This is a genomic window from Mucilaginibacter antarcticus, from assembly GCF_042686155.1.
GTDB classification, from domain to species: Bacteria; Bacteroidota; Bacteroidia; order Sphingobacteriales; family Sphingobacteriaceae; genus Mucilaginibacter; species Mucilaginibacter antarcticus.
The window spans coordinates 1-90,440 of sequence record NZ_JBHUON010000019.1; the positions used below are offsets into that span (position 1 = coordinate 1).

Annotated in this window: 90 protein-coding genes, 2 tRNA genes and 1 other RNA gene; 45 read left to right on the forward strand and 48 right to left on the reverse strand. The window is 41.9% G+C overall.

The annotated features are described in order from the left end of the window. Positions 1-108: 108 nt before the first annotated feature. The 3 genes from ACFSYC_RS14500 to ACFSYC_RS14510 form a co-directional block, all read right to left on the reverse strand. Positions 109-1,449, reverse strand: a complete 1,341-nt coding sequence (locus ACFSYC_RS14500; RefSeq protein ID WP_377129080.1) for an OmpA family protein — start codon at positions 1,447-1,449, stop codon at positions 109-111. 187 nt (positions 1,450-1,636) lie between these two features. After that, the gene (locus ACFSYC_RS14505; RefSeq protein ID WP_377129082.1) at positions 1,637-2,827 is read right to left on the reverse strand and encodes a trans-sulfuration enzyme family protein; all 1,191 of its coding nucleotides are present in this window, start codon (positions 2,825-2,827) and stop codon (positions 1,637-1,639) included. An 11-nt stretch (positions 2,828-2,838) separates the two neighbouring features. Next, positions 2,839-3,267, reverse strand: a complete 429-nt coding sequence (locus tag ACFSYC_RS14510; RefSeq protein ID WP_377129084.1) for an OsmC family protein — start codon at positions 3,265-3,267, stop codon at positions 2,839-2,841. A gap of 107 nt (positions 3,268-3,374) precedes the next feature. Here ACFSYC_RS14510 and ACFSYC_RS14515 point away from each other — a divergent pair, with 107 nt between their 5' ends. From ACFSYC_RS14515 to ACFSYC_RS14525, 3 genes are all read left to right on the forward strand, one after another. Continuing rightward, the gene (locus ACFSYC_RS14515) at positions 3,375-3,857 is read left to right on the forward strand and encodes a hypothetical protein (RefSeq protein ID WP_377129086.1); all 483 of its coding nucleotides are present in this window, start codon (positions 3,375-3,377) and stop codon (positions 3,855-3,857) included. Positions 3,858-3,950: 93 nt separating this feature from the next. Continuing rightward, entirely contained in the window at positions 3,951-5,189 is a 1,239-nt protein-coding gene (locus tag ACFSYC_RS14520) for a nucleoside recognition domain-containing protein (protein WP_377129088.1), read from the forward strand. Between the two features lie 100 nt (positions 5,190-5,289). Then, the gene (locus ACFSYC_RS14525; protein WP_377129090.1) at positions 5,290-5,721 is read left to right on the forward strand and encodes a hypothetical protein; all 432 of its coding nucleotides are present in this window, start codon (positions 5,290-5,292) and stop codon (positions 5,719-5,721) included. Positions 5,722-5,936: 215 nt separating this feature from the next. Here ACFSYC_RS14525 and ACFSYC_RS14530 read toward each other — a convergent pair whose 3' ends face one another. From ACFSYC_RS14530 to ACFSYC_RS14550, 5 genes are all read right to left on the reverse strand, one after another. Further along, the gene (locus ACFSYC_RS14530; protein WP_377129092.1) at positions 5,937-6,551 is read right to left on the reverse strand and encodes a TetR/AcrR family transcriptional regulator; all 615 of its coding nucleotides are present in this window, start codon (positions 6,549-6,551) and stop codon (positions 5,937-5,939) included. A 198-nt stretch (positions 6,552-6,749) separates the two neighbouring features. Then, complete coding sequence (locus tag ACFSYC_RS14535) at positions 6,750-10,193, reverse strand: efflux RND transporter permease subunit (RefSeq protein ID WP_377129094.1); 3,444 nt, start codon at positions 10,191-10,193, stop codon at positions 6,750-6,752. Positions 10,194-10,219: 26 nt separating this feature from the next. Further along, entirely contained in the window at positions 10,220-11,323 is a 1,104-nt protein-coding gene (locus ACFSYC_RS14540) for an efflux RND transporter periplasmic adaptor subunit (RefSeq protein ID WP_377129096.1), read from the reverse strand. A gap of 19 nt (positions 11,324-11,342) precedes the next feature. Then, complete coding sequence (locus tag ACFSYC_RS14545) at positions 11,343-12,707, reverse strand: TolC family protein (RefSeq protein WP_377129098.1); 1,365 nt, start codon at positions 12,705-12,707, stop codon at positions 11,343-11,345. A gap of 81 nt (positions 12,708-12,788) precedes the next feature. Beyond that, positions 12,789-13,400 (reverse strand): TetR/AcrR family transcriptional regulator, encoded by a 612-nt coding sequence (locus tag ACFSYC_RS14550; protein WP_377129100.1) that lies wholly within the window; start codon positions 13,398-13,400, stop codon positions 12,789-12,791. 204 nt (positions 13,401-13,604) lie between these two features. Here ACFSYC_RS14550 and purB point away from each other — a divergent pair, with 204 nt between their 5' ends. Both purB and ACFSYC_RS14560 read left to right on the forward strand, forming a co-directional pair. Further along, positions 13,605-14,948: an adenylosuccinate lyase gene (purB, locus tag ACFSYC_RS14555; protein ID WP_377129102.1), complete on the forward strand. Its 1,344-nt coding sequence runs from the start codon at positions 13,605-13,607 to the stop codon at positions 14,946-14,948. A gap of 101 nt (positions 14,949-15,049) precedes the next feature. Further along, entirely contained in the window at positions 15,050-15,601 is a 552-nt protein-coding gene (locus ACFSYC_RS14560; protein ID WP_377129104.1) for a NifU family protein, read from the forward strand. 54 nt (positions 15,602-15,655) lie between these two features. Here the strand turns inward: ACFSYC_RS14560 and ACFSYC_RS14565 are convergent, their stop codons facing one another. From ACFSYC_RS14565 to ppk1, 7 genes are all read right to left on the reverse strand, one after another. Next, positions 15,656-16,447 (reverse strand): inositol monophosphatase family protein, encoded by a 792-nt coding sequence (locus tag ACFSYC_RS14565; protein ID WP_377129106.1) that lies wholly within the window; start codon positions 16,445-16,447, stop codon positions 15,656-15,658. Continuing rightward, on the reverse strand, positions 16,422-16,898 hold the full coding sequence (locus ACFSYC_RS14570; RefSeq protein ID WP_377129108.1) for a GtrA family protein: 477 nt from the start codon (positions 16,896-16,898) through the stop codon (positions 16,422-16,424). The genes ACFSYC_RS14565 and ACFSYC_RS14570 overlap by 26 nt, the downstream gene beginning before the upstream one ends. Next, positions 16,891-18,063 carry a prolipoprotein diacylglyceryl transferase gene (locus ACFSYC_RS14575; protein WP_377129110.1) on the reverse strand — a complete coding sequence of 391 codons (1,173 nt, stop codon included), beginning with the start codon at positions 18,061-18,063 and terminating at the stop codon, positions 16,891-16,893. The genes ACFSYC_RS14570 and ACFSYC_RS14575 overlap by 8 nt, the downstream gene beginning before the upstream one ends. 28 nt (positions 18,064-18,091) lie before the next feature. Next, a complete protein-coding gene (mtaB, locus tag ACFSYC_RS14580) occupies positions 18,092-19,411 on the reverse strand; it encodes a tRNA (N(6)-L-threonylcarbamoyladenosine(37)-C(2))-methylthiotransferase MtaB (protein ID WP_377129111.1) in 1,320 nt (439 codons plus the stop codon). A gap of 170 nt (positions 19,412-19,581) precedes the next feature. Further along, positions 19,582-20,151, reverse strand: a complete 570-nt coding sequence (locus ACFSYC_RS14585) for a UbiX family flavin prenyltransferase (protein WP_377129113.1) — start codon at positions 20,149-20,151, stop codon at positions 19,582-19,584. A gap of 156 nt (positions 20,152-20,307) precedes the next feature. Beyond that, positions 20,308-21,201 carry a Ppx/GppA phosphatase family protein gene (locus ACFSYC_RS14590; protein ID WP_377129115.1) on the reverse strand — a complete coding sequence of 298 codons (894 nt, stop codon included), beginning with the start codon at positions 21,199-21,201 and terminating at the stop codon, positions 20,308-20,310. Between the two features lies 1 nt (position 21,202). Next, positions 21,203-23,251: a polyphosphate kinase 1 gene (gene ppk1 / locus ACFSYC_RS14595; protein ID WP_377129117.1), complete on the reverse strand. Its 2,049-nt coding sequence runs from the start codon at positions 23,249-23,251 to the stop codon at positions 21,203-21,205. Between the two features lie 164 nt (positions 23,252-23,415). Between ppk1 and ACFSYC_RS14600 the strand changes: the two genes are divergently transcribed. Next, positions 23,416-23,907 carry a YajQ family cyclic di-GMP-binding protein gene (locus tag ACFSYC_RS14600; RefSeq protein ID WP_377129119.1) on the forward strand — a complete coding sequence of 164 codons (492 nt, stop codon included), beginning with the start codon at positions 23,416-23,418 and terminating at the stop codon, positions 23,905-23,907. A 151-nt stretch (positions 23,908-24,058) separates the two neighbouring features. Here the strand turns inward: ACFSYC_RS14600 and ACFSYC_RS14605 are convergent, their stop codons facing one another. Continuing rightward, positions 24,059-24,661 (reverse strand): FMN-dependent NADH-azoreductase, encoded by a 603-nt coding sequence (locus ACFSYC_RS14605; RefSeq protein WP_377129120.1) that lies wholly within the window; start codon positions 24,659-24,661, stop codon positions 24,059-24,061. Between the two features lie 111 nt (positions 24,662-24,772). On the opposite strand from ACFSYC_RS14605, the gene ACFSYC_RS14610 reads away from it, so the two are divergent. Further along, a complete protein-coding gene (locus tag ACFSYC_RS14610; protein ID WP_377129122.1) occupies positions 24,773-25,150 on the forward strand; it encodes a winged helix-turn-helix transcriptional regulator in 378 nt (125 codons plus the stop codon). A gap of 375 nt (positions 25,151-25,525) precedes the next feature. Here ACFSYC_RS14610 and ACFSYC_RS14615 read toward each other — a convergent pair whose 3' ends face one another. Together ACFSYC_RS14615 and ACFSYC_RS14620 are read right to left on the reverse strand one after the other, a co-directional pair. Then, a complete protein-coding gene (locus ACFSYC_RS14615) occupies positions 25,526-25,990 on the reverse strand; it encodes a thioredoxin family protein (RefSeq protein WP_377129124.1) in 465 nt (154 codons plus the stop codon). A gap of 308 nt (positions 25,991-26,298) precedes the next feature. Continuing rightward, on the reverse strand, positions 26,299-26,727 hold the full coding sequence (locus tag ACFSYC_RS14620; protein WP_377129126.1) for an Hsp20/alpha crystallin family protein: 429 nt from the start codon (positions 26,725-26,727) through the stop codon (positions 26,299-26,301). A 136-nt stretch (positions 26,728-26,863) separates the two neighbouring features. Here ACFSYC_RS14620 and ACFSYC_RS14625 point away from each other — a divergent pair, with 136 nt between their 5' ends. Then, a complete protein-coding gene (locus tag ACFSYC_RS14625) occupies positions 26,864-27,310 on the forward strand; it encodes an acyl-CoA thioesterase (protein WP_377129128.1) in 447 nt (148 codons plus the stop codon). Between the two features lie 2 nt (positions 27,311-27,312). Here ACFSYC_RS14625 and ACFSYC_RS14630 read toward each other — a convergent pair whose 3' ends face one another. The 4 genes from ACFSYC_RS14630 to ACFSYC_RS14645 all read right to left on the reverse strand — a co-directional run bounded on the left by ACFSYC_RS14630 (position 27,313) and on the right by ACFSYC_RS14645 (position 30,111). Beyond that, positions 27,313-28,260, reverse strand: coding sequence for an endonuclease V (locus ACFSYC_RS14630; RefSeq protein WP_377129130.1), 948 nt, complete (start codon positions 28,258-28,260; stop codon positions 27,313-27,315). A gap of 105 nt (positions 28,261-28,365) precedes the next feature. Continuing rightward, the gene (locus tag ACFSYC_RS14635) at positions 28,366-28,548 is read right to left on the reverse strand and encodes a hypothetical protein (RefSeq protein ID WP_377129132.1); all 183 of its coding nucleotides are present in this window, start codon (positions 28,546-28,548) and stop codon (positions 28,366-28,368) included. Positions 28,549-28,663: 115 nt separating this feature from the next. Further along, positions 28,664-29,353, reverse strand: a complete 690-nt coding sequence (locus ACFSYC_RS14640) for an SIMPL domain-containing protein (RefSeq protein WP_377129133.1) — start codon at positions 29,351-29,353, stop codon at positions 28,664-28,666. Positions 29,354-29,424: 71 nt separating this feature from the next. Beyond that, positions 29,425-30,111, reverse strand: a complete 687-nt coding sequence (locus tag ACFSYC_RS14645; protein WP_377129135.1) for a class I SAM-dependent methyltransferase — start codon at positions 30,109-30,111, stop codon at positions 29,425-29,427. 148 nt (positions 30,112-30,259) lie between these two features. On the opposite strand from ACFSYC_RS14645, the gene ACFSYC_RS14650 reads away from it, so the two are divergent. Then, positions 30,260-30,766: a lipocalin family protein gene (locus ACFSYC_RS14650; protein WP_377129137.1), complete on the forward strand. Its 507-nt coding sequence runs from the start codon at positions 30,260-30,262 to the stop codon at positions 30,764-30,766. 2 nt (positions 30,767-30,768) lie between these two features. Here ACFSYC_RS14650 and ACFSYC_RS14655 read toward each other — a convergent pair whose 3' ends face one another. The 4 genes from ACFSYC_RS14655 to ACFSYC_RS14670 all read right to left on the reverse strand — a co-directional run bounded on the left by ACFSYC_RS14655 (position 30,769) and on the right by ACFSYC_RS14670 (position 31,690). After that, on the reverse strand, positions 30,769-30,963 hold the full coding sequence (locus ACFSYC_RS14655; protein WP_377129138.1) for a YqaE/Pmp3 family membrane protein: 195 nt from the start codon (positions 30,961-30,963) through the stop codon (positions 30,769-30,771). Between the two features lie 50 nt (positions 30,964-31,013). Beyond that, positions 31,014-31,169: a hypothetical protein gene (locus tag ACFSYC_RS14660; protein WP_377129140.1), complete on the reverse strand. Its 156-nt coding sequence runs from the start codon at positions 31,167-31,169 to the stop codon at positions 31,014-31,016. Positions 31,170-31,262: 93 nt separating this feature from the next. Further along, the gene (locus ACFSYC_RS14665; RefSeq protein WP_377129142.1) at positions 31,263-31,484 is read right to left on the reverse strand and encodes a PLDc N-terminal domain-containing protein; all 222 of its coding nucleotides are present in this window, start codon (positions 31,482-31,484) and stop codon (positions 31,263-31,265) included. Continuing rightward, the gene (locus tag ACFSYC_RS14670) at positions 31,484-31,690 is read right to left on the reverse strand and encodes a PLDc N-terminal domain-containing protein (protein ID WP_377129144.1); all 207 of its coding nucleotides are present in this window, start codon (positions 31,688-31,690) and stop codon (positions 31,484-31,486) included. The genes ACFSYC_RS14665 and ACFSYC_RS14670 overlap by 1 nt, the downstream gene beginning before the upstream one ends. Before the next feature lie 80 nt (positions 31,691-31,770). On the opposite strand from ACFSYC_RS14670, the gene ACFSYC_RS14675 reads away from it, so the two are divergent. After that, the gene (locus ACFSYC_RS14675; RefSeq protein ID WP_377129146.1) at positions 31,771-32,193 is read left to right on the forward strand and encodes a secondary thiamine-phosphate synthase enzyme YjbQ; all 423 of its coding nucleotides are present in this window, start codon (positions 31,771-31,773) and stop codon (positions 32,191-32,193) included. A 26-nt stretch (positions 32,194-32,219) separates the two neighbouring features. On the opposite strand, the gene ACFSYC_RS14680 is transcribed toward ACFSYC_RS14675, so the two are convergent. Then, the gene (locus ACFSYC_RS14680; protein ID WP_377129148.1) at positions 32,220-33,191 is read right to left on the reverse strand and encodes a GlxA family transcriptional regulator; all 972 of its coding nucleotides are present in this window, start codon (positions 33,189-33,191) and stop codon (positions 32,220-32,222) included. Between the two features lie 141 nt (positions 33,192-33,332). Here ACFSYC_RS14680 and ACFSYC_RS14685 point away from each other — a divergent pair, with 141 nt between their 5' ends. From ACFSYC_RS14685 to ACFSYC_RS14710, 6 genes are all read left to right on the forward strand, one after another. Then, positions 33,333-33,752, forward strand: coding sequence for a VOC family protein (locus ACFSYC_RS14685; RefSeq protein ID WP_377129150.1), 420 nt, complete (start codon positions 33,333-33,335; stop codon positions 33,750-33,752). A 66-nt stretch (positions 33,753-33,818) separates the two neighbouring features. After that, complete coding sequence (locus ACFSYC_RS14690; RefSeq protein ID WP_377129152.1) at positions 33,819-34,313, forward strand: DinB family protein; 495 nt, start codon at positions 33,819-33,821, stop codon at positions 34,311-34,313. Positions 34,314-34,323: 10 nt separating this feature from the next. After that, positions 34,324-34,536, forward strand: coding sequence for a hypothetical protein (locus ACFSYC_RS14695; protein WP_377129153.1), 213 nt, complete (start codon positions 34,324-34,326; stop codon positions 34,534-34,536). 23 nt (positions 34,537-34,559) lie between these two features. Continuing rightward, a complete protein-coding gene (locus ACFSYC_RS14700; RefSeq protein ID WP_377129155.1) occupies positions 34,560-35,936 on the forward strand; it encodes an MATE family efflux transporter in 1,377 nt (458 codons plus the stop codon). Between the two features lie 358 nt (positions 35,937-36,294). Beyond that, positions 36,295-37,080, forward strand: a complete 786-nt coding sequence (locus tag ACFSYC_RS14705; protein ID WP_377129157.1) for a 3-keto-disaccharide hydrolase — start codon at positions 36,295-36,297, stop codon at positions 37,078-37,080. Between the two features lie 241 nt (positions 37,081-37,321). Continuing rightward, positions 37,322-37,561 (forward strand): hypothetical protein, encoded by a 240-nt coding sequence (locus tag ACFSYC_RS14710; protein WP_377129159.1) that lies wholly within the window; start codon positions 37,322-37,324, stop codon positions 37,559-37,561. A 40-nt stretch (positions 37,562-37,601) separates the two neighbouring features. On the opposite strand, the gene ACFSYC_RS14715 is transcribed toward ACFSYC_RS14710, so the two are convergent. Further along, complete coding sequence (locus ACFSYC_RS14715; protein WP_377129161.1) at positions 37,602-40,418, reverse strand: PKD domain-containing protein; 2,817 nt, start codon at positions 40,416-40,418, stop codon at positions 37,602-37,604. Between the two features lie 151 nt (positions 40,419-40,569). Here ACFSYC_RS14715 and ACFSYC_RS14720 point away from each other — a divergent pair, with 151 nt between their 5' ends. After that, positions 40,570-41,781 (forward strand): glycosyltransferase family 4 protein, encoded by a 1,212-nt coding sequence (locus ACFSYC_RS14720; protein ID WP_377129163.1) that lies wholly within the window; start codon positions 40,570-40,572, stop codon positions 41,779-41,781. Here ACFSYC_RS14720 and folB read toward each other — a convergent pair. Next, positions 41,769-42,125 (reverse strand): dihydroneopterin aldolase, encoded by a 357-nt coding sequence (folB, locus tag ACFSYC_RS14725; protein WP_377129165.1) that lies wholly within the window; start codon positions 42,123-42,125, stop codon positions 41,769-41,771. The two genes, ACFSYC_RS14720 and folB, sit on opposite strands and share 13 nt — an antisense overlap. 124 nt (positions 42,126-42,249) lie before the next feature. On the opposite strand from folB, the gene ACFSYC_RS14730 reads away from it, so the two are divergent. Both ACFSYC_RS14730 and ACFSYC_RS14735 read left to right on the forward strand, forming a co-directional pair. Further along, entirely contained in the window at positions 42,250-43,431 is a 1,182-nt protein-coding gene (locus ACFSYC_RS14730; protein WP_377129167.1) for an acyl-CoA dehydrogenase family protein, read from the forward strand. 132 nt (positions 43,432-43,563) lie between these two features. Then, the gene (locus ACFSYC_RS14735) at positions 43,564-45,624 is read left to right on the forward strand and encodes an ATP-binding protein (RefSeq protein ID WP_377129169.1); all 2,061 of its coding nucleotides are present in this window, start codon (positions 43,564-43,566) and stop codon (positions 45,622-45,624) included. On the opposite strand, the gene ACFSYC_RS14740 is transcribed toward ACFSYC_RS14735, so the two are convergent. Further along, positions 45,592-46,944, reverse strand: coding sequence for a GH1 family beta-glucosidase (locus tag ACFSYC_RS14740; protein WP_377129171.1), 1,353 nt, complete (start codon positions 46,942-46,944; stop codon positions 45,592-45,594). The two genes, ACFSYC_RS14735 and ACFSYC_RS14740, sit on opposite strands and share 33 nt — an antisense overlap. A 287-nt stretch (positions 46,945-47,231) precedes the next feature. Here ACFSYC_RS14740 and ACFSYC_RS14745 point away from each other — a divergent pair, with 287 nt between their 5' ends. From ACFSYC_RS14745 to ACFSYC_RS14760, 4 genes are read left to right on the forward strand one after another with little or no spacing between them, the layout of a single operon-like run. Further along, positions 47,232-47,699 carry a DinB family protein gene (locus ACFSYC_RS14745; protein ID WP_377129173.1) on the forward strand — a complete coding sequence of 156 codons (468 nt, stop codon included), beginning with the start codon at positions 47,232-47,234 and terminating at the stop codon, positions 47,697-47,699. Between the two features lie 6 nt (positions 47,700-47,705). Further along, positions 47,706-48,116: a hypothetical protein gene (locus ACFSYC_RS14750; protein ID WP_377129175.1), complete on the forward strand. Its 411-nt coding sequence runs from the start codon at positions 47,706-47,708 to the stop codon at positions 48,114-48,116. Then, entirely contained in the window at positions 48,116-48,760 is a 645-nt protein-coding gene (locus ACFSYC_RS14755; protein WP_377129177.1) for an SCO family protein, read from the forward strand. The genes ACFSYC_RS14750 and ACFSYC_RS14755 overlap by 1 nt, the downstream gene beginning before the upstream one ends. Then, positions 48,757-49,176 carry a c-type cytochrome gene (locus tag ACFSYC_RS14760; protein WP_377129179.1) on the forward strand — a complete coding sequence of 140 codons (420 nt, stop codon included), beginning with the start codon at positions 48,757-48,759 and terminating at the stop codon, positions 49,174-49,176. The genes ACFSYC_RS14755 and ACFSYC_RS14760 overlap by 4 nt, the downstream gene beginning before the upstream one ends. A gap of 322 nt (positions 49,177-49,498) precedes the next feature. Here the strand turns inward: ACFSYC_RS14760 and tnpA are convergent, their stop codons facing one another. After that, positions 49,499-49,762, reverse strand: coding sequence for an IS200/IS605 family transposase (gene tnpA, locus ACFSYC_RS14765; protein ID WP_377129181.1), 264 nt, complete (start codon positions 49,760-49,762; stop codon positions 49,499-49,501). A gap of 177 nt (positions 49,763-49,939) precedes the next feature. Here tnpA and rnpB point away from each other — a divergent pair. Continuing rightward, an RNA gene (rnpB, locus tag ACFSYC_RS14770) (RNase P RNA component class A) lies at positions 49,940-50,324 on the forward strand. Positions 50,325-50,391: 67 nt separating this feature from the next. Here the strand turns inward: rnpB and ACFSYC_RS14775 are convergent. Further along, the gene (locus ACFSYC_RS14775) at positions 50,392-51,630 is read right to left on the reverse strand and encodes a glycoside hydrolase family 76 protein (protein ID WP_377129183.1); all 1,239 of its coding nucleotides are present in this window, start codon (positions 51,628-51,630) and stop codon (positions 50,392-50,394) included. 280 nt (positions 51,631-51,910) lie between these two features. Between ACFSYC_RS14775 and ACFSYC_RS14780 the strand changes: the two genes are divergently transcribed. After that, the gene (locus tag ACFSYC_RS14780) at positions 51,911-53,605 is read left to right on the forward strand and encodes an LIC_10190 family membrane protein (protein WP_377129185.1); all 1,695 of its coding nucleotides are present in this window, start codon (positions 51,911-51,913) and stop codon (positions 53,603-53,605) included. A gap of 18 nt (positions 53,606-53,623) precedes the next feature. Next, positions 53,624-54,733 carry an acyltransferase family protein gene (locus ACFSYC_RS14785; RefSeq protein ID WP_377129187.1) on the forward strand — a complete coding sequence of 370 codons (1,110 nt, stop codon included), beginning with the start codon at positions 53,624-53,626 and terminating at the stop codon, positions 54,731-54,733. Between the two features lie 125 nt (positions 54,734-54,858). On the opposite strand, the gene ACFSYC_RS14790 is transcribed toward ACFSYC_RS14785, so the two are convergent. Continuing rightward, a complete protein-coding gene (locus ACFSYC_RS14790; RefSeq protein ID WP_377129189.1) occupies positions 54,859-56,058 on the reverse strand; it encodes a PQQ-dependent sugar dehydrogenase in 1,200 nt (399 codons plus the stop codon). 180 nt (positions 56,059-56,238) lie between these two features. On the opposite strand from ACFSYC_RS14790, the gene ACFSYC_RS14795 reads away from it, so the two are divergent. The 5 genes from ACFSYC_RS14795 (at position 56,239) to ACFSYC_RS14815 (ending at position 61,905) form a co-directional block, all read left to right on the forward strand. Next, positions 56,239-57,330: an MBL fold metallo-hydrolase gene (locus ACFSYC_RS14795; RefSeq protein ID WP_377129191.1), complete on the forward strand. Its 1,092-nt coding sequence runs from the start codon at positions 56,239-56,241 to the stop codon at positions 57,328-57,330. A gap of 200 nt (positions 57,331-57,530) precedes the next feature. Then, entirely contained in the window at positions 57,531-58,853 is a 1,323-nt protein-coding gene (locus ACFSYC_RS14800; RefSeq protein ID WP_377129193.1) for a hypothetical protein, read from the forward strand. Positions 58,854-59,006: 153 nt separating this feature from the next. Next, a complete protein-coding gene (locus ACFSYC_RS14805; protein WP_377129195.1) occupies positions 59,007-59,429 on the forward strand; it encodes a hypothetical protein in 423 nt (140 codons plus the stop codon). A gap of 64 nt (positions 59,430-59,493) precedes the next feature. Continuing rightward, positions 59,494-60,648 carry a 6-bladed beta-propeller gene (locus ACFSYC_RS14810; RefSeq protein WP_377129197.1) on the forward strand — a complete coding sequence of 385 codons (1,155 nt, stop codon included), beginning with the start codon at positions 59,494-59,496 and terminating at the stop codon, positions 60,646-60,648. A 171-nt stretch (positions 60,649-60,819) separates the two neighbouring features. Next, complete coding sequence (locus ACFSYC_RS14815) at positions 60,820-61,905, forward strand: glycoside hydrolase family 5 protein (RefSeq protein ID WP_377129199.1); 1,086 nt, start codon at positions 60,820-60,822, stop codon at positions 61,903-61,905. 35 nt (positions 61,906-61,940) lie between these two features. On the opposite strand, the gene ACFSYC_RS14820 is transcribed toward ACFSYC_RS14815, so the two are convergent. Then, complete coding sequence (locus ACFSYC_RS14820; protein WP_377129201.1) at positions 61,941-62,585, reverse strand: hypothetical protein; 645 nt, start codon at positions 62,583-62,585, stop codon at positions 61,941-61,943. 301 nt (positions 62,586-62,886) lie between these two features. Here ACFSYC_RS14820 and kaiC point away from each other — a divergent pair, with 301 nt between their 5' ends. From kaiC to ACFSYC_RS14850, 6 genes are all read left to right on the forward strand, one after another. Continuing rightward, positions 62,887-64,632: a circadian clock protein KaiC gene (kaiC, locus tag ACFSYC_RS14825; protein WP_377129203.1), complete on the forward strand. Its 1,746-nt coding sequence runs from the start codon at positions 62,887-62,889 to the stop codon at positions 64,630-64,632. Beyond that, positions 64,632-64,919, forward strand: a complete 288-nt coding sequence (gene kaiB / locus ACFSYC_RS14830) for a circadian clock protein KaiB (RefSeq protein ID WP_377129205.1) — start codon at positions 64,632-64,634, stop codon at positions 64,917-64,919. The genes kaiC and kaiB overlap by 1 nt, the downstream gene beginning before the upstream one ends. 17 nt (positions 64,920-64,936) lie before the next feature. After that, complete coding sequence (locus tag ACFSYC_RS14835; protein ID WP_377129207.1) at positions 64,937-65,257, forward strand: circadian clock KaiB family protein; 321 nt, start codon at positions 64,937-64,939, stop codon at positions 65,255-65,257. Between the two features lie 6 nt (positions 65,258-65,263). Beyond that, positions 65,264-66,964 (forward strand): ATP-binding protein, encoded by a 1,701-nt coding sequence (locus tag ACFSYC_RS14840; RefSeq protein WP_377129209.1) that lies wholly within the window; start codon positions 65,264-65,266, stop codon positions 66,962-66,964. Between the two features lie 125 nt (positions 66,965-67,089). Next, on the forward strand, positions 67,090-67,608 hold the full coding sequence (locus ACFSYC_RS14845; protein ID WP_377129211.1) for a YceI family protein: 519 nt from the start codon (positions 67,090-67,092) through the stop codon (positions 67,606-67,608). A gap of 167 nt (positions 67,609-67,775) precedes the next feature. After that, positions 67,776-68,396 carry an L-threonylcarbamoyladenylate synthase gene (locus ACFSYC_RS14850; RefSeq protein WP_377129213.1) on the forward strand — a complete coding sequence of 207 codons (621 nt, stop codon included), beginning with the start codon at positions 67,776-67,778 and terminating at the stop codon, positions 68,394-68,396. A 35-nt stretch (positions 68,397-68,431) separates the two neighbouring features. Here the strand turns inward: ACFSYC_RS14850 and ACFSYC_RS14855 are convergent, their stop codons facing one another. The 8 genes from ACFSYC_RS14855 to recR form a co-directional block, all read right to left on the reverse strand. After that, positions 68,432-70,414 (reverse strand): response regulator, encoded by a 1,983-nt coding sequence (locus tag ACFSYC_RS14855; RefSeq protein ID WP_377129215.1) that lies wholly within the window; start codon positions 70,412-70,414, stop codon positions 68,432-68,434. 269 nt (positions 70,415-70,683) lie between these two features. Then, positions 70,684-71,460 carry a tryptophan synthase subunit alpha gene (trpA, locus tag ACFSYC_RS14860; protein WP_377129253.1) on the reverse strand — a complete coding sequence of 259 codons (777 nt, stop codon included), beginning with the start codon at positions 71,458-71,460 and terminating at the stop codon, positions 70,684-70,686. A 91-nt stretch (positions 71,461-71,551) separates the two neighbouring features. Further along, the gene (trpB, locus tag ACFSYC_RS14865) at positions 71,552-72,733 is read right to left on the reverse strand and encodes a tryptophan synthase subunit beta (RefSeq protein ID WP_377129217.1); all 1,182 of its coding nucleotides are present in this window, start codon (positions 72,731-72,733) and stop codon (positions 71,552-71,554) included. Further along, positions 72,717-73,358, reverse strand: a complete 642-nt coding sequence (locus tag ACFSYC_RS14870) for a phosphoribosylanthranilate isomerase (protein WP_377129219.1) — start codon at positions 73,356-73,358, stop codon at positions 72,717-72,719. The genes trpB and ACFSYC_RS14870 overlap by 17 nt, the downstream gene beginning before the upstream one ends. Position 73,359: 1 nt before the next feature. After that, entirely contained in the window at positions 73,360-74,349 is a 990-nt protein-coding gene (gene trpD, locus ACFSYC_RS14875; protein ID WP_377129221.1) for an anthranilate phosphoribosyltransferase, read from the reverse strand. A gap of 203 nt (positions 74,350-74,552) precedes the next feature. After that, positions 74,553-75,368, reverse strand: a complete 816-nt coding sequence (locus ACFSYC_RS14880) for an SDR family oxidoreductase (protein ID WP_377129223.1) — start codon at positions 75,366-75,368, stop codon at positions 74,553-74,555. Continuing rightward, the gene (locus tag ACFSYC_RS14885; protein WP_377129225.1) at positions 75,352-76,188 is read right to left on the reverse strand and encodes a glycosyltransferase family 2 protein; all 837 of its coding nucleotides are present in this window, start codon (positions 76,186-76,188) and stop codon (positions 75,352-75,354) included. Before ACFSYC_RS14885 ends, ACFSYC_RS14880 begins: the two co-directional genes overlap by 17 nt. Before the next feature lie 2 nt (positions 76,189-76,190). Continuing rightward, positions 76,191-76,808 carry a recombination mediator RecR gene (gene recR / locus ACFSYC_RS14890; RefSeq protein ID WP_377129227.1) on the reverse strand — a complete coding sequence of 206 codons (618 nt, stop codon included), beginning with the start codon at positions 76,806-76,808 and terminating at the stop codon, positions 76,191-76,193. Positions 76,809-76,959: 151 nt separating this feature from the next. On the opposite strand from recR, the gene ACFSYC_RS14895 reads away from it, so the two are divergent. The 5 genes from ACFSYC_RS14895 (at position 76,960) to ACFSYC_RS14915 (ending at position 82,735) form a co-directional block, all read left to right on the forward strand. Beyond that, complete coding sequence (locus ACFSYC_RS14895) at positions 76,960-78,453, forward strand: sodium:solute symporter (RefSeq protein WP_377129229.1); 1,494 nt, start codon at positions 76,960-76,962, stop codon at positions 78,451-78,453. 114 nt (positions 78,454-78,567) lie between these two features. Continuing rightward, positions 78,568-79,275, forward strand: coding sequence for an LOG family protein (locus tag ACFSYC_RS14900; RefSeq protein ID WP_377129231.1), 708 nt, complete (start codon positions 78,568-78,570; stop codon positions 79,273-79,275). 40 nt (positions 79,276-79,315) lie between these two features. Continuing rightward, a complete protein-coding gene (lepB, locus tag ACFSYC_RS14905) occupies positions 79,316-79,978 on the forward strand; it encodes a signal peptidase I (RefSeq protein ID WP_377129233.1) in 663 nt (220 codons plus the stop codon). 198 nt (positions 79,979-80,176) lie between these two features. Further along, positions 80,177-81,403, forward strand: a complete 1,227-nt coding sequence (locus ACFSYC_RS14910) for a TCR/Tet family MFS transporter (protein ID WP_377129235.1) — start codon at positions 80,177-80,179, stop codon at positions 81,401-81,403. A gap of 39 nt (positions 81,404-81,442) precedes the next feature. Further along, complete coding sequence (locus ACFSYC_RS14915) at positions 81,443-82,735, forward strand: TCR/Tet family MFS transporter (protein ID WP_377129237.1); 1,293 nt, start codon at positions 81,443-81,445, stop codon at positions 82,733-82,735. On the opposite strand, the gene ACFSYC_RS14920 is transcribed toward ACFSYC_RS14915, so the two are convergent. Both ACFSYC_RS14920 and ACFSYC_RS14925 read right to left on the reverse strand, forming a co-directional pair. After that, positions 82,709-83,302 (reverse strand): DUF502 domain-containing protein, encoded by a 594-nt coding sequence (locus ACFSYC_RS14920; RefSeq protein WP_377129239.1) that lies wholly within the window; start codon positions 83,300-83,302, stop codon positions 82,709-82,711. The genes ACFSYC_RS14915 and ACFSYC_RS14920 overlap by 27 nt on opposite strands. 12 nt (positions 83,303-83,314) lie before the next feature. Beyond that, complete coding sequence (locus ACFSYC_RS14925) at positions 83,315-85,777, reverse strand: bifunctional UDP-N-acetylmuramoyl-tripeptide:D-alanyl-D-alanine ligase/alanine racemase (RefSeq protein ID WP_377129241.1); 2,463 nt, start codon at positions 85,775-85,777, stop codon at positions 83,315-83,317. Between the two features lie 60 nt (positions 85,778-85,837). On the opposite strand from ACFSYC_RS14925, the gene ACFSYC_RS14930 reads away from it, so the two are divergent. The 3 genes from ACFSYC_RS14930 to ACFSYC_RS14940 all read left to right on the forward strand — a co-directional run bounded on the left by ACFSYC_RS14930 (position 85,838) and on the right by ACFSYC_RS14940 (position 86,652). Then, the gene (locus tag ACFSYC_RS14930; protein WP_377129243.1) at positions 85,838-86,320 is read left to right on the forward strand and encodes a regulatory protein RecX; all 483 of its coding nucleotides are present in this window, start codon (positions 85,838-85,840) and stop codon (positions 86,318-86,320) included. A 117-nt stretch (positions 86,321-86,437) separates the two neighbouring features. Continuing rightward, positions 86,438-86,513, forward strand: a tRNA-Gly gene (locus tag ACFSYC_RS14935). Positions 86,514-86,567: 54 nt separating this feature from the next. Next, a tRNA-Leu gene (locus tag ACFSYC_RS14940) sits at positions 86,568-86,652 on the forward strand. Here ACFSYC_RS14940 and ACFSYC_RS14945 read toward each other — a convergent pair. The 4 genes from ACFSYC_RS14945 to istA form a co-directional block, all read right to left on the reverse strand. After that, complete coding sequence (locus ACFSYC_RS14945) at positions 86,618-88,189, reverse strand: recombinase family protein (protein ID WP_377129245.1); 1,572 nt, start codon at positions 88,187-88,189, stop codon at positions 86,618-86,620. The two genes, ACFSYC_RS14940 and ACFSYC_RS14945, sit on opposite strands and share 35 nt — an antisense overlap. A gap of 4 nt (positions 88,190-88,193) precedes the next feature. Beyond that, complete coding sequence (locus tag ACFSYC_RS14950; protein WP_377129247.1) at positions 88,194-88,355, reverse strand: hypothetical protein; 162 nt, start codon at positions 88,353-88,355, stop codon at positions 88,194-88,196. Positions 88,356-88,534: 179 nt separating this feature from the next. Beyond that, positions 88,535-89,287 carry an IS21-like element helper ATPase IstB gene (gene istB, locus ACFSYC_RS14955; RefSeq protein ID WP_377129249.1) on the reverse strand — a complete coding sequence of 251 codons (753 nt, stop codon included), beginning with the start codon at positions 89,285-89,287 and terminating at the stop codon, positions 88,535-88,537. Between the two features lie 20 nt (positions 89,288-89,307). Then, positions 89,308-90,440, reverse strand: a 1,133-nt coding sequence (gene istA / locus ACFSYC_RS14960; protein WP_377129251.1) for an IS21 family transposase, incomplete at its 5' end; no start/stop codon positions are given.

A 90,440-nucleotide genomic window follows, 5' to 3' on the forward strand; every position in this document is an offset into this window, starting at 1 on the left:
AAAAAGGCGTAGAAAAATTTCTTCTTCTACGCCTTTTTTCACTATTGGACTTTTTCAGTGCCCTCGCAAATGCAACGGGGATTTTTTTGTGTGTTATTATCGTAACTCTTAGTACAACGTAAACTCGACACGACGGTTTTGTTGACGACCAGCGGCGGTTTTGTTTGTTGCTATTGGTTGCGACTCGCCATAACCGGTAGCTTCTACACGTGATGCATTAGCACCTTTATCTACCAAATATGCTTTGATTGACTCAGCACGGTCTTTCGATAATCCTAAGTTAGCAGCATCTGAACCTACATTATCTGTATGGCCAGCCAATTTCAAGCTAAAGTTTTTATTCATCAATAAACTTGCAACTCTGTCTAAACTTGGGAATGATTTAGCACGAATAGTTGCTTTGCCAAAATCAAACTCAAGATTTTTAATAGCATCTCTGACAACTCTTCTGTCTTCTTCAGTAATAATAGTTACTTGTGGTGCAGCTGCAACCGGTAGCGGACAGCCGGAACCGTCTACTTTAGTACCAGATGGGGTGCCAGGGCATTTATCAAAGAAATCAGGAACACCATCGCCATCAGCATCTGCAGAGAATTTAGCTAAGTTAGCATTGGTTGTAGCCAAATCGCTTCTTAACTGATCGTTGGATGCTTTTTGCGCGTTGATCTCACTTTGTAAACGGCGTTGTTCTGACAAATACTCATAACGCATTGATGATACCGGGTTATGAGCAGCTAACTGCTTTTTGTCTTTGCTGCCTAAAGAAAACTCTAAGCCTGCGTGGGCGTAACCATACTTATCATTATTACCGTTTAGGTTATAACCGTCTAAGTTATCAGCATCAAGAAAGTTTACCTGGTAACCTAAATCAATGTTTACACCTTTAGCAACATTAACTTTAAAGCCAACCCCTACCGGAATATAAGCACTTCTGATGTCATGACCTACATCAATAGTAGTACCATTAGCAACAACGAATGTTGGACGATATGATGAATAACCCACACCGGCAGTAGCATACATTTGAATTGCATTTTGATTATTTCTCCAGCTAATGTTGCCAAACGTCCAGTTTGCTGCAAGATCCACAGCCCAATTCAGATCCGTTCTATAAGATTTGAAAGCAGGATCCGCGGGTCCATTGCCGGCAACCTGGCCACGTAGGCCGTTTAATTGCAAGCCCCAGCCTGTTGATAGTTGCTTTTTAATATACATACCATAACCAACTTTGCTGTTAGGATTTTTGAAATCGCTGTTGTGGCCAGAAAAGAAAGTGTATGGATTAAGTAAACCGGCATGCACACCGATAGACCATGTGCGGAAAGAACTTACCGGCGAAAAAGGTTGAACGTAGTCTTCTTGTTTAAGTTCATTGGATTGAGCAAATACGCCGCTGCCCAAAAGTACTCCCGTTACTACAAGAGCTGCTTTTTTTAGATTTGTTTTCATAGTGATTTGTTGTTAGTTGATCCTGCCTTTTAAAGGGGTGCAGAATTGAACTACGTAGGCAATTTCAGTGCCACTAAAGCAAATACACTAAAACCGGCTAGGTGACAATTGAATACGAATAGTTTCGCAAAAAAAATACTGCACCAAATAGTAGACACTATGACGCAGGATATAAAAAAGTGCAGTTTTAAACTGCACTTTTCTCTAAAGCCTGAACTATGTCAGCTATGATATCTTGGGCTTTTTCAAGACCTGCGGAAATACGAATTAAGCCAGGAGTAATGCCGACGCTCAATTGTTGCTCGCTGCTTAGGCGCGAGTGCGTTGTGCTGGCCGGATGCGACGCGATGCTGCGGCTATCGCCAAGGTTAGCGGTAACTGATAGCATTTGTAAGGAATCTAGGAACTTACGACCCGCTTCAATACCGCCTTTAATTTCAAGACAGAATATACCACCGCCAGCTGCCATTTGTTTTTTAGCGATGTGATACTGCGGATGGTTTGGCAAAAATGGATACTTAACATACGCTACCTGCGAATGGCTTTGCAATGCTTCTGCAACTTGCAGGGCGTTTTTGCAGTGACGTTCCATACGAACGTCAAGGGTCTCTAGGCTTTTACTTAGCACCCAGGCATTAAACGGCGATAATGCCGGGCCTGTATTACGGCAAAACAGGTAGATCTCTTTAATCAGGTCGGCGCGGCCTAAAACTATACCCCCCAGTACCCTACCCTGCCCATCTATCCACTTGGTGGCCGAGTGCATTACCAGGTCAGCACCGTAAGTAATTGGTTTTTGCAGTAAAGGTGTCGCAAAGCAATTATCCACCGCTAAAATAATGTTATGCTGTTTCGCAAACTTACCTGCCCACTCCAAATCAATTATTTCTAGCTGAGGGTTGGTCGGTGTTTCAATATAAATCATTTTGGTATTAGGCTGCACTGCTGCTTCGCAGGCTGCTTCATCACCAACAGGTACTAAAGTACAGGTTATGCCATATTTAGGCAGATACTTGGTTACCAAAGTAAAGGTGCTGCCAAATACCGAACTGCAGCAAACCAGGTGATCGCCTTGTTGTAACAGCGAAAAGAAAGTGCCAAATATAGCCGCCATGCCGGTCGCGGTAGCAAAACCATCTTCAGCACCTTCAAGGGCGCACATTTTGGCAATAAACTCGTCTACGTTAGGATTGCTAAAGCGGCTGTAAATATTATCCTCATTCTCGTCGGCAAATGCGGCGCGCATGGTTTCTGCCTCGTCAAAAATAAAGCTGCTGGTTAAGTATAAGGGCGTTGAATGCTCCTTTTGCTGCGTGCGCGGCATTTGGATACGGATAGCCTGCGTTATAGGGTCTAAATTATCGAAGTTAGATGACATAAATTATAGGGTTATTGTGCAGGATGTACAAACACCTGCGTTTTAATTTCGGCGCCTGCCAACTCTAAAGTAGCTGCAACCGAACAATATTTATTAACTGAAAGATCAACCGCGCGGGCTGCTTTATCCGGGTCTATATCGCCATATAAATGAAACTCAATGTTCACATTTTTCCATAACGATGGTTCTTTTCCTGCTTCACGGTCGCCATTTACAACCATTTTGTAGTCTTTAATGTCCTGACGTTGTTTCTTTAATATCGTGATCACATCAATGGCTGAGCATCCTGCAACACCCATTAATAACATTTGCATGGGGCGTACGCCAAAGTTTTCGCCACCGCTTTCAGGGCTGCTGTCCATGTTAATAGTGTGTCCGTTTTCGTCGCTTGCGGCAAAGCCAAAATTGCCGTGTACGCGTTGTAAATTAATTGTAGGCATAATGTATATAACTAAATTGTGCTAAGTTATAATTTTTGCCGCAGTAAACTTGGGCGCGTAACAACATTTCTGTAATTTTAAAAACATATTATTTGTTTAAAAAGCCAATGAAGAAATTAGCATTATGTGTTTGGTTTATATGCCTTAGCAGTATTTGCTTTGCACAAGCTAACCTGATATCCTACGAAGATCTAAAATTCCTGCTCCACAACAATCTCGCCCAAGCCGATACCTTTTTGGTTGCAAAGCGCTATGCTACCATCAAAAAAGATGATAAAAAGAAAACTGCCACTTATAAAGCAACTATTCCAGGCGGCACTTTTGTAAGCCTGGGTATGCGGGCTGATGGCCGCAGGGTTTTTATGGAATTAGAAACTAACGACGCTAACCAGTACAACCTTATTAATAACTCTATCGCTCCATATTTAAACACCGAGGGCTCTGTTGGCGATGTGCAGATCTACACCATTAAGAATCTTTGCAGCATTTATATCACTGTCAATGATAGCCGCCCTTATAATCCGCTAAAGCGTACGTATTTAATGCAAATAGTGTCCGACAAAAATGTACACTCGTTTGATGGGAACTAAATTTACAGGTTACATAATTGGCTAAAAAGTAATTAACCAACACCAATCATTAATTTTATATATTTCACATCTGCATATCCGCACATCAGACACATGGTTTTAAATTATATCTGGATCGCCTTTTTTGTAATCGCCTTTATCATAGGCCTGGTTAAACTTATTTTCTTCGGCGACACCGAGATTTTCAAGTTAATGGTTGAAGGCACTTTCGACTCGACCAAAGCTTCGGTGATGGATATATCCCTTCCGCTTGTAGGCATTATGGCTTTTTACCTGGGCATGCTAAAGATTGCTGAGAAAGCCGGCGCAATCAATTTCTTATCACGCTTAGTAGGGCCGTTTTTTAACCGTTTGTTTCCTGACGTGCCGAAAGACCACCCTGCAGTTGGGCAAATGATGATGAACTATTCGGCTAACCTGTTAGGTCTGGATAACGCAGCTACCCCTTTCGGGCTTAAAGCTATGGCTGGTTTGCAAGAGCTTAATAAAGACAAAGAAACCGCATCAAACGCGCAGATCATGTTTATGACGCTGCATGCGTCGGGTTTAACCTTGCTGCCGGTTGCTATTATAGCGCAGCGCGCCATTTATAACTCAAAAGACCCGACCGATATTTTCATCCCCTGCATTATCGCTACCTATGTAGCTACCTTAGCGGGGCTTATAGTAGTTGCTATTAAACAACGTATCAATCTTTTTGATCGTGTTATAGTAACCTGGCTGGGCTGCATCACTTTATTTATAAGCGCCGTGGTTTGGTATTTCACGGCATATTTAAGTAAAGAGCAAATAAGCGTAGTTTCAAAAGTATTTAGCAACCTTATGCTTTTCGGTTTGCCTGTCATTTTTATCCTTGGTGGCGTGCGCAAAAAAATAAATGTTTTTGAAGCTTTTATTGAAGGCGCCAAAGAGAGCTTTGATATCGCTATAAAAATCATCCCCTACCTGGTTGCATTACTAGCAGCAGTGAGCGTGTTTAGGGTAAGCGGCGCGGTTTCTTATTTGGGCGATGGCTTTAAATGGGTTTTTAGCCACTTTAATATGGATACTCGCTTTACAGATGTATTGCCTATTGCTTTCCTAAGGCCGCTAAGCGGCTCGGGCGCGCGGGCTATGATGCTTGACAATTTAAAAGTTTATGGTGCCGATAGCTTCGTGGGCCACCTGTCAAGCGTATTATACGGCACAGCCGATACCACTTTTTATATTGTTGCGCTGTATTTTGGTTCTGTAGGAATCAAAAAAACAAGATATGCTATACCGGCAATGTTAATTGCGGATGTCTTTGGCATTATTACGGCTATATCTATCTGCTATTTGTTTTTTGGTTAAAACCCGGAGCAGTATTTATAATGGCTATAAATCTCATGGTTAAATATGTTGTGGTACAAATTTATTTAACTTTGAAGCAGCATAACTTGCACCCTAATTAATGACAGCTAACCTACCTCAAAACAAGACCGACCAATATTTAAAACAAAAGGCAGCGAAAAAGAAAACCGGTAACAAGGCACTTATTATTTTCCTGGTATTTATTGCTATCGCGATATCCGTACTGGCAAAAATTACACTTACAGGATCATTAAGCCCGTCGTTTTCAGCGGGAATGCCTGGCGCCGAAGATACCTACGATATTGCAAAACAATTTATTGAGCCTACGCTAAAATCGTCTAGCGCAAATTTCCAGGATGACAGGTATCAATTCGGTAATCAGTCGGATTCGGTGTTTGTAATTCAGTCTTCTGTTAAAACCAGCGATGGTGGCGAGAAAATAGTGATGCCGTTTAAAATTGTTCTTAAATATAATGGCGGGCAGATTGATAGAAAGAAAAACTGGTCGCTTGTTGACCTTAGTGTCCGCTAATCAAACCTCAAACAAATAAAAAAGCAGGCTAAGATTTGACGCTTAACCTGCTTAATCACTCTAAAACAATCACCTCTTAACTTTAGAAGTATCTTTGGTAATTGATATTATATTAATAAAAATTACTTGCTAATTAAATAATAGTCAAATGTATTAATAAATAGCTGTTTAAACTTGTAACAGTTCTATTTTTACTACAAGGTGACAGTCTGCTCTCAATACATCATTCCCTTTATAAATATGTCCAGCAGCAACAGGCGTTTGGCATGTATTTCATCCAAATGCTCTTTTTGCGGAAACATAAGTTTCTTGTGTGACTGGGCGCTTACCTTAACACCATGCAGCGCGTCTAATAAAATATCAACCAGTTCTTCAGGATTTTCAAGAGGTTTGATATTTCCTTTTTCGCTCTCTCTCTTAATAGCAGCGCTTAATAATGCAAGCTCAACTGTATGTATTTCTGTTATGATCTCCCAGATGGTATCGGGCAAATTTTGCTCATTAACTCTAAAAAAGTCAAAGAAGTTATAATTCTTAAAAATGAAATTATGCTTTAGCTCAATCTGCACAATAAAAGCATCCTTCAACGTGTCAAATTTTTCCAGCCTTTGGTTAAGCGAATCAATATAGTCAGCAGCGAGCATACGCATAACCGCAATGTATAATTGGCTTTTGTCCGGAAAATAGTAATAAAGCAAGGCTTTAGAGAAAGAGAGATCGCCAGCTATCTCATTCATCGTGGTTTTTGAATAACCGTAATGCAAAAATCTGTTGTACGCGGCGTCTAAAATCTTTTCGCGCTTAATGTCCTGCTGTTCTATCCCTGCCATTTTTAGATTCCTGACTTTTTTAACAAAATTATCAAAAATTCTATATTATAACTTAAAAGCGGCCGGTTAAGTGTTTAAACGCACAAGATTGATACACAAATTACATTCATATTAAATATTGGGTGTGCTCCCCGCGTAAACAACAAAGCCGCCCCATAATTGCTGGGACGGCTTTGTTATCATATGTTTTGACTTCTGTTATATATGAGCAAGTATTTCTTTTGACTGTATGTCGGCAAGCACCGCGTTTTCAGACGGTTTTTTGCCTTTCACTCTCATTTTTAAGTTAAAGTGGATGATATACATACATGGCACCAATATTAAAGTGATGATAGTTGCAAAGCCCAGACCAAATATCATCGTCCATGACAACGGGCCCCAGAATGCGACATTGTCACCACCGAAGTGGATATGCGGCGTAAAGTGCGTAAATAAGCCTACAAAGTCAATATTGAAACCAACGGCCAGCGGTATTAAACCTAATATAGCGGCAAAAGCGGTTAGCAATACTGGTGTCATACGGGTACGGCCGGCTTCAACAACTGCATCGTGCAGGCTTTGCCCCTGCTGCATCAGCAAGTCGGTAAATTCTACCAGTAATATTCCGTTACGTACAACCACACCCGCAAGCGCTACTATACCAATACCAGTCATCAATACCGAGAACGTCATACCGAATATACTTACACCCAGCAATACACCGATAATACTGAACAAAATCTCGCTGATGATGATAAAGGTTTTACCTATTGAGTTAAACTGCATCATCAAAATGATCAGGATCAGCATAAAAGATACCCCCAGCGCTGAAAGCAGAAATACTGCAGCTTCGGTCTGATCTTCCTGGCCACCACCCATACGAATAGTAATGCCGCCCGAGGTTTTGAAATTTTTAATTGCTGTAGCAATCTGCGCATTAACGTCATTAGCATTGTAGCCACCCACTTTTAAAACGTTTGAGCCTAGCGTAATTACACGTATTTGTTGCTTATGCTTGATATTACTGTAAGTGTTAGCATAACGGATGTCGCTAAATGCTGAGATAGGCACTTGCCTTACCGCCCCGCCGGTAGCCATGTCACGATAAGTGATTTTGAGGTTACGTATAGCGTCCAGATCATATTGCTGATCTTTCCTAGCGCGAACGTTAATCTCGTAATCATCCTCGGTAGTATTTCTAAAATCGGCCGCTTTCATACCATATAGGGTTGTCAACAGCGACATACTGATTTGCTGACTGTTGATACCCTCGCGATTAGCACGTTCGCGATCGATATTAAAAACAATCTGCGGCTTATCGTTTTGTACGTCGGTAGTAAGCTCTTCAATACCACCGATATTTTGTTTTACGATGAATTTTTTTAAGCTGTTTGCCGTTTTAACTAAACTATCCAGATTATCGCCTGCAATTTCAATACTGATATCTTTCTGTGTTGGCGGGCCACCGCTTTCCTGGTCTACCGAAATTTTTGCACCAGGCACTACGCCGGTGACAGCTTTACGGATACTCTGCAATAGCGCCTTGGTGTCCTTACCTTTACGTTCAGCAAATTTTACAAAAGCCACGGCAATTTTACCTTTATTAGGATAATTACCCTGATCTTCATCCTGAGGATCGGTAACGCCTACCGTTACGTTAGATATGATAGATGAAACAACGTCTTTATCAGGCTCTACCGCCGCTGCAACACGTTGCTCTAATATCTCTGTAACCTTGTTGGTATAAGCCTGATCTGTCCCCTTTGGTAAAGTAATGTACACAAAAGCAAAGTTAGGATCAGCCTGAGGGAAGAATTCCACCTTAGGACTGCGCGCCATCATAAAGAAAATACTGAAGATGAACAATCCTACAGTACCACCAAGTATCCACCATGGTACGTGCACCGCTTTTTCTAACAAATTAGCATAAGCAGTTTGCATTTTAGGCCATGCCCTGTTTTGGAAAGCGTCGATCCACTTAACAAACACAAAATGGTTTAGTAAGAATAATACCGTGGCAAAAACTACAAAATTCCCTACACCAAAGTTTATCAGGTAGGCAATTACTGCTATGCCGGCAAACCATAACAAAACTTTTTTAATACCCTTATCAAATTTAGGGTTGTCATGCTCGCCTTTAACGTGTGGTTTCATAAAATCAACCGCGAATACCGGGTTAAAAATATATGCAACCACTAACGATGCCAATAAAGTTATGATCAACGTGATAGGTAAAAAGAACATAAATTTACCAATCATACTGTTCCAGAAAGCTAAAGGCACAAATGGAGCCAAAGTTGTCATAGTACCAGAGAATACTGGTAAGAACACCTCGCCAGCTGCCATTTTAGCTGCTTTAGCAATAGGTACTTTACCGTTATCAAAAATACGATGCGTGTTCTCAATCACCACAATCGCGTCATCCACCACTATACCCAGCGCTAGCAGGAACGAGAACAAAACGATCATATTAAGCGTAAAGCCGATAGCCGGCATTACCAGGAAGGCGATAAAACAGGATAGCGGCACAGACAACGCCACAAACAAGGCGTTGGTTGTACCCATAAAAAACATCAGAATGATGGTTACCAATAAGAAACCAATAATAATGGTGTTCACCAAATCATTAACAGTGGTACGGGTCTGATCACTTTGGTCGCCGGTTACGGTTACATCAAGTCCTTTCGGAAATTCTTTAGCTTGCTTTTCTTTAATCAAAGCGAAGATCTTGTCAGACGCCAAAATCAAGTTCTCGCCGGTACGTTTACTTACGTTTAGAGTGATAACCTTTTTAAAGCCACTATCCTCTTTAGTTTTCATACGTGCGTAGCTCTCCTGCTCATGGAAACCGTCTTCCACTTCCGCAATATCGCGCAGGTAAACCGCTTTTCCGGTGGGGTTACGTATAACCATTGCGGCAACTTCGTCGGCGTTTTTAAAATCCTGACGGATATCAACACTACGGCGCACACCATCAACACGTAACCCACCGGCAGACATGATGATATTCTCTGCACCTACGGCCCGTGTTATGTCGTCATAACTCACCTGTGCCGCAGTCATCTTATTTAAATCAACATTGATCTGTATCTCCGGCTTAAGCGCGCCCACCATATCAACCTTTGAGATCTCTTTCATACTCTCAATAGCATCCTTCAGGTTGTCCGCATACTCCTTGAGTTTTTTCAGGTCGTAATTACCAGAAACATTTACATAAAGGATAGGCAAGTCGGCAACGTTAATGTCGGATATCTCCGATTCCTTAAGATTGTTGTCATTCTGCGGCAAATCGGGCTTTGCCTTATCTACAGCTTCTTTAACATCATCCTTAGCGTCTTTTATCTTTACGTTACCGTTAAATTCGGCGGTGATGATTGATATATTGTCGTATGAGTTTGAGGTTACCTTTTTTAAGCCTTTTAAAGATTTTAATTTTTTCTCTATCTGGCGGGTAACCAATATCTCAATGTTTTGTGGCGATTGGCCAATAAACTGTGTTGTTACAAACACTTTAGCCTGTGCTATATCCGGGAAATTTTCCTTGGGAAGATTGTTGTAGCTTACCAAACCTAAAATGGTAAGCAACACAACCAGCGCGTATATGGCTGTCTTATTATCAATGGCCCAACTTGAGGGTCCAAATTCTTTTTCCTGATCTTTCATAAAGGGACTTATCTATTAAATGCCACTTATTTAATTCCTTGCAATACACGCACTTTATCACCCTCTTCAATATCTGCCGCGCCATCTACAATCACCTCGTCGCCGGCTTTGAGGCCGGTTTTAATTTCGGCTGAACCATTTGAAATTTTGCCTTCGGTGATAGCTATACGTTTAGCAACGCCATTTACATTGATATAAACATAATCACCAGCTTCTGATTGTTGAATTGCTTTTATCGGTATAGATATCGCGTTAGCATTAGTATAATCGGCAATTTTGAGGACGGCTGTCATGTTAGGGCGCAACGATGAGCGCGACGGCAGCTTAACCTCAACGGGGAAACTACGTGATATCGGATCAATAGCTTTACCGGCAAAGTTGATCTTGGCAGTAATTGAGTCTTTAGCATCCGGAAAAACAACTTTTACGGTATTACCTGTACGCACACTGCCAGCATACGATTCGGGCACATTTGCTTTAGCTTTCAAGCTATTATCGTTAACGATGTTGATCCCTGTAGTACCCGGACCTGCGGCCTGACCTAATTTAAGGTCCATTAGCTCTACAGAGCCGTTAATTGGCGATTTAATAGTATATAACGCTGCCTGTTGTTTAAGCGCATCGTACTGCTTTTGCGTAGTTTGCAAATTAGTTTTAGCCTGTAGAAATTGTACCTCGGTACCAATTTTTTGATCCCAAAGGTTTTTTTGGCGTTGAAACAAGGTACTGGATAGCTCCACCTGTGCCTGGGCCTGTAATAGCTGTTGTTTTAGTACGCTATTATCTAACTGTACCAATGTTTGACCCCTGCTAACACGCTGACCCGGTCTAACATAAATAGCAGTAATAATACCCTGCGCCTGCGGATACGCAGTTACGTTTTCTTCAGCATCAACTTTGCCTTGTATTTCTACATAATTGCTAAAGCTTTTTGCTTCAATTTTATAAACAGACACGTCGGCCGTTTTTGCAGAGTCGGTGGTACCGCCTTCGGCCTGTAGTTTGGTTATTTTATCATTTATTTCGGCCTGTTGCTTTTTAAGCTCGGCAAGTTCTGTCGCTTTATCTTTTGGTTTGTCTGAGCAAGCGGCTGCTAACAATAAGATAGGGATATATAATAGTTTTTTCATTTTTATGGTGATTTGAGTTTTAGTTGATGCGTGCATAAGCTTTGTCAAGATCTACGCGGCTTATTAAGGCGTTGTATAGTGCTTGTATGTATTCGTTATCGGCTTTTTCCAGTTCGGTTTGCGCTTGGGTTACCTCAATGCTTGAACCCACACCTTGTTGGTATTTGATTTTGGATACCCGCAATACTTCGTTAGCTAACTCGCGGCTGCGTTTTTGATTATCTAAAGACCTAAGGCTATTTGTAAAAGTTATCTGTGCCGCATTCGCTTGAAGCTTAAAGCCATTGGATGCATTATGCAGATCATTTTTAGCTTTCAAAACGCTCACCTGGGCCTGACGCATTTGATTTAGATGCTGGCCACCTGTAAATATGGGGATATTGATATTTAAACCGATATAACTGCTGTAATAATTATGATCGTACAAATACCGGGTATGATTCTCTTGGAAAGTATTAGCAAACCCTGCAACAAAGGCTACGCTGGGCTGAAAATTAGCTTTCTTATTTTTTACCTCTAATTCATTAAGGGTGATATTGGTTTGTAATAACTTATACTCTATACGATTGTGATAAAAAGCGGTATCAACCATGTTTTGGGCGGTCTGACCTTCAAGATTTACATCTGCTAACTTATCTGCCAAAATAAGCTCTTGTTCAACAGGCATGCCCATCTGAAACTTCAACATCTGGTAGCCTAAAATAAGTGTGCGCTGAACATTATCACGATTAGTTACCAGGTTGTTGTATTGAACTGATAGACGGTCAACATCTATTTTTTCAACAAAACCTTGTTTGTTTTGCTGTGTGGTTTGATCAAGCGTTTGTTTTAGCTGCGTGATATTGGCATCCAATAATTTGATTTGTTCGCTGCTAACCAATGCCTGGTAATAAGCTTTTGTAACATTAACATTAGTTTCAATTTTGGAACGGGTAAGATTACGTTGTGACAATTCTCTAAACGTTTTAACCGCTTTTAAACCAACTAAAAATGTGCCGCTATAAAGTAATTGGCTCATTTGCAACGAGTAATTGTTAGTGTACTTTACAGGGCCAAACGGAAATGCAGTTAATGGTGCGTTTGGATCAATAGGGCCGCCACTCAAGAAATTTGGACCTACTTGTGTAGGGACCTTTAGATAATCTTGAAAAGTAATTGCACCATTAATTTGTGGTAAGCCACTACCAATGGTTTCTTTAACTTTATACTCGGCACTGGTGACATCAAGGGCGGCGTTCTTTACAGAGTCCTGGTGTTCATAGGCATACTTTATACAGTCAGCAAGGCTAAATGTAACCGGAGCAAGCGCGGGCGGCGCCTGCTGCGCATAGCTGCCTAAGGCTAAAGCGCAAATAAGTGAGGCGGTTAGTAATATATATTTCATTGTAATTATTGTGGTTTTTGATTATTAATTATCGTTATCAAAATAACAACCTCAAATTGACAGCCCTATGTCAACAGGGTATTATTCGTTTGCTATATTTTTATACTCGTTAAGCAGTTTGTAACCTTTAAGCGTACAAATGCCAAAGTTAAAATGCTCTAAAAGCTGATATTGTACTGTCCAGGTACTGAATTCTGCAATTGGAAAAATGTTGATATTAAAGCCCATTTCTACCTGGTTAACACGCATACGTGCCATAATCTTTACATCAATGTCCGGGCGGATGTAGCCTTGTTGTATTCCTTTAGTTAACAACTCCTCTAAAGTATGGACAATCACCTCCGTTTTAAAGGTTTGAAAATGCTTCCAGGCATCCGGATGGTACTTTTGCATATCATGAATTACAATAGGATTAATGCGCGAAAAAATCTCTTCAGAGCATTTCATCATGTTGATCATTTCCTCTATGACATTGCCAGAATTACTAATGATAGCACACATTTGGTCTTCATCTTCCTGTAGTTTTCTTTTTACTAAGGCTATTACTAACTCATTCTTATCCTTAAAATACTGATAAATGGTTTTTTTTGACATACCCAGATGTTTGGCTATATCGTCCATGGTGACGCTTTTTATTCCTGCTTTTAAAAACAGCTCCTCACCACCCTGAATTATCCTATCTATTTGACTCATTTTATTAATTGGTCAAAACTATGGAAACATTTTTAGATTTCAAAGTTTCCATATCCTAATAAATATTCACATTCGGTAGTAATTGACACAATTATGATAATTGGCTTAAACGACTTTAGTTTAAATCCGCTACATGCTGTGGTAAATTATCAAGGCTTTTAAAACTGCACGTCAAAATGTTACCTTTACCAAAATTTAAAAACCATGACACTTACACCTCTTTCTGCAATATCACCTATAGATGGCCGTTACCATAAAGTAACTGCCGACCTGGGCGCTTACTTTTCTGAATACGCGCTGATTAAATACCGTGTACTTGTAGAAATTGAATATTTTATCGCCTTATATAATTACCCGCTGCCCCAGCTTGAAGGGTTTGATAAAAACCTGACTGAAAAGCTACGCGATATTTATAATAATTTTACCGAGGATGATGCTCAGAGCATTAAGGACATAGAAAAGGTAACCAACCATGATGTTAAAGCGGTTGAGTATTTTATCAAACAAAAATTTGACGATTTAAACCTACAGGATCACAAAGAGTTTATTCATTTCGGTTTAACCTCACAGGATATCAATAACACTGCTATTCCGTACAGCTTTAAATTAGCTTTAGATGAAGTTTACTACCCGGCAATTGATGAGCTGGTTAATTTATTAAACAAATACGTTGGCGAGTGGAACAATATCCCTATGCTGGCGCACACCCACGGCCAACCGGCATCACCTACCCGATTAGGTAAAGAGATACAGGTTTTTGTTGAACGTTTAGAGAAACAATTGGTTTTACTAAAACAAGTGCCATCATCGGCCAAATTTGGTGGCGCTACCGGTAACTTTAATGCCCACAACGTTGCTTATGGCAACATCAACTGGACGGACTTTGGCAACAATTTTGTAAATAATATCCTCGGGCTTAGCCGTTCGCAGTATACCACTCAAATTGAGCATTACGACAATTTTGCCGCTCAGTGCGATGCATTAAAACGTATTAATAATATACTGATAGATTTGGACCGCGATATGTGGACTTACATATCAATGAACTACTTTAAGCAGCAAATTAAAGCCGGCGAGATAGGATCATCTGCCATGCCACACAAGGTTAACCCGATAGATTTTGAGAACTCTGAAGGCAACTTAGGTATTGCTAACGCGATATTTGAACACCTGGCCGCCAAACTCCCAATATCAAGATTACAACGCGACTTAACCGACTCAACCGTGCTACGTAACATCGGCGTGCCGGTAGCTCATACGCTGATCGCTATCAAGTCAACCGTAAAAGGTTTGGGCAAATTATTGTTAAATGAGCCTGCCATTAATGCACACCTTGAAGCCAACTGGGCGGTAGTTGCTGAAGCGATACAAACTATTCTGCGTAGAGAAGCATATCCAAACCCATACGAAGCTTTAAAAGAGCTTACACGCACTAATACACAGGTGAACGCGCAGACCATTGCTAAGTTTGTGGACACGTTGGATGTTAGCGATGGCGTTAAAGAAGAAATCAAAAAAATAACGCCGAGTAATTACACGGGGGTGTAAGTGATTTGCATAACGTCACCCATTGGTCATAACTAACTTAGTATAGCGTTTTAATAAAAAACCTATTTAACTTTGTTAGATAATATTAGCAAGACACCAAAATGAATATCAACGTATATACAGAATCAACGCCTAACCCGGCAACCATGAAGTTCATTGTGAACAAGTTGTTGATCAATGGAAGCGCTGATTATGCGACCAAAGAGAGTGCAGAAAAGTCACCTTTTGCAAAAGAGCTTTATAAGTTCTCGTTTGTCAATGGTGTATTCTTTGCCAGCAACTTTGTTACTGTCACTAAGACTGAAGGTACGGATTGGCAAGACATTGAGGCAATACTGAAAGAATTTGTGAAAGGCGCCGTAGAGTCTGAACTAAAAGTACAGCTTGAAGAGCAGACAGACGACGTTAACTTTGAAGGTACAGATATCGAAATAAAAATTCAGCAAATATTAAATGACTACGTACGCCCTGCTGTAGAACAAGACGGTGGAGCTATAGCCTATCGGTCGTTTGACGAAGGTGTGGTAACTGTCGAGCTTCGTGGTTCATGCAGTGGCTGCCCGTCATCAACCATAACGCTAAAAGCAGGTATTGAGAACTTGCTTAAACGCATGGTTCCTGAAGTTCAGGAAGTTGTGTCGGAAGCAATGTAATTGACTAAGATTTTACCGATTTGAAAGGGATTACGCTTATAGTGTTATCCCTTTTTATTTAAAATACTTTTGTATCTCTGTTAACATTTCCGCTGTTAACTTTCCGTTAGTCGCTAATAACTCCCGGGTATCCAATACTTCGTCCCCTCCCTTAAAGTTTACTATTTGGCCCCCGGCCTGGCGTACTATTACTATACCTGCTGCAACATCCCAGGCGTTTAAGTTATATTCATAAAACGCGTCGAAACGGCCGGCCGCTGTATATACAAGATCAACCGCTGCCGAGCCTAAACGGCGCAAGCCATGCGAGTTTTTCATGAGGTGAGAGAATAGCTCAATGTATTGCGGCTGCTTAGTAAAATCATAATACGGGAAACCGGTTGCAATAAGGCTGCTCGCTATAGTCGGCGTTTTGCTTACTTTAATTTCCGTGCCGTTTAAGTACGCAGGCGCCCCCTTCCAGGCATAAAAACATTCGTCAAGGTTAATTTCGTACACTACACCAACTACCAGCTCATCATATTCTTTTAGGGCGATACTTACAGAAAACGATGGTACGCCATGGATAAAATTGGTGGTGCCATCCAACGGATCAATGATCCAGTTGTAACGTTCGCCAACATTAGTACGGGTGTTTTCTTCGGTGATGAAGCCAGCTTCGGGCAAGATCACTTCCAATCCGGCAACGATAATCCTTTCGGCGGTTTTATCCACGTAGGATACCAGGTCATTTAACCCTTTATACTCAATTCTGTCGGCATTAAAAGACTTTCTTTCCTGGCGGATAAAATCGCCTGCTTGTTTGGCAACTTCAATTACTTTATTTGTGATCTGCTGTAGTGGCACGACGGTGTTTCAATGATAGGCTAAACGAGAAAAATTTATGCACAAAGAAGCTGGCAAAAAACAAACTACCAAGGGTGCTTATACGTGCTATATCAGGGGCCATGCCCACGTTTTGTATAAATATTTCTATAAGGATAAGGCTGGTAAAATAGCCCACAATGGGCACCAGCATAAATCTAAAAAACTGCTTGGAAGACTTTGATTTGGACTCGGAAAAAACCAGGTAGCGCGTTATCAAAAAATTTACCACTACTCCGCAAAAAAAGGATATGGTTAAGGAAAGCGTATAGTTGCTAAGTGGAAAAGAAAATATCCGGTAGGACCGGCTAGTAAGTACGTAAAAATGCATCACCCTAAAAACCAAAACATCTACCAAGGCACCGCTACCCGCTGAAAATATAAAGCGGGCAACCTGGTTTTTGTAGATCTTTTGTTTTAGGCTTTTAGCCATGCTTTGTGGCTGGCTTTTTATTTTGTTTTAATCCGTTAAGTATCAAAGCTACACCACCCAAAACCAAAACTAACGATATCAGTTCGGCTTGCGTAAATGGAACGCCGGCAACAACATATTTGGTGTTAACCCTGATCAGCTCTACCAAGAAACGCTCAACGCCATTTAGTATTAAATAAATACCGAAGAATACACCCGGCGCTTTAATTCTATCGCGAATGCTCCATAAAAAGAAGAACAGCAAAATACAAACCACCGACTCATAAAACGGAGTAGGATAAACCGGCAAACGTAACTCATTACAATATTTACCAACGCAATCGGCAATTTTGTTACCGGCGTCTTCAGTGCTTACGTTATGCGGATATTTGAAAGACCACATCCAATCCGGTGCCCAGCTTAACCATCCTGGTTTAGGGTCTGTATTAGGGATACCCCAATCTCCGTCGCCAGCCATTTGGCAACCGATACGGCCAACACCATAAGCCAGCATCATACCAGGGCCACCAATATCCAGCATGGTTAAAGGCTTTATGCCGTGTTTGTTAGCTATGTAAAGTACTGCTGCGCCACCACAAATTAGGCCACCATAAAAAGTCAAGCCGCTAAAGCCAATTAACATGCCAACCGGGTCGGCCATAAAGTCGTTCCAGTTTTCAAGCGCGTTAAACAGTTTGGCTCCTGCAAATCCGCAGATAGCTGCCCACAACAAAAGGTTACCCATTAACTCGTAGGGATGTACTTTGACAGTTTTGGTAACCGGTTTAGGCAATACTTGCTTTTTATTTTCAGCATACGCCCAGTAGCCAAATGCAGCTGCTAAAATAATACCACCTATAAAGTTACCATTGGTTGATAGCAAGAATCCCTGCGGATCATCGATCATGGCCTGGTAGTTAAACACCATGTCCAGCAGTTTATATCCCAGCACAAAACCAAACACCGCGTTTCCAGCAAGCTCGGCTGTCGAAATTGGTGCGCCAACAGTTATTGTTTTATTAAAACTATGTATATAGCCTAGTTTTTCTTTGCGCTTAAACTCTTGCGTAAAAGCCCAATAGGCTGCCATAAAAGCAAGCGCTACAAAAAAACCGAAGGTTTGAATAGGAAGCGGAATATTGACACCAAAAAAGTACTCTATTAACGAGCTAAGGGTTGGAAACATAGTAAAATATTTTGCAACGAATATAGGCTTAATGCACCAATATTTCTTCTGCTTCGGTTATTTCGATGTCACCGTCTGGTGATATTTGTGTTAAGGTTACGCTTCGAACTTCGTTAACCAATACGGGATCAAATTTGGTTTTAACCTTAACATAATTACGCGTAAAGCCATGCATGTAGCCATCTTTTATATCACCCTCAAACAATACCTCTTCGGCGCGCCCAAGTTGCGAAAAGTAAAAAGCCCGGCGCTTTTTATCTGATAGTATATGCAGCATTTTACTCCGATCAGCACGAGTTGAGCCTGGCACCGCTCCACTCATTTCGGCAGCGAGAGTATTCTCGCGCTTTGAGTAAGTAAATACATGCAGGTATGATACCTGCAGATCATTCAGGAAATTATAAGTATCAACAAAATCTTCGCGCGTCTCGCCGGGAAAACCAACAATAACGTCGACACCAATACAGCAGTCAGGCATCAGCTCTTTAATACGGGCTACCCTATTAACGTATAATTCGCGCTTATAGCGACGACGCATCAAACTCAATATTTTATCCGAACCGGATTGTAGCGGTATATGAAAATGTGGCACAAACCGTTTTGATTGTGCTACAAAAGTTATAATCTCGTCTGATAATAAGTTAGGCTCAATAGACGAGATACGTATACGATCTATCCCCTCTACTTCATCTAAGGCTTTAACCAAATCAAAAAACTTGTTTGTGCGTTCGCCATTGATGATACCAAAATCGCCCAGGTTAACGCCGGTTAAAACGATCTCTTTTACACCTGACGCCGCTATCTGTTTAGCTTGTAGGATAACACTCTCAATGGTGTCGCTACGGCTGACACCACGGGCCAGTGGTATGGTGCAAAATGTACAAGAGTAATCGCAACCATCCTGAACCTTTAAAAAAGTACGGGTACGGTCGCCAATTGAAAATGCCGGAACAAACTCATTGGCTTGGGATACAGGTTGATTGTAAACCAAGGCTTTAGGCTGCTTGGTCAAGTCGCTGATATGTTCAATAATGCGAAACTTTTCAGCAGCGCCTAATACCATATCAACGCCGGGTATTTCCGCAATCTCCTTTGGCTTTAATTGAGCGTAACAACCAACAATAGTAACGTATGCGTTAGGCGATACTTTAAGCGCTTCTTTTACAACTTTTTTACATTTCTTGTCGGCATTTTCTGTCACCGAGCAAGTATTTATTACAAACACATCTGGGGTGTTGGTAAAATCAACTGTATCGAACCCGGCATCGCTAAAGAGCCGGCCCAGTGTTGATGTCTCTGAATAGTTGAGTTTACAACCGAGGGTATAAAAAGCTACTTTTTTATTCATGTCTAATCCGCAAAGATAAGATATTTTACAAATAGCAATTGGGGCTAAAACAATAGTTACAAAAAGCTGATAAAACCATTTTACAACTTGACCTTAATTAGTATTTGCGAACCATTTTGCAAATATTGCGTAACTAATCAATTATGGCACAAATACAATGAAAAATGCAATTACTCATTCTTACTTCCCCACCTGTAGCTTTCATCTTCTAATCCCATCAAGTCAATCAGCCTGTTAACTACGGTCATGGCCACCTCTTCAATAGTTTTAGGTTTACTGTAAAAGGATGGTATAGCCGGGCATATAATTGCGCCTGCTTCGGTAACAGTTGCCATGTTGCGAAGGTGAATCAAATTTAAGGGAGTATCGCGGGCCACCAAAATAAGTTTGCGGCGCTCCTTCAAAATAACGTCTGCCGCGCGGGTGACAAGATCATCCGACACTCCGGAAGCTATCCTACCCAGGGTGCCCATTGAACAGGGTACAACCACCATCGTGTCAAACTTTGCCGAGCCGGATGCAAAGGGGGCCATGAAATCTGTTTTAGCATAGAAATTATATGGGATATTATTATAATCGTCATTACCGAGCTCAAACTGCCATACCTGCTTGGCATTATCAGACATTACAACACCAACTTCGGCAACTTGACTATGCAAGTTTTGCAGCTTTTGCAGTAGTAATTTTGCATAGATAGACCCACTGGCCCCGGTGATGGCAATTACGATCTTTTTCTTCATATTTATACTTAAAACGCTATAAAGATAGGAAAGTTTGGGGTACAAAAAAGGGTCGAATACAAGTACCCGACCCTACATCTACCTATGAAAAACATGCCCTTGAGGGGGCAATACAAATGTAATAACAGTTTTTTGATTATTAAACAAATATTAATTTTATTTTAATGTCTTCTTAATGAGATGTTCATCTATCAGTGTTTGTATAATACCATCAACCATACCCACAGAAGGCACATAGATATTTTTAATACCGGCCCACCTCATTACCGACAGGTAAATTTCGCAAGCCGGGATGATAACGTCAGCCCTGTCCTGGTTAAGGCCAAGTACGTTTATTCTATCTTTTAACGAAAAAGAATCAAGGTAATCATATAGCGATTTTAACTTGGTAAAAGCCATAGGGGCACTATTTTTCTCTTCGGATAAACGATAAAGCTTGTTAATGTTACCACCAGTGCCGATGCCAGAGATACCCTTTAAATGACGGGTATGCTCACGCAAAAAGTCGCGCATATTGTTCCAGGTTTCTTCAGTATCCTGGTTATCCAGTATCCTGATTGTGCCCAGGTTGAATGATTTGGACGCCACCAATTGGCCCGATGCGAAGAGCGAAAGCTCGGTGCTGCCACCACCAACATCGATATACAGGTAGTTTTTAGTACGATCAATATTTTGCTCAGCGTGGCTGGCGTAAATTATCCTCGCCTCTACCTGTCCCTGTACAATCCGCAAATCAATGTTGGCTTTCTCTTTAATTTGCTTTACAACTTCGGCGCCGTTCTTAGCTTCGCGCATAGCCGACGTGGCACAGGCCATACACTCGGTAACCTTGTAAACATCCATTAATCCCTTAAAAGCCTGCATGGTTTTAACCAGATCTGCCGCCTTTTTTTCAGAGATATGATGATTCAGAAACGCGTCGTCGCCCAAACGTAACGGCACCCTTATCAGTGTATTTTTTTTGAACGATATTGATCCATCGTTTTCAATAATATCAGCAATGAGCAGCCTCACCGCGTTTGACCCTATGTCTATAGCACCGTATCTCAAATTAGTTGACTTTGTTTTTTAGGTAATTGTAAATGTCTATCTGTGACCGTACCGGCAACTCTGACCGAGTTTTGTGATACTTATTATTATTCTCTTTGTTGATCTCACGCGATTTGGTATTATCGCTAAGCTGGATATTAATAATATCTTTTATCTCTTTCTTTATTTGGCTATCATATATAGGGAAACCAACCTCTACCCTGCTTTCAATATTGCGCGACATGAAATCGGCAGATGTTAAATATATCTTTTCATCGCCTCCGTTACAGTAAATATGTACGCGTGCGTGCTCAAGGTATTTATCTACGATGCTAATAACCGCTATGTTTTCGCTGTAGCCCTTTACCCCTGGCACCAGGGTACACATACCACGGATGATCAGTTTTATTTTTACCCCGGCATTACTTGCCTGGTAAAGCTTCATTACCAATTGCTCATCAGCAAGACTATTCATCTTAAAGATCATGTAAGCCGGCTTTTTTGCCTTGGCATTTTTAATCTCGGTATCTATCAGTTTGTAAATAGCCGGGCGTGCGTCAAGCGGCGATACGATCAGATTTTTTAACCCCATTGGTAACGCGCCTTTGTTTATCGCTTTAAATACGTCCACTAAATCGCCGGTAATTTTTTTATTAGCGGTTAGTAAGGAATGATCGGCATAAATGCTGGCCGTTTTTTCGTTGTAGTTACCGGTTGAAAGGCAAGCATAATAAGCTAACTTTTCCTTTTCGGCCCGGCTTATCAGGCATATTTTTGAGTGTACTTTATAGCCATCAATGCCATAAATTACATTAACGCCCTCCTCTTCTAACCTGTTGCTCCAACCTATGTTGTTCTGCTCGTCAAACCGTGCCCTAAGCTCTACAAGGCAGTTAACTTTTTTACCGTTTTTAGCGGCATTGATTAGCGCGTGCATAATGCGCGAATTCTCGGCCAGTCGGTAAACAGCTATGCTTATCTCTTTAACTTTTGGGTCAATAGCCGCCTCGCGTAAAAAGTGGATAACATAATCATAAGTTTGATATGGGGTGCTAATCAAATAATCCTGCTTAGCTATCTCTGCCATTAAGCTTTTATTAAAGCCTAAGCCGGCAACAGGCAACGCTGCGTGCTTAACATTCTCTAACTCGGGCCTGCCCACATTAGGGAACGATATGAAGTTTTTAAAGTTATGGTACCTGCTGCTTGGTATTAAACTTTCGCCGTGCAGATTCATTTTGCTAACCAGGTACTTCAGCATATCCATGGGCATTTCGGCGTCATACATTAAGCGCATGGGCTTACCTTTTTTGCGTTTTTGCAAGCTTTTGGCTAACGAGTCGATAAACTTGCCGCTTACTTCTTTGTCCAGATCAAGCTCTGCATCGCGCGTTAGCTGGATAGAGAAAGCCTCGATACTATCGTGCTCAAAAATGAAAAAGATATCTTCAAGGTTGTACCTGATAATGTCATCCAAAAGGATGATAAACTTCAGGTTATTAGTCTCTGGCAGGGCGGTAAACCTGGGTAAGTTATCCGGTATCTCGATAAGAGCGTAAGTAACTTTCTTGTCTTTTGTAAGTTTTACAAAGAAATACATCGCGCGGTCGCGCATTTCGGGCATTTCTTTGATGTTGTCAAGCATAATGGGCACCAACATACCCAGTAGCCTTTGACGAAAGTGAGTTTTAACGAAGGTGCCACGCGCAACGTTTAGTTGCTTGTCGTTAAGTAAGAAGATCCGTTCTTCGGCAAGTTGTTTAACAATAATGTTCTCGTACAGGTCATTAAACTTACGCTCTTGCTTTACTACTATGTTTTTAATTTGATTAAGTACCTTTTTTGGGTTATAGCCTAAAACCTCTTTAGCTTTCTCATTCAAATTAGTAAGTCGGCTTAAGGTAGCTACCCTTACACGATAAAACTCATCAAGGTTAGACGAGAAGATAGCCAGGAACTTTACGCGCTCTATCAACGGAACTGTAGGGTCGGCGGCTTCCTGCAGCACACGCTCATTAAAGTATAGCCAGCTTATTTCCCTGTTAATTAAGGGTGCCTTTTTAATATCCATATCAATTACGCCTTACGGCATTCTACAAATCTGCTTATTTAAATGTTAACTTAATATTAAGAGATTACTATATGTAAGGGCTCACTAACACAAAACATCAGTATTTGGTATTATGTGTTTATTAATATTAATTTTGCACCCAATCACTTTTAAAACCACTACCCATGCCAACTTTTGATATAGTAAGCAAGATAGACGGCCAGACACTGGATAACGTTATCAATATAGCTAAAAAAGACATACTGAACCGTTATGATTTTAACGACTCGAAAAGCACGATTGAGCTTGACAAGAAAACTAACATTGTAACCGTAGTTACTGAGAATGATATGCGCATGAAAGCCATTGAGGACAGCATCATAGGCCGCATGGTGAAGAACCAGGTTGACCCTAAGGCGATGGACTTTGGTAAAGAGATTGCAGCATCCGGCAACATGATACGCAAGGAGATTAAGATCAAACAGGGGCTTGACCAGGAGACGGCCAAGAAGATAGTAAAGAAGATAAAAGACAGTGGCGCCAAAGTACAAGCCAGCATTATGGACGACCAGGTGCGTGTACAAGGTAAAAAGATAGACGACCTGCAAGGTGTTATTGCGCTATGCCGCAAGGAAGATTTTGGCCAGCCGCTACAATATATTAACATGCGTGACTAGCTGCCGGGCACAAAACAGGTGATCCAAATGGTGCGTGTGTATCACTTGGATCACCTGTTTTAGTTAACTAACTGTATATAAACAATTTGATTATTTTAGTTGGATCAGTTTGGATCAGTGTATTTAATGACCCGTCCTAAAATCCGACTTTTTAATCTATTTCTATACTTTCCAGCGCCCGCTCCATTGCAACCTCTTTAATGCCGGGTACTTTCAGCCCTTCGGCGCGGAACACGGAGACATCCGTCATCCCTAATATACCCAGGAAAGCCTTTAAATACGGTGCGACGAAATCGTTCGCCGCGCCCGGGCCCTCTGAGTACACACCGCCCGACGACATGGCGATGTAGATCTTCTTCCCGTTTACCAAGCCTATAGGGCCTGTTGCGCTATAGCCAAACGTGATGCCCGCACGGGTGATATGGTCTATCCAGGCTTTTAGTGATGAGTGTATGGTGAAGTTGATAAGCGGCGCCCCAATGACGATGACATCAGCGGCAAACAGCTGCTTAACCAGGGTGTCGGACAGGTGAATTGCCTCCTTTTGCTCACCAGTTAGCTGGTCGGCGGGGGTGAAAAATGACTGCAGTACCAGTGGATTTAGGTGAGGTATGTCCATAGCGACCAGGTCAAGTTCATCTACCCTGCTGCCCGGATACTTGTCCTGTATTCTTTCGACGATGGCGTTGCCCAGTTTGATACTGTACGATGCGGCGCCCTGTATGCTTGATTTTAAATGAAGTATGTTTTTCATAGTGTGCTTGTTTAATTAACAAGGACAAAACTATGGTTAGCTACTGACAAAAAGTGCGTAGTTACCCAAAGGTAAGCGGTTACATTAAGGTAAGTACGTACCTTTGACGGTATGAAAGTTATTAAAGATGAGGGCCTTCCGACCAGAGTTGAATGTGCCAGTTCGCTTAAGCATGTAATTGACGCGCTGTATGTGCTCAACGGCAAATGGCGCCTGCCATTAATATTATCGCTGATGCATGCCTCTAAACGCTTTAACGAGATTCAGCATGAGGTTGAGGGTATATCATCAAAGGTATTGGCTAAAGAGTTAAAGGATCTCGAATTGAACGGCTTTACCAAGCGCATTGTATACCCCACCACCCCGGTCACCATTATGTACGAATCAACCGAATACAGCCATACTTTGAAGAACGTACTGGCAGAGCTTAGCGCCTGGGGCGAGCAGCATAGAGAGCGGATTAAAGAGAGTATGCGGAAGCAATCTTAGTGGTGTAAGCCGGCAGCAAATTAGCTAACTATCGTTTGTTTGTTTCACGCGCGTGTGACACAGATGAAACAAGTGAAACACGATTTTAAATCAATTACCTGATTATAAGATGATTACTAAAACTGAGTGAAACAAAATGAAACAAGATTTTTTGTCAAATTCCTGATTTATAAGCCATTACGAAATGATAAAAAAATGCAAAAAATGAAACAAAAAAGCTCACTAATTTATAATCTACTGTTTCTGAGCTTGTTATAAATACACCTTTTTTTGAGACTGGGATTATAAATTGCCGACTCCCGGATGTTTATCACTTTCCCGCTTCATAACTCTTCGGATCCATTGCCGTAGGCGACCAATTTCTGAAAAACTCCATTACCTTTTTTTGCTGTGGCCGTTACCTTCTTCAAGGTAGGCAGAGTTTTGGGTATGCAAGCGCTTACCTTTACTATCTAAAACCACAAATACCGGGTAGCCAAAGCGTTGTGGGTATTCAAGCTCGGCCAGTAGTTTTTCATTCTTGTTTTCAGGGCTGTAATTTACGTGTACTACTTCGTAGTTGGCGCGCAGGTATTTGTCTAACTCTGGGTCTGCTTTCACCAGGTCGTTAAAGTAAATGCACCAAATGCACCAGTTACCCCCAATTTGCAGCAGCACATTTTTTTTGCCGGCTGCCCTCTTTACTGCTGCCGCTATGTCGGCTTTCGCGTCAGCATTGGGGTGATATAATTTGGTAGTATCTGTAGGCCGTATGGGTTTTGCTGTGGCGGTTGCTGTTTGCGCTTTGGCTGCAAAGCTTAGAGCTACAAAAGCTACGATGATGATTAATATCCTATTCATATCGGTAAATATTAAAAGCTAAAGATAATTATTTAGAGCTTAACACAAACCTTCATATCACCCGCAAAAAAAGAGCCGCCCCAACTACGGGACGGCTCAAACCTAAACCAACATTACTTTGAAAACACTCTTTTAACCGGTAGGTCCTAAGTCCGGGGTTCACTCTCACAAATCAAACCCAAATTACCCGCAGACTTTCGGACATCCCAATAAACATCTTTATAATTCCGGTATTTCCCCGGCCCGGGCGCTAATCACAAAACCCTAACTCACCTCGCGCCGCGGACCATGGGAACATCCCGAAAAAATTATTTTACAGCTATCTCTCTGGTTTGAAATTTAGCTTCTTCTTTCTTAGCGATAGTTAACTTTAAGATACCGGCTGTGTAGTCGGCCTCAATTTTTGTTTGGTCGGCACTTTCAGGTAAAGTAAATGATCTTGAAAATGCGTTAAAGCTAAACTCGCGCTTGGTAATTTTTTTGTTCTCGTCCGCAGTTTCTGCTTTTTTGTCAGCCGATACGCTCAATACACTTTTATCCAGGCTGATCTTAATGTCCTCCTTGTTTAGGCCCGGTATGGCTAACTCCACATCAAACTGGTTATCATTTTCAAATATGTTTGCTGCAGGCACGCGGCTTGCCGCTTTCTCGCTTAAAAACGAATCATTTAACAATGAATACACGTCGTTAAAAAAAGGGTTGTTTTTTTGTTCTTTGGCAAATTTTACTAAAGTCATGGTCTTATATCTTTTTAATTTTTAATTATTGTTACTTTGTATAAGCTTAATCAATTGGTATACCAATGGCCAATTGACGAATACAATGCGACAATTTGTCGCTTTTAATGTTTATAAACCGACAAAATGGCATTTAATGACTGAAAAACTCACAGATTATAGGTTCCGTACCGTTATACCTATCCGCTTCTCGGATATAGATGCGGTTGGTCACGTTAACAACGCTATTTATTTAACCTACTTTGAAATAGCGCGTTTTGCCTATTGGAAAGAAGCTGTAAATTGGAATTTGAGCGAGCACGGCGTAATTGTAGGCCGCAGCGAGGTTAATTACTTAAAACCTGTAAACTTACATGACCAGATTGCCTGTTATGTGCGTGTAGTACGCATTGGCAACAGCAGTTTTGACGTAATGCAGGTTTTGGTGAGGATAACGCCCAGTGGCGAAGAGATATGCACTACCGGCAAAACGGTATGCATCAGCTATGATTATAAGGCTAATAAATCGGTACCTATACCCATAGCAGAGCGCGAGAAGATGATAGCTTACGACGAGCCGAGGCTGATACTGAACACGAATTAAACTTAAGGCCGTTTTGACAAAGCATCGACAGATTTAAGAAAGTCCGGAATGCGGTGTTTTCCCTTCAGGTTTGTAATCAGCGCTACAGCTGCGCGGTTAGAAACACCGATTGCAGAAACATATAGCGGCTTTTTACTCTGCCCGCGACAGACTTCTGTAACGGTTAAACTATTGCGTTCAAAAGAATTTTTTGCAACACCTATTACGGGCACTAATTTATTTAAGGCTTCCCAAAGTTTCCCGCCCAACCCAAATTCCCTTGAATTGTCAACGTAAACATGGCCATCAATAATAATTACAGCCAATTTCCCTTTATCAACTTTGTCAAGCAGTTTTAACAAACAAGGTAACTCCCGCTTATAAAATTGCCCGGCCTGATAATCTTCTATATCATCAACATATACTATTTCGGTAAATTTAATTTCCTCTGATGGTAATTCTATTCCTGTACCAGCTACTTTGGTCGTCTTATTAGTATAACAAACATCTAGCGCTAAGCAAATTGAATAAGGTTGCAACCCGCGATCTTCTTGATAAGTTATATTACCTTGCTCATCCCACCGTTTGTAAAGCCCGTACGATGTGTTATAAGCCTTGAAATACTCTTCTGAAAGCTGGCCGTTTTGATGGTAAGATCTTTGCGCGCCACCGATATGACCGTCTGTAAACTCGTCTTCACACACTAACGAACCATTTACGTATTCTACTATCGTCCCGGTGAACGGCTTTTCCTTATAATGAAGTATCTCTCCGCCACCGGCATCAAAACCTTTATTTTGCAAATCTTCATAAACTACTCTCAAGCTCTTATCCGGGGCATTGAGGAAATCCGAATCTGGATAATTGTCGATTAACGGCATGGGTGCTAATGTGCCAAAATGTTTCGACTGAAAAGTGAAGCGACCAACAAGCCGGAGCATAATTTTGAACACGGCCAACAAAGCGTACATAGTTAAATTTTATCGTTCCTATATACCAACAGCAGAGCGCGAGCGGATGATAGCTTACGACGAGCCGAGGCTAATACTGAACACGAATTAGTAAGTTAGCGTAATTTATTTTTCGGCTACTTCACGTTTGTCAAACATCCTAACTACAGCATAGGCAAACGGAATGATGAGTGTGAAAGCTATTTCTCGGGGACCGAAGTTAAGATCTAAAATAAGTATAAATAGGGCGCAAAAAAACCAAATGGCTCCCATAGCCAGGAACAAATTCTTAAGAAAATTGATAAACATATGCTTTATCTTTAAGTTAGGTTGAACCAAAGATACTATTATTACTTAAACAAAAAACGCCCCGGTTGTTAAGCCGGAGCGTATTAAATACTTCGTTAATAAAACGCTTTCAACCTCACTTTCCTATCTGGAACACGGCGTTTATCTGGAAGCTTAATTTAATCTTTTTAAAGTCGATATCAGACGGCGCCACTTCTCTTACATCAGCAGCCATTGTTTTAAACATTACGGCACGCGGCTGCGGATAGTTGCTCATATCGTTTTCAGAAATGGTTAATACATTCCCCAATGTTTCGCCCAGGCCCTGTAGCAGGTAAGTGGCTTTAGTTTTGGCAGACATTAACGCTTTTAGTTTCAAATCATTTTTAAGCTGATCGGCTTTCGAATAATCGTAGCTATCAATGTTAGTGTTTTGAATACCCTTGGGATCAATTTTGCTCAAAATCTGGTTAAACTTATTCAGATCGTTAAACTTAATACCATATTGTTTTGATGCCAAAAAATCAGGATTTTTCTTTTTCTGATAGATATTACTGTATGCCCAAAGGTTGTTTACCGTAAAATCCTCTTTAGCTATGCCGGCCTGCAGCACTGCAGTTTCCAGTTGTTTTTCTAACTGATCAATAGTTATTTTCTTTTTACCGTCAAGATATTCTTGCAGGGATATAGAAACGTTTATAATATCAGGGGTAACTTCCTGTTCGGCAGTACCGGTAACTTCAATTTTGCGGCGCAGGTCAACATTTTGTGCAAATGTAGTGTAAGTAGCAAGGGTAAATGCGGCCAGTATAAATAGCTTTTTCATAAATAAATATATTTTGTTGTATAGAACAAATAATACGTTTAAAGTTTAATAAACGCTACAATAATAATGTACTACGCTAAGGTTAAACGGGTTAAATACTGGCCGTACTCGTCGTCCATAAGTACTTCCATACGGTAACCGGCCTCTGTGGCAATTTGCTGCAAGGTGCGTTCGTCTACATAAAGCCAGTTAAACCATTCCGTTTTTTCGTTTTTGTAGCTATATTGATATTCAATTTCGCCGTAGTAGCCTTGCTTGGGCAGGTTACCCTCATACAGGTACGCAATGTCTGACGTGTCGAACAAGAGCTGTCCATCGGGTTTAAGCAAAGTTTTTAAATGCTGCAGCAATTCTTTCAACCCTTCAATGGTGCCTGCCAGCCCCATACCGTTCATCAACATCAATAAGGTATCAAATTTTTGTTGCGTAAATTCAAAAATATCGCCCTGTATTGCCTTAGCCACGCCCCTGGCCTGCATTACCGTGGCACATAGCGCCGAAATGTCAAGTGCGGTGACGTCAATTTTCCAGTCCTGCAACAACAAGGCATGGCTACCCGCCCCGGCGCCTATATCAAGCACATTACCCCGGCACTGCTCAAGCGCCATCCATTCAAGGTCGGGCATATCATCCTCACTTCTAAAGTAGGTTGCTACGGGCATTTCTTCAGGTTCGCCGTATTTGTTATTGATCCAAAGTTTGGTATCAGTATTACTTTGGTGATAATCAAATATCGCTCGGCCTAAAACATCATTCATAGAAAACAAAATTGGATACAAATTTATCAAAACATAGTGTTTAGTAAGCTGTTAACTTATAGCAATCGACTACCCCCTCGCATTTATTGCTATAAAGCTGTTACAAACACAACAGTGTCAATCATTTGGCTATATTTACTTAACCTATATGAAAAAGCCTTTATTACTATTTGCGATAATTACCTTATTTGCATTAAATGCCTGCAAAAAAGACGACTCGTCTATCAAGGATCAATATACCAAATTGATAGTGGGCACCTGGAAATCTACCCAGCTTAACACCAAGGTTTATGATTTAAGCTCTAATGAACTGTTAAAGGACTCGACTACTACCTATGAGGGAGAATTTTCGGCCAGATCATTTAACGAGGTTTATGACATTAACAATAACACGTTTAGTGTTACATACAGCCGTAAAATCGGCGCTTCGGTAGCTACTGCCGACACCACATCATATGCTACCTATACTATTTTAGGTAATAACTTAACATTGAAGCAACGCATTGGCGGCACCCAAACCAAGCCGATACTTGTACTAAATACAACTGCTATGTGCTTGCAATACACGTTTACGGGTATGCTTAACCCAACTTGGGGACTTGAAGCAGGGGTGACTTATAAAATAACGCAGTCTACCAATTACAAAAAACTATAGTTTTAAGCTCGGCGCAGCTGGCGCACCAGTTGACGATGCCTTTTTGAGGCGTAATAGTCGTTAGTGACCAATATGGCATGTATTACGCCGGGGATCCAGAAAAACAGGGTAAGTATGATACTTAAAATAAAGGCACCTATGCGCCCGGTACTAAAAACGGCTAGTGGTGGTAATATTATACAAAAGAAATAACGCATATTAATAATCTTATACCGTTTAGACAACCTGCTACATTATAAGTTACAGTTTAGTGGGAATCTATTCGTTTTTTCTTAAGTCGCCAGGTTAGGCGCTTACCCCAGCTATCAAACTTACCGCCGGCGATTAGCGCGCCGCCAATCCCTAAAATAAATATCATAATAACGATGAATACGCGCACTCCTTCCGAAAAAAACTCTCTCATAATGTGTTTCTGCTTACAGAACACCTACTTGACAATCTTCGTGCCCGCTATTGCGATCAGGCGATATTTTACGAATAAAGTAAATTGTCTATATTACTTTGAGGATTTGATCTTGGTACCGCGTCCAATAATAAGGTAAACTAAGGGCCCTATGAATGCTATAAATAGCACCACAAGCACCCATAATAACTTGGTTGTCGAATCTTTAAAATCAGAACGTACAATGTCTATGATACAAAGGAGCGGAAGAAGTGCAGACAGGATCGAGATTAAAATTATCTCCTGTCCGGAGATTTCAAAAAAGGCTAAGGTCATTATGCTTGTAGTTTACTGTTGCGCCCGATGGTTAGGTATAATAACGGACCTATGACTGCTATGAATAAAACAACAAGGCCCCATAATAACTTGGTTGTCGAGTCTTTAAAATCAGACCGGATGATATCAACCAGGCAATAAAGTTTAAGTAGTAAATAACCAACAACAAATAGTATTAATACCAGTTCAGGCATTCCTAATCCCATGATAGTTATGTTTCTACCAAATTACATTTTATATTTGATGTTAGCCTGATTATTGCGGTAAATTTGCTGCACTACTACATATGAAAATATTTCAGCAACAAATACAGCTCAGACAGGTACGACGTGGATTTCATTTAATAACTGCCGAGATTTTGCAATCGCTGCCGCAGATAGCAGAAATTAAGATGGGTATGTGCCAGGTATTTATTCAGCACACGTCGGCATCCTTAACCGTCAATGAAAATGCCGACCCTACCGTGCGTAAAGATTTTGAGATGTATTTTAGCAAAGCAGTGCCCGAAAACGACTCCGACTACATGCACGACGATGAGGGCCCAGACGATATGCCGGCTCACCTAAAAGCATCCATGCTGGGCAGCTCTGTAATGATCCCTATATCCAATGGCAGGTTTGCCTTAGGGATATGGCAGGGTATTTACTTGTGCGAACACCGTAACTATGGCGGCAACCGCAGCTTGATGATTACCGCCTGGGGCGAGTGAATTGTATATTGCTATAGTCAATAAGCCTATCCCATATAGAACTTTTCCCGGTACCCGGTCGGTGTCATACCAACGCTTTTTCTAAAGATCTTTCTGAAGGCTTTCGGGTCGCTGTAGCCCGAGTTGATCATCACCTCCGTCATTTGCTGATTGGTCTCAATAAGCAGCTTTTTGGCAGCTTCGATACGGGTTTGCTGCAGGTACTCGATTGGTGTTATGCCGGTTGCATGCTTAAAGCGCCGGGCAATGTTTCTACGGCTTGAAGGCAGGTCCTTAATCAGTTCTTCTATAGTGCCCGCGCTTTGATAATCGGCTTCTATTGATCGTTGCGCTTTGGTCACCAATTCATCATTATGCTCTTGAACAGGCGAAAACGTGCTGAAATAGGACTGCTGCTCCCTATCCATATCAATAGAGAATAACTTTGCGGTACGTACGGCAATATCTTTACCGCAATATTTTTGCAACAAATGCAGCATCAGGTGAAAGCTTGACGTAGAGCCTCCGCTTGTATACAAACCACCATCGCCGGTAACCACCTTATCTGCCTGTAGCTTAACTGTCGGAAAAAAGTTAGCGAACTGCTTACAGGCATCAACATGTGTGGTGGCCTGCCTGTGGTTCAATAACCCTGTCGCGCCTAGCAAAAAAGCGCCGGTGCAAACGCAGGCCAGCTCTGCCCCTGCCTTAAATTGCTGCTGCAGCCAGGGCACATATTTTTGGTTTTCAAATACCGCCTGTGCAATATCCACCGACACAAAGGCCGGTATGAAAACAATGTCCTGCTTTTGCGAATCAAGTATAGAACGCACGGGGTAGCCGTTAAATTCTAACATCCGTTCGCCATTGTCTGTGCCCGAATTATATAGGCTAATATCAAAGGCCGGCTGCTTGCCGTCGGCGATATAAAACCGGTTAACGCTTTCAAAAACGTCAAGTATGGCTGCTACGCTCAGCAAGCGGTACTGATCGCTTAACAAAATGGCTAATTGTTTCATCGTTTTATAATTGGTGTTGTAAAGATATAAAAATGTCTCGAATACCCCCTAAGGTTGACATTTATGCACGTCATATAAGCTACTATTACTACTTACCTTAGCATTCACAAAACAATCACCAATAATTAAACAACCCACAACATGGCAACTATCAATCCGTACCTTAACCTTCCTGGCAACACAGAAGAAGCTTTCAATTTCTACAAATCGGTATTTGGCGGCGAATTTTCAGTCGTAAGCCGCTTTAAAGACACCGAGCACGGCGTAAACATGCCGGCAGAGGATCAGGACAAAGTAATGCACATATCGTTACCCATTGGTCAAAACGTTTTAATGGGTACAGACGCGCTTGAATCGGCCGGTCATTTTGTAACGATTGGCGATAACATTAGCATTTCTATCTCAACAGATAGCGTCGACGAAACTAACCAGTTGTTTGACGCCTTATCGGCAGGTGGTAAAGTCGAGGTGCCCGTTCAGAAAATGTTTTGGGGAGCGTGGTTCGGTATGTTTACCGACAAGTTCGGCATTAAATGGATGATCAACTACGACGAAAAATAATCACAGTAACAATCACCTAAACCGTGTGCTTCGCCATACGTGGCGAAGCACTTTAATATTAACTCCATGAACAATTTAGTAGCAGAATTAGAAGAAGCAAAAAGCGGTATACTTAAAGCTGTAGCTGCAATTAGCCGGGATAAATTTAACACCGTTCCTTTTAAAGATAGCTGGACAGCCGGGCAAGTGTCTGACCATTTATTGCAATCGTTAGGGGTTGATGTATTATATGGAACAACCGAAACAACAGACCGCGCGCCCGATCAAAATGTAGCCCCGCTAGCTTCGGCTTTTTTAGATTTTACGATCAAAATGAAATCACCTGATTTTATTTTACCCGGCGACGGCCCTCATGATCAACAGGCTTTCTTAACAGACTTTGACAACACATTTAATAAGCTAATAACTGCCGCCAAAACGCTTGACCTTAGCCAAACCTGTCTTGATTTTAAAATGCCGGTAATGGGCGCTTTAACCCGTTTAGAGTTTCTGTGGTTTTACGTATTTCATACCAAAAGACATACCAACCAGTTGCAAAATATAGCTAAGGCTTTAGCCTGATAAAGACACCATGATTGTAGAAGTTTTTAAAACCGACGTTAACGAGATTGAGCTGTGCCACAGCCTGATCAGCCAGGTGCATGCGCATTACCCTAACAGCAGGGTTAACTTTGATATGGAAGACTGCGACAAAATACTAAGGGTTGAGGCGGAGCTGATTGCTCCCGAAAAAATAATAGAAATTTTAAACGCTAATGGCTATTCTTGTGAAGTTTTAGTTTGATAGCCTTATCCGCCTACCCAACAATGAATTTTAAGAAGGTCCTTTCTATAATAAAGCAATCACTTAATGGCGAAAACCAGGACTACACGCAAGGCAGCATCCGCCGGGCGGTGTTCTTGCTGGCTGTACCCATGATCCTGGAGCTAAGCCTTGAAAGCGTTTTTGCCTTGGTAGATATGTTTTTTGTAGGCAAACTTGGCGAAAACGCCATAGCTACCGTCGGGTTAACCGAGTCTGTAATTACCATAGCGTACTCCATAGCTATTGGCCTAAGTACCGGCGCAGGCGCTTTGGTAGCCCGCCGCATAGGCGAGAAAAACCCGGAAGGCGCAGCACATGCGGGCGCACAGGCAATGTTGGTAGGTCTTGGCGTATCTATATTAATAACCATAGCAGGTATGGTTTACGCGGGCGAAATTTTATCGCTAATGGGCGCCAGTGCGACAGTAGTGGCAGAGGGCGCCATTTTTACCCGAATCATGTTTGGGGGCAGTGTGGTTATTATACTGATTTTTTTGATCAACGGCATCTTTCGCGGCGCGGGCAATGCGGCCATGGCCATGAAAAGCCTTTGGATAGCCAGCATAACCAATATTATTTTATGCCCTGTGCTGATACATTTTTTTGGTTTAAAGGGGGCTGCCATTGCTACGGTTACCGGCCGCAGTGTTGGTGTGCTGTACCAGGTTTATCACTTGATAAAAGGGAATGGCATCCTAAAATTCACTGCGCACCATTTTAAATTTGATGCACCAATTATAAAATCCATCGTCAACATATCATGGCCTGCCACGCTGCAGTTTGTCATAGCCAGCGGTAGTTGGATATTTGTGGCCAAACTGGTAGCAGAAACCGGCGGAACAGCGGCTTCTGCAGGTTATCAGATAGCTATACGCAATGTAGTATTCTTTATTTTGCCGGCATGGGGTTTAAGCAATGCGGCGGCCACCTTAGTTGGGCAAAACCTGGGAGCCAAAGAAATTGAACGTGCCGAAAAAAGCGTTATCATCGCCGCGAAATATAATGCCATTTTTATGGGCGGTGTAATGGCGCTGTTTCTGTTTTGTGCCGACCCGATCATTAAGCTGTTTACTAACGATGCCGAGGTGATTAGTTATGGCGTACGTGCCCTGCGCATCTTTGCAAGCGCTTATGTGTTTTACGGAGTGGGCATGGTAATGACCCAGGCGCTGAACGGTGCCGGCGATACTAAAACGCCTACCTGGCTAAACTTGGTTTGCTTTTGGTTAGTTCAGATTCCGTTGGCTTACACGCTTTCTAAAGTATTTGATCTTAAGGCCACGGGCGCCTTTATATCTATACCAGTTGCCGAGACCTTGCTGGCCTTAGGGGCCTGGTACTTTTTTAGGCGGGGGAAATGGAAACAAATCAAGGTATAAAACAAGAAAAGCCCTTAATATTAATTAAGGGCTTTTTCTTTAAAAGTTTCTTTATATTATAATATACACCAAAGCAGATCAATCGCAATTACAACCACTACTATCCAGTTAAGGATAACAATGCCGACGGGTTTTTCTGGATAGGGGTCTTTGTCTAAATATTCCATAGCTATAATTATTATACCGATTATACGCAATAGTATCGCCATTGGTTATAGTAAATGAAAAATACTTTCTTTTTTTTTGTGGCCCCCTTATCAATCAAATAAGTTACGGTATTTTGGTAGCCGATAAACTAAAATCTTTTTAAATTTGAACCTAAAGAAGTACTAACCCCCTTACTTGTAAAACCAATATTATGAAATACACATTGATATTAGCCAGCTTAGTGTTAGCATCGCCGGCCATTGTAAAGGCGCAAACTAACAGCGCTGCAATCAGGCAGGCAAATCTGGAAGCTACAAACCCTACCAACGCCGAAGTTTTTACCCCCATACCCAACCCGGTTACCCCGGCAAAAACCATAGGCAACGCCCCCTCTGATGCTATCACCCTGTTTAACGGAAAAAATCTGGATGAGTGGGTATCGCCTAAGGATCAATCGGCAGCTAAATGGACCATTAATGGCGATGTATTAACAGTTAACAAAGCCGCCGGCGATATTGAAACCAAACGTAAGTTTGACAGCTTTCAATTACACATTGAATGGAAAATACCTACCACCATTACAGAGAAAGGCCAATCGCGTGGTAACAGCGGGATCTTCCTATCGGGTAAATACGAGATACAGGTATTAGACACTTATAATAACGAAAATAAAACCTACACCAACGGTATGGCAGGCAGCGTTTACCGCGAGTCTATCCCACTGGTTAACCCTGCAAAACCGGCCGGCGAATGGAATGTTTACGACATAGCTTATACCGCTCCGGAATTTAATGAGGATGGTTCGCTTAAATCTGCAGCGCGTGTTACTATATTTTTTAACGGGGTATTGGTGCAAAACAATGTTATTATAAAAGGTGGCACATCAACCGGCACCAAGCATGTTTATAGCAAGCATGGGGCAGCTTCGATAAGGCTGCAGGCACACGGCGACAAGAGCGATCCGGTAAGCTACAGAAACATTTGGATAAGAGAATAACTGCTATAAAATCAGGAAAGGCAGCAACAAAATTGCTGCCTTTTTCTGTTGTGAAATATTAATGAAATTCTAATGCATTTTAATTGCAACTAATTCAATTAGTTACTACATTTAACAATATATTAACACAATAACGGTAAGCATAAAACGTATTAGCCGTATAAAAAATTAAACCGCAGCCTATTGATAGCACTTTGACTTTTTTTCACCCTTTAATTTGACCCTTTAAATTAGCACAACAATGAATTACAGACTGAAGTTAGCCGACGGTACTACTCAACTCATTGAAGTTACTGCAGGTTATTTTAAAAACTTGCGTGTGTGGACAGTTAAAGTAAACGGTAAAGCAGCTATGCTTTATAAACTAGGCAGCGAGTGGATGCAGCGTAATGAAGATTACCTGGATACTAACACGCTAAAAGCCATAGGCGAATTGATTGATAATATGATCACGCCGCCCGGTCAACCCTCGGTCGCGTAATAACACTATTTTTTCTGAACATTTTCCTCAATATCGTATATCACCTTATAATGGTGACATATCCCGATACTTGTGCCCGGCCATGTTTGGGGTCTATTATATAATAGTATACCCCAACCGGCAAATAGTCGCCGTTCATGCGCCCATCCCATGGTTTATTATAGCTTATTGACGAATATACCCTTTGCCCATAGCGGTTAAATACCGTAATGGCTGCGCCCTCATAAGCCTGTAAATTCTTTATTTCCCAGGTGTCGTTAATACCATCGCCGTTAGGGGTAAATGTATTGGGGATGCCCGGCACCTTGAGTACCACTACCGTAACATTATCTTCGACACTGCAAGCATCGCCCGGCGAACCATCTTCTGTTGTAACTTTTAGTGTATAGGTTGTTGTATTTTCAAGTGCAGCCACCGTTGGGTTGGGTATAGTAGCGTCACTTAATCCCGTTGATGGTGTCCACAAATATTTCAAGTTGGTGCCTGTAGCTATTGCATTAAGCGATGTTTTAACGCCGGCTAAAATATATATGGTTGCCCCTGCATCGACATTAGTTGGTATGGGTTTTACCAATATCGTGTCAATAATCTCATCAACGCAAGCCGTACCTGAACTGCTTGTATAAGTACATTTTATAATAACCGGCCCAATCCCCGCGGCTTTAGGGTCAAATATATTACCCTTAACGCCCGGGCCCGAAAATTGCACCGTACCCGGTATGCCGGTAGTTTCTTTGAAATGCTCATGAAGCTTTATTATGCCATTATTAAGGCAAATAATTGCGGGCGGCGTAAACTGCAAAATCGGGCTTGCCAAAATGGTAACTACCTGCTCAGAAATGGCCTGGCAATCTCCGGCGGCACCTGTGTAAGCCACCATTCGCACTTTGTAAGTTGCACTTGCACGAGGGTACATTACAGCCGGGAATTTAAAAGAGTAAACTTTATCCGGTCGTGGTTCATCATCGGTTATGTCCGGCATTGTAGTGTTACGATCAGCATCAAAAAACCATTCTAATTTGGTTACATTACCGGCACTTGCGGTAGCCTTATTAATAAATAACCCCGGCTGATTGGCGCAGATAGCATCTTTACCGGGTACTTCAAATTTTGGTATCGGGAAACCGTTTACCTGTAATTGTTTCTCTTTAAAAAATTCGCAGCCATCAGCTGTTTGTACAGTAAGTTTTATGGTATACAGCGCCGTACGGCTAAAATGATGCTGCGGGTTTTGAAGGTTTGAAGTATTATCAGCTACCGAAGCATCACTATCCTCAAAATTCCACTTGTAAATCAAACCGCTGTTGCTGCCACCAACAAAGCTGCTATCCTTAAATTGGGCGAAATAATCCGCGTAGCAAACTTCAGGTAATATAAAATTGACCGCAGGCAGGGCATTAATTCTGACAGGATAAGTCCGGGTACGCATGCACCCTTTATCGGTAGTTGTAGTAAGCGTAACATTATACGTTCTTGCGGCGACAAATGTATGGACAAAGGGTGTCGCATCGGTTTTTGAAACCGTTTGGCTACCGTCGCCAAAATCCCATACCCGGCTAACGATATTACCTTCAATACTGGTTGATATATCAGTAAATGTGATAACTTGTGTTTCGCAGGCCGGAATTGAATATCTAAAATCGGTATTAACAGGCCTTATTACATTTATATTTTTCGTTGCCACGACCGACTGGCAGCCGACCCTATTTGTTACCGTTAATGTAACCGTTTTGATGCCCGCACTGGTATAAGCGTGGGTCGGAGTTCTTTCGGTTGATTCTGTCCCGTCGCCAAAAGTCCACAGATAGGAGGAGATAGCGGCAACTTGCGCTGTAGATGATTCGTTAAAAACTGTTGGCTCCATACAAATCTCGTTGGGCATATCAATAACCGCTTTTGGCAATGGCCCAACAGTAAGCGCCAGGTAATTTGAAGACACGACACAAGGTGGCGAGTCTATGTTCCCCGCATCGGCAGTAACCATTCTATAATTATAAACACCCGGTGCAGCAGGCACCGCAATAGCTATTGATGTGTTGGTGTCGGCCGGCCTTAAGTCAACCCATCCGTTGGGCGTCAACCTTTGAAACTTTACAGCATAGCCACTTGGTATAGGGGTTGTTGCGCGCATGGTTACGCGTTCTTGTACGCCTTCGCAAAAAATCGCGTCAGCTCTATCCAACGCTACAGTTATCACTGCTCCGTAAGGCCTAAATTCAATATCATCTATAGCCAGATCATTGCCCCCGCCCCCCGGCGCATTATTGATCATTTTTAAAACTACAGTTTGGACATTAGCCGGCGTTTTAAAAGCAAAGCGATATTGTTCCCAGGTATCTGTAGCAAAAACGTTGTTAGTATTACCGCCGCCTAAAAAGTTACCGCTTAAATCTTCTATTGTAAAAGTTACGTTTGGCAATATGCCGTTAGTACGCCTTAAAATATTTTTTATCCAGGCCGAAAATTGAAACTCAGTACCACCACAAAGCCCGGTGACGGTACGCGTGTAAAATAACCCCGGTTGATAACTGGCGTTAACAATCATCATCATACCGTTAGTATCGCCGGTATGATCCCGGGTTTGTACCCAGGCGGTGTTCATGCCAATGGTACTATTGGCAATAGTATAGTCATTATCTTCGGGCGATTTGTTAACATAAAAATAGTCTGTATACCCCGAGTCGGGCTTAAGTGGGCCGGCATATTGAGAACTACCACTGCCAAAGGTTATTTTAACTATGGGGTCGCCAAAACTTTGTGCGTTGCCTTTATAACTAACCAATAAAACTGCCGAGCAAATGATAACAATAGCGCATAAAAACCTAATATGTAATATCGTCCTAACAACAGGTAGCATAGTATCCTCTCTGCACTTTATAAATGGTACGTTAAATATACTATATTCAGTCGACACTTAACCTTTAGCCGCTTCTCTGTTCCTATCAAAATTATTTTTATATTTATGTACTTACTAGCTTAATTACTGGCACGCTGATTTGTGTAAATAAATGAGAAGATTACTTTTATCAGTATTTGCCTGTAACCCGTCTATGGGGTCGGAAGATGGTAACGGATGGAACTGGGCCGTTGGTTTAGCGGCCAAAGGTTATAATGTACACTGCCTAACACGCAGTATAAATCGCGAAGGTATCGAGGCTTTCCCTAAGCCCGAGAATGTGACTTTCCATTACATTAAGATGCCGCCGTTTTCAGAAAAAATATTTCACGGCACAACTAACGGTCTTTATTTTTACTACATGGCGTGGCAATGGCTGGCCTACAAAAAAGGCAAATCCCTTCACCGGCAACAAAAGTTTGACATGGCACATCATGTCACCTGGGGTAGCCTGCAAATGGGCTCATATCTTTACAAGCTGGATATTCCGTTCGTATTTGGACCGGCTGGTGGCGGGCAAACCGCTCCAGAGGCATTTAAAAGCTATTTTAAAGACCACTGGGCGGCAGAAGTTAAGCGCGAAAAGGTAAGCAATATCATGGTTAAATATAACCCAGCGTGCAAAACGATGTTAAAACTGGCATTTGCGGTTTTAGTTTCCAACCCGGATACAATGGCACTGGCGAAATCTATTGGAGCTAAAAACTGCCACCTTACATTAGATACTGCCTTGCCTGATGATTTCTATCCTAAAGAATTAAAAATAAAATCGCCCCGGGCAGGTACCTTAAAATTGCTTTGGGTGGGCCGGTTTATGCCACGTAAAGGTGTACCCTTGGTACTTGAGGTAATGGAAAAGCTTAAGGACTATCCGGGCATAACGCTAACTGTTGTAGGTTATGGCGAAATGCAGGAGGAAATTGAAAACCTGATTGTGCAATACGGTTTGCAAGATACAGTAACCCTAACCGGCAAAGTTCCATTTGAGCAAGTAAGAGGTTTCTATGAGTCGCACGATGTTTTCTTTTTCACTTCGCTGCGCGACTCCAATGGCGTTCAGTTAATTGAGGCTATGGCATTCGGCATGCCCGTAGTAACGCTTAATCTGCACGGACAGGCTATTGTAGTAAGCGACAAAACGGGCATACGCTGTAGTGCAGAGTCGCCGGCTATTGCGGTAAAAGAACTAACACAGGGTGTATTATCTCTATATAACAATCCGCTATTGGTCAGTGCCATGAGCAAGGAAGCTGCAATATATGCAGCTAAACAAAAATGGCCAGAAAAAATTGAGGATACGATAATTAACTACTATCCTTTTTGATAGCTCAGGGTTACCGCCGAGTGCCCTACTTTGGCACCCAATAAAGGGTTAAGCTTTTTAAGTACTACCCTGACGCTAATAGCAAATGGATATTGTTGTACTATCTGATTTATAACAGCCTGCGCAACAGTTTCTATCAGTTTGCGGTTAATTTTCATTTCCTCGCACACCATATCATATAGCCATTCGTAATTTACCGTATTGTCCAGGTTGTCTTCCATCGTATCTGCGGCAGGCGTAAACTCAACATCAATATCAACCAAAAAATGGTTGCCTATTTTTTGTTCTTCGGCATAAAAACCATGATAAGCAAAAAAAGCTGCGCCGTGTAATGATACGATCATGCTTCAAAGTTATTATTTTAGGTTGATTTAAGGGCGGCTTAATAAGGATGTTGGTAGAATAACAACTTGATATCTGGTTAACTTAATTGATGACTAGCTATATTTACAACACCAAATATAAGCTATGCGTAAAACAGACCTTTTTGAATCGCCGGATTATTACCTATTGGACGAATTATTAACAGACGAGCACAAGCTGATACGTAAAACCGTGCGCGACTGGGTAAAAAAAGAGGTGAGCCCTATTATTGAAGACTACGCGCAGCGCGCCGAATTTCCGAAACAGCTTTTGAAGGGCCTGGCTGACATAGGCGCATTTGGCCCTACTATACCCGAACAATACGGCGGTTTAGGGCTTGATTACATGGCTTACGGCATTATCATGCAAGAGATTGAGCGTGGCGATTCGGGGATCCGTTCTACGGCCTCGGTACAAGGCTCTTTAGTGATGTACCCTATTTATGCTTACGGATCTGAAGAACAGAAACATAAATACCTGCCAAAACTTGCCAGCGGCGAGCTTATGGGTTGCTTTGGATTAACCGAGCCCGACCATGGCTCTGACCCGGGAGGCATGACCACCAATTTTAAAGATGCCGGAGACCACTACCTGCTTAACGGTGCAAAAATGTGGATCTCGAACGCGCCTTTTGCTGACATAGCTATTGTTTGGGCAAAAAATGACGCGGGAAAAATACAAGGATTAATAGTTGAGCGCGGTATGGAAGGTTTTACAACGCCAGAGACCCATAACAAATGGTCGCTGCGCGCATCGGCCACCGGCGAATTGGTGTTTGATAATGTAAAAATACCCAAGGAAAATTTATTACCGAACGTTACAGGTTTAAGAGGCCCGCTGGGATGCTTAAATCAGGCGCGCTATGGCATTGCGTGGGGCGCCATCGGCGCTGCTATGGACTGCTATGATACTGCCCTGCGTTACGCCAAAGCGCGCAAACAGTTTGGTAAGCCTATTGCAGCTTTTCAGCTCCAGCAAAAAAAACTGGCCGAGATGATCACAGAGATCACTAAGGCACAACTAATGGTTTGGCGATTAGCTACGCTGAAAAACGAAAACCGGGCCACCCCTGCTCAAATATCCATGGCTAAACGTAATAGTGTGGAGATAGCAATAAACGTAGCCCGCGAGGCCCGCCAGATGCTGGGCGGCATGGGCATAACCGGCGAATTTCCGATAATGCGACATATAATGAACCTCGAGTCGGTAATTACGTATGAAGGTACTCATGACATCCACTTACTGATAACCGGCATGGATATTACCGGCGAAGAAGCTTTTAAATAAACAATAATTGAAGCATACACGTTAAAGGGTAATATAACTGCTAATAACCGCTCCAAATACGTTAAATTGACCTATCTGAAACTTTTATATAAAAAGCCAACAACTGCCACTTGCCTGCTGGGTACGTTGCTAATGCTGACTTTATTTTCGTGCAATCAAAAGTATGATACCCGGCCAGGTAACACGGCGGCATTTAAACGTCTGGCAGTATTTGTTGATACACTTTTTGCTACAAACCGTAACGCAGAGGGCATCCGTTACCTGGATTCGAGCTTTCGTGATATTAATAATCCTACAGTCTTAGATAAATACAAACTGTATGGGTTTCATTATTTCCATTACCAGAAACACTTAGGCGATAGCAAAAAAGCGACATTGTATGCAGATAAGATGCTAGCCATTGCTAACCAAAACCCGAAAAATCCGGAATACCCTGCTATGTTTGTTGATGCCAATTTTGCTAAGGGAGATGCATCATTTGCGCTACAACGATATGACGAAGCTTATCAGCACCTGTACGAGGGGTACGTGGTGGGCAGAAACAAATTAAATAAAACTATACTGTCTGATTATACCTACCGCATGGGGATGATCACTTATAAAATGGGGAGCTACAAGCTTGCTAAAGATTTTTTTAAAAAGAGTTATGATTTTTTGGTGATTAACCCTAAGGCTTTTGTGAGCTTTTACCACGCACAGGAGATTCTGGATAATATTGCCTTAAGTTATAAACATTTAAATCAAATAGACAGCTCGATTCACTACTTTGATAAATCGCTGCAGTTTATTAATCAAAATGCAAAATTTCATACTGACCGCTTTAATATGGTAATAAGGGCCCGCGGCGTGGTATACGGTAATAAAGCAGATGCATACTTGATTCAAGGCGATGATACGAAAGCCATCGACTTGTTAAAAAAGAGTATTAAAATTAACCTGCAAAAAGATTACGATAATAGTGATGCACTTTATAGCGAAGTAAAACTGGCCCGAATTTATGACAAGCAAAAACGCGACGATGAACTATTTGCTTTGCTGAGCGCTATTAATGAGCAGCAAAAAATTATTAACAGCCCTGAGGTTGAAGCCGACTGGAATAGCCTGATGAGCAGGTATCATCAACGCAAAGGCGACTTACGCAAATCACTGGCCCATTTGCAAAACTATAATACCGTTAGAGATTCAAACATCAGCCAACTTACCCGCCTAAAGGAAAGTGATATTGCCAAGCAAATTGAAAATTTTGAGAAGCAGCAGCAGATAGACCAACTAAGCGGCGACAACAAAACCCAGGTTATTTTACTTTGTGTAGCGGGGGTAGTAGGTGTAATGACGTTTGTCATCTTGTTTTTGATCTTCAGAAACTGGCGTCGTTCAAAAAAGGATGTTGAGACAGTAAACCTGCTTAACCAAAAGATAAACGAAAAAAACGGCGAGCTTGAAACGGCGCTTAATGACGTTAACAACAGCAGTCAGGAAAAAGACCGCATACTGCGCACCGTTGCGCACGATTTACGCAACCCTTTAGGTGGTATAGCATCATTAACTTCATTAATGTCTGCTGATGATTTGAATGAAGAGCAAAGAGAAATGATCAACCTCATTAAACAAACCTCTTATAATTCGCTGGAATTGATCAATGAGATTTTGGAAGCTACCAATACCGGCACCATCGAAATTAACCCCGAAGTTGTACAAATTAATTCGCTGGTAAATAATAGTGTCGAATTACTACGTTTTAAAGCGCTTGAAAAGGGACAGAAAATTTTCTTTGAACCTTTGACGGATTCGCTGGAACTGATCATCAGCCGCGAAAAGATTTGGAGGGTTATTAGTAACCTTATCAGTAACGCCATCAAATTTAGCCCTACCGGCGCACCTATTGTAGTTAAGGCTGTTAAAGATTTAAATCAGGTGGTGATCTCCGTCCAGGATAATGGTATAGGTATACCCGAAAAAATGAAGGACCAGATCTTTAACATGTTCACTGCCGCTCAGCGCCCGGGCACAGCCGGCGAAAAATCATTTGGCCTTGGTTTATCTATCTGCCGTCAGATTATGGAAAAATCCGGCGGAAAAATATGGTTTCAGGGGAGACCACAGGGCACCACGTTTTTTATAAGCTTGCCTATAACAGATGAAAACAGCGTAACTGCCAATTTACTTGAGCAGGTTAGCGTACCACAGGCCTGATGATTTTATAATACGCTGCTGTGTTTCAAAATCCACATATATCAGTCCAAAACGGGGGTGATAGCCTTCGGCCCATTCAAAATTGTCAGTCAGTGTCCATACAAAATAGCCACTAACTTTATTGCCTTCGTTTTTGGCGCGTAATACCTGTTGTAAATACTGCTCCAGGTACGCTACCCTTTTGGGGTCATGTACTTTATCATCAACCACCTCGTCGGCAAAGGCCGCACCGCTTTCTGTAAGGTAAATTTTTTTTATCTGCGGATACGCGTTGTATTTTTTCAGGATATGATAAATTGACTGGGGATACACCTCCCAGCCCATAGCGGTTAAAGGCACGTTACGCTTTTCGGCCTTAACTAACGAGGCGAAAATGTATGGTGTAAAAAATGAGTGCTTAACAAGCTCGCGCGTATAGTTTTGCAGGCCGATAAAGTCAAAATCAAACTTGGCGTTCTCCATATCACCGGGCTGAATATATTTTTCTAATCCTTTTAAAAAACCAAGTTCGGTGGGGTAACCCAAGCCTAACGCAGGCTCAATAAACATACGGTTAAGCAGGGCATCAACCCTATTAGCTGCTGAAATATCCCGCGGCTTGGCGCTGTAAGATTCAATGTGCGAGCATGAATAAGTGGTGCCTATCTCAGCATCAGGCAAGGCCCGGCGCAAAACTCTTCCTCCTTCAGCAATACTTAATACGGCGTGATGTATGGCGGGCACAAAGTTTTTTAGCCCTCTGCGGCCCGGCGCGTGGATGCCCAGGAAATATCCGGCTCCCGTAAATACTGATGGCTCGTTCATTACCATCCAATGTTTAACACGGTCGCCAAAAGCATTGGCACAAATTTTAACATAGTCGGCAAACCAGTCAACAACGGCGCGGTTTGTCCACCCTCCTTGTAGTTCAAGCGCGTGCGGCAAATCCCAATGATACAGGGTAAGCCAAGGCTCAACACCCTGCAATAAACAATAGTCTATCACCCTGTTGTAATGATCAATCCCCGCTTGGTTAACTTCGCCGGTGCCATTAGGTAAAATCCTGGCCCAGGCTATTGAAAACCTAAAATTGGGGATATTAAGTTGTTTAACAAGGTCAATATCCGCTTGATACCGGTTATAAAAATCGGTAGCGGTGTAGTGGTGATGATTCTTTAATATTTTGCCCTTTTTTTTGACAAAAACATCCCAAACAGACTCACCCTTACCATGCTGATCATGGGCACCCTCAATCTGTACGGCCGCCGTTGATACGCCCCATACAAAATCGTCGCCAAAAAGCTGTTTGTTTATTGTAGTACCCTGAATGTTAGATTCCATTAAATTGAGCTGCGCAACGCCCAAATTGTGTATTTAATTTGATAAAAGAAACGTAAAAAGAAAATAATTAGTGCATAAATGAAGATCGCATCGCTTTCAGGATCATCCACTCGCGTAAGCCGCTAAATAAATTGCTGATAAATTTCATAACGTTGATTTTTGTTATTACTAAAGTAGGCAGCACTTGTGTGCTTATAATGACGTTAATATTATGTTATTGTTAACCATGGCGTAACACGCTGCAGCAAATAATGTTTAATTTTGACGCTGCATTTAAGCCATACCCAATGAGAGATTATTTTAAACCGTTGTTTGAATACAATCGCTACGTTAATACCCAAATAGCTCAAAGTATAATTTCGTCTAGCCAACCGCAAAAAGCGCTCGACCTGATGGGCCACCTGCTTACTGCCGAACAAGTGTGGATACGCCGCTTAAAAGGTGAACATAAAATAGACATTGTGTTATGGCCAAAATGGCCGGCAACTATTTTTGTGGAGCTTATTGATGGCAATCACAAACTATGGACGGATTACCTGGATACGATCACCGACGATTATATTAAAAATCAATATATAAATTATCAAAACTTTCAGGGTAAAGAGTTTACTATGCGGGTTAGCGATGTTATTACCCATGTGATAAACCATGGCACCCATACTCGTGCCCAAATTGGTGTGCATTTAAGACACAACGGGGTTGAAGGTTTGCCGATAACAGATTTTTCGTACTACAAAACTACTATCACAGCTTAACGCATAATGAAAAAAATACTTATCGCAACCACGATATGCCTGGCATTTACGGCCTGCACCAACCCAAAAGCCGAAGAAAAAGTTGCCCTGGACGAAGTGATCAAAGTACACGACAAAGTGATGGGACGCGAGGACCAATTGATGCACAACAAAATGAAATTGGATACTTTATTCGGCGAAGCACAAAACGACGAAGCAAAGGCCAGAATTAAGAAATTAACGGCTAGCTTAGCTAAAGCTGATGCCGCAATGAGTGATTGGATGCAAAACTTTGAACCTGCGCCCGAAGGTAAAAATCACGAGCAGCTGATGAACTACTTCGCCGATCAAAAAAAACAGGTTAGCGCTGTCGATTCACTTTTTATAAAAGCTGTAAATGAGTCTACCCTATATTTAAAACCCTTCGAGAAAAAATAATGAGAAACCTAATATTAGCGAGCTTAGTAGTTACCCTGTTTGCTGCGTGTAAGGGCGCACCTGACACTTTACCTATATTTGGCAACCGCGAGCCGGTAACCAAAACCGTTGACGGTAAAACTGTTGTAGATACCGTCTATCAAACTATTCCCGATTTTAAAACTATAAATCAGCAAGGCGACAGCATCAGCAGTAAAAATTTGGACGGCAAAATTTACGTAGCCGATTTCTTTTTCACTACCTGCCCATCAATATGCCCTATAATGCACCGCAATATGCTCGCTGTTTACGAGGCATTTAGAACTGACGATAACTTTAAAATCATATCATATAGTATAGACCCAAAACATGATACCGTTGCGGTGCTTAAAAAGTATGCCGACAAATTAGGCATTACAGGCAATAACTGGTGGCTGCTAAATGGCAAAAAAGAAGAGATCTATACCCTGTCAAAAAGCTACCTGGTAACCACGCCTAAGGAGGATGAAAAAGAAAAATTCATCCACGACGGTTTTTTTATTTTAATAGATAAGCAAAAACGCATTCGCGGCTTTTATGATGGTACAGTAACCGAGCAGGTTACCAACCTGATTGCCGATATTAAAAAATTAAAGACCGAACCAGATCAAGCCAGCGCCAAATGAAACTAAAAGCAACAGCCATTATATGTTTTTTACTGGCGATACTGGTTTACAGCTGCGATACCGAAGCCGGTATTACCTTTAAGCGGTATTATACCACGGGCAGCATTGTATATCAAACCAAATGTCAAAACTGCCACGGCAAGGATGGGCAGGGCTTGTCGTCACTAATGCCACCGCTAACAGATTCGGCCTACCTGAAAGCTAACAAAAAGCTGTTATCGTGCTTTGTTAAATACGGCTTAAAAAACAAGATCGTCATCGTAAATAAAAAAGCTTACGACGGCGACATGCCCGCTGTAGACCTGGCTCCTATTGAAATTGCCCAGGTGCTTACCTATATTACCAACTCTTTTGGCAATAACCTGGGGTTAATTACCGGGCAGGATGTGGAAGTGGATTTGAAAGCTTGTAAGTAAACCGCATAGTAACATGTTGATATGGGCAGACGAATATGTTAGGCCCGCTCCATAGGAGCATCCTGTTTATAGAAATACAAGAGCCTGTAGTTTGGCTCCTTTAGGAGCCTCCTGATAAGAAACTACGAATCGATAAAATCGAACAAAAACCGTTCTTCAAACGGTACTTGAAACTTATCTAACAAATAAACATACTCTTGTTTGAATGTTCGTTTTTGATGATGAACTTCCTGGTTAAGCACATACTTGCCAACTGCATCGATATGTGATTGAGAATAAGAAAATACGCCGTAGCCCTCTTGCCACTTAAATTTACCTTTTATCAATTTTGGGCATTTATAAATTCATTGCTTTCCACTTTGATCTCCTTAACAAAATCAGAAATTGAAATAGTTGGTTTGAAACCCACAAACAGGTGCACATGATCGGGCATACAATTGATAGCTAGCATTTTGGCTTTCCTATTTTGCACCAATGTGGTAATATATTTATGCAACTCCTGTTTGTGATTTTGCGGAATAAGGCATTGCCGATTTTGCACTGCAAATACAAATTGTAAATAAATTTGCGAAAAGGTATTGGCCATGATAAGCTAAGTTATAAATTTCATATTATAATCTCGTAGGAATTATCTCAAAGGAAGCTCCTAAGGAGCTGATCTCATTATTTATTTTTCTATAAACAGGATGCTCCTATGGAGCCGTCCTTAGGCAAAAACACCCTTAGTTCAATAATATCATTCAACTAAAAACCTTACCTTTACAACGCAAAACGTTCTATCGCTGCTATTTATTTAGCGGAGGAAAGTCCGGGCAACATAGAGCATCCTGCTTCCTAACGGGAAGGCGCCCGCAGCGGGCGACAGCAAGTGCCACAGAGAATATACCGCCCTTTAGCAATATTGGGTAAGGGTGAAAACGTGAGGTAAGAGCTCACGGCTTTTCCGGGCGACCGGGATTGCGGTAAACCTCAGGAGTTGAAAAACCAAATAGGTCTTGAAAGTGGGGCGGCTCGTCCCCTGTCTCAACGCAAGTTGGGCCCGTCAAGATGGGTAGGTTGATTGAACCTGTCGGCAACGGCAGGGCCAGATAAATGATAGAAGTCGTCGCAAGGCGAAACAGAACCCGGCTTACAGATTTGCTGCTGATTAAAAAAGCCCCCGGTAACGGGGGCTTTTTATTTTACGGGCAAGTTGGTTTAGTTTAAGTATTTGCTTTAGCGATAAATGTATACACCATTCATCATGGCTACGCCGCCTGTGGTTTCAAAGGCGTTACGGCTGGTTTGTGCTGTTGGGGTTGTCCAAAGGTTCCACATTAAACCTTGTGCGTTGCGGATAGACCAGGCCTGGCCTGCGTTGTTGTCTAACCACGCACCATAAGTGCCAACAGTCCCGGTGTTTTTAACAAAGCGACAGGCCCAACGTGCAAAAATGCTTTTCATCCCTTGCGTATCGGCATTACCATTTTCGTCTTTTAAGATACCGCCTGATGTGATACACATATTGCTTTTAGCGTAGTCCATAGCTTTAGTGCCCATAGCCAGGTAACCACCAGAAGGGTATGGCGCTCTCATCAAATCGCAGGCACCAATAAAAGTACCCTGGGTGTATGATAACGGACCCTCGGTAATAACGCCAGAATTATTGATGGCACCTTTAACTTCGCCGGTTGACGCTACGTAAAGTTTCAGCACCATCCAATCCATAATTAACTTGGCTTTATCACGGTAGGCAACGTCACCCGTAGCTTGGTAAAGCAACAGCGCGCAGATAACCGCCGGAGCATTTACGCAGGTGTTTTTGGTATTGTTAGCAGTTGTCCAAAACAGGCCACCTCCATTTACAGATGTGTTCCATGCACGGTTCCACATCATGTTAAAGTTATTTTTGGCCATATCAAGCTGTCCGCCGTCGTTGGTGATCTTCCAGGCGCGAACGCACATCAGGGCACCCCAAACTATGTCGTCATTGTAGATATTGCTCGTCCATAGCGTGCCATAGCCATCGCGCACGCCGTTGTACAGGTATTGGATCTTGTCTTTAAGATCAGTACTTGGGTTAATGTCATAAGCGTCTATCAGCATTTCAATGGCTTCCTGTTGTGTCCAGAAATCCATGCGGCCTGTAGTGTGGCTTTCGTCTTTCCAATAATAGGCTTTAAACGATGGGCCGTAAGTACCATACTGATTGTAAAAACGGTTGTTGTAAACCTGCATAGCCACCAGCGCCTCGTTTTTGGTAGGCAAGGTAGCGAACGATTGATTGGTAATCTCGCCTGGCACAGTTAAAGCAGTCGCATCGCTGGCGGGCGCGGCGGCTTGCTCTTTTTTACAGCCGGTAAAAGTTAAACTAAGGCCTAAAGCGGCGATAGCCAAAATTTTTGTTTTTTGATTAAATAATTGGTGTAGCACGCCTTGGTTGGAGCGTTGGTTCCCAAAATTGTTTTTTCTCATAATGTAATTAATTAAATAGTTATTTGGTTTTAACTTGCACGTTCGGTTTATGCCTGGGGGCGGCCCATACGGTAACTTTAAATAATATGATTATAATTAGGTTCGGCTTGATAAGGCTTGGTAGTTATACGCAGGTTTAATTGCTTAGGTTATACTCTAACACCCTGATGTGCAAAAGGTTTGAGCTGAGAGGTTTGGTAACTAATAACTCCGCTAACTATGCCATATTAATAGATATTCGATAATTTTTTAGATATTCAATTCAAATTCAAACGCAAACTTGGTATCCGACGCTATAATTTTACCTTTTTTTTGGGTAATCACCTTTTGTTTTATCACTAGTATAGGATATGCCCTAACCCCGTTTAAAGCAGCTCGCGGTGTTTTGTCGCGTAACCTATTCACTTATTTTTGGTTTGGGCTTGGGCTGTGTATTATGTTTTTGCAAGTGTGGAACTTGTTTCTTCCCGTAAACTTTTACACTTGGGTAGGTCTGTTTCCTTTTGCCGTTTACGGAGCGGTAAAGATGTTTAGCGATAAAATATTACAAGACATTAAATATCCGGGGCTATTTCCACTTTTATTACTAATAGCCGTTTTTATATTCCTGGTCATAGCCAGTTTTGACAACCTGTTTAACTATGATACACTTGCTTACCAGTTTTATTCTATCAAGTGGCTTAACTCCTATCCGGCAGTTAAAGGCTTAGGAAACCTTTATAGTTTATTGGCATACAATCAATCGTATTTTCTATTTCCGGCTTTTTTAAATGCTGTTTGGGGCGGTTATAAGGGCGCATGTGCAACCAATGGCCTGTTGGCGCTGGTTATATGCACCGAAGTGATTTTTCAGAATACCAGGCACCTTGCAGGAAAAGAAAAATTAACGTTCCTGGGTATTTTTCAGCTCTTATTTTTGCCACTTTGTATCAATATTGGGGTGCAAAACCTAAGCAGTCCCTACCCCGACGTATTAGTTAACATCCTAACGTTTAAAGTATTGTCTGACCTTATTAAATGTATCGACAATAAGAAGATCGCCTTTCAGGATGTATTCATCATTGCTTTTTACTGTACCCTGGGTGTGGTAATAAAACTCAGCTTTGCTGGCGTAGCGCTAGGCTGTTTCTTGGTTTTGATAACGTTATCATTAAGCAGCAAGTCGCTAAATATTAGCAGCAGTTTAAAAGCAATTGCCCTATTCTCCCTTTTAATTATGCCATGGATGATCAGGGGTGTTATATCCAGCGGATATATCGGGTTTCCGGTCTCTATGTTTGGTTTTGATGTTGATTGGAAAATGCCTGTAAGGCTGTTGAAAGTTAATTCTGATTTCACGATAGGGTTTTCGCGCACTCATGTACACGGCTCCGTAGCATTGGCGGCAGCTCATGGCTACGAATGGCTACCGGGTTGGATCAAACGAACCTTTACAACTTTTGGCTTTTACATGCCTGTACTGATGTTTTTCGCCGTTTGCATTATATCAAAGTTCAGCAAAATCAAGCTCGGTAAGCTATTTATCATCCTTTCACCGGTTGGTGCATCAATTGTTTTTTGGTTCTTTACTGCACCCGACCTCCGGTTTGTTGTTTTCACCTTTTGGGGATTAGGCCTGGCATCAATAGCCTACTTTATTAGCGAAAGCGAGTATAGATGGCTTAAATTCTTTCCATTGGTTATTTACGCATTTTCGATAGCGGTAATAATTAAGAACTGGAATAACGATATTGCACCATTGGGCGATTTACCCAAACAGCAATTTACCATCATTACTACCAAATCAGGGTTAAAGATCAGGTACATTTCTGGCAACCCACGTAAAGACGATTGGCAAATAAGTGATTGTACCTTACCATGCACCGTATTTCCGGATACCAATATCATGTTAAGAGGCCGGGACATCAAGGATGGATTCAGAACTATCGACGATGAGTATAAAACGCCTGCGTTAAACCGTAAAACTAAGTACTAATACCCGCTATGATCAACTATGAACAAATCTTTTAATGCCTTTATAGTTAAGTTATTTAGCAAGATTGACACCGTACCTCAAGCGCTAAACCGCAATTACTACCCATCCATTGATGGCTTACGTGCCTTAGCTGTTTTACAGGTAATAGCCTTACACGTTTTAATATTTAAAAACGTAAATATCCCTTTTGATGACACCGTAGGGGTACATATATTTTTTATAATAAGCGGGTTTTTGATAACCACGTTATTACTCAAGGAGAAAGTAAAGTACGGGAAGATATCGTTTAAAAATTTTTATATAAGGCGTTTCTTACGAATATTACCCGTGGCTTATTTGTACTTACTGACGCTAATTATACTCAATCTTTTTTTTCATTTTGGATTGCCTTTCAAATCGCTGCTTACAAGCTTATTTTATTTAAACAATTTCCCTTTACCCACCACGTTACAAACCCACCATTTTTGGACACTGGCTACCGAAGAGCAATTTTACCTGGTAGCGCCGTTTTTGTTAATTGCAAACATCAATAGGTATATCAAATTAATACTTTTCTTAACCATCCTGGTACCTTTTATTGATTATGTAGGATTTAATAATGTGGGTGTGTTTTACAGTAACTATGTATTACATAAAATCACCTATTTACTGGTTTATCTTTTAAACTACGGCACCATGTACATTTTCGCGGGTAGCCTGTTTTCTATATTGGTTTTTAAGGGCGTTTTGGTGGTCGAGAAGTTTCAAAAAAGATACTTTCTAAGTACTCTGCTTTTCGTCCTGGCAATAGTAATGCACTGGATATTTAACGCCCATCCCATTTTGAAATACTTTGGCGCTTTGTGCTTTTCGGTTTTGATGGGGTTGGTTTTGGTAGTTAATCTCTATGAAAATAACTTTTTAACAAAACTATTAAGTACGCCCATTTTGGTTAAAATTGGGGTACTGTCTTACAGTTTGTATATATGGCAACAAATTTTTGTTGTTCAACCGCCATGGTTGGGTCTATTTAAATATTCGGATAATATATATTTGAACATACTGCTGTTGTTCATAGTCGCGTTTTGTTCCTACCACTTTTACGAGATTCGTTTTTTAAGATTAAAATCTAAGTTCAAAGCTAAATAGTGGTGGAATTTTGAGTGAGTAAAAAAAAATTGGTGATGAAAAATTTAAGATTAGTCTAACGCTGTGATAATAAAACTATAACGCATTTAACTAATCTTAAATCTTTCATCACCAATCTTCAACAACTATTGCTTAGCTATTTTATACAGCTTACCGCTGTCTGTACCGGCATAAATGTTACCGTCTTTACCAACAGCCATACAGCGCCAGCGTTCTTTTTTATCTTCAAGCAGGCGCTCTTCGCCAACTACCTTGTTGTGTTGTATCACCAAACGGATAATATGCGAACCGCTCAACGCGCCTACTATGAGGTTATTTTTCCACTCAGCTATGTTGCCGGTATAAAATATCATGCAGCCCGGCGATATAACCGGGTCCCAATAATAAACAGGCTGCACGGTCCCTTCTTTTTGTTGAATACCGTCATAAACCTTGCTGCCGCCGTACTCAATGCCGTAGGTTACAAATGGCCAACCGTAGTTACCCCCTTTTTGTATCAGGTTAATCTCGTCGCCACCACGCGGGCCAAACTCGGCTTCCCATAAGTCGCCCGTAACTGGGTTCATGGCAAAACCGTCCGGGTTACGAAAGCCCAGCGCGTAAATTTCAGGCTTAGCATCGGCTTTGCCAATAAATGGATTATCCGTTACTGGCTTTCCTTCTTTAGTAATGTGGATGATCTTTCCGGTAGTAGCGTTCAAATCCTGCGCTTTTACGCGGATATCGTTACTCTGGCGATCGCCGGAGCTGATAAATAGGTTGCCCAGCTTATCAAATACTATGCGCGACCCAAACTGGCCCCCACCCTTGTACCGCGGAAAAGCTTCCCAGATCACCTTAACGTTTTCTAACTTCGTTTCATCAGCAGATAATTTACCTTTAGCAACGGCTAGTGTGGCGCCTTCGCCGGGCTGGGCGTAAGTCCAGTAAACCATGCGATTTTTGGCAAATTGCGGGTCTACAGCCACATCAAGCAATCCACCCTGGCTTTGAAACTGCACTGCGGGGAAGCCTGTGATGGTTTTAACAACTTTGCCCGCAGTATTTACAATTTGCATGCTGCCCGGCTTGCCACTTATTAGTAACCTGCCATCAGGCAAAGCTGCAATACCCCAGGGGCCTGTCAAGTCGCTGTTAATTACGGTTGCCGTGTAGGCGGTTTTTGATTTTACGCTACCAATACGGGTTTGCCCTGCAAAAGCAGGCGGGTAATTGGTATTAGCTTTACTAGTTTCTACCGGTGCACCGGTTTGGGCCAGGGCTGCTGTGCTTACACTTGCAAACAGGGCTGCAAAGGCAAGGGGTTTATAAAATTTTGATCTCATAATTAGTCGACATTTTAAAATTGATGCTTGTAAGTTACAACCTTATAGCCTACTTGTTTTATTACAACGTGATTTTTACAGAAACGGCATAGGCGTGCAGATGCTATATGATCTGTTTTTACGTTTATAAAGATAGCCAGGCAAACTGTGTTTGCCATTAGTTGTTAGGGGATACAGGGGATGAAAAATAAATATATAGTACAAGGCGTATTAGGTTTAATATTGAGCGGACTGGCTGCCTGCGGCATTGTACGCTCGCTGGGGGAAAACCCGCAGGGCAATGACCTTAGCCGTTTAGACAGCTTGTCTAATTATAAGGATGGTTGGTTTCAGAACGATTCGGCACGGCCAAAGCTGTTAGGCCGGCATAATCCATTTATGGCCCTGGCGGGCCGCAGAGAGACGTTAAGACCCTCATATTCATTACCCTGGGTAAGTATTGACCTTAATAAACTGCCTGCCCCCGCCCCTACGCTGGTATGGTTTGGCCACTCCTCTGTGCTGATAAAAACAGAAAAGGCTAATATTTTGATCGATCCTGTTTTTAGCGACCATGCCGGGCCTGTACCCGGGCTTGTCACAGCTTTTAAAGGCACCACGCATTACCATGCCAAGGATATGCCCCCCATAAATGTGCTCATTATATCGCACGATCATTATGACCACCTGGATTACAACACGCTAAAAAAACTTAAAGATCAAATTACCCGCATCATCGCGCCCGTGGGCGTTGGCTCGCATCTGCGCTATTGGGGTTTTGATCCCGCCAAAATAATCGAGCTAAATTGGAACCAAACTATCGAACTACCCAATAACCTTAACATTACTGCCACCGCCGCCCAGCACCGTAGTAACCGTACTTATAAAGAGGAGAGTAAAACACTATGGGCATCATTTGTAATAAAAACGGGCGAGTACAAAATATTTTATAGTGGCGACAGCGGCTATGGCGGCCATTTTAAGCAGATAGGCCAAAAATACGGCCCGTTTGATTTGGCCTTGCTGGAGTGTGGCCAATATAGCCCCAACTGGCCCTGGACTCACCTGCAATTTGGCGAAACCGCACAAGCGGCCGCCGACTTGCAGGCCCGCATGATACAACCCGTACACTGGGGCAAGTTTGCCGAGGGCAACCACCCTTGGAACGAGCCTATAAAAATGCTTATCCCATCAGCAAAAAAGCTCGGTATCCCCGTAAACGCGCCCCGGATTGGCGAGCCGTACACCCTGGGCGACCCACCGAAGACTGCGGTTTGGTGGGATTTTGATTGATGTGTTGAGTCATTAACTCTGGCTTAGCGGTGTATTAACGGTGCATACCTCTCTTTTTTAAGAGCTAACCGAGCGGATTAATGGTGAACATTTTCTAATAAAGACGCCTTCACAACCGATAATTATTTCACTGCAGATTTTTTGCAGGGAGTGATTGTAATTTGGTATTACCATCTGTCTACCAAATTATTTAGGATAATATGAATAATACTATCGCTCAACCAAATGGATACTCCGTAAAGTACCTTCTTCAAAATAATTTAAGTTTATTATTAAATACGGCCCTGCTGGTCGCAATTTTACTGGTTTACCTGCCTGTGTTATCCAACCAGTTTCAGTTAGAGTGGGATGACCAGGTCATTGTTATTAACGATTACACAAGCGGCGGGCTAGGGCTTAGCAACCTATGGGGCATACTAACTGAGTTTTACGAAGGCCAGTACGCGCCTGTTAATCAGCTATCCTATACTTTACTGTACTCGGCATTTGGGTATAATCCGGCGTGTTTTCACGCGTTTGGCGTGTTAATTCATAGCCTCAACGTGTTGCTTGTGTTTAGTTTGATAAAGCAGATTTTAAAGGCAAGCAATAAGTTTGATGACAACCAGCGCTACATTATAGCGTTTACCACAGCACTGTTAATGGCTATACACCCTTTTCTGGTCGAATCAGTAGCGTGGGTATCGGCATCTAAGATTTTGTTGTATGCTTTATTCTATCTGTTAGGTCTCCATTATTACCTGCTCTATATCAAATCCAAAAAGATAAGTCATTACTTAATGACTGTCGTGATGTTTATTATCTCTTTTGGCGCCAAGGAGCAAGCGGTTATTTTGCCTGTTTGTCTGCTGCTAATTGACATAGTTTTTAATCGGGATATGAAAACTAAACAGGTATGGCTAGAAAAGCTGCCGTTGTTTATTTTGTCCCTGCTATTTGGATACATCACTATCCTTTCGCAAAGTGTCGCAGGCGTCGGCGTGCTGTCTGATAAGGCGGGCCATCCCTTTCATCACAACATTGCCTATGCCAGTTATGCTATTACAGAATACTGGGTTAAAAGTATAATACCGGTAAAGTTAGCTAACGTTTATTTTTTTCCCAACGCCATTGCCGACCCGCTACCTATCCGTTTTTGGATGTATCCTATATTATTGCTCATTGTAGGTGTCGGGTTTACAGATTTCTGGAAGAGAAAATGGATCATGTTCGGTGGCGGTTTCTTTCTTATCCATTTAGCAGTGGTCATCCACTTGATCCCGATTTCGAGATTGGCCATCATAGCCGACAGGTATGTATACCTGGCAGCCATAGGGGTGTTTTTCCTGATCGGGGTGGCCGTAAACCACCTCATTCAAAAAGACAGGTATAAACCTTTACTGTTGACACTAAGCTTAATCTATGTAGCCTCGCTTGCGGTGTATGCGCATCAATACAGCAAAAAATGGCATGACAGTGCTACGCTCAAGGTCGAGATGAAGGCGTTGTTTGAACGTCATCAGAAAGAAAATTATAAAAAATAATGCAAACTAATACCCTACATAGCGTTCGCAACAGTTATACCCAACCAACTAAGGTTGCGGTCTTTTTATTGCAACATTGGTAACCCCTAAAGGGGGGAAAAGAAACTTAAAACACGGAAACAGGAACCATTTATTTATTAAACAAATTATATTATGAAAACAGTGTTAAAAATAGCCGGTGTAGCTGCAATGGTAGTTATACTGGTATGTAATTTAGAGTATGCGTTATTTACCGGCGATATGAAAAACACGCCTAATAAAGCACTTGCTGATTGGTGGAGCGGTGGTACACATTACTGCGGTACTACGCCTAATACCGTTAGTGCCACTGGCTACTGGCAGTTCTGGAATCAACAATACTGGACTTATTACCATAATAATACGCCTACATGGCCGGTGTATACCAATGGTGGGTATGAAAACGGCTGGTATGTATTTACTCCGGATAACAACGGTACAAGTTGCGGACCGGTACGTACAAGCCAGTGCTGCGGCAACACTAAACCGGGAGTGACTGATCCATTTCCGGCCCCATACTATGTAACCACCCAAACCGGTGGCTGGGGTCCTTATTAATACTTAATTTACAGCATCTGCCATTTATCAATGGCAGATGCTGTTTAACCTAACCCATAGCGTTATGAAATACCTTGCTTTACTTTTACCCGTCGTTTTCTTCGTTTCCTGCTCAAAAACAGACGCAGGTAAGGTTTCAAAAATCACCGTTAACCTGTTGGATACGCCTACGGTATTTATAGAGGATGTTGCCCAGGACGTAGTAAACGTTAACCTGGGGCCTCCCGGCGACACCACGATGAAATATCCAACACATTTTTTTGTAAGCGACAACGAAATTATTGTTGTAGATAAATTTCAGAGCGCTATATATACTTTTGATAAAAAGGGCGTACTTAAACACAAAATAAAAAGTGTTGCTAAGCGCGAAGATAGTTTTCAGCAGATAACAGACGTTTTATTTGATGAAGCCACTAATACTATTGAAGTGTTAGATCTTAGCGCGTCGAAGATATTTACCTACAAACCCGACGGGCATTTTGTAAAGAAGTTAAATATAGTTGACCCCATACATTTTGGATTATCTTTCGCGAAGGCAGGCAATGTCTACGCGTCGCTGGCTCGCCGGTCAAACAACCCAAAGCAATCAAATAGCATTTCGGTTTTTAAACAAACGGACGACATGGTAAGCTACGCTACACCCGCGGTGCCTGCTATACCACTGGTTAAAACGCTGGATATTGCTTTTTCACATCAATTTGAAAATCATAAGGGTTCTTTGTATTACTTCCCGTTACTTGACGACAAGATCTATGAGATAGGCCTGGATAAAAGTACACCCGCCTACCAGATCAATGTAGGGGACGAACATAAATTAACCAAGCAAATAAGAGAAGAGCCGCCCGTTAAGGACCATTTTCAATATTGGAAAAAAGTTGCAGATTATAAGCTCCTGTGCGATAACAGCTCGTTGTTTATCACCGATAACTGGGTGTCATTTAACTACAGATATGGGCCGAAGAATAGGTTCTGCAACGTTTTTTATTCAAAAAAGACCGGTAAAACTATCCAGGTATCAGAGTTTAAGAGCAGGAAGGATACTGCCTTTACTTCGAAATACAATATATTGGCTAAACATGGCGATTATTTTGTTGCAGCGTCGCCTACATTTAAACGGTTAGACTTTGGCAACCCATTGATTATACCCGTAGCTCACGGTAAGCAACCACAGTACGAAACAACCTTCAGGCTGACATTCTTTAAGTTAAAAGCCATGTGATGATCTACATAAATACCAACATTAAGGGCGCTGATTACCAGCGCCCTTTTAATGGAAGTAAAAACGGCAGCAAGGGCGAGAAAAGAAAATACCATGAATAAAATTTATTATCTTTCCTCTTAATAAGCCATTGTTAACATCGCTAATGGCCCTACTTACCATCCAGCCAAAATGAAAAAGCCCGAAAATATTGAACGTAGGAACTTTATAAAACTCGGCTTAGGCTTAAGCGCTGTTGGGTTGCTGGGAGCGACTGGTCTTGCAAAGGCCGGGGCATTGATGCCTAAAAATAAATTACCCCGCTGGCGTGGCTTTAACCTGTTAGAAAAGTTTAACGGCGCCAACAATCAGCCTTATCGCGAAGAAGACTTTAAAATGATGGCCGACTGGGGCTTTGATTTTGCCCGCCTGCCCATGTCTTACCACTGTTGGGCCAAGCCCGATAATTGGTTGCAACTTGACGAAACTGTTTTAAAAGAAATTGATGATGCCATAGCATTTGGCGATAAATACAACATACACGTAAACCTTAATTTACACCGCATCCCCGGTTATTGCGTAAACCCGCCTGCCGAGCCGCTTAACCTGTGGAAAGATGATAAAGCGCTTGACGCTGCCGCATACCACTGGCAGCACTTTGGTAAGCGATACAAAAAAATATCAAGCAAAAAATTAAGCTTCGATCTAATAAACGAGCCTGCAAATGTCAACGAAGTCGATTATGTACGTGTAGTTACCCGCCTGGTAAACGCTATACGTGCCGAAGACCCTATGCGGCTGATCATTATTGATGGCTTGCAGTATGGCACCAAACCTGTGTTTGGCGCGGCCAACCTTAACGTTGGGCAAAGCACGCGCGGCTACGGCCCCATGCAGGTAAGCCACTACAAAGCATCGTGGGTGAAGATAGATTGGCGCACGCCACCCACCTGGCCCCTATACCCTGACAGCACAGACCGCTGGGATAAGGACCGCCTGAAACGCGAAGTATTTGATCCATGGAAAAAACTTGCTGACCAGGGCGTAGGCGTGCACGTTGGCGAGTGGGGCGCATTTAGCCATACCCCGCACGATGTTGCCTTAGCCTGGATGAAAGACAACCTTGAAATTTGGAAAGAAAACGGCTGGGGCTGGTCATTATGGAACCTGCGCGGCGGATTTGGCATTTTAGACAGCGACCGCGCCGACGTAATCTACGAGGATTACAACGGCCATAAACTGGATAGAAAGATGTTGGATTTGTTAAAAGGGTATTAAACTATCGGCAAGCGCCAAATTAATAAACGTCTGTTTTATTGCCTGGCGTAAGTCAGTACGTTTTTGGCCGCTGCCGCTGCTGCCTTTGTTGCCTGCATTTCTTTGGCCTTTTTCCGGGCCGCGATTGCTTCTTTCTCCTGGCTGATGTGTTGAACTAACGGCTTTGATGTAAATATGGCGACACCATCTTCAACGTCGGCCTGGTACATTACAGATAAGTTTACCGTTTCCGAGTCCCATTTATAAATGTCGGCGTTTGCGTCTGGCTTAGAAAAGAAACCGCCATAATTAGCTATAAATTCCTTCACTATCTTGTAACCATTTTCTTTGGGGAAAAACAGGTAAATATTTACAATCTTATTTTTAAAGGTACGCACGCCAATCATGTTCAGCCTTACATCGTTATCAAGCTTTAGGCGCGCGGTATCGCTCACCGCGAATTTTAAACAACTGTCGGCGTCAAACTTGCCGTCATCGTCCAGGTACTTTAATTTCGAATAGCTTATTGTGGCAACGTCCGTACCCACTTTAATACCGTTTACGCCCGCAATGGTGTTCAAATACGCTAACGATCCAATCTGTCTTTTTTGAGCGAAAGATAAAGCAGGCACACCCATTAACACGACAAACAGCAGCATTAAAACTTTATCGCCGCATAATTGGATCAAATTCTTTTCCATAACCTTTAACTAATTACAACATGTAACCGACTGACACTTATGATAAATAACGTTTCCGTTAATTTGTTTTACCTATATGTAATAAATATGGCCTGTACTGGAATTTTATAAACCCTAACAAGAAAATTGATAACTGATGAGGTAAATGTTCGTCACGGTAAGTTGGCCGGTGAGGCATTACGAATGCAGATAGATACTATTTTTAAACAAAATAAACCGGGCCGTTGTTACAATACACTAATTAGCAACTTGCACTACTTTTTAACTTAAAAGCATTATTTTAGCGCACTAGTATAATCTTATGGCAAATCAAAACACTTTTAAGGAGGCCCTGTCTACCTTACCCAAAACGCCAACCGGCATCATCGGTTTAGATGAAATTACTATGGGCGGGCTACCTACAGGACGTCCCACTTTAATTTGCGGCAGTGCAGGGTGCGGTAAGACGTTGTTCTCTTTAGAATTTATTGTTAGAGGTGCCCTGCAATTTGATGAGCCGGGCGTATTTATTGCTTTTGAAGAAAAAGCAAACGAGCTGGCAACCAATGTCGCTTCTTTAGGTTTTGATTTAAATCAACTGCAACAAGAAAAGAAAATAAAGATCGATTATATTCATGTCGACAAAAGCGAAATAGAAGAAACCGGCGAGTACGATCTGGAGGGCTTGTTTATAAGATTAGGTTATGCTATTGATAGTATCGGCGCCAAACGGGTGGTATTAGATACAATTGAAAACCTGTTTGCAGGCCTGTCTAATCAAGCTATTTTGCGGGCGGAGCTCCGGAGGTTATTTCAATTTTTGAAAGAGAAAGGTGTAACCGCAATTATTACCGGCGAACGCGGAGAAAGCAGTTTAACCAGGCAGGGCCTGGAAGAGTATGTATCTGACTGTGTGATACTTCTGGATCACCGCATTATCAATCAGATATCTACCCGTCGGCTGCGTATTGTTAAATACCGCGGTTCGGTTCATGGAACAAACGAATATCCGTTTTTAATTGATAGAGAAGGTATTTCTGTTTTGCCTGTTACCTCGTTGTACTTAGACAAAGAAGTGTCGCACGAAATTGTAACTTCCGGAATAGACAGCCTGGATGCTATGATGAGTAAAGGCGGTTTTTATAAAGGCAGCAGCATTTTAGTGTCTGGCACTGCTGGAACCGGAAAGACAAGTGTAGCTTCTACCTTTGTTGATGAAGCGTGTAAACAAGGAGATAGCTGTCTGTACTTTGCATTCGAAGAGTCGCCGAATCAAATTATTCGAAATATGCGCTCTATCGGTATGGATCTTAAAACCCATGTTGATAAAGGTTCGTTGAAGTTTCACGCTTCAAGGCCCACGTTATACGGTTTAGAAATGCATCTGGTTGCCATACACAAAGCCATACAGAAGTTTAAACCGCAGGTTGTTGTGTTAGATCCCATCACCAACTTAATTACGGTGGGTACCGTTAGCGATGTAAAATCAATGCTGGTTCGTCTCATCGATTTTTTACAGGAAGAGCAAATCACCGTTATGTTTACTGCCCTTACGCTTAATACTGTTGTTAATGAGCAAACGGATGAAGGGGTTTCCTCTTTAGTGGATGCCTGGTTGCTTATTAAGGATATTGAATCAAACGGTGAACGTAATCGCGGCTTATATATCATGAAATCCAGGGGGATGCACCATTCCAATCAGGTACGCGAATTTGTAATTACGAACGAGGGAATTGACCTGATTGATGTTTATCTGGGCCCAGAAGGTATATTAACCGGATCTGCGCGCGAGGCACAAAAGTTGCTGGAGGAAACCGGCCAGGTATTACACACCCATGCCGTTGGCCGTAAAGACCGCGAACTTTTACGTAAAAAGAAAGTTCTGGAGGCCAAAATTGATAGTCTGAAAACTGAATATGAATCTACCGAAGAAGAACTAAACAAGGTTTATATTGAAGAAGAAATTAAGAAGGAGGTGATGCAGCAAACCCGTGAAAAGGTAACTGAAATAAGAAGAGGCCATAAAACACCAGAGAAAAATACAACAGGACCTAAAAAGAACAAATAGTGGAAGAAAAACAATATGAATTGCGGTTATATGTAGCCGGAAGAACACAAAAATCAGTTACGGCGTTAAGTAACCTCAAAAAATATTGCGAAGAGCATTTAATGGGCCAATACTCGATAGAAGTTATTGATTTGCTTGAAAATCCGCAGCTGGCAGAAGGCGATCAAATACTGGCTATACCTACGCTGGTGAAAAAAGTGCCTGAACCTGTTCGTAAAATTATAGGTGATTTATCAAACAAAGAAAAAGTTCTGGTTGGTTTGGATATCCGCACCAAATCAGAATAATAATTAAGCAGATAAGCATGAGTGCAGAAAATAACACACTACCAGATTGGGCAGAAAATGACGAATCATTTTATGCGCTTCGGCTGTTTGTCGCAGGATCTTCATCAGCGTCCGTGCGGGCCATCGAAAATTTAAATGAAATTTTGGAGCAATATTTGGCCGGCAAGTACGATCTTGAGATTATAGATGTACACCAGCAACCAGAACTGGTAAGAGATGAGAACGTAAGCGCGGTACCGCTATTGATCAAGAAACTTCCGGTACCAAGACGATTGCTTGTTGGCGATATGTCTGACAAGCAAAGGGTATTAAAAGGTCTGGGGCTTACCGATATATAATTTGTTGTGGAACATACACCGACATATAACAACTTACTGACAGAAGTTGAGCACCTTAAGAGCACGCTAAAGGAAGCCGAGTTTCGTTTGGAAGAGGCTAATGAAATGCTCGAAGCTATTCGCTCGGGCGAAATTGATGCGCTGATAGTTAAGGCGCCGCACGGCCACCAGTTATACACCTTAAAAACATCCGACTATAGCTATCGGATTTTTGTTGAACAAATGACAACCGGAGCCGTTACGTTAAACCGCGACGGGCAAATTTTGTATTGCAATTCGCGCTTTGCTATAATGACCGGGCACCCCTTAGAAAAGGTTATCGGAAAAAACTTTTTCAGCTTTTTTAACAATACCGGCGAGCAAGATTGTAAAACCTTATTAGATGGTTCGTGGGAAAACGAAACCAAAGCAGAATTGCTACTTATTGATCGGCAGGAAAACGAGATACCTGTGCTATTGTCTATGCAAACGCTGGACCTTGAGGATGGTACCTCCATGAGTGTTATCATTACAGATCTAAGTCTGCAAAAGCAGCAGCAAGCACTTCTGGAAGCAAAGAATATAGCACTTCAACAAGCCCGGAAAGTTGCAGATGAGCTAAATGCCAATTTGGAACAAACGGTGAGGGATCGTACCAGAGAACTTTACGCCAATCAGGAACGACTTAGCCGTATTTTGGAAACCATGGCAGAAGGGGTTGGTATCATTGACACAACGGGCCGAATGACCTATGCTAATCCGATGGCCCAAAAAATTCTTGGCCTGGAGCTTACCGATATAAAGGCGCGTACTTATCACGATCCTAAATGGAAGAACTTTCGTATTGACGGCTCCCCGTTGCCTGACGATGAGCATCCAATGGCTATTACCTTGAGTACAGGAAAGCCAGTTTATGATTATGAGATAGCTATTCAGCCCGATAATGGCGAACGTTTTTATATATCAGTAAACGCTGCCCCTATTCGCGACGAGGAAGGCGTTATTATAGCCGGCATAGGCACGTTTATGGATGTTACCAACCGCCGCAAAGCAATACAGCAAAAAGACGAGTTTATAAGCGTAGCCAGTCACGAGCTGCGCACGCCCATCACCAGTTTAAAGGCATCATTGCAGCTGTTAGACCGCATGAAGGATAATCCTACTAAAGCTATGCCGCACTTAATTGAACAATCTAACAAAAGTTTAAATAAAGTTAGCGTCCTTGTTGCCGACCTGCTTAATGCCACTAAACTTACTGAAGGCCAAATATCATTAAATAAAAGCCGCTTTTTTGCGAAGGACCTGATCAGCGAATGCTGCCATCATATCAGATTTGAAGGCAAGTATGAGATCATTGCAAGCGGCGACGATTTGCTGACGATAGAAGCCGATAAAGACAAGATTGACCAGGTTTTAGACAATTTGGTTAATAACGCAGCTAAGTACGCTCCGGCATCAAAACAGATATTTATTAACTATACGGGCGAGGGCGACATAGCAAAATTTTCGGTAACAGATCATGGGCCGGGCATACCGGCGCATAAACTGCCTCACCTTTTTGACCGCTACTACCGCGTTGACAGTGGCGGGCACCAATATTCAGGTTTAGGCCTGGGCCTTTATATCTGTTCAGAGATTATTAAGCGACATGGTGGTACCATTGGCGTTGAGAGCAATCATGGCAAAGGCAGCACTTTTTGGTTTACCTTGCCAATTGGCCAGCCCTAACTTATTTAACGACAAGTCAATTAGAGGCTCCTTTTTGCGGTAATCAAATAAATGACAATTATATTATATGTTTAAACATCTATTATATTATTTTTGTATCACTAAAACGATAAAATAAAACAATCATGGCAACAACTAAATGGGTATTAGACCCAATGCACTCAGAAGTACAATTTAAAGTTAAACACTTGGTGATCTCGACAGTAACCGGCTCATTCAAAACATTTGAAGGATCTTTAGAGACCGAAGGTGATGATTTTGCAAACGCAAGTATCAATTTCTCTTTAGATGTTAATAGCATAGATACCAATCAAGAGCAACGCGACGGACACCTTAAAAGCGCTGAATTTTTCGACGCTGAGCAATATCCTACCATTACATTTAAATCAACTGCTTTTAATGGCGAGTCGTTAAAAGGTGATTTGACTGTAAAAGGAACCACTAAACCGGTTACCCTTGAAGTTGAACAAGGTGGCACCGCTACCGATTTTTATGGCAACACAAAAGCAGGTTTCGAAGTTACCGGTAAGATTAACCGTAAAGAGTTTGGTTTAACCTGGGATGGCGTAACTGAAGCCGGCTCTATCGTAGTAGGCGAAGATGTTAAATTAATCATCAACGTACAGTTTGCTAAGCAAGCCTAATTTCAATACCGAAGTTCAATTTCGGTATCGTGATAATTAGATATATAGAACACTTGAATGTTAAATAAACATTAGCATATCAAAGCTGTTATAAAAGCAGATTCTGAATGAGTCTGCTTTTTTGCGTATATTAACTTAAATTCGAAATCGAACATTCGAAATCTACTATGCTAATTAAGATATTTCCTGAAAACCCGAACGAAAAAACTATACAGCAGGTTGTTGCGGTGCTGCGCAAAGGCGGTATCATCATTTACCCGACTGATACGGTTTACGGTTTGGGCTGCGATATTACTAATCATAGGGCGATAGAGGCTATTTGTAAGATCAGGAACATCAAGCCGGAGAAAGCCAATTTCTCTTTCATATGTTATGATCTGAGCCATATATCAGATTATATAAAGCCTATTGATAATACTATCTTCCGGGTTTTAAAAAAAGCTCTGCCGGGGCCCTTTACTTTTATATTTAATGCCAGCCACGCTGTACCCAAATTGCTAAGCTCAAACAAAAAGACAGTAGGTATTCGTGTGCCCGACAATAACATTGCCCGCTGTATTGTAAAAGAGCTGGGCAACCCTATCCTGTCAACTTCTATACATGACGATGACGAGATCATGGAATATTCTACCGACCCTGAACTGATCTACGAAAAGTATCAAGAAAAAGTAGATTTGGTTATTGATGGTGGTTATGGCGATAATGTTCCGTCCACGGTTGTAGACTGTACTTCGGGTGACTTTGAGGTGTTGCGCGAAGGTAAGGGCGATTTAGAACAGTTTCTGTAATCATACAGGCATCCTCAGCAATGACAACATATTGTCTAATTAGGATTCACTAACCCAAAAACCTTTTCGAATAATTCAGTTACATTAAATGGTTTTGGTATATAATCGTTCATACCTATGGCCAGGCAGCGTTCCTTTTCGCCTTTTATTGTATGTGCGGTCATGGCGATAATAGGGACATCTTTTTTTGCGCCCTCCATAGCCCGGATATTTTTGGTTGCTTCATAACCATCCATTTCAGGCATTTGCAGATCCATCAAAACAATGTCATAGTGGTTGTTGCGGTGCTTACTTAACCCTATAGCGCCATTATCTGCCACTTCGATAGTGAATTCGCGCTTTTGTAACACTTTCACAATTAGCATCTGGTTTATTGGGTTGTCCTCAACCACTAAAACCTTTAAACCCTTACCACTTTTCACAGGTAATAAGGGTTCATTTACCCCTTCACCAACATTGGCTCTCTTTAAACTCTTTTTAAATGGCAGCCTGAAGTAAAACTCAGCGCCCATCCCCGGCAGGCTTTTAACAGCTATCTTACCGTCCTGCATTTCAACCAATTGCTTGGATATACTTAAACCCAGTCCGGTGCCGCCAAACTTGCGCATGGTGTCTGTTGTGGCCTGCTCAAAGCTTTCAAATATCTTAGCTTGTTTTTCCAACGCAATGCCTATACCGCTGTCTTTTATCACAAAATCTACAACTACGTTGTGGTCGTTTTCTTCTACAACAGCTAAGGAAATCTTTACACTCCCTCTCTCCGTAAATTTTATTGCGTTTGAAACCAGGTTAAGCAAAATCTGGCTTAGCCGCACCGAATCGCCAATCAAAATTTGCGGCAAGCTATCGTCAAATATTGACGTCAACCGAAGCGACTTTAATGCGGCTTTAGGTTCCATCATAGTTACAATGCCCTCTATGGTGCCTCTAATATTGAAAGGCTGCTTTTCGAAGTTTACCTTACCTGCCTCAATGCGCGAAAAATCAAGTATATCATTCAAAATCACTAATAGGTCGTCACCCGATTTAATGATGACCTGGATATATTTCTGAAGTTCTTCATCAGTTATGGCTTCTTCTAATAATTTGGCAAAACCTAATATGCCATTCATCGGCGTGCGTATCTCATGGCTCATGTTAGCCAGGAAAAGCTGTTTTACCTTTTCAGAAGCCTCTGCCCTGTCGCGTTCTTTTTTAAGACTTTCCTCGGCATCTTTCAAATTCTGAATATTATGCTCAAGTGTGCCGGACATTTCATTAAAGGCCGTGGCTAAAACTCCTATTTCGTCGCTTGAATAAACCTGTACACGGGTGCCATACAAACCCCGGCGTATCAGTGCCGCGCCATCAATAATAGCCTTAATGGCTTTTTCTATCCCCTTACTTACAGATATGGTGATCAAAATACTGGTAGTGCCAATAGTGAGGGATAAAGCCAGTAAAATGCGCAAGACAATGTTCTCTAACCATCGCGACCCTTCGCCAAGGGTGAAAGAAAAATCATCTTCCAATTTGGTGAGCTGTCTGTTGATTACCTCTACCTCGGCTAACTTAGTATTAATCTCCTTTTGAGATGCGGACCCTGACTTGATCATAGTGTGCAGTTGATCGCCTAACGGTATCAACTGCTCCATTTTTTGCTCGGCTTGCCCCCATATAACAAAAGCGCTATGGATATAATAAACGTTAGAGAAGCGGCGAATCAGATTGATCATTCCGCCAACATCATCGGGGTGGTTACGCCCCTCTATAAAACCTTCGCGTGCTATCGCAAAATCCGGATTTGGCTTACCTAACTCGACACGTGCTTTTTTATCACCTAAGGGAACTTTTAAAAAATCTCGAAAAGCGAGGTAATCTGTTTCATCGTGTGAGAAAGCGTAGATCCGCAAATGGTATACAGCGTCTTTCTGTGCCTTTGACCATAAACCTTCACCCTCAACATAAGACCGAACCGATGACAATGTATTTACGGCGAACCATAAGGTGCTCAACTCCAGGGTCACCAGTACAGCCATAATGCCTACCGTAAAATATAATTTACGTGATATAGATGTATTTTTAAGCTTATTACGAAAGGACGCAAAAATCATTTAGAAAACGGAATATCTTAATATTACCAAAAGCCTAAAATAATGGCTAATTGGTTCAGAAAACTAAAAAACAATACTCTAAAAAAGAGTACACATTATCTAAAAGATAAAAAAAAGCACAGAAATATTTTAAAATATCTATTGGTTAAAATAGCTTAAGCTGAAAGGAAAAAAACAATTAGCCAGATGCGCTTTTATTGACCTGTGCGGATAGATTGTATAAACGCAGGGATCTTCTGCAAGTAATCTGGTTCGTCTAACAATTTAACAAACTTACTGCCCACAATTGCCCCGTTAGCAAATTGGCACGCCTTGCTGAAAGTGGCATTGTCTGAGATACCAAAACCAATGATAATGGGATTATCAAGTTTCATTTGCTTAACGCGTGTATAGTACGCCTCAATGCTGTCTGATACATTTAAGCTGCCCCCTGTTATTGACGATGAAGACAAAAGGTAAATAAAAGCATTACTCAACCCATCTATTTTACGAATACGATCAGGCGATGTTTGCGGAGTTACCAAGAAGATATTACTCAGGTTATTGTCGGCAAAATAACCGCTGTACATGGTTTCGTACTCGTACATAGGCAAATCGGGTACAATAATGCCATCCACTCCTACCTCTGCCGCTTTTTTACAAAAGCGCTCTACACCGTATTGTACAATAGGATTTACATAACCCATTAACAAAATTGGGATGCTTACCCGCTTACGCAAGTCTGCCAATTGCTCAAACAACACTGTAAGCGTCATACCGGCATCCAGCGATTTTTGCGAGCTATTTTGAATAGTAGGTCCATCAGCAACCGGGTCAGAATACGGAAAACCAACCTCTAAAAAATCGACACCAGCTTTTTCCAGCGCTTCGGCAATATCAACCGTAGTGTTTAGCTCCGGATAGCCGGCTGTGTAGTAAATAGATAGCAGGTTATCTTTTTTATTTGCGAAAAAGGTGTTGAGGCGGTTCATGTGTTTAGTTGGTAGCCCATGGACTATGCCCATGGTTTAATTTTTTAATTAAATTTTACTATGATCTACAGTCAATTGACTATTGCCTGATCTAGTAATTAAAATATTTGATGTAAGTATCCAGATCCTTATCGCCGCGGCCTGACAGGCAAATCACCACGTTATCATCTTTCTTGAAGGTCATTTTCTCTAATTGCGCCAGCGCATGGGCCGACTCGATTGCCGGGATGATACCTTCTAACTGGCAACAAAGCAATCCTGCTTGTAACGCCTCATCATCAGTAACGCTGGCATACTGTGCGCGCTTTATTTTATACAGATGCGCGTGTTGAGGGCCAATTCCGGGATAATCTAGTCCGGCTGATATAGAGTATGGCTCAACAACCTGCCCGTCTTCTGTTTGCATTAATATGGTACGGCTGCCATGCAGCACGCCTTCTTTACCTAAGAATGTTGTAGCTGCAGAGTGGCCGCTATTAACACCTTTGCCCGCTGCTTCAACAGCTATCAGTTGCACACTTTCATCATCTAAGTAATGAAAAAACATGCCCATGGCGTTGCTGCCGCCGCCAACGCAGGCCATCACATATTCGGGCAGCTCTTTACCTGTCTGTTCAAACAATTGTTTTTTTGATTCGAACGATATGATAGATTGAAACTGCGCCACCATTTCAGGATACGGGTAAGGCCCTACTACCGAACCTATGATATAATGTGTATCAACAGGGTTAGCTATCCAATCACGCAATGCTTCGTTAGTGGCATCTTTTAAGGTTTTACTACCTGATTTTGCAGGCACAACAGTAGCGCCCAGCATTTTCATGCGTGACACATTGGGCGCCTGGCGCGCCATATCTATCTCGCCCATGTAAACCACGCACTCAATGCCTTTTAGCGCACAAACAGTAGCCGTAGCCACACCATGCTGGCCGGCACCTGTTTCGGCTATGATCCGTTTTTTGCCTAAACGCTCGGCTAACAGTATCTGCCCTATCGCATTATTAATTTTGTGCGATCCGGTATGATTTAGATCCTCACGCTTTAAAAAGATATTGGCACCGTATTTTTCAGAGTATCTCTTAGCATGATATAGTGGTGACGGCCTTCCAACATAATCTTTTAACAGCTGATCATACTCGGCTTTAAAAGCCGGATCGTTTATTATTTGTTGATACTGCTTTCTTAGTTCCTCAACATTGGGATATAACATTTCGGGCACGTAAGCACCGCCAAAATCGCCATAATATCCTTGATCGTTAACTCCGTATTTCATGCGTAATAGGTTGTTTTAACACGGCAAATGCCTGCTTTAATTTATCTATATCTTTTAATCCCGGTGCTGTTTCAAACTTACTGTTTAAATCAACCCCGTAAAATTGTGGATGCTTAATGTTAGCTATCTGGTTCAGATTATCCAAACTTAAACCGCCGCTTAAAAAAAATGGCACATCTAGTTGATAGTTGTTCAAAATACCCCAGTCAAATGTCCTGCCAGATCCGCCATGCTCATCCGTTTTGGTATCGAACAGAAAATAGTCAACTTTGTTAGTGTAAGGGTTTAATTGCTCAAAATCAAAGTCTTCATTCAGACCAAAAGCTTTGAGCACTTCTACGCGCCCTTTAAACTCCTGTGCAAACTCCGGCGACTCGTTGCCGTGCAGTTGTATAGCATCAAAACCGTGTTGCTCAATAAGGCGGCTAATTTCCTGCTCGCCCTCGTTGACAAATACGGCAGTTTTGTAAATTGACGTTGGCAATTCGCCTAAAAAATCAGCATCAATATCGTTCACAAACCTTGGCGATTTGGCATAGTATATAAAGCCCACATAATCGGGGTTCAGATCTGTCACCGCTTTAATATTGTCTGAATATTTTAACCCGCAAACCTTTATCTTCATCCTATTTACCTACAAGGGTGTTAAAGCTTTTCAATGCCCGTTTGCTTACTAATGACTCTTCAGCTTCATAGAAGCAATCGCCAAAAACTTTTTCTGGGTGGATAGTCTTAATTGCCACAGCTGCATTAGCCAAAACAACATTTCTTTGTGCCAAAGTTGCTTCGCCGTTGAGGACTTTCATGAAAATGCCCGCTGATTCTGCTACGGTGCTACCGCCTGCTATCTCTGATGGGTTTAAACGCTCAAAGCCTATACTTTTAAGTGTATGCAGTTTTTCGCCCTCAGGAGTAAATGTTTTAAAATCGCAGGTGAGCGAGATCTCGTCATAACCCTCTAGCGCGTTTAGGATTGTATATTTTTTATCAGATCGCTGGTATAGGTAAGCGTACATCCGTGCAAGCTCTAAGTTGTAAACCCCCACCATTTGATTTTTCGGCTTCGCCGGATTAACCATTGGGCCCAGCATATTAAAAAAGGTTTTAATACCCAACTCGCGGCGTATAGGCGCCATAGTTTTCATAGCCGGATGAAACAGGGGCGCGTGTAAAAAGCAAATGCCTGCTTCTGCTGTATTTCTTTTAAGTGTATCAATATCACTGGTAAACTGGTAACCTAGATACTCCATAACATTAGATGAACCACAACCCGACGACACACCATAATTGCCGTGCTTCGCTACCTTATAGCCCGCACCTGCCACTATGAAAGATGCCAGGGTTGAAATGTTAAAAGTGTCCTTACCATCGCCACCAGTGCCGCAAAGATCTATCAGGTCATTAGTCCCAAGGTCTACAGGCAGGCAAAGCTCCAGCATTGCGTCACGAAACCCTTCCAACTCGTTAACAGTGATGGTACGCATACAATAGGCCGTCATAAAAGCAGCCATTTGCGAGTTATTATAAATGCCCTGAGAAATTAGGGTCAGTATATCTTTCGCCTGGTCGCGGCTTAAGGTTTTATTCTCAAAAAGATAATTTAGTATCTGTTTCATATATGCCCTTGCGGGTTTTAAGTAATGGTCATTAAACGTTTTAAACAAAAAAGGGTTACCGTACGGCAACCCTTTTAAATATATTTTTACAACAGGAGTTTGCCTTACGATTTTAGTCGTTAAGCCACCACCAATTATTGTTTAATGTCTTGATCATTATGCCGCAAATGTAAATAGTTTTTTCTAATTGCAAACCATTTATTTTATTTCAATAAGGGGTCCCGTTCTTTTGTAAATACCTTGTACACCATTCCGTCTAAAAAGCCGGGGATCAATTTATTCAGCAGGACGGTTAGTTTGCCCTGCCCTGTCATAATCAGCGTGCGTGTGCGGTTTTCTATACCATCGGCAATTAACTTTGCTACCTCATCTGATGTCATCATCTTTTCTTCGTGCAGGGTGCTTTCACCTTGCGGGTTGCCGTCTTTATTTAAAGCCATGTTGCGGATATTCGAAGCCGTAAAGCCCGGACAAGCCGTCATTATATGTACGCCGGTTTTTAAATTTTCAACCCGTAAAGCATCCAGGAAGCCGTTCATTGCAAATTTTGATGCCGAATAACCAGTACGACCCGGCAAACCTTTGTAACCCGCTATTGAAGAAACGCCTACTACGGATCCCTGCGTTTTAATAATTTCTGGTAAGGCATACTTGGTGCAATATACCATGCCCCAAAAGTTAACATCCATTAAGGATTTTAAAACCTGAACATCAGTGTCATTAAATAACGCCCGCATAGCTATACCCGCATTGTTTATCAGCACGTCAATTTTTCCAAACGTGGTAATGGCCTGGTGGATAAGATGTTTGCAATCTTCTTCGACCGTTACATCGCACTGCACGGCAATGGCTTTAATTTGATATTTATCTTTTAATGTTTGCGCTATTTCGCAAAGGGTAACGTACTGCCTCGCGGCTAGCACCAGGTTAGCGCCACGAGCACCCAATTCTGCAGCTAAAGATTTACCGATGCCGGACGAAGCGCCGGTTATTATAATAGTCTTATTGTTTAACTCCATAAGCTGGTGGGTACAGCTGCATGCCATGCACTATTTTAATTTCGGGCATGCTAAACATGTACTTGGCAGCGAAGATAAGCATAGCGCCATAAAAATTCTTTATGTATTGCCAGCTTAATTTAGGCTTGCTTTGGGTTTTAAAATTGATAATATAAGTCTTAGGGAAATAATAGTTTTTAAGCCCCATTAGGCGCATACGGTATGAAAAATCGATATTATGACCAAACTGCACAAAACGCTCATCAAATGCACCAACCTCATTGAAAACAGCTTTGCGTAATAGCATAAACCCATCAGCCAATATATCAACTTCTGACGTTTGAAACTCTTCAACCCAAGGTTTGTGATTACGGTCAGACAAACGGGACTTTACGAAGTTTTTAGCAAAGCCAATCAGTTTAAAGAAACTTACCCAAGGGCGGGTTAATCCCCTGTTTGATTCGCGCAGAAAGCTACCTTGCGCACCTAACATTCTTACCCCTAAGCCGCTAACATCGGTATGGCTGTCCATAAACTCAAGCGCACGGTCTAATGTCTCGCTGCCGCAAATAGTATCCGCATTGACTAATAAAACATACGCTCCATTTGCAACTGCAACGCCTTGGTTATGTGCCTTAGCGATACCGTAATTAACTGTATTGGCAATAACTTTAGTCGTTTGGTACTCTGCTGCCAGCATTTCTATAGACTGATCACCCGAAGCATTGTCAACCACAATCAATTCATAATCAATAGCTTTACCAGCCTTAATTAAAGAATTAAGTGCGAGTTTAAGCAAATCCCCTTGGTTGTGATTAGCAATAATTACCGATAGTTTCATAGTTACCTGGATAAAGAATTCTCGTACGGGACACGTGTCGCGATAGATCTGCCTAACGTTATTTCATCTACGTACTCTAATTCTCCTCCAAAGGCTATGCCACGGGCTATTGTTGATATGCTAATGTTGAAATGTTTTAACTTTTTGTGCAGGTAAAATATTGTGGTATCACCTTCCATGGTTGCGCTCAAGGCAAATATCACCTCTTTAACTTCGGCGGTAGCAAGGCGCTCGACCAAGGTATCAACTTGCAAGTCAGACGGGCCGATGCCGTCCATGGGCGATATCAAACCGCCTAATACATGGTACACCCCGTTGTATTGACTTGTATTCTCAATGGCCATAACATCCCGGGTATCCTCAACCACACAAATCAGGGACTGATCCCGCTTTGGTGCCGAGCAGATTTCGCATACATGCTGATCAGATATATTATGGCAGATTTTACAAAACTGGATCTCGTTGCGCAGGGTGGTCATTGCCGCACTGAATTTATGTACATCGTCTCTATCCTGGTTAAGCAGGTGCAGCACTAAACGCAAGGCAGTTTTTTGACCCACGCCCGGTAATTTTGCAAACTCTGCAACCGCATTTTCCAACAACTTAGACGAAAAATTCATTTGGCGAATTTAATAAATACTCCGCAAAACACCTCATATCATTTACGGGTGAGGGCCTTAAACCGGCAGCTTTTAAAACATCACTATTGATATGTCCAACTACTATGTATAAATTGCCTGCCTTATATCATTATAAACTCAACTTAAAACCATGAGTCCAGGATTATTGCTAACATTCATTATCGGATACTTTTTAGTGTTACTGGTTATTTCGTGGTTAACGTCGCGCAACTCATCAGACAACGATACCTTTTTTGTTGCCAACCGCAATTCCAAATGGTATCTAGTGGCATTCGGGATGATAGGCACTGCGTTGAGTGGCGTGACTTTTATATCAGTGCCCGGAAAAGTAGGCGCACCCAGTGGCGATCAGTTTGCCTATTTTCAGTTTGTTTTAGGTAACGCAGCCGGCTTTATTATTATAGCCACGGTGTTGTTACCGCTGTATTACCGAATGAAATTAACGTCTATTTACAGCTACATAGAACACGCTTTAGGTACCTGGAGCTACAAAACTGCCGCCGGTATATTTTTAATCAGCAGGGTAATTGGCTCGGCTTTCAGACTTTATTTGGTGGTTATCGTCTTACAAAAATTCATTTTTGACAGCTATGGTTTACCCTTTGCTGTTACAGTAATGATATGCTTATTGCTGATATGGGCCTATACCTATAAAGGTGGGTTAAAAACCATTATCATCACCGATAGCTTGCAAACTTTGTTTTTGGTATCGTCGGTTTTCCTGTCGCTATTTTTTATCTGCAGGGCGATGAATTTCAACTTGGTTGAAGCCGTCAACGTTATTGGTAGCAGCGGGTATTCCAAAATCTTTTTCTTTGACGATTTTATGACCAGCCGCTTCCATATAAGCAAAGAGTTTATTGGGGGCATGTTTATTACCATAGGTATGACAGGGCTTGATCAGGACCTGATGCAGAAAAATCTGAGCCTCAAGAATATCCGCGAAGCGCAGAAAAACATGTTCAGCTTTACGGGCGTGTTTGTGGTTATAAATATCTTCTTTCTGTGCGTAGGTGCTTTACTGGCAATGTATGCTGCCCGTAACGGCATCAACGTTGCTAAAACAGATTACCTATACCCTACCATCGCTTTACAATATCTGGGGATAGTGCCTGCTATTGTTTTCATGTTGGGTTTAACAGCCGCTACTTTCGCCACTACGGACTCGGCGCTTACCGCGTTAACTACTTCATTTTGTGTAGATTTTTTAAATTTTAACAAAGGGAAAGACGTCAACAGTAAAAAGATGGTAAACATTCGGCATTGGGTACATATCGGCTTTTCGGGGCTGCTATTTTTAACAATACTTATATTCAACTCCATTAATAACGATGCCGTGGTGAGCGCTATATTTAAAGTAGCATCATACACTTATGGGCCATTATTAGGCTTATATTCATTTGGATTGTTTATGAGCGGCCGGCAGGTTAGGGATAAACTGGTGCCGTTTATTTGCCTGGTATCGCCGGCTGTTTGTTTTTGGTTAAGCACAAATTCGGCAGCGTTATTTGGGTATACTTTTGACAACGAACTTATCCTGGTAAATGGAATTATTACCTTTATTGGGTTACTGGTTACCAGCGAAACTAAGGCAAAAAACAGCAAAAAACTAGCAACTGTTTAGTAAGCAAATGCACCAAGTAGCACAAAAAACATTATAAAAATCATTATAAAAACTAATTTCATCAAAAATTTCCGGAGTTTCCAAAAATTGATTCCGGACTAAATAAAATACCACATGACTGGAGAGGATAAGATCAGAGAAGCGTTTGAAAATAAAAACTGGCAGGAAATAAAAGTATCAGATTCCTGGCAGATATTTAAAATCATGGCCGAGTTTGTTGACGGCTTTGAGAAACTGGCCAGAATAGGACCCTGTGTGTCCATATTTGGATCTGCACGTACAAAAAACGAAAATATATATTATAAACTTGCCGAGGACACAGCACGACTGCTTACAGAGCGTGGATATGGCGTAATATCAGGTGGTGGGCCGGGTATTATGGAGGCAGCCAACAAAGGTGCTTATGAGGCGGGCGGTAAGTCTGTAGGCTTAAATATTGAGCTGCCTTTCGAACAATTTCATAACAAGTACATAGACCGGGATAAGGTATTAGAGTTTGATTACTTTTTTATTCGTAAAGTAATGTTCATGAAATATTCGCAAGGCTTTATAGTCCTGCCAGGGGGATTTGGTACGCTCGACGAATCATTTGAAGCCATTACACTTATACAAACCGGTAAGATAGCGCGCTTCCCTATCGTATTTGTGGGTAAAGAATATTGGGGCGGTTTGTTTGATTGGGTTACCGAAAAAATGCTTAACCAGGAACATAATATCCACCCGGATGATATGAATCTTTTCCGTTTGGTTGATACTGCAGAAGAGGCCGTAGAGCACATCTTCCGTTTTTATGACAAATATGTTTTAAAGCCAAATTTCTAAAAATCACCTTTACGTTCTAAACCTAACCCCGATTAATTTAATGAAAAGACCGTTACTGATTGTTCTGACTGCAGTAGGAACATTAATTATTGCTGCCGCGATAGTTTACCTAACCCGTGCGGTTGAAATTTATACTGTTGCTACTAACTCAAATGAGCCGACGCTGAAGAATGGGAGTTGGGTGATTGCTTCGAGACTTAAAAACCCCGACCGCGGTAACTTTGTAGCATTTGAAAAAGATAAATATTTTTGGCTGTTTAGGTGTTTAGCAAAAGGCGGTGATATGGTTGAAATAAGAAACGCGACTATTTATGTAAATGGCAAACTAATCAGTGAGCCATACACCATGAAAGATTATTACATAACAACTAAAGAAGCCTTAACAATTACCGATTACCTGATAAAAAACAATATCTCAGCCAAAGAATATCAATACAATTCTGCATTGATGACATTATCTGATGATCAGTTTAAGGATCTTAAAAAAGACCTAAAGCAGTTTTCAAAATCGAAGGACGCTATACCTGACGAAAATCTGTATCCGGCATTCAAGAAAATGAAATATAATGAAGATAACCTAGGACCTATAAAAGTACCCGCAAATAGTTTCTTCGTTTTAGGTGATAACCGTCATAATGCATTTGATTCAAGATATTTTGGCTTCGTCAAGGGCACTGAAATCATATCGACAGTGTTATTCTAAGCAAACGCAGATTCAGTTATAAAAAAGCGATAGAACTCTCCTATCGCTTTTTCGTTTCTATAAACTAGGAATTATTTAGACTTCCTAATAATTTAACGATAAAGCAATTTAGTAAAAATCTGCAAAAGCGACTGTGTGTCAATGCAATTATTCTTTTAATTGATATTTACGGTATAGTTTTATTTACTTTGCGGCAAAATGGACGCACCCGAAAAAGCAAAAAAACAAGCCGCATTAGGCTTTATTTTTGCCACCTTACTCATTGATATTATTGGCCTTGCCATAATCATCCCTGTTATACCGGCACTTATTGCTAAACTTATTCATGGCTCCATCAGTGATGCGGCCAGTTATGCCGGCTGGCTTACGGCTGCTTATGCTTCCATGCAATTTCTGTTTTCGCCCTTAATTGGTAACCTAAGTGACAAGTTTGGCAGGCGGCCTGTTTTACTCTTCTCTTTATTAGGCTTTAGTATAGACTATGCTGTATCGGCCTTTGCCCCTACTATCGCGTGGTTGTTTGTTGGTCGTATTGTGGCCGGCATTACCGGTGCCAGCTTTACCACTGCATCGGCTTACATTGCAGATGTGAGTACACCAGAGAAACGTGCTCAAAACTTTGGGATGATTGGCGTTGCCTTTGGTTTAGGGTTTATTATAGGCCCTGTTATTGGCGGCATATTGGGTAAATATGACATACATTATCCGTTTATCGCTGCATCTATACTAGCTTTAATAAATGCCGCTTATGGTTACTTTATATTACCCGAATCACTGGCGCCCGAAAAAAGACGTGCTCTGGATATCAAAAAGATTAACCCGTTCACATCCTTATTTCAGTTAAAAAAGTACGAATCTGTTTTCGGCCTGGCCTTATCATTGTTCCTTGTTTATTTTGCCGCGCAGGCCGTACAAACCGTTTGGACCTTTTATACTATGGCTAAATTTAACTGGAACGAAGATCTGGTAGGCTATTCGCTTGGCTTTGTAGGCTTACTGATTGCTATTGTTCAAGGCGGTTTAACCAGGATCATTTTACCTAAACTTGGGCAAGAAAGAAGTATCTGGGTAGGCTTACTACTCTACACAATTGGCTTGGTATTATTTGCATTTGCTACTAAAGGTTGGATGATGTTTGCCTTTTTAGTGCCTTACTGCCTGGGTGGCATTGCCGGCCCTGCACTACAAGGCTATATGAGCACCAGTGTGCCCGATAATGAACAAGGAAACCTGCAAGGCGGCTTAACCAGTTTAATGAGCCTGAGCTCCATCATAGGACCCTTGGTCATGACATCATCATTCTACTATTTCACTACACCAAATCCATTTTTTCACTTTCCGGGAGCGCCTTACATCATTGGCGCTGTATGTATGCTATTGAGCGTTATCTTGGCCGTTAAAAGTTTTAAAAGAAACACAAACTAAGTTTTGTGGTTATACAAAACAAAACATTCTATACTAAACATGGCGCAAAACCTTTCACCTACTGAAAGCATAAAACCGGAAAAAAAATCTAAACGCTCGGCTGCGCTTGGTTTTATTTTTATTACCATTTTTATTGATGTATTGGGTTTGGGTATCATAATACCGGTGATGCCAAAGCTATTGGAAACACTTGGTCATGTCGACGTAAGTACCGCTTCTAAATATAATGGCTGGCTAACACTGATTTACGCCACCATGCAATTGGTTTTTGCATCAATAGTGGGCAGTTTAAGCGACAGATATGGCCGTCGGCCCGTATTACTGGCATCCCTATTTGGTTTCAGCATTGATTATGTATTTATGGCCTTTGCCCCGACCATCGCCTGGCTTTTTGTAGGGCGGTTTATTGCAGGTATAACGGGCGCTAGTACAGCAACTGCAACTGCGTATATAGCGGATGTAAGCACGGGACATAAACGTGACGCCAACTTTGGTTTAGTGGGTGCTGCCGGTGGTTTTGGAATGATCATTGGCATAGCTTTAGGTGCTTATCTTGGCGAATTGAACATAAAACTTCCCTTTATGGCCGCTGCCGGCTTTGCGTTTTTAAATGGCATGTACGGACTGTTTATATTGCCCGAGTCTTTGAAGCCGGAACACCGCCGCCCATTTGATTGGAAACGTGCTAACCCACTGGGAGCATTAATTAAAGTATTCACCAAACACAGCGGATTGGCCGGTTTAATTGGTTGCTTTACGCTGGTCTATATCGCTCAAAAAGCGGTTGAATATATGTTGTCGTTTTACCTGTTTGAAAAATTCAATTGGGAACTATACAGCGTCGGTACCCTGGGCGTGTTTATCGGGGTGGTATTGGTAGCCATACAGGGCGGCTTAATTCGTTACACGATACCTAAATTTGGGCAGCAAAAGAATATAATTTTTGGCTTGATATTTTACGCTATTGGGCTGGTGTTGATAGCTTTTGGCACCCAGGGCTGGATGATGTACGCATTTATGATTCCTTACTGCTTGGGGGGGATATCCGGACCGGCATTGCAAGGACTTGCAACCAGCAAAGTAAGTAAAACCGAGCAAGGTGAACTACAAGGTGCTATCGCTATCATCAACAGCATCAGTGTTATTGTAGGGCCTTTTGTTTTCAGCTATGTTTTTTATCACTTTACTAATAAAACATCAGGAGTATACTTCCCTGGCGCACCTTATTTATTGGCGGCGGCATTAATGATTATAAGTGTATTTTTAGCTATAAAAAGCTTTAGGGCCAAAGTGCAACGGGTAAAATCAGTCAAGGCCGCTAACGCCACCTGATATAACAAACTTCATCATATCAGCTGAATTTTTAACTATGGGTTTAACCTTATCCGCAGGAATAATAACCACCTGCCCCGCAAACGAATACGAGTAAGGAAAATACACCGCAACCTCGCCGGGTAGGCCTAGTTTGGCCAAATCTTTTTGCACTAAAAAGCCAATCTTTTTAAGGCCAAACTCATTTACCTGTACCAACACGGCTTCATTGAACTTCTTTTCATCGCCCACAAAGGCTTCTGTAAGATCTTTTATAGATGAATACAGGAAATTAAAGAATGGTAATCTATTTATCCAACGCTTAAACCAGCGTTTTATAGGGTCGGTAACTACGTTAGTAACTAAAATACCAGCAATCATTATAATCACCAAAACATTTAAAATACCCAGGCCCGGTATATGTAAGGGTTTATTATTGGCGTCTCTCCAAAAAACATCGCTAAGGTTTAGGGCGCTATCTACAGTAGAGACAGCCCAAAAGACCAGAAAAATGGCCGCACCTATAGGCACAACAACAATCAATCCTTTAAAAAAATAGTTTAACAAGGCCCCGGCAATACGCTTCATGATCAGAAAATTCTATTCGTAAAAGTACACCCTTTTTACACGTTGCGAAATATTAGTTAATATCTCGTAGGGAATGGTGCCAATTTGCGCGGCCAGCTGCTCGATACGGTGTTGATGATTGAATACGATGACCTCGTCGCCCTCTTTCACATCTACACCGCTTACATCTAACATACACATATCCATTGATACGTTGCCGATGGTCGGGACAACGATGCCGTTAACCAGCATGTTACCAACGCCGTTACCAAAGGCTCGTAAATAACCATCCGCGTAGCCTATACGCACGGTGGCAATCTTACCGTCTTTTTGCATGACGCCTTTACGGCCATAACCAACGGTATCGCCTGCGGCAATAGTTTTCACTTGTGAGATACTTGTCTTTAAACTGGTAATAGGTTGCAAAGCGCCATCGCTGGCAGGCACGGCAGCATCTATACCATATAAACCAATGCCTAACCGCACCATATCAAATTGTGCCGACGGCCAGCGGCTAATTCCCGAGGTATTAGACAAGTGTTTTATAGTTTGATAACCCAGGCGGCTTTCTATTTGGGCAGCAGCGGTTTTAAATCTATTTATCTGTAGCTGCGTAAACTCATCATGTTCGGGCGCCTCGCTGGCCGCCAGATGCGAGAACATTGATATTATTTTAACGTATTTATTATCCGCTAACAGCTCGCAAAGCCCGTCAATCTCGGCGGTTTCAAAGCCCAAGCGGTGCATGCCTGTATCTATCTTTAAATGCACAGGGTAATTTGTCAGCTCGTTTTGTTGTGCGTACTTAATGAATTCGTCAAATAAACCAAAACTAAACAACACCGGCTCTAACTTGTATTCGGCCAGCTTGTCAAAGGCAGACTGTTCTGCATTAAGCACGACAATAGGCATACTAATGCCCGCCTGCCGCAACGATATGCCTTCATCGGTGTAAGCAACTGCCAAAAAATCAACTTTGTTATACTGAAGCATGTTGGCCAGTTCAAAAGTACCACTGCCATAGCTAAAAGCCTTAACCATAGCCATTAATTTAACGCCCGGTTTAAGTTTCGAGCGATAATAATGGAGATTGTTCAACATGGCGTTAAGGTTAATCTCCATTACCGTTTCGTGCGTCTTTTGCACCAAAGCACGGCTAACACGTTCAAATTCAAAGCTTCTGGAGCCTTTGATCAGAATAGTCTCGCTTTTAAAACCCGCAGTAAGCAGGTTATTAAGCAGTTCCGCAGTATCGGCAAAGAAAAACTTTTCTGGGATATCAAAGTATTCCTGATGGCTTTGCAGGGCCTCGCCTACGCCTATCAACTTGTCTACTTTTTTTGATCTGATAAGATCAGCAACCTGGCTGTACAATACATCGTCGGGCAACCCTGATTGGAATATATCAGATAGTATGAGCGTTTTCTTTTTATGCTGATTTTGTTGATTTAAAAAATTAAGCGCTATCTCTAACGAGTGTATATCCGAATTATAAGTATCGTCAATTACAGAACAATCATTAATACCTGTTTTAAGCTCCAAACGCATACTTACCGGGTGAAGATGTTCCAGGCGATTACCAATTTCTGCAGCGCTGTAACCTGAAGCTAACAAGGTAGCCCAACAGGTAATAGCATTTTCAACCGATGCCTGATCTAAAAATGGAATGAGGCATTCTATTCCTTTGCCCTTATAATTAGCACGCAGGCAATAGCTGTTTTTGATGACCGTCTCGCTAAACACATGCAGATCTGCCTGTTTAAAGTTGCGGCTCCAGGTAAAGGATTGCTGCGAGCCAATAGCATCTTTATAATCCATCAATTGGTCGTAATTATAAATCAGCAGCTTGCAGTTTTTAAATAACTTTAGCTTCTCGTAAATTTTTTGGGCAGCATCACCAAACCCTTCGTCATGCGCAGTACCTAAATGCGTTAATACGCCTATGGTAGGTTTAATGATAGCCTCCAATCTGTCCATCTCTCCCGGTTGTGATATGCCCGCCTCAAATATTCCCAAATCGTTGCTATCGTTCATCTGCCATACAGATAAAGGCACGCCAATTTGCGAGTTATAGCTTTTAGGGCTGCGCACTATATTCTTATCGGCCGCCAGCAACTGGTACAACCACTCTTTAACAATGGTTTTACCGTTGCTGCCGGTAATAGCTATTACCTCAATATTAAAACGCTCGCGATGATATTTGGCGAGGGCTTGTAAGGCACTAAGTACATCTATTACGACCAGGAAATTAGCATCAGTTAATTTGATTTCAGGCGCTTGCTTAACCACAAAATTGCGTACGCCTGCTGCATAGGCTTCTGCAATAAATTCGTGCCCGTTACGGCGGCCGCTTAAGGCAAAGAAAAGTACGCCCCCAGCCAATGTTATACGACGGCTATCTGTAAGTAGGGTGCTGATGATATCGTCGTGAACAAGATCGCCTTGCGCCCCTATAATTTCTTTAACTCCGGATATAGTATACTGGTTATTGACCATGACGATGCTAAATTGCTTATATTTCTGTCAATAGAAGAATTTTTAACAACTTTGGGTTTGATGGACGAACCTGAAAAAAAGAAAATAACCGACCAAAAACAGGCCCTTGCTAAAGCCGAACACTACTGCGCCTACCAGGATAGGGCACAGCAAGAAGTGCGGGATAAATTGTACGAATGGGGTTTGTGGCCTGATGCGGTTGAGAACATCATATCAGAATTGGTAAGTGCGGGTTTTTTAAACGAAGAGCGATTTGCTAAAGCTTACGTGGTAGGCAAGTTCAGGCAAAAAGCCTGGGGAAAGATTAAAATAAAACAGGGGCTGAAATTTAAAAAAGTGCCCGACGTGCTAATAAAAAAAGCGCTGTTACAAATTGATAGTGACGATTACTTTGCAACCCTTACCCGTATATTACAAAGAAAAGCCAGCATTGTAGCTGAAAGAGACGCGTTTAAGCGGCGTTATAAGCTGCAACAGTATGCTATGGGCCGGGGTTTTGAGCATGATTTGATCTTGGACGTTTTGAAAAACAGCGACTTGTAAAAAACATTTAAAAAAAGTTAAATTAACATTTGCAGCATATTGTTTTCTGCCTATATTTGCACTCCCTCAAACAAGGTAGGCGCGAAGCCAAAACTAATGCGGGAAATAACAACCAATGCGAAAGTAGCTCAGTTGGTAGAGCACGACCTTGCCAAGGTCGGGGTCGCGAGTTCGAATCTCGTCTTTCGCTCCAAATCCCTTTTTTAGAAGGGATTTATTGTTAAAAGGTTTCTAAACCTATAACGATGCTCAGATGGTGGAACTGGTAGACACGCAGGACTTAAAATCCTGTTCCCGTTAAAGGAGTGCGGGTTCGATTCCCGCTCTGAGTACACAACGGGAAGCACGTTCAGACAGACGTTGCTTCCCGTTTTTATTTCCTTTCAATTCCTTAGTAATCAAGTAGATAAGCTCAGCACCTTCATTCAATCTGGTGGTTCGATAACTTGTTCCGTCAAATCGTATATTTTCGCGAAATATCGAACCCAGTATCTCTCTCTTTTTGAGTACATCACAGCTTAAATAAAGCTTTCTGAGTTGATAAAGGGCACTTATTGCTTGAGAAATCATTCTGTCAATGCTCAAAACGTTCGAATTTTTCCCTTTAGCTTCGGCAAGATTAAGCTCCAACCTTCTGATTTGTTCTTCGCATTCTTTTTTCATAATTCTGAAATCGTCGGTGTCCAATTTATCATCAAAAACCAATTCCCTTGCTTTGGCTACCCTTGCGTTCAGTAATTCAATTTCTGCGGTAATTCCCTTCCTCCCTGAATGTGTATCGCCTTTAAATTTCTTGTAAACATCCATAGCAACTTCCTTGTAAATTTCTTCCATGCCCTCTTTGGGCACAAACTTTAGAAGTTCATCAGCCATATTTTCATTCATGATGTCTGCTTTATATCGGCAACCACAACCATAAATATGCTGGGCATGGTAGTAATAGTACATACCACCCTTTCTGCCTTTCGATGCGCTGGCCGTAAGTTTCCTATCACATGTGTTACAAGATATAATACCTTTAAGTGGTAAACCCTCCTGTAACTTTACAGCCTGAAGCCTAAGATTGATTTTTCGGCCAGACAATACGTCTTGTACTTCCTGAAATAATCCTTCAGAGATTAGCGGCTCATGCATTCCATCCACCCATTGCTCTTCTTCCTCCTTATAGGCTTTAACTACTATCTTACCGCAATAAACCGGGTTTCTGATCTCTCTGTAAAAATTCGAGCGGCTAATGGACAAGCCTTTTTCGTTTACCATCTGCCGTACTTGGTCGGGTGCAAAAACACCTTCAGCAATTGTTTTAAAGATCCATTGCATTTGCGGTCCATCTACTAGATTAGGTGTAATATATTTAGCGCCGTTCTCTTTTGTCTTGTTGTCGTAACCATAGGGTGCCCTCCCCATATAACGACCTTCTTTACGCGCGCGGCGCATTCCCTGTTTTACATTGAGTGCCCGGCGATCGTTTTCAACTTCCGGTGTCGCAAGGTAAAAGGCTAGCATAATTTTACTTTCCGGAATTTCCATATTGAGTGGTTGTTCTATTGCCTGCGGTTCAATACCAAGTCCGCCTAATATGGCAATCATCTGATATGCATCACTGGCATTTCGACTGAACCTATCCCATTTTGTAAATAATATCAGGTCAGTAAATTTACCTCTCGTTTTTTTTAGATCTATTAACAGCTTAAGCCATTCTGGCCTTTTGAATGTTTTTGCGGAATGATCTTCAAAAATTACCTTTCGGATATCTATGTAGTTCGTTTCACAGTATTTTCTTAGGCGGTCTTCCTGGTCACGCTGCGAGTAGCCTTTATCGGCTTGCTCGTCTGTACTAACTCTAATGTATAAATCGGCTGTTCTCATGAAATTACAATTTAACGTATTGATTTACAGATAAGATAGCAATTTTATACATAAAATCCAAAATTATTTTTGCTTCTGCTTTTGTGACCGTTTGGCCATGTTCTTTGAGTTTGGCAATAACCATTTCGGTTGTGACTTTTCTAGTTCTTGGGTCTACGGTTTCCATAGGCATCTGATTTTTCAGATGCAATTTTATAGATATGTGCTTTGAACTTTTGGGGTCTTAGATTGATATTCCGGGGATGTTGACCACCTGATTCCGTGGCAAAGTGACCATGCAATTAGCTGGCGAACGATAGCAGCGAGAGCTGTAAAAGTGTTTTCAAAGTTAGTTATTAAAAGTGGTTATTGATAACTGACCTCTTTATCATCAGTTCTTCGTTTCTTTCTCATCGATTCTCCCTTCAGTTCGATACGGTGTGCACTGTGTACGATCCGGTCCAGGATAGCATCAGCAATTGTCTTTTCACCTATTACATCATACCATTTACTTACAGGTAGCTGAGAAGTAATGATCAGCGAGGTCTTTCCATGCCTGTCTTCAATGATCTCCATCAGTGCAGCCCTGCTTTGCGCATCAAAAGGCTGGATACCGAAGTCATCCAATATCAATAGTTCTTGCCGTTCTATCTTTGCTACTTCTTTGAGATAGGAACCATCAGCCTTGGCCATTTTAAGCTTGGAGAATAGCTTAGGTGTACTGGCATAAAGGACCCTGTAGCCAAGTGTACAGGCCTGATATCCGATAGCAGAAGCGATATAGCTTTTACCGATACCTGTGCTGCCGGTGATGAGCAGGTTCTCGTTACGTTCGATGAATGTACAGTCCGCCAGGCGCATGATCTGGTTGCGGTCAATACTTCGGTCGGCATGATAGTGAACATCCTCTACAGAGGCTTTGTAGCGGAACTTGGCATAATAGATCTGCCGCTCGATACGCCTGTTATGCCGGTCATCCCATTCTGCATCCACCAGGTGCGCCAGTAGCTCATCTGCTGTATAATCCTCTGTTTTACCTGTTTCCAGTGTGCTTTGAAAAGCATGGTACATGCCGAAGAACTTAAGCTTCCGCATTTTGTCTAACGTGTTTGTGTTCATTCCATTGGTTATTTAAAAGGTTATTTGTAATAGTCTTCCCCTCTGATATTATCGTGGCTGGGCATAGGCAGTTCATCTGCGAACAAGCTTTCCTCATATTGATCCATCTTCTTTTCCAGGATCATATGAATGGTCTTGTAGTTATATACGCCATAGTGAAGACCTCTTCTGCAAGCCATGATCAGGCGTTCATTACCGACTTTACGGGAGAACCCAAGAATACCCAGGCAGGACTTGTAAGCCTGCTCGGGATGTTGTTTACGATCGAATATATTATGGATGTAAAGCCTGACATCCTCATGAATGGATGAGGCCCAACCCAGGAACTTATCCTTTGACCAGTCGGCCACGAACTGGTGAGTAGAAGCAAGATGGTCTTTCTCGGTTGTATAAAGATATAATCCCCTGGTGCGTTTATGCATAGCGATACGCTCGTAATGGTAAAAGGCCTCTACCGAAGAACTGGAATAAAGCAGCTTGATCTTCCTGCCAATAAAGCGGTAAGGGACACTGTAATAATGTTTATCAGGTCCAAGGCAAACATATCCGTTCTTCATCACGGTAGCATGGAACTGCTTTTTAAGCTCATAGCGAAGAACAGGTAAAGGGTTAAGCACTTCCCGTTCTATCTCATCGAACTGCTGCCTACGGCTGTAGTTCCTGCCTTGCAGGAACCGGTTATTATGCTCTTCGAGCACCGCTCTTATGGCTTCGTTCAATTCCTTTAAAGAGTGGTAAACCATCTTCCTTAAAGGAGCATAGATCCGGGTATACATGATCTTAACCGCACCTTCTACCAATGCTTTATCACGAGGGCGGAACGCCCGGGCTGGTAGAATGGTGGTGCCGTAATGATCTGCAAAGTCAGCGAATGTTTCGTTTAAGGTGGGTTCAAAACGGCTGCTTTTGGTTACGGCAGCTTTTAGGTTATCCGGAACTATGGCATCAGGAACACCACCGATATAATGCAGGGTATTCTCACAGGCCGTAATAAAGTCCTCCTTTTGCTGACTACCCACAGCTTCTACATAAGTGAGCTGGCTGGCTCCGAGTATAGCTACAAATACCTCAACGGTAATGATCTCGCCGGTCTCCTTATCGGTAATGCTAAGCTTTTGCCCTGCAAAGTCCACATACAGCTTATCACCTGCTT

Excerpts from the sequence above, each read along its gene's own strand:
- ACFSYC_RS14880 (WP_377129223.1), bottom strand. The coding sequence starts at position 75,368 with ATGGAGTTAAACAATAAGACTATTATAATAACCGGCGCTTCGTCCGGC.
- trpD (WP_377129221.1), bottom strand. The coding sequence starts at position 74,349 with ATGAAACAGATACTAAATTATCTTTTTGAGAATAAAACCTTAAGCCGC.
- ACFSYC_RS14900 (WP_377129231.1), top strand. The coding sequence starts at position 78,568 with ATGACTGGAGAGGATAAGATCAGAGAAGCGTTTGAAAATAAAAACTGG.
- ACFSYC_RS14805 (WP_377129195.1), top strand. The coding sequence starts at position 59,007 with ATGAAAACAGTGTTAAAAATAGCCGGTGTAGCTGCAATGGTAGTTATA.
- ppk1 (WP_377129117.1), bottom strand. The coding sequence starts at position 23,251 with ATGGATATTAAAAAGGCACCCTTAATTAACAGGGAAATAAGCTGGCTA.
- ACFSYC_RS14685 (WP_377129150.1), top strand. The coding sequence starts at position 33,333 with ATGGCAACTATCAATCCGTACCTTAACCTTCCTGGCAACACAGAAGAA.
- ACFSYC_RS14790 (WP_377129189.1), bottom strand. The coding sequence starts at position 56,058 with ATGAGATCAAAATTTTATAAACCCCTTGCCTTTGCAGCCCTGTTTGCA.
- ACFSYC_RS14660 (WP_377129140.1), bottom strand. The coding sequence starts at position 31,169 with ATGAGAGAGTTTTTTTCGGAAGGAGTGCGCGTATTCATCGTTATTATG.
- ACFSYC_RS14610 (WP_377129122.1), top strand. The coding sequence starts at position 24,773 with ATGAAAGTTATTAAAGATGAGGGCCTTCCGACCAGAGTTGAATGTGCC.
- ACFSYC_RS14815 (WP_377129199.1), top strand. The coding sequence starts at position 60,820 with ATGAAAAAGCCCGAAAATATTGAACGTAGGAACTTTATAAAACTCGGC.
- ACFSYC_RS14545 (WP_377129098.1), bottom strand. The coding sequence starts at position 12,707 with ATGAAATATATATTACTAACCGCCTCACTTATTTGCGCTTTAGCCTTA.
- ACFSYC_RS14785 (WP_377129187.1), top strand. The coding sequence starts at position 53,624 with ATGAACAAATCTTTTAATGCCTTTATAGTTAAGTTATTTAGCAAGATT.
- mtaB (WP_377129111.1), bottom strand. The coding sequence starts at position 19,411 with ATGAATAAAAAAGTAGCTTTTTATACCCTCGGTTGTAAACTCAACTAT.
- ACFSYC_RS14845 (WP_377129211.1), top strand. The coding sequence starts at position 67,090 with ATGGCAACAACTAAATGGGTATTAGACCCAATGCACTCAGAAGTACAA.
- ACFSYC_RS14910 (WP_377129235.1), top strand. The coding sequence starts at position 80,177 with ATGGACGCACCCGAAAAAGCAAAAAAACAAGCCGCATTAGGCTTTATT.
- ACFSYC_RS14635 (WP_377129132.1), bottom strand. The coding sequence starts at position 28,548 with ATGTTTATCAATTTTCTTAAGAATTTGTTCCTGGCTATGGGAGCCATT.
- ACFSYC_RS14730 (WP_377129167.1), top strand. The coding sequence starts at position 42,250 with ATGCGTAAAACAGACCTTTTTGAATCGCCGGATTATTACCTATTGGAC.
- ACFSYC_RS14640 (WP_377129133.1), bottom strand. The coding sequence starts at position 29,353 with ATGAAAAAGCTATTTATACTGGCCGCATTTACCCTTGCTACTTACACT.
- ACFSYC_RS14630 (WP_377129130.1), bottom strand. The coding sequence starts at position 28,260 with ATGTACGCTTTGTTGGCCGTGTTCAAAATTATGCTCCGGCTTGTTGGT.
- ACFSYC_RS14720 (WP_377129163.1), top strand. The coding sequence starts at position 40,570 with ATGAGAAGATTACTTTTATCAGTATTTGCCTGTAACCCGTCTATGGGG.
- ACFSYC_RS14620 (WP_377129126.1), bottom strand. The coding sequence starts at position 26,727 with ATGACTTTAGTAAAATTTGCCAAAGAACAAAAAAACAACCCTTTTTTT.
- ACFSYC_RS14655 (WP_377129138.1), bottom strand. The coding sequence starts at position 30,963 with ATGCGTTATTTCTTTTGTATAATATTACCACCACTAGCCGTTTTTAGT.
- ACFSYC_RS14600 (WP_377129119.1), top strand. The coding sequence starts at position 23,416 with ATGCCAACTTTTGATATAGTAAGCAAGATAGACGGCCAGACACTGGAT.
- ACFSYC_RS14570 (WP_377129108.1), bottom strand. The coding sequence starts at position 16,898 with ATGGCTAAAAGCCTAAAACAAAAGATCTACAAAAACCAGGTTGCCCGC.
- ACFSYC_RS14915 (WP_377129237.1), top strand. The coding sequence starts at position 81,443 with ATGGCGCAAAACCTTTCACCTACTGAAAGCATAAAACCGGAAAAAAAA.
- ACFSYC_RS14920 (WP_377129239.1), bottom strand. The coding sequence starts at position 83,302 with ATGAAGCGTATTGCCGGGGCCTTGTTAAACTATTTTTTTAAAGGATTG.
- ACFSYC_RS14745 (WP_377129173.1), top strand. The coding sequence starts at position 47,232 with ATGAGAGATTATTTTAAACCGTTGTTTGAATACAATCGCTACGTTAAT.
- ACFSYC_RS14520 (WP_377129088.1), top strand. The coding sequence starts at position 3,951 with ATGGTTTTAAATTATATCTGGATCGCCTTTTTTGTAATCGCCTTTATC.
- ACFSYC_RS14870 (WP_377129219.1), bottom strand. The coding sequence starts at position 73,358 with ATGAAGATAAAGGTTTGCGGGTTAAAATATTCAGACAATATTAAAGCG.
- purB (WP_377129102.1), top strand. The coding sequence starts at position 13,605 with ATGACACTTACACCTCTTTCTGCAATATCACCTATAGATGGCCGTTAC.
- ACFSYC_RS14750 (WP_377129175.1), top strand. The coding sequence starts at position 47,706 with ATGAAAAAAATACTTATCGCAACCACGATATGCCTGGCATTTACGGCC.
- trpB (WP_377129217.1), bottom strand. The coding sequence starts at position 72,733 with ATGAAATACGGAGTTAACGATCAAGGATATTATGGCGATTTTGGCGGT.
- ACFSYC_RS14800 (WP_377129193.1), top strand. The coding sequence starts at position 57,531 with ATGAATAATACTATCGCTCAACCAAATGGATACTCCGTAAAGTACCTT.
- ACFSYC_RS14645 (WP_377129135.1), bottom strand. The coding sequence starts at position 30,111 with ATGAATGATGTTTTAGGCCGAGCGATATTTGATTATCACCAAAGTAAT.
- ACFSYC_RS14525 (WP_377129090.1), top strand. The coding sequence starts at position 5,290 with ATGACAGCTAACCTACCTCAAAACAAGACCGACCAATATTTAAAACAA.
- ACFSYC_RS14535 (WP_377129094.1), bottom strand. The coding sequence starts at position 10,193 with ATGAAAGATCAGGAAAAAGAATTTGGACCCTCAAGTTGGGCCATTGAT.
- ACFSYC_RS14550 (WP_377129100.1), bottom strand. The coding sequence starts at position 13,400 with ATGAGTCAAATAGATAGGATAATTCAGGGTGGTGAGGAGCTGTTTTTA.
- ACFSYC_RS14950 (WP_377129247.1), bottom strand. The coding sequence starts at position 88,355 with ATGGAAACCGTAGACCCAAGAACTAGAAAAGTCACAACCGAAATGGTT.
- ACFSYC_RS14665 (WP_377129142.1), bottom strand. The coding sequence starts at position 31,484 with ATGACCTTAGCCTTTTTTGAAATCTCCGGACAGGAGATAATTTTAATC.
- ACFSYC_RS14625 (WP_377129128.1), top strand. The coding sequence starts at position 26,864 with ATGACTGAAAAACTCACAGATTATAGGTTCCGTACCGTTATACCTATC.
- folB (WP_377129165.1), bottom strand. The coding sequence starts at position 42,125 with ATGATCGTATCATTACACGGCGCAGCTTTTTTTGCTTATCATGGTTTT.
- ACFSYC_RS14560 (WP_377129104.1), top strand. The coding sequence starts at position 15,050 with ATGAATATCAACGTATATACAGAATCAACGCCTAACCCGGCAACCATG.
- lepB (WP_377129233.1), top strand. The coding sequence starts at position 79,316 with ATGAAAAGACCGTTACTGATTGTTCTGACTGCAGTAGGAACATTAATT.
- ACFSYC_RS14795 (WP_377129191.1), top strand. The coding sequence starts at position 56,239 with ATGAAAAATAAATATATAGTACAAGGCGTATTAGGTTTAATATTGAGC.
- ACFSYC_RS14925 (WP_377129241.1), bottom strand. The coding sequence starts at position 85,777 with ATGGTCAATAACCAGTATACTATATCCGGAGTTAAAGAAATTATAGGG.
- ACFSYC_RS14895 (WP_377129229.1), top strand. The coding sequence starts at position 76,960 with ATGAGTCCAGGATTATTGCTAACATTCATTATCGGATACTTTTTAGTG.
- ACFSYC_RS14690 (WP_377129152.1), top strand. The coding sequence starts at position 33,819 with ATGAACAATTTAGTAGCAGAATTAGAAGAAGCAAAAAGCGGTATACTT.
- ACFSYC_RS14820 (WP_377129201.1), bottom strand. The coding sequence starts at position 62,585 with ATGGAAAAGAATTTGATCCAATTATGCGGCGATAAAGTTTTAATGCTG.
- ACFSYC_RS14705 (WP_377129157.1), top strand. The coding sequence starts at position 36,295 with ATGAAATACACATTGATATTAGCCAGCTTAGTGTTAGCATCGCCGGCC.
- ACFSYC_RS14700 (WP_377129155.1), top strand. The coding sequence starts at position 34,560 with ATGAATTTTAAGAAGGTCCTTTCTATAATAAAGCAATCACTTAATGGC.
- ACFSYC_RS14575 (WP_377129110.1), bottom strand. The coding sequence starts at position 18,063 with ATGTTTCCAACCCTTAGCTCGTTAATAGAGTACTTTTTTGGTGTCAAT.
- ACFSYC_RS14740 (WP_377129171.1), bottom strand. The coding sequence starts at position 46,944 with ATGGAATCTAACATTCAGGGTACTACAATAAACAAACAGCTTTTTGGC.
- trpA (WP_377129253.1), bottom strand. The coding sequence starts at position 71,460 with ATGAACCGCCTCAACACCTTTTTCGCAAATAAAAAAGATAACCTGCTA.
- ACFSYC_RS14885 (WP_377129225.1), bottom strand. The coding sequence starts at position 76,188 with ATGAAACTATCGGTAATTATTGCTAATCACAACCAAGGGGATTTGCTT.
- tnpA (WP_377129181.1), bottom strand. The coding sequence starts at position 49,762 with ATGGCCAATACCTTTTCGCAAATTTATTTACAATTTGTATTTGCAGTG.
- ACFSYC_RS14850 (WP_377129213.1), top strand. The coding sequence starts at position 67,776 with ATGCTAATTAAGATATTTCCTGAAAACCCGAACGAAAAAACTATACAG.
- ACFSYC_RS14735 (WP_377129169.1), top strand. The coding sequence starts at position 43,564 with ATGCTGACTTTATTTTCGTGCAATCAAAAGTATGATACCCGGCCAGGT.
- ACFSYC_RS14855 (WP_377129215.1), bottom strand. The coding sequence starts at position 70,414 with ATGGCTGTACTGGTGACCCTGGAGTTGAGCACCTTATGGTTCGCCGTA.
- ACFSYC_RS14930 (WP_377129243.1), top strand. The coding sequence starts at position 85,838 with ATGGACGAACCTGAAAAAAAGAAAATAACCGACCAAAAACAGGCCCTT.
- ACFSYC_RS14680 (WP_377129148.1), bottom strand. The coding sequence starts at position 33,191 with ATGAAACAATTAGCCATTTTGTTAAGCGATCAGTACCGCTTGCTGAGC.
- ACFSYC_RS14530 (WP_377129092.1), bottom strand. The coding sequence starts at position 6,551 with ATGGCAGGGATAGAACAGCAGGACATTAAGCGCGAAAAGATTTTAGAC.
- ACFSYC_RS14615 (WP_377129124.1), bottom strand. The coding sequence starts at position 25,990 with ATGAATAGGATATTAATCATCATCGTAGCTTTTGTAGCTCTAAGCTTT.
- ACFSYC_RS14670 (WP_377129144.1), bottom strand. The coding sequence starts at position 31,690 with ATGGGATTAGGAATGCCTGAACTGGTATTAATACTATTTGTTGTTGGT.
- istB (WP_377129249.1), bottom strand. The coding sequence starts at position 89,287 with ATGAACACAAACACGTTAGACAAAATGCGGAAGCTTAAGTTCTTCGGC.
- ACFSYC_RS14510 (WP_377129084.1), bottom strand. The coding sequence starts at position 3,267 with ATGCCTACAATTAATTTACAACGCGTACACGGCAATTTTGGCTTTGCC.
- ACFSYC_RS14810 (WP_377129197.1), top strand. The coding sequence starts at position 59,494 with ATGAAATACCTTGCTTTACTTTTACCCGTCGTTTTCTTCGTTTCCTGC.
- ACFSYC_RS14605 (WP_377129120.1), bottom strand. The coding sequence starts at position 24,661 with ATGAAAAACATACTTCATTTAAAATCAAGCATACAGGGCGCCGCATCG.
- ACFSYC_RS14695 (WP_377129153.1), top strand. The coding sequence starts at position 34,324 with ATGATTGTAGAAGTTTTTAAAACCGACGTTAACGAGATTGAGCTGTGC.
- ACFSYC_RS14755 (WP_377129177.1), top strand. The coding sequence starts at position 48,116 with ATGAGAAACCTAATATTAGCGAGCTTAGTAGTTACCCTGTTTGCTGCG.
- ACFSYC_RS14515 (WP_377129086.1), top strand. The coding sequence starts at position 3,375 with ATGAAGAAATTAGCATTATGTGTTTGGTTTATATGCCTTAGCAGTATT.
- ACFSYC_RS14710 (WP_377129159.1), top strand. The coding sequence starts at position 37,322 with ATGAATTACAGACTGAAGTTAGCCGACGGTACTACTCAACTCATTGAA.
- recR (WP_377129227.1), bottom strand. The coding sequence starts at position 76,808 with ATGAATTTTTCGTCTAAGTTGTTGGAAAATGCGGTTGCAGAGTTTGCA.
- ACFSYC_RS14775 (WP_377129183.1), bottom strand. The coding sequence starts at position 51,630 with ATGAGAAAAAACAATTTTGGGAACCAACGCTCCAACCAAGGCGTGCTA.
- ACFSYC_RS14835 (WP_377129207.1), top strand. The coding sequence starts at position 64,937 with ATGAGTGCAGAAAATAACACACTACCAGATTGGGCAGAAAATGACGAA.
- ACFSYC_RS14500 (WP_377129080.1), bottom strand. The coding sequence starts at position 1,449 with ATGAAAACAAATCTAAAAAAAGCAGCTCTTGTAGTAACGGGAGTACTT.
- ACFSYC_RS14505 (WP_377129082.1), bottom strand. The coding sequence starts at position 2,827 with ATGTCATCTAACTTCGATAATTTAGACCCTATAACGCAGGCTATCCGT.
- ACFSYC_RS14675 (WP_377129146.1), top strand. The coding sequence starts at position 31,771 with ATGAAAATATTTCAGCAACAAATACAGCTCAGACAGGTACGACGTGGA.
- ACFSYC_RS14760 (WP_377129179.1), top strand. The coding sequence starts at position 48,757 with ATGAAACTAAAAGCAACAGCCATTATATGTTTTTTACTGGCGATACTG.
- ACFSYC_RS14715 (WP_377129161.1), bottom strand. The coding sequence starts at position 40,418 with ATGCTACCTGTTGTTAGGACGATATTACATATTAGGTTTTTATGCGCT.
- ACFSYC_RS14650 (WP_377129137.1), top strand. The coding sequence starts at position 30,260 with ATGAAAAAGCCTTTATTACTATTTGCGATAATTACCTTATTTGCATTA.
- ACFSYC_RS14540 (WP_377129096.1), bottom strand. The coding sequence starts at position 11,323 with ATGAAAAAACTATTATATATCCCTATCTTATTGTTAGCAGCCGCTTGC.
- kaiC (WP_377129203.1), top strand. The coding sequence starts at position 62,887 with ATGGCAAATCAAAACACTTTTAAGGAGGCCCTGTCTACCTTACCCAAA.
- ACFSYC_RS14945 (WP_377129245.1), bottom strand. The coding sequence starts at position 88,189 with ATGAGAACAGCCGATTTATACATTAGAGTTAGTACAGACGAGCAAGCC.
- ACFSYC_RS14585 (WP_377129113.1), bottom strand. The coding sequence starts at position 20,151 with ATGAAGAAAAAGATCGTAATTGCCATCACCGGGGCCAGTGGGTCTATC.